Origin of the sequence: Empedobacter sp. UBA3475, assembly GCF_002378465.1 — a bacterium.
In the GTDB taxonomy this organism is placed as follows: Bacteria; Bacteroidota; Bacteroidia; order Flavobacteriales; family Weeksellaceae; genus Empedobacter; species Empedobacter falsenii_B.
On record NZ_DFRA01000046.1, the window covers coordinates 5,674 to 108,136 of the forward strand.

Below are 102,463 nucleotides of genomic sequence, written 5' to 3' on the forward strand. Positions count from 1 at the left end.
CTTGTAATAATGATGACGACAATACTGAATTAGTAGATCAACAAAAATATGAAACTTTAGATTTATCAAAGTTTGATTTAACAAAAGGAACTGCTACAGCCGGAGGAAAAATTTGGGAAGGTACTTATACAGAAGACGCTGAATTAACTTCAGGTATTTTCAAGTTTAAACATACAGCTTGGCCAGAGTATTTAACATGGATGGGATTCACGGTTTCTAATAGTAATGACAATTCTGATCAAATAGATAAAGAAGGCGGTTGGTTAGATAATCAATGGGGTACAATGGCAAAAGGTGGTGCAGATGGACAAGGAACACCATTTTTAGTCTCTTTCGCTGATCACAAACCATCTGAGAAAGTTTTGAAATATGGAGAAGAAGTTAAGATTGACAGATTTTCGAGTGTAGTAGAAATTACTGATACAGCTAATAAATACAAAGCAAAAAATGTAAAGTTAGCTATTAGTCCGTGGCCATATTATGGGATTTTGAATGGTGATGCATATGCAAGAAAGTTTGTAAAAGGAGATTATTTCGCGATTCATATTTATGGTGTTTCAGCAAATAAACAATTGACTACAGAAAAACCTGTAACTCATTATTTTGTTGATTTTAGAAATGGAATAAATAATATTTCAACAAATTGGCAAGATGTGGATCTTTCTGCTTTAGGAGAAGTTAAATATTTAATGTTCTTTTTAGAAACTACAGATGTAGGAAATTGGGGAGCAAACACAGCATTATACTTTACAATGGATAAATTAAAAGTAGAAAAAATACAATAATCTAACATTCTAAATATTTTTATCCGAGGCTGTCATTTTTGGATGATGGTTTCGGATTTCTAAAAAAACAATACATGAAGAAATTTTTACTTTCGATTTTTACAATAGCTGCAATTCAAACAAGTTTTGCACAAACAAAAGAATATACAAACGGCGTTTTTATTGTGAATGAAGACTGGTTTGGTAAAGCAAATGGGGCAATTAATTTTATCAATGCAAATGATTCGGTTGATTATAATGTTTATAAAACAGTTAATCCTGGAGAAAAATTAGGTGTAACTTCTCAATATGGAACGATATACGGTGATAATTTTTTCATTGTTTCGAAACAAGAAAATCGTTTAGTTGTAGCTGACTCGAATACATTACAGAAAAAAGCCAGCTTCGAAACAATTGGTGGTGATGGAAGAAGTTTTGTAGGGGTTGATGCTAAAACAGGATATGTAGGAACTTCAAGTGGACTTTATTTGTTTGATATCGAAAATATGAAACTTGGTTCGATAATCGATGGAACTTCTAAAGTTGGTCAAGTAGGAAATATGATTCGTACATCTAAATTTGTTTTTGCTGTTTCAAGTACTGGAGGAATTTTAGTTATCGACCCAAAAACACATCAAATAAAACAAACGATTGCTGGAAGTTTTATTTCTGTAGTTCAATCTAAAGATGGAAATGTGTGGGGGGCTTTATCTAAAAAATTAGTCAAAATAAATCCTACTACTTTAGAAACTTCAGAAATTGCTATTCCTACGAAAACAGTTCCAGCTCCTTTTGCTTGGAATGCTGGTACTTTTTGTTCTTCAACACAAGATAATACTATTTATTTTTTATCAGGAATCAATGTTGTGAAATACGATGTAACAAATAATAAATTTGAAGAAAGTTTTATATAGATTCCTGGTCAAGATACAACACCAAAGGAAACATATTATGGAGCAGGTTTAAGAATTGATCCGTTGACAAACGAACTAGTATTAACTACTATTGGTTCAGGTTGGGGAACTAATTCTCAAATTAATTTTGTGCATAGATTTTTTGATAATGGAACTCTTAAAGAGTCGGTGAAATTAAGTGAGTATTATTGGTTTCCTTCAATGCCTGTTTTTCCAGATAATGCGGCACCAATTATCAATGATTTAGAGACAACTTATCAAATTAACACAGCAACAACAATTGATTTGAAAGATAAAGTTTCGGATGTTGATAATTTATCAGCAGCGATTGTAAAAGATTTAGAAATCATTGAAAATGATGATGTAGCTGAAATTTCGATTAATGATAAGGAAGAATTAGTGATTAATCCACTAAAAAATGGAACAGCTAAAATTAAACTTTCTTTCAATTCGAATGGAAAAGTTGTTTCACAAAACATCACAATTTCATCAGCCGTTTTAGGTACAAATGATTTAGCTAAATCTGTTGTAAATGTTTATCCAAATCCTGTTAATAATGTATTGTTTATTGAAACAAATGAAGCTTCAAAAGCCGAAATTTTCGCTATTACAGGAACTAAAATGACAGAGAAAACACTTCAAAAAGGGAAAAATCAATTAGATGTTTCCTCTTTACCAAAAGGTGTTTACATCATAAAAGTTAACAATTCTACTTTCAAGGTAATCAAAAAGTAGTGTGTTATTTATTTGTGGAAAAAAGGTTGAGCATTGCTCAACCTTTTGTTTTTTTTTTTAAATATTGATTCCGTACGTATTTTTTATTTCAGCCATCACAAAAGAGCTGTGCGTACTCCCGATGCTTTCTAAAGCGCCCAATTTATTGAAAACAAAATCTTGATATTGCTTCATATCCAAAACTTGTACTTTTAAGATAAAATCATATTCGCCCGAAATATTATAACATTCCACCACTTCATCAATCAACAAAATATCTTCCACAAGTTTATTCCCAATCGTGCGATCATGTTGTTTTAGCTTAATGCTGCAAAAAACCATAAAGCCTTTGTTCAGCTTTTCTGCATCCAAAACCGCTCTATAATTTTTGATATAACCTTGTTGTTCCAACCTTTTTATACGTTCAAAAACGGGTGAAGGAGATAAATTAACTAAAGCAGCAATTGCTTTTACTGTCAATTTCGAATCTTTTTGTAGAATTCTTAATAATTCTAAATCGGTTTGATCTAATGTTTCCATCCAAATAATATTCTTTTCAACACGATATTTTATCGTTGTTTAAGTGTTTTGTTTTGTAAAAATATTAATAATAAGTTGTATAATCTTATTTTTTCAAGTTTTACAATCGTTTATTTTGTCTTGTTACATTTGTAAAGAAATAAACAACAAATTATTGGGGAATCGTGTGAGAATCACGAGCTGTCGCGCAACTGTAAGTAATGCAAATTACAAGTCAGATTACCAATAGAAACAAAAGATGATACTTTCGCGATTTGAAGTCAGTCTGTCACAATAGGTTTACTATTTATCAACTCGCGTTTGTGTTTTTGAACATTAAAAAACAATCAAAATGCAAACACAAATTTTAGGTTATCCAAGAATTGGCGCTAACCGTGAACTAAAAAAAGCCTGCGAAAACTATTGGGCAGGTAAAATTGAACTACAAGCTTTATTGCAAACAAGCCGTACAATTACCAAACAAAATTGGGCATTGCAACAAGCTGCCGGAATTGATTTAATTCCGTGTAATGACTTTTCTTTTTATGATCAAGTTTTAGATTCTACGTTATCAGTTGGTGCAATTCCAGCGCGTTTCAATACGGTTGCGTTAAATAAAAAGAACACAGAATTAGACTTGTATTTTGCGATGGCAAGAGGTTATCAAAAAGATAATTTAGATATTACAGCGATGGAAATGACAAAATGGTTTGATACCAACTATCATTATATCGTTCCGGAATTTGTAAAAAATCAAGAATTTAAATATTTCTCAAACTCAATTGTAAACGAATTTATCGCTGCAAAAAAAGAAGGTTTTAATCCAAAAACTGTTTTAATTGGACCGATTACGTATTTATTATTAGGAAAAGAAAAAGAAGAGGGATTTGATCGAATTGATTTAATTCAGAATTTATTGCCAGTTTACTTTGAAATTATTCATGATTTAATCAATCATGGAGCAAATACAATTCAGTTCGACGAACCTTTTTTAGCTTTAGATTTAGACGAAAAATCGAAAACAGCTTATCAAGAAGTTTACAAAAAAATAAGAAAAGAATTTCCTCAACTTACAATTCAGGTCGCAACTTATTTTGATGGATTGAAAGATAATACAGCTTTAGCAATCAATTTACCAATTGATATTTTGCATCTTGATTTGGTTCGTGACGAAAATCAAATCGATGAAATATTGAATCTAATTCCTTCTCAATTAAAACTTTCTTTAGGTTTAGTTGATGGTCGAAATATTTGGAAAAATGATTTTCAAAAATCGCTTTCAACCATAGAAAAAGTTGTGAACAAAATTGGAGAAAAACGTGTTATTATTTCAACATCTTGTTCATTATTACATTCGCCTTGTGATTTAGATTTAGAAACAAACGAAAAAAATCTTCCGACAACAATCAAAGATTGGTTTGCATTTGCGAAGCAAAAATTAGAAGAAGTTGCTTTCTTAAAAAATTATTTTTCAAACCCGAATGACGAAAAATTGATTCAACAATATGAAGCGAATCAATTCTCTATTAATAATAGAAAAAATTCTCAATTAATTCATCAAACTCAAGTTAAAGAACGAGTAAATGCAATAAAAGATGAAGATTATAATCGTACAAATAGTTTTGGACAACGAAAAATTGTGCAACAAAATGTATTGAATCTTCCGCCTTTCCCAACGACAACAATCGGATCTTTTCCACAAACACAAGAGGTGAGAAGTTGGCGTGCGAAGTATAAAAAAGGGGAATTATCTGCCGAAGAATATGATACTTTATTGAAACAAGAAACCAAGCGTACAATAGAATGGCAAGAAGAAATTGGCATTGATGTTTTGGTACATGGTGAATATGAGCGAAACGATATGGTGGAATATTTTGGTGAAAAATTAGCCGGATTTGTTTTCTCTAAAAATGGTTGGGTTCAGAGTTATGGAACGCGTTGTGTAAAACCGCCGATTATTTTTGGTGATGTTTATCGCCCTGTTCCAATGACGGTTTATTGGTCGAAATATGCACAATCTATCACAGAACAAAAAGTAAAAGGAATGTTGACAGGACCGGTTACGATTTTGCAATGGTCTTTTGTTCGCGATGATCAACCAAGATCTACGACGTGTAAACAAATTGCATTGGCGATTCGCGATGAAGTTTCGGATTTAGAAAAAGCTGGAATTAAAATTATTCAGATTGATGAACCTGCAATTCGAGAAGGTTTACCATTGAGAAAAGATGAATGGCAAAATTATTTGAAATGGGCGGTTGATTCGTTCAAATTAGCTTCAAGTAATGTTGATGATTCTACTCAAATTCATACGCATATGTGTTATTCAGAATTCAATGATATTATTCAAAATATTGCTGATTTAGATGCGGATGTTATTACAATTGAATGTTCACGTAGCCAAATGGAATTATTAAATGCTTTTTCAGATTTTAATTATCCAAATGATATCGGCCCTGGAGTTTATGATATTCACTCGCCTCGCGTTCCGTCGAAAGAGGAAATGGTTGATTTGATAGAGAAAGCGACAAAAGTTATTTCGGCAGATCAATTATGGGTGAATCCTGATTGTGGACTAAAAACGCGTCATTGGGAAGAAACCGAAAAAGCTTTGATTGAAATGGTTGCGGCGACAAAAGAATTAAGAAAAATATATACGCCAAAAGCGATTTAAGCTTAACATCCTACTTTTATGACTTAAGTAGTGTACTGTTATTTATTTGTGAAGAAAGGTTGAGTAACGCTCAACCTTTTGTGTTTTAATAATAATTTATCGTTCGTTTTACAACATATTTCAATTCTCCATTAGTTGAAATAGAAGCTTTTATCCAATTATTTTTCGAATCATATTCATACGAAACTTGATAAGAAGTTAAAACTATTTGTCCATTTCGGAAGGATTGTTTTTTAAAGTTGACAATTTCATTTTTCGAATCGAAATCAGCTTGATAGGCTAACGTTTTATTGGCATCAAATGATTGTAATTTAGAAATATTTCCATTCTCAAAAAACATTATTTTGCTCGAATTTCCAGCAATTTCTTCCTGAAAAATAGGCGTTTCTTTATCATAAATATAATACGATTTTCGTCCTTTTTTTCCATCAAAAGAAGTCATTTCATCCAAAACCAATAAACCATTTTTGTTATACGTCAAATTATTTTCACTAATTGTAGAACCTTCCACTTTTGTCGTGATTTTATTTAATTTATTCGAATAATTAAAAATCGTTTCATAATTAGATTTTGACGATTTCCCTTCGATTTTTTCTGTCAAGTTTATCAACTGATTTTTATTGTCATAAACGAAGTTTTTGTCCGAAGCAACTCGTTTTGGATCTTCACCATTGTTAATAACTGTATTCGTTTGTTTATCAATTAAATTTGAGTTATTGTAGTCGTAATTAACATAGTTATAAACAGCTAATTTTCCTTGATAATCCAAATAATTTGTTCGTTTTGTTAACAAACCTTTTGAATTAAATTCTAACGAAATTTGATTGTAAAATTCATTTTCTAAAAAAGGTAAAGTTGTGGTGTTTCCTTTTGCATTTGTTGCGTTTGAAGTCACTTTTTCAACCTTTCCTTTTAGATTAAAGTCAGCTAAAGTTGTTTTAACTTCATAATCATTCGTTGAAATTTTTTGTGCAAAATTAACTTGTGAGACAGCCAAACAAATTGTCGTTAAAATTATTTTTTTCATGTTTTGTTTAAAATTGATAACCGATTTTAAAGTTAAGATTTAAATTGAAATCTGTAGAAGAACCTTCTTTTTTATAATGATTTTCTAAACCGCTCATAAAATAATCAAAAATTCGAGTATCAACACTTTCTAAATTTGTAATATTCGAATATTTTACATTTCTATTTTTTACACCTAAACCAACTTTTGGCATTAGTATAAGACCTTTGTGCAACTGTATAAAAACATTATAATTAAGATTTATTCCATATTTTTCTCGCTTGTAATCGGCAGTATCATAAGAATATAAATAAGAAAAATTTTGATCATCTTTTCGATAAAATTCTCCATTTTCAAGATGATCAGTGTGATGAATATAGAAAAATTCAGAAGAAATAAGATGTTTTACTCGTTTGTTTTCGCTTAGATTGATAAAAAATTCTGGTCGAATCTCAAAAAGTTGATAATCTTCGTTGATTTTATATTTTGGTTTGTGACTAAGAGGAATGCTATGATAACTTCCGTAGCCGATTTCAGAGCCAATCCAATAACGTTCGTTGAGTTTATAAATGTATCCAAACGTCCATCTTGGAGGTGATAATGCTGCTGAAAGAACGCTAAAAGTGATGACATTTTTGCGCTCATCGCTTGATTTTTCTTGTGCTGAAATGAATTGTCCAAAACCAATAACGAACAAAAAAAGTAAAAAATTCTTTTTCATATAAATAGTATTTAAAAGAAAGAGAATCAATTGCTTAAAAGGTTGCGTGAACCAAGATTATTTTGAAGTTAATTATTTCTTCAATTCATACCAAAAGCAATCCAAATCCCACATGTCAAGATGAAAAGTTTCAGTGACTTCAAATCCCATTTTTTCTAACACATTTCGAGAAGCTTTATTATCAACATGCGTTATTGCGTTTAGTTTAATATGTGACATATTTTTTCTGTAAAAGTCCATGCAAGCTTCGGCAGCTTCAGTTGCATAACCTTTTCCCCAAGTTTCTTTTCTGTAACGATATCCGATATCAATAAAATCGAATTTATTATTCATCGATTCGCTTTCTATAATATATTTAAAACCAGTCCAACCAATCATTTTACCTGTTTCTTTTTCAACAACAGCAAGACGACCATGTCCAAGTTCTTCATATTGTTTTTGGATATCTTCAATAATTTCTTTTGTTTCTTCAATGGTTTGAATAGGTTCTGCTTTTAGAAATTCATGAACTTCTGGTTGTGAATCCATTTCAAAAAAATCTTGTAAATCATCAATCGTAATAGGTCTGATGATTAACCGTTCTGTTTCGAGTTTGGTAAATATTTCATTGAGTTATAGTTTTGATTAAAGATAGTATAAAATATAAAATCCTCGCAATTGCGAGGATTTTATCTATATTCTCAATACTAAAATCTAGTATCTAAAATCTTTTTTTATCCAACGATATTAATGATTTTTCCAGGAACAATAATAATGTTTTTCGGAGTACGATCACCCAATTGTTTGATTGTACGTTCGTCGTTCATTACAATTTCTTGAATTTCTTCTTTCGATAACGACAAAGGTAATTCTAACAAAAATTTCATTTTACCATTGAATGAAACTGGATATTCTTTAGCATCTGCAATCAACCATTTTTCTTCGAAAACAGGGAAATCTGCATGTGCAATTGACGTTTCATGTCCTAATTTTGACCACAATTCTTCTGCAATATGCGGTGCATAAGGAGAAATAATAATAGCCAAAGGCTCTAAAATTGCACGTTTAGTTGTTTTTAATTTTCCTAATTCGTTTGCAGCAATCATAAAAGTAGAAACCGATGTATTAAAAGAGAAATTGTTTACATCTTCGTCCACTTTTTTGATGGTTTGATGCAACACTTTCATTTCTTCTTTTGTTGGTTCATCTTCCGAAACAAAAAATGTTTCTTCTGTTCCTGAATGATATAATCTCCAGAATTTTTTCAAGAATGAATAAACTCCAGATAAACCTTGTGTATTCCATGGTTTAGACTGTTCAACAGGACCTAAAAACATTTCGTATAAACGTAAAGAATCTGCTCCATATTGATTACAAATATCATCAGGATTTAAGACATTGTAGTAAGATTTTGACATCTTTTCAACCTCACGTCCTGTGATGTATTTCCCATCTTCTAAGATAAATTCTGCATTAGCAAAATCTTCTCTCCAAGTTTTGAATTTTTCTGTATCTAATTCGTCGCCTCCATCTTTTAACAACTTAACATCAATACGGATTGGTGTTGTTTCATGTTGATCTTTCAAAGATTTAGAAACAAAAGTATTTGTTCCATTAATTCTATATGCATAAGCGGTCATTCCCAAAATCATTCCTTGGTTGATAAGTTTTTTTGCATACTCATCCGTTGGAACTAAACCTTTATCGAATAAGAATTTTTGCCAAAAACGAGAATATAATAAGTGACCAGTAGCATGCTCAGATCCACCCATGTATAAATCTACATTTTGCCAATAATCAACAGCCTCTTTAGATACAAAATCGTTGTCGTTTTTTGCATCCATATAACGTAACCAATACCAAGAAGAACCTGCCCAACCTGGCATTGTATTTAGTTCTATTGGGAAAATAGTTTCGTTATTGATTAAAGTATTATCTACAACTTGATTAGTTGTTGTATCAAAAGCCCATTTTGTTGCACGCCCTAATGGTGGCTCACCTTCAGATGTTGGTAAATATTCGTCCACTTCAGGTAAAATAATTGGTAAAGCTTCTGTAGGAATTGTGTAAGGCATCCCGTCCTTGAAGTAAACAGGAACCGGTTCTCCCCAATATCTTTGACGAGAGAAAACAGCTTCGCGTAAACGGAAGTTTGTTTTTCCTTGTCCAAAACTTTTTTCTTCTAAAGCTTCAATCGCTTTTGCAACCGCTTGTTTATAATCTAATCCGTTTAAGAAATCAGAATCTTGTAATTCGAATCCACCTTTTTCTGTAAAAGCAGCTTCAGAAATATCTTGATTTTTGAAAATATTAATAATTGGTAAATTGAAATGATTTGCAAAAGCAAAATCACGTTCATCACCAGCAGGAACAGCCATTACAGCTCCAGTTCCATAAGAAGCCAATACGTAATCACCAATCCAAATCGGAATTTGTTTTCCTGTAAATGGATGAATGGCGTAAGCCCCGGTAAATTCTCCTGTAATATTTTTAGCATCCGCTAAACGATCACGTTCAGAACGTTTTGAAGTATAATCGACATAAGCATCAACTTTTGCTTTGTTTTCTGCTGTTGTAATTTGAGAAACTAAAGGATGCTCTGGCGCTAATGTTACATAAGAAACACCAAAAACAGTATCAGGACGAGTAGTGAAAACTTCAATTTTTTCATCGTTTCCTACAACATCAAAAAAGATTGATGCACCTTGAGATTTACCAATCCAATTTTTTTGAGATTCTTTGATCGGATCTGGCCAATCTAATTTATCTAAACCAGTTAACAAACGATCAGCGTAAGCCGTGATACGCATCATCCATTGTGTCATTTTTTTGCGCACAACAGGGAATCCTCCACGTTCAGATAATCCGTTAATTACTTCGTCATTCGCTAAAACAGTTCCTAAATCTGGACACCAGTTTACTTCTGCTTCTGCTAAGAAAGTTAAACGATATTTTAATAAAATTGTTTGTTGTTCTTTTTCAGAATAGGCATTCCATTGATCTGCGGTAAAGATTTCGATATCATCATCTGCCACAGCATTTACACTTGCATTACCCTCAGTTTTGAATGTTTCAACTAATTTTGAAATGGATTCAGCTTTATCGGTTGAATTATCATAATATGAATCAAATAATTGATTGAAAATCCATTGTGTCCATTTATAATATTCAGGTTCTGAAGTTCTGATTTCACGATCCCAATCGTATCCCAAACCAATTTTTTTCATTTGGTTCTCGTAACCAGCAATCACATTTCCTTGTTTATCAACACCACCTTCGATATTCGTTGTTGTTGTAATCGCAGGATGTTGACCAGTTTGAATCGCATATTGTTCCGCAGGCAAACCAAAAGAATCGTAACCCATTGGGTGTAAAACGTTGAAACCCTTTAATTTTTTGTATCGAGAATAAATATCAGACGCAATGTATCCAAGTGGATGACCTACGTGTAATCCTGCTCCAGAAGGGTAAGGAAACATGTCTAATACGTAAAATTTAGGTTTTTCTGATTGATTTTCAGCTTTGAACGTCTTGTCTTCAATCCAAAATTTTTGCCATTTTGGTTCGATTTCATTCGGATTATATTGCATTATTGGAAGTTATATTAAAATTAAATTTATGCAAATTTACATTTTTTATGTATCTTTTAGAATAGAATGGCGATATTTGTACATTAACAATCAACAACTAAACCTAATCCATGAAAAAAGAATTGATATTATATTGGTATCCTTATTTTTTTTTACTGTCCTTATTTTTTCTGTTCGTCATATTGTAAATACGACACGTATTTTTGTGGGGTACGAAGATGGTTTTAATCCTATTAATATCAAATGGAATTTTGATAAAAAGGATTCAACACTTCGTGTCAAAGATCCTATTTATGTCAGAAGTGATTATTATTTGATTGATTATAAAGACAAAGCATTCTTAAAAAAAGATACTGTTCTTTATGCAGAACTTTTTGAGGATTCATTGGCTGTAAAAGGAAATGTATTGAATTTGAAACCTCCTTATTTTTTGTGGAAAGAGACTAAAAACGACACGTTGAAAGTTTTTAAACACAACATTACCTTGAAATTTACTAAGAAGCAAGAACAATATTAAGCCTTCTGTAAATAGAACGAAAAAGTAGAACCTTTTCCTATTTTACTTGTCACATAAATTTTCTGTTTATGGGCTTCTAAAATATGTTTTACAATTGCCAAACCTAATCCAGACCCGCCATTATTACGATTTCGAGATTTATCAATTCGGTAAAAACGCTCAAAAATTCGGTCAATGTCTTCCTGTTTTATCCCAACTCCTTGATCTTTTATTGAGATTTGAATTTTATCATCATATTCTTCAAAATCGATGTTAATTTCTGTATTTGGATTAGAATAATTGATGGCATTTACAATCAAATTGATTAAAACCTGTTGAATTTTCTGAATATCACCTACAACTTTTATCGGTTGATGAATAGGGTAATTTAGAGAAATTTTGATGTTATTTTTTTCAGCTTTAATTTCTAATAAATCAATCACATCTTGTACAAGTGCCGTCAAGTTGAAAACTGAAAATTCGATATTGATTCGTCCACGTTCAAGTTCTGCAATCATGTCCAAATCTTTGACTAAATAAATCAATCGATCAACCGATTTATTGATTCGGTTTAAGTATTTATCGCGAATAGATTCATCTTCAACTCCACCTTCTATCAGCGTTAACAAATAACCTTGTACCGAAAAAAGGGGCGTTTTTAATTCATGCGAAATATTTCCAAGAAAATCTCTTCTGTAATTTTCTCTCTCATTCAAAACATCAATTTCTTTGGATTGATCTTCTGTAATTGTAGAAATTTTTTGAGAAAGTTCTTCAAAATCCATTGTGCTGGATTGAAATTGTGGAATATTTTTCGAGATTTCAGTAAAATCTTTTCTTCGTTGATTTTTTAAAGAAAACCAATAAAATATTGATAATCCAATCAATAAAAGAAGCATTAAACTAATGAAAAATAGTTTTTCTTGGAGAATAAAATCAATATTTCCAAACCATAAAAAAGAGAACAAAACAAATCCTAAAGCCAAGAATAATGTACTGAGAAAGGCAAATAGAAAGATGTTTTGAACTTTGAAAGTTGAAGCCATTACGAGCTTTTAGTCATTTATTTTGTATCCAATTCCTTTGATTGTAGAGAAACGATCGTTCCCAAATTTTTCGCGTAATTTGCGCATATGTACGTCAATTGTACGTCCGCCAACTACAACTTCATTTCCCCAAACTTTCTCCAAAATTTCTTCACGTTTGAAAACACGTTCTGGATTTGAAGCTAATAAAGCAATCAATTCAAATTCTTTTCGAGGTAACAAAAAGTCTTGTCCTTGGTAATTTACTTTATAGGTTTCGCGGTTAATCTCGAAATTATTCAATTTGATGAATTCGTCTTTTGCCGCTTCGTTAGGTTGTTTTAATTTCAATAAAGCATTTAGTTTACTAATTAAAACTTTTGGTTTGATAGGCTTTAAGATGTAATCATTTGCACCAGCATCATAGCCAGCTAATTGAGAAAAGTCTTCAGCTCGAGCAGAAAGAAAAACAACTAAAGTATCCTTGAAAGAATCTAACTTTCTTAATTCGGCACACATTTCCATTCCATCCATTTGCGGCATCATAACATCTAGTAGAATTAAATCTGGACGAAAAATTTTAGCTTGTTTCAAACCTTCTAGTCCGTTTTGAGCTGTTTCTACTTCAAAACCTTCTTTTTTTAAGTTGTAACCAATAAATTCTAAGATATCTGGTTCGTCGTCAACTAATAAAATTTTAATGTTCTTCATAATTGTTTGTAATAACTAAATAAAATTAGTCGATGTAAAATTAAGCTTAAATTTTAGGAGAAATTAGGTAAAAACATTTCTTAACATTCATTTAAAGTTACGATAATTTCATAACATTTACCTAACAAAACCTTTACAATTTTTAAAAATGTTTTTCATTGGATTGCCGCAACTTTGCCATCAAACAAACACGAATTATACAATCGCAATGAAACGCAATTTAACTTTACTTTTATTATTAGGTTCTGCAGCATTATTTGCGCAAACTAATATTAAATTAGAAGGAACTTTATTTGATCAAAAAACAAATCAACCACTTTCAGAAAAAACGTTTGTCGTTGAAGGATTAAATATTCAAGCAAAAACAAACGAGAAAGGGTACTATGAAATTTCTATTCCGGATGATGTTTATCAAATCGATGTAAAAGTTGACGGTTATCAAACCATTACGAAAACTTTAACAGAGGAGACGAATCTTAACATGTATTTGCAACCGGAAGATTTTAAAGATGGAAAAATTGATTTGTCGACAGCTGTAGTGACTGGAGTAAGAAGTAAATCAGCTGAGTCTAACTTGTTGAATATGCAGAAGAAATCTACAGAAATTGTAGAGCGAGTTGGAGCAGCTCAATTAGAAAAACAAGGTATTGGGGATGTTGCAACTGCTATTACTAAAGCTTCTGGAACGATAAAACAAGAAGGAACGGGAATTATTTTCGTCCGAGGATTAGGAGATCGTTTCAATTCGACTACGTTAAATGGTTTTATCATTCCATCAGATGATCCTGAAAATAAGAATATTAATTTAGGTATTTTCAAAACAAATATGGTCGATTATATTTCACTTGAAAAATCATTTTATCCTCGTATGATTGGTGATTTTACAGGAGCAAATATCGACATCGTTTCCAAAGAATATACAGGAAAAGCTTATGTAAAAATAGGTGTAGGTTCTTCTGTCAATTTACAGACAATAGATAATAATAAATTTAAACAACAAGATGGTCCAAATTTTTTTGGATTCAAAAAAATAGAGTTACCAACAAGTACCAATCCTGTAAAGCAATATGCTTTTAAAACAAATTGGGATTATAAAAATGCCAAAAATCCATTCAACACAGGAATTGATTTAGAGGCTGGTGGAAATGTAAATATTGGAAGAGAAGGTAAACTTTCTATCTATGGATATATAGGATTTGATAATCATTATGCATACAGAGAAGGACAGGAAAATAACGTTTCAGCTGCAGGAGATTATTTAAAGCAATTGAATGTTGATCGTTCTTCTTATACAACTAATACAAACGGTTTATTAAATTTTATTTATAGAATCAATTCGAACAATAAAATTACGTTAACTTCAAATACTATTCATGCATCAGAACAAGATTTTCGAATCTTAAGAGGGTTTTTGAGAGATACTGCTGAAAATGGACAAGGTCTTGTACATCGTGCAGATAATAAAGTCACAACAGTTTTTGCAAATCAACTTTTTGGTGAGCATCAATTTGGAAATAACTTAACATTGAATTGGGGTGGAGCCTTTAATCATATCAACAGTGAACGTCCAAATCGTATGCAAAACACGATGATGTTAGATGAAAAGATTAATCAATACATACTAATTAGTAATTCACCAGGAGATAATCACCGTTATTACGATGAATTTTCTGGAAACGATTTTCAAGGTAGAGCCGATATTACGAAAAAATGGGATCGACTAAAATTAACCGTTGGAGGGTATGGTCTTTATAAAAAGCGTGATTTTGGTGCAGTCCAAATTAGTATTGGTACAAAAAATGGTCAAATTGTAGACCCAAATAACTTAGATGCATTTTTTAATCAAAATAATTTTAACAATGGGATGTTTACCTTATCCACTCTTAGAGGAACAGGAACTTCAGATTTGCCAAATTTATTAGATCCATTAAGTTATACTGCAGAACAAAAAATTTACTCTGGTTTTGCTAACATAGAATATGAATTGAGTGATAAATTCTTAGTTCAAATTGGATTGAGAAATGATAATGTCAATTTGATGGTTGACTGGAATACAAATATTGGAGAGATGACTGGTAAAGTTGACAAGAATTACAACAAAATTTTACCAGCATTGAATTTAAAATATAGTTTAACGGATAATCAAAATCTACGTTTTTCAGCATCTAAAACTTATACATTGCCACAAATCAAAGAAATGGCACCTTTTGCTTATGATGATGTAACGAATACAACATACGGACAACCAAAGATTTATCCATCAGATAATTATAATGCAGAACTAAAATGGGAATTTTTTCCAAAAAGAGACGAAGTCTTATCGATTACTGCTTTTGGAAAATATATCAAAAATCCAATTTCAAGGGTTAACGTTTCTTCAGCATCTGCAAATGATTTAACATACATTAACACTGGAGATAACGGATATGTTTATGGTGCAGAAATAGAGGCGAGAAAAAATATTGTTGAGTTTTCTACAACGTCAAAATTATACACAATCCTAAACGCAGCTATATTAAATTCTAACCAAAAATTAGATTTTGAGAAAGTTAAAAATGAAACAGGAATTGCAACCAATTTCACTAAGACAGACCAAGAAATGGTTGGAGCAGCTCGCTTTTCAGGAAATGCAAGTCTTGGTTATTCTACTTCTTTAGGAGGTAAAAAGAAATTAGACGCAATGCTTGTTTATGGTTATGTAGGTAAAAACGTATATGCAATTGGTTCTCAAGAAAGAGGTTCTCAAATGCTGAAAGCAATCAATTTGCTAGATGCTAATATACGTTTCAATTTATCAGAAAAAACGACTTTATCAGTATTTGGAAAGAATTTATTAAATCCAAATTTCACGATCGAACAAAATAATAGAGGAACAAACTACATTCTCGAAAATTATAACAGAGGAATCCAAGTTGGATTAGGATTTTCTCACACACTTTAAAAATCAACAATAGAATATAAAAATTACAAACAAAAACAATACAAATGAAAAAATTAATCTTTAAAGCACTTTTTTGTGCAACAATTTTATCTTCTACTGCAATGGTAATTTCATGTAGCAACAATGATGATAGTGGTGAAGTAATTGATGATAAAAACCCTTTAACACCTGAAAAATTTGAAGGTACAATAAAAACAGGAAAGTCTTTAACATTAGATCCTTCGAAAACATATAACCTAACAGGTAAAGTAACGGTTGAAAATGGAGCAACATTAACGATTCCTGCTGGAACTAAGTTTATTACAAAAGGAGGTACTGCTTCTTACATTATTGTAGATAGAGGAGGTAAAATATATGCAAATGGAACATCTGCAAGTCCTATTGTTTTTCAAGGAGTTAATCATACACCAGGAGAATGGGGAGGAATTGTTATCTTAGGAAAAGCTCCATCTAATCGTAGTGCTTCAGGTGAATCAACTTCAGAATTAGGAGATAAAATTTATGGAGGTAAAGAGAGTGCAGATAACTCAGGATCGTTAACTTATGTAATTATTAAAGATTCAGGAGCAAGATATAATGATCAAAAAGAATTTAATGGACTTTCATTATTTGGTGTTGGTAACGGAACAAAAATCGATAACATCTACATTGAAAATGGAGGTGATGATGGAATTGAATTCTTCGGAGGAACTGTAAATGCAAGTAACATAATTGTAAACGGTGTTGGAGACGATTCTTTTGACTGGACAGAAGGTTGGTCGGGTACGGGTACAAATTGGTACGCAAAAAGAAGACCTGCAGCAATCGGTGGAGAAATGGGGAATAGAGGTATAGAAGCGGATAATCAAGATACAAATCCTGATGCAACACCAATTTCTAACCCAACACTTAAAAATGTAACGGTTGTAGGAACTAAAGAAGGGCCAGAATCTCAAGGTGCAAAATTAAGAGCAGGTACTAATGGGAATATTGACAACTTAGTTATTGCAAATTTTGTTACAGGTTTAGATATTGAAACAGATCGTTCTGTTAACTGGTTTAATCAAGGAGGAAAATTGACAAATGTTCGTTTTATCAATGTAGATAAAGAAAGTAAAGGAACAAATAGTAAAAAAGAAGCTGTAGATGTTTCTAAAGCATATACAACTAATCCGAATGCTACAGGAGCTGGTAACGGAGCAGATATCCCAACATGGGCAGCTTGGACAGGATTAAAATAAAAATCTATATAATGAATGATTAAACTTTTCTTATAAAAAAGTTCTTCGTGTTTGTAAATCGCTTTTTTGGGTTCTCCAAAGAAGCGATTTTCTTCTATTATAACTATTTTATTTTAAGTCATTAAAAATAGTTATTTAGAAAAATTCCACGTAAGATAAAGTATTTGTACATTTGTACCATTAAGAATTGAAATAATGGCATTAACAGAAGAACAATTAGATTCGATTGGAGAAAAATTGGTTGAAAAATTCAAGACCGTTTTTGATCCGGAGATTCCAGTAGATATATACGAGTTAGGATTAGTTTATGATGCGCAAGTAAATGCAGATGGTGAAGTAAAAGTTACCATGACTCTTACATCTCCAAACTGTCCAGTTGCAGAAAGTTTACCATTAGAGGTAGAACAGCGCGTAGAAGAGATAGAATATGTAACGAAATGTTACGTAGAAATTACGTTCGATCCACCTTGGGATAGAGATATGATGAGCGAAGAAGCAAAATTCGAATTAGGAATGTTATAACTTAACATTCCTAATTTTTTTGTATCTTAATCCAACAAATTCAAAACACTAAAACTTATGGGATATTTAGGCGTGATCGTTTTTCTTGGAATTATTTTCCTTTTTTTATTCGTCTTTACAGTAAAACAACAAACGGCGGTTGTAATCGAGCGTTTCGGAAAATTTAATAGCATTCGTAATCCAGGATTACAATTCAAAATTCCGATTGTGGATAGAGTTGCAGGAAAAATGTCATTAAAAATTCAGCAATTAGACGTTGTTGTCGAAACTAAAACAAAAGATGATGTATTTGTTCGATTGAAAGTTTCTGTTCAATATCAAGTCATCAAAACACAAGTTTATGATGCATTTTACAAATTAGATAATCCGTATACGCAAATAACTTCTTTTGTTTTTGACGTTGTTCGAGCGGAGGTTCCAAAACTTCGTTTGGATGATGTTTTCGAGAAGAAAGATGACATTGCAGTTGCTGTAAAAAGTGAATTGCAGGAAGCAATGAATTCATATGGATATGAAATTGTTAAAACTTTGGTAACCGATATCGATCCAGATGAACAAGTAAAACATGCGATGAATCGTATTAATGCTGCAGAACGTGAGAAATTAGCAGCGCAATATGAAGGTGATGCTGCACGTATTTTGATTGTAGAAAAAGCAAGAGCCGAAGCAGAATCGAAGCGTTTGCAAGGACAAGGTATTGCAGATCAACGTCGCGAAATTGCAAAAGGTTTATTGGAATCTGTAGATGTTTTGAATGGAGCAGGAATTACGTCGCAAGAAGCTTCTGCGCTAATTGTGGTGACGCAACATTATGATACATTGCAAGCGATTGGAGAAAAATCTGGAAGCAAATTAGTTTTGTTGCCAAATTCACCAACTGCCGCTTCGGAAATGCTGAATACAATGGTTACTTCGTTTACCGCAGCACATGAACTGAATGAGCATCAAATAACAAAAGAAGATAATCCAACTCAACGAAAAAATAAACCAAATACAGGAGATTCGTTTACTTTTCCAGAACATCCTTAGAAGATCATTATATCAAGTATTTTCTTAATATTATATGAAAGTCAAATCCACTAAAAAAAGAAACTTAAATAAGTGTTATTTTTTGTTTTTGGTAACCGTTTTAATGACTTTTTCGTTATATGGACAATCTAATAAAACAATTAATCAGGATTCTATCAATCAATCAAAATTATATGATGAGTTTAGAATTGATTTTGATAAATATGAAAAACAATATGGTCATTATATTCAGACAGATAATGTGAAAATGCATTATTTAGAGTGGGGAAATCCTAAAAATCCTACTCTTATTTGGATTCATGGAACTTATAGTAATAGTTATGAACTTTATGAAATTATTGATAATCTTGTCAAAATGAATTTGCATGTCATTGCAATAGATTATTATGGACATGGTTTTACTGAGATTCCTAAAAAAGATGTAAGTATCTATCATGTTGTTGATGATATAAAATTCTTGATGGATAAAAAGAGTATTAAACAAGCTATTATTGGTGGTTGGTCGAGAGGAGGTACAATAAGTTCTGCATTTTATGATGCATATCCAAAATCTGTACAAGCATTGATTTTAGAAGATGGTGGCTCAGTTGCTTGGGATTTTAATGAAAAAGTGGCTAATATTGTCAAGAGTATTGAAGAGGCAAATCAGTATTATGCAAATAAAAAATCATTGATTTTCGATTCAGAATTTGACGCTTATTGGTACATTTATAATAATTGGGGAGTAAGAGGAAAACAAGATGAAAAACTTAAAAAAGAAATTTTCATTTTGTATGCAAGAATTAAAAAGAATAATCAAAACAAATTTGAAATAAATCCAGGTGCTGAAGAGCTTACAGGAGAAAATTCTGCTGAAGAAAACATTTCAATTATTTATACTCCTTTTACTTCAAAAACAGCTTTTGGAGCTTCAACACATCAATTAAATCCTAAAATTATTTACAGAAATTTAGATAAACCTATGTTAATTTTTGATCCGATAAATGATCAAGATTGGTTTGATTTTAAAGCTGAAAATGAAAAACTAACCAATGAACATAAAGCTTATATTACGCACAAAGTTTATGAAAAAACATGGCATGGAGTAAAAGATGAAAGACCGAAAGACGTTTTAAATGATATAAAGTCTTTTTTACAATCTAATAAAATAATTAAGAAAAACTAAATATCGTAATGGCAATTAACGATTTAAATCATCAATATGTTATTGCAACTGAATTTAAACTAAAATAAAAATAAAAGCCACTTCGATGAAGTGGCTTTCTAATATCTCAATACTTATATCTAAAATCTAAGTCTATCCAACTTGAACGCCGTTTGGCGTTTCTTCTTCAGGATTTACAAATGTTAATTTTCCGTCTACTTTATCAGCGAATAATAACATTCCGTTCGATTCGATTCCACGAATTTTACGAGGCGCTAAATTTGCTAAAACCATTGCTTGTTTACCAATGATTTCTTCTAATGTAAAATGTTCTGCAATACCAGAAACAATTGTACGAACATCCATTCCTGTATCAACTTTTAGTTCGAATAATTTGTCTGCTTTTTCAACTTTTTTCGCTTCTAAAATAGTTCCGATACGGATATCCATTTTTTGGAAATCATCAAAAGAAATCAATTCTTTTTGAGGTTCTGCATTTGGATTTGTCATATTATTTTTGACTTTACTTTCGTTTAATTTATTGATTTGTGCTTCGATTGCTTCGTCCTCAATTTTTGCAAAAATTAATTCAGACTGTCCCAATTGATGTCCAGCTTTTACAAATTCGTCAGTTGATTCTAAATCGTCCCAACTCATTTTTTCTACATTCATCATAGCCAAAATTTTCTCAGAAGCGAATGGAATAAATGGTTCTCCCAATTGTCCTAATGCAGCAGCAATTTGCGTTGCAGTGTACATAATTCCTTTCACAGCTTCAGGATCATCACCTTTTTTCCAAGGTTCTTGCGCTTGTAAAAATTGATTTCCAAGACGAGCCAAATTCATATATTCTGTCAATGCAGCACGGAATTCATATTTCTCTAAATGATCACCAATGCGTTTTGCAAAATATTTGATTTCAGTTAATTCTTCAAATTCAATTGTTTTTGCAGGAACAATTCCTTCGTAATATTTGTGAGAAAGAACCATTACGCGGTTGATAAAGTTTCCTAAAATTCCAACTAATTCAGAATTATTTTTAGTTTGGAAATCTTTCCACGTAAAGTTATTGTCTTTATTTTCAGGCATATTCGCCGTTAACACATAACGTAATGTATCTTGTTGATTTGGAAAATCTTCTAAATATTCGTGTGCCCAAACTGCCCAATTACGAGAAGTTGATATTTTATCATCTTCTAAATTCAAGAATTCGTTTGCAGGAACATTGTCTGGCATAATGTAATCGCCATGCGCTTTCATCATAGTTGGGAAAATGATACAGTGGAAAACGATATTGTCCTTTCCGATGAAATGAACCAATTTTGTTTCTTCATTTTGCCAATAATCTTTCCAATTTTTACCGTTTTTCTCTGCCCATTCTTGCGTGAAAGAAATGTAACCAATCGGTGCATCGAACCAAACATACATTACTTTTCCTTCAGCACCTTCTACTGGAACAGGAATTCCCCAGTTCAAATCGCGTGTCATTGCACGAGGTTTCAAACCATCGTCTAACCAAGATTTTACTTGACCATAAACACTCGATTTCCAATCATTTTTGTGACCTTCTAAAATCCATTTTGATAAGAAATCTTGGTACTGATCTAATGGCAAATACCAGTTTTTAGTTTCTTTTCTGATTGGTGTATTTCCAGATAAAGCAGAACGAGGGTTAATCAATTCTTCTGGACTTAATGTTGATCCACATTTTTCACATTGATCTCCATAAGCATCTGTGTTTCCACATTTCGGACATTCACCACGAATGTATCGATCTGCTAAAAATTCGTGCGCATCTTCGTCATAAAATTGTTCCGTAACATCTTCTGTAAACTTGTTGTTGTTATATAACGTTTTGAAGAAATCTTGTGCAACTTCTCTGTGTTTATCTGATGTTGTACGAGAATAAATATCGAATGTCACACCAAAATTTGTCAATGTATTTTTGATATTTTCGTGGTAACGATCAACAATGTCTTGAGGTGTAACGCCTTCTTTTTTGGCACGAATTGTAATTGGAATACCATGTTCATCAGAACCTCCAATAAATGCTACATCTTTTCCTTTTCTTCGTAAAAAACGTGCATAAATATCAGAAGGAACGTAAACACCTGCCATGTGACCAATATGCAATGGTCCGTTAGCATAAGGTAAAGCCGCTGTAATTGTATATCTTTTTGGTTGACTCATTTGCTTAAAAACTATAAACGACAAAGATACGATTTGTTGTTTGTTTTGTTAAAACCTTTTTCTAATTTTATAAGGTTAATTAATTTATGATGGAATGAATATTAGAAAAGAGGAGAAGAGAGATTATGAACAAGTTTTTAAATTGATTGAAAAGGCATTTGAAAATGAAGAATATAGTGATCATCGTGAACAATTTTTAGTAGAGCGATTACGAGATTCTGATGGTTTTGTACCTGAATTGTCTTTGGTATTTGAAATGAATGAGATGATTGTTGGTTATATTTTATTGACAAAAATTAAAATTAATCATTCGGATTCTTCTTACGATTCTTTAGCACTTGCTCCTGTAGCGGTTTTACCTAATTATCAAGGAAATGGAATTGGTGGTCATTTAATAGCATTTGCTCATAATAAAGCGAAAGAATTAGGTTTTGAATCTGTTATTTTATTAGGTCATCCAACTTATTATCCTAAATTTGGTTACAGAAAAGCATCTGATTTTGATATTCAGTTACCTTTTGATGTTCCAGATGAGAACTGCATGGCAATTGAGTTGATTGAAGAAGCTCTAAAAAATGTGAATGGAATGGTAGAATATCCGAAAGAATTCTATCAATAAAAAATATTTCCTATGGAAGAAAACGCTGTTGTAACGCCAGATGAGGTGGTAACTGATACAATTACGAACTTATTTACGTATGTTAATTATTTTTTAGTTGCAGCGCTTGTTGTGTTGTTAACCTATATGACGATTCGAGACTATAAGAAAAAACAACGCGAAAAGAAATTGGCACAAGAGCGTGAAGCGTACAACAATCAGTTTGATAACGAAGACGAAAAAGAGGAATTATAACTAATAAAAATAGCCACTCAATTTTGAGTGGCTATTTTGTTTATATCAATTTAATTATTGACCTTCTTCATCAGGAATTTCATAGTTTTCGCCTACGCTTTCACTACCACTTCCTTCGATAATTGGACCTGGATCATACATTTCATCATATTGATGGAATCCGTATGTATTCGAACAATCCCAATGTTTTTCAATGTCTTTAGGTTTGTCAAATTTATCTCCAACTGTTACCCCAAATTTACCTCCTTCTTTGTAAACGCCTTGCATATAATAAGCCCAAATTGGCATAGCTGTATTGGCTCCTTGCCCTGTGGCTGTACTCGCAAAGTGAGCAAATCGGTCTTCTGCACCAACCCAAACTCCAGTAACTAAATTTGGTGTTAATCCCATAAACCAACCATCAGAGTTTTCGTTTGTTGTACCTGTTTTACCAGCAATTTCGGCAGTCATTCCGTAGCGATTTCTTAATCTCGCACCAGAACCTCTGTCTATAACACCTTTCATCAAATCAATCATAGTGTACGCTACGTTTTCATTAACAACTTCTCGTGTTTGAGGTGTATAATCTTTGATAACTTTTCCTTGTTTATCTTCTATTCTTAAGATTAATTGGGGTTTAATGTAAATACCACCATTAGCAAAAGCACTCATCGCACCAACCATTTCATATAAAGATAAGTCAGCAGAACCTAATGCAATTGTAGGATCTTTTACGATAGGAGATTCAACTCCAAGGTCCCGAGCCATTTGAATTACAGGTTCTTCACCTGTTTGCATAATCAAACGGGCAGCGACAATATTTGTTGAATAAGCTAATGCAGTTCTTAAATCTTGAGATCCACCATATTTACCGTTAGCATTTCGAGGAGACCATTTTCCTGGTATTCTCTCATTAGAAACGGTATGACAAGGTGTTAATCCTAATTGGTTAATAGCTGTTGCATAAACAAACGGTTTGAACGTAGAACCTACTTGACGACGTGCTTGTTTTACGTGGTCAAATTTGAAATAATTCCAATCGATTCCTCCAACCCAAGCTTTGATTGTTCCATCTTTTGGATCCATTGACATCAAACCAGCTTGTAAAATATGTTTGTGATATTCGATTGAATCCATCAATGTTTTCCCTTTTTTGTACTGAATTCCGTTCCATGTAAAGAACTGAACAGAGTCGCGAGGTGTATTGAAAACAGTTTCAATTTCAGCTTCAGATTTTCCTTCGGCTTTCATCTTTTTGTATAAATCTGTACGAGCCATTGCTTGCTTAAAGATTTGTGTTCTTTTTGCAGCAGAAATATTATAAAATGGTGCTAAACTACGTCCACGTTGCTCTCCAAAGAATTGATCTTGTAAAACTTTTAATTGTTTTTTAACCGCTTCTTCAGCTAAATTTTGCATTCTTGAGTCTAACGTTACATAGATTTTTAAACCATCTTTTTCAAGGTTATAAGATTTTCCTGTTTCTTTCTCATAATCAACCATCCATTGTTGAATTTCCTTTCTCAAAGCAGATTTGAAATATGCTGAATGTGATTCATCATGTTTCATAATATCTTGTTTATCTGTAACCAAAGGCGCATTTTGCGCGGCTTCTCCTTCAGCTTGAGAAATTTTGTTGTATTTCATCATTTGCTTTAAGACAAGATTTCTTTGCTTTTTAGAAACTTCAGGATATTTTACAGGATTATACGCAACAGGATTTTGAAACATCGAAACCAATGTTGCAGCTTCATCTAAATTTAATTCTTTCGTTGTTTTGTTGAAATAAACTTTAGAAGCAGATTCAATTCCTTTTGCATTATAAATAAAGTCGAACTTATTGAAATACATTGCAATAATTTCTTCTTTTGTGTACAATTTTTCTAACTGAACAGAAGTTACCCATTCTTTTAATTTCTGTAAAACACGTTTTACTTTATTAGAAGAAGGATCTTTTGTGTACAATTGTTTTGCTAACTGCTGTGTAATTGTAGAACCACCTCCAGATTCTCCTCCAGAAGTAATTGCACGAGCTGCTGCTTTTATGTCTACACCTGAGTGATCAAAGAAACGAACGTCCTCTTTTGCTAACAATGCGTCAACTAAATGTGGAGGTAAATCTTTGTAATCGACTGGTGTTCTGCGTTCTGCTTCGAAACGATCTAACAAAACACCATCAGAAGAAATAATTTCTGATGAAACATAAATATCAGGATTTTCTAAATCGCGTACATTGGGAATTTCACCTAACCATCCGTTAGATGTAGCCCAAAAGATTCCGAAAATTCCTAATACGGCACAAAAAAACAGTACCCAAATGGTAACGATTATTTTTTTGGCTAATGAAAAGCTATTGAACTTCTTTTTTGCTTTAGAAGTTGTGCTTGTTTTAGAATTTTTATTGTTTTCCATTCTGTATTATTCAGCTTTATCAACAATCAAACTAATGTCTTCGATTCCTTTCAAATTTTTTGTTCGCATACCTTGCCAAACTTTTAGTTGATAGCGACCAGAGTCTTTTATTGGTAAATTTTCGCGATAAACCAACATCATTTCTTTTGTTGTCATTCCTTTACCAATCCAGCTTCCATCGGGATTTGCAATATAATACTGTAAAGTATCAATCATTTCATTTCCTTTAGGATCGATGAATTTCGTGAACAAATATAAGTTACTATATTCATACGACGTATTATTTCTTAACACAAATCCAATGTTAACAGCCGAAGGTTTAGGATCTTTTACATCAAACGTAAAGGTTTGAGGTTGATTATTCTTCCATTCGTCTTTCACATCTTTTGTGTCTTGATAATAATGTTTAGCCTCGCAACTAAACAATAAAAAGACTAAAATAAAAAGCAAACTACTGTTGCGTATCATCTGGTTTTGGCCCACGATTAAATCTTTTTTTATTTCGATTCTTCGATTTATTTGGATTCGGTTGAGAATTATTTGCTTGATTCTCGTCCTTAGTTTTCGGTTTTTGCTCAGCATTTTGATTATTTTGCTGAGGTTGTTTTTTTGGTTGTTGAGTTGACTGATTAGCCTGATTTGTTTGATTATTTTGTTGGCTATTATTGCTCGGATTATTCGGTTTTCGCTTTTGTTGATTGCGATTGCGATTATTTCCTTGCGGCTTTTGCTGATCAGTATTTGGTTGAGCTTGTTGCTCTTTCGCTTGAGTTGGCTGTTGCTTCTCTTTTGGCTGATTTTGTTGTTGCTGATTCTGATTAGGATTCGAATTTTTGTTCGGTCTATTTTGATTATTCTTTTTAGACTGATTTGGATTCTTTCCTTGTTTATTTTCAGGACGATTTGCTTTATCTTTCGTCTCGTTAGGCTGTTTTTGTTTTGCCTTCTGAGGTTTCAGATTATTAGCATTCGCCGCAACTTTTTCGTTTCCAGAATTTTGATTATTCTTAATTCTTTTACGTTTTTTGTTCTGTTTTTCTTTACGTTCAAAACGTTCTAAAGAATCTTCACCAATTACATCTGTAAAATCTGGTTTCGATTCTTCTACATTTTTAGCTAAATCCTCTAAAGGTTCAGTTTTTTGACCTTTTGCAGTGATTGCTAAAAACTCTTGAATATCGTCTACCGAAAATTTGTACCAAACAATTCCGCCTTTGTCATAAGCAAACCACATTTCTTTCTTGAAAACGTCGATTTTAACACAATGTGCCCAACCTTTTTCAGTCTCGAAACGGCTTTCCATTGATGGAAAACTATTTAATGCATCTAAATATGAATCCAATTCAAAATTTAAACAACATTTTAATTTACCACATTGTCCAGCTAACTTTTGCGAGTTAATTGACAATTGTTGATAACGTGCTGCAGCAGTGCTCACAGAGCGGAAATCTGTTAACCAAGTAGAACAACATAATTCGCGTCCACAAGATCCAATTCCACCAACTTTTGCTGCTTCTTGACGATATCCGATTTGTTTCATTTCAATTCTTACGCCAAATTTCCCAGCGTATTCTTTGATTAGTTGTCTGAAATCTACACGTCCTTCTGCTGTATAATAAAATGTAACTTTCGCTCCATCTCCTTGGTACTCAACATCACAAATTTTCATTTCCAAATTAAGGTTTTTCGCCATAATTCGAGAATCAACCATTGTTTGTTTTTCTCTATCACGAAACTCTACCCAAGTTTCTATATCTTTTTGGTTCGCTTTGCGATAAACCTTCTTGACATCTTCCGCAGTCCACGAAAGATTCTTTTTTTTCATCTGGATTCTAACAAGCTCACCCGTAAGTGTAACAACCCCAATATCATGACCAGGTGTTCCTTCAACAGCGATTACATCGCCAATATTTAGAGATATGTTGTTTTCGTTTTTATAATAAAACTTTCGATCGTTTTTGAAACGAACTTCCACAAAATTGAACTTTTCTTGTCCATTTGGAAGTTGCATATTCGATAACCAATCAAAAACTGATAATTTTCCACAACCATCAGTGCCACAAGCACCATTATTGTTACATCCTTTCGGAAGGCCATTAGAAGTTCCACAAGATCCACATCCCATGCTTCTATAATTTTTTTAAATGACAACACAAAGGTATGAAAATATTTTTCTGAATTTGTGAAATCATTTCGGTTATGAAATTGATTTTAAATTGAATCAAAAACTTCTGAAAATGAATAGGTTTTATCTAATCTAACCCCTTTTTCTGTTAATTTTAACGTAGCTAATTCGTTGACATGGTCATGTTCAAAAAACAAAATATATTCATTTTCGACTGCTTTTTGTAAAAACGTTCCTTTTTCTTCAACTGTTATTAAAGGTCGTGTATCAAACCCAATTACATAAATTAATGGAATATGCCCTACAGTTGGGATTAAATCTGCGATATAAACTATTTTTTTGCTTTTATATGTAATGATTGGTAACATTTGTTTTTCGGTATGTCCATCCACAAATAAAATATCAAAACCAAGAGGAGAATTTTCTAAAATTGATCCATTTTGAGGTAAATCAATCAAATTAAGTTGTCCACTTTCTTGTAGAGGTAAAATATTTTCTTTCAGGAAAGATGCTTTTTCACGTGGATTTGGATTTACTGCCCAATCCCAATGATTTGCATTTGACCAAAATTTTGCGTTTTTGAATGAAGCTTCTAAATAATCTTTCTCTTTGTTGTATTGAATTGCGCCACCACAATGATCAAAATGCAAATGCGTCAAGAAAATATCTGTAATATCATCGCGATGAAAACCATGTTTGGCTAAAGAGTTATCCAAAGTAGCATCGCCCCATAAATAATAAAAACCAAAGAATTTTGCATCTTGTTTAGTTCCGATTCCTGTATCAATCAATATTAATCGTTTACCATCTTCGATTAATAGACATCTCATCGCAAGGTCGATTAAATTTCTATCATCAGCAGGATTGGTTTTATTCCAAATCGATTTTGGTACAATTCCGAACATTGCGCCGCCATCTAATTTAAAATTTCCTGTTTCTATTGTATATAATTTCATTTTTATGTGGTTTTATTTTGTTGAATTTTCGTTTTACGAAGATAAAAAATAGAATATTATTTAAAATAAATATCTATTATAGAATTGAACGACTTAAATTTGCAAAAATTTTGATACAATGGCAAAAGAAGTTCGTGTAAGATTTGCGCCAAGTCCAACAGGTGCGTTACACATCGGAGGAGTCCGTACTGCGTTATACAATTATCTTTTCGCAAAACATAATAACGGAAAATTCTTATTAAGAATAGAGGATACAGACCAAACACGTTATGTGGAAGGTGCTGAACAATATATTATCGATTCGTTGAAATGGTTAGGCTTAACTCCTGATGAAGGTGTTGGTTTTGGTGGAGATTTAGGTTCTTACCGTCAATCAGAGCGTAAAGAAATCTACAAACAATATGTAGACGAATTATTAGCTTCTGGAAATGCATATTATGCGTTTGATACGGCAGAAGAATTAGACGCTGCACGTGCAAAAGCAGACGAAAATAAAGAAACATTTATTTATAATTGGTCGACAAGAGGAAAGTTGAAAAACTCATTGTCAATGACAGAAGCTGAAACAAAAGCTTTAATTGAGAATGGAACGCCTTATGTGATTCGTTTCAAAATTGATGATTCTCGTACAGTTTTATTGAATGATATGATTCGTGGAAAAATCACGATTGATGCATCAACTTTAGATGATAAAGTTTTGTTTAAATCTGATGGAATGCCAACGTATCACTTAGCTAATATTGTGGACGATCATTTGATGGGAATTTCTCACGTAATTCGTGGAGAAGAATGGTTACCATCAATGGCTTTACATGAATTATTGTATGATGCATTTGGTTGGGAAGCACCTTGTTTCGCACATTTACCATTAATCTTGAAACCAGAAGGAAAAGGAAAACTAAGTAAACGTGATGGAGACAAACACGGATTTCCAGTTTTCCCAATGGAATGGAAAACAGAAGAGGGAATTGCAAAAGGATACAAACAAGAAGGTTATTTCCCAGATGCAGTATTGAATATGTTAGCTTTATTGGGATGGAACTCTGGAACTGATCAAGAGATTTTTACAATGGAAGAATTGACTCAATCATTTTCATTAGAAAAAGTTTCGAAATCGGGCGCACGTTTTTCTCCAGAGAAAGCAACTTGGTTTAATCATCAATATTTACAACAAAAATCTGTTGAAGAATTATTGCCATCTTTCGAAGAAGTTTTAAAAGAAAACGGAATCGAAGCGAATCCAGCTTTAGATGCAAAAGTGGTTGAATTGTTAAAAGAAAGAGCAAACTTTGTAAAAGATATTTTCGAACAAGGTCAATTCTTTTATATAGCTCCTTCTACTTACGACGAGAAAGCAGCTAAAAAAGCTTGGAAAGATGATTCGAAAGAGATTTTAGGAAAATTTATAGAAGTTTTAAATTCATCAGAATTTACTTCAGAAATTTTACACGATGCAATGGCAGAATATGTTACAACGCAAGAAATTGGATTTGGAAAAATCGGAATGCCTTTACGTCTTAGTTTAGTTGGTGCTTTACAAGGACCAGATGTTCCTGTAATTATGGCAACTTTAGGAAAAGAGGAAACGATTGCACGTATCAACAAAGCGATTGAAGTTTTAGGATAAAATTATTTCTATCATAAATAAAAAAGCCATTTGCAATGCAAATGGCTTTTCTGTTATAAATTGATTTTGACTTCGTCTAATTGATTAAGTTCTTCTTGAGAGAATATTCGATAATTGACTTTAAATGTTTTGCCAAGCGGAACTTCTAACGAAAAACCTCCTGCGCCAATCGCATCAATAACATCTAATTCGAAATGAGCATGTTTCCAATATTCGAACAAATCTTTGTCAATCCAAAATTCAACTCCATCAATTTCTCCAATGCAAACATCTTTGTATCGAAGATAAAATTCTCCTTTTCTGAAACATTGCGGTTGCGTTCCTTCACAGCAACCTCCTGCTTGATAAAGCATTAAATCGCCATGTTTTGCTTTTAATTCATTCAATAAATTAATCGCTTTTTCTGTTGCATCAACACGTTTCATTTTTTGAGATTTTTAATTAATTATTGATTTAGAAGAAACCTAATTTCTTTTTGCTGTAAGAAACTAACATGTTTTTAGTTTGACGATAATGATCTAACATCATTTTGTGGTTTTCACGTCCGATACCAGATTGTTTATAACCTCCGAAAGGCGCTCCAGCAGGATAACTATGATATTGATTAACCCAAACACGACCAGCCTGAATAGCACGTGGAACTTGGTACAATTGATGTGCATCACGCGTCCAAACACCAGCTCCTAAGCCATAAATAGTGTCATTAGCAAGCTCAATAGCTTCTGCTTCATCTTTGAAAGTTGTCACAGCTAACACAGGTCCAAAAATCTCTTCTTGGAAGATACGCATCTTGTTATTTCCTTTAAATAAAGTTGGTTTGATGTAATAACCTGTTTCGCATTCACCTTGTAAATGATTAGCGTCACCACCAGTTAAAACTTCTGCACCTTCTTCTTTTCCTAATTTAATATAACTTAAAATTTTGTCATACTGAATTTGAGAAGCTTGCGCACCAATCATTGTTTCAGGATCAAGAGGATTTCCTGCTTTAATCATATTTACACGTTCTACAACTCGCGCAATAAACTTATCATAAATAGATTCTTGAATCAATAATCGCGAAGGACACGTACAAATTTCACCTTGATTTAAAGCAAATAATACAGCTCCTTCAATCGCTTTGTCTAAGAAATCATCATCATGATCCATTACAGATTCGAAGAATACGTTTGGCGATTTTCCACCTAATTCTAACGTAACTGGAATAATATTTTCTGTTGCATATTGCATCACGAAACGTCCTGTAGCTGTAGATCCTGTAAACGCAGCTTTCGATACTTTAGGATTTGTCACCAATGCGCGACCTAATTCTCCACCAAAACCATTTACAATGTTAACAACTCCTGGAGGTAATAAATCTCCAATTAATTCGAATAAATATAAAATCGAGATAGGAGTAGATTCAGCAGGTTTTAAAACCACACAGTTTCCAGCAGCCAAAGCTGGAGCTAATTTCCAAACCGCCATCAAAATTGGGAAGTTCCAAGGAATAATTTGCGCAACAACACCAATTGGCTCGTGGATAATAATTGAAACTGTATCTTTATCTAATTCGTTGATAGAACCTTCCTCAGCACGAATTACCGAAGCAAAATATCTGAAATGATCGATTGCTAAAGGAATATCAGCATTCAATGTTTCACGAACTGGTTTTCCGTTATCGTAGGTTTCTACAGCCGCAACATTTTGTAGATTTTCTTCGATTCTATCTGCAATTTTATTCAAAATAATGCTTCGTTGTGTTGGCGAAGTTTGACTCCAACTTTTGAAAGCTTCGTGAGCAGCATCTACCGCTTTTGCTAAATCTTCTTCTGAAGAATGCGCAGCTTTTGTAAAAACTTTTCCAGTAAGTGGTGTTACAACATCAAAGTATTTTCCGTTTGTAGGTGGCGTAAATTGACCATTGATGTAATTGTCATAATGATCTTTGAATGTAGGTACATTAACTAAGTTTCCCATTTTATTAAAATTTTTGTGAATTGAATTTTCTCTAATTTATTCAAATTTGTTCAATAATTATGTTTAGAAAAAGTTAATTCTATTTGGTATAAAATTTGTATATTTGGCATCCGTCAATTATTTATTGACAATTTACTTTATGGGGCTGACTGGTTTTGACAGCAGGGCCAATGGGTAAGTAAGCATGCAGTGATAGGTTGTGTACTCACTTTAATCAGGCACTTCAACTTTTTAACTGGCAACGAAGAGTACGCTTTAGCTGCATAATTCTGAATTTTAGTAAGAATACGCCACGTCTATACTAGGTATAGAAGCTGAATGTCCCTCAAAAGCCTTGACTTACGGCGTTTGATACAGGGACACGGGAAAGTAAGAATAGAAACCTTAGTGCATCGGATAGGTTTTGAGATTTTAGATGATAAGCGGATGACAGAGTGTTTATTCTCAGGATTTCGTCGAAAATTAATAATAAACTAAGCATGTAGAAAGCTTATTTGTTGCTTGTTTGGACGCGGGTTCGAATCCCGCCAGCTCCACACAAACAACTTTTATAAACACTAAAAGTTATTAAACCCTCTAAAATAGAGGTTTTTTTTGTGTCCATACTTTTTGGAATTATATAAAAATCGGTGAAAAAACGCTATTTCATCCCCTAATTCATCCCCTCGTATATCAGCTTGAATCCCTCTCATAGAAAGGAATTTTAAAAAAATGATATATGATAAAGACAACATTTGTATTGAAAGAGCCAAAGAGTAGCTCAGAAACGATTATTTATTTGGTCATGCGTTGGGATGGTCTACAGATGAAAATCTCAACTAAACAGAAGGTTAATCCGAAGTTTTGGAATAAAGAAAGGTTGAAAGTTAAGGAAACCATTTCAGAAAAGAATCATCAAACTATAAACAAAGAATTGGTCGAAATTGAAAAAGTAGCTTATAAAATGTTTAATAGCTTTACTGAAACCTTCAAAAGAAAACCAAACTCGGAAGAATTAAAGAATTTGATTGAACAGGAATACTTTCAGAATAATCCAATGTTTAAGAAAGTTGATAAGAAAACAATTTTAGATTATTTTGATGACTACATTGAGACTATAAAATCTACAACAGCTCATACAACAGTTCAAAAGTATAAACAAGCCAAAGAAAACTTCAAAGATTTTCAGAAGGATAAGAAGCGTATTTATAATACTGAGATGATTGATTTGAAGTTTAGAAATGAATATGTAGAGTATTTAATCGAGACTAAGAAGTATGCTCCGACTACTGTTTATCGTAAAATGAAATTTTTGAGAACAGTTTTATATTTTATTGAGAATTTAGGTATCAAGGTTAATCCATTTTTGCATAATAGTAGATTTTTAACAAAGGATATTGAAGTAGATAACATTGCTTTGAGTGAAAATGAAATAGATGAAATGGAAAGATTAAACTTATCTAATAACAAAAGATTGGAACAGGTAAGAGATTTGTTTTTAGTTGCATGCTATACAGGTCAACGATTTTCAGACCTCAACAAAATAAATCAATCAAACATTATTGACGATGAGTACATAGCTATACGACAGCAGAAAACAAATGAGCAATTAACTCTTCCATTACTGAAAGTTGTAAAAACAATTCTTGTAAAGTATAGTTATAAACTTCCGAAGATATCTAATGTCAAGTTCAATGAGTACATCAAAGAAGTTGCTAAACTATGCGAAACACTCAATAAGCAGTACAACGGTGACAATAAAAAAGTGAGATGGCAGATGATAAGTAGCCATACAGCAAGAAGAACCTTTGTAACGCTTAATTATGGAAAAGGGGTTGATTTAGATACGTTGAAACTTGGTACAGGACACAAGCAAACTAAAACCCTACAAACATATATAAAGATGAACGATAAGCAGAAAGCAGATTTGTTGAGGTCGAAACTTGAACCAAAAAGAAAATAAAATTATGAAAAATAGATTTGAACATTTAGATGAATTAAAACAACATCTTAACAAGCTTAGGAACTTACAAAGCGATAAGGTTACGAAGGCTCTTGATATTGAATATACGTATGAAAGTAATAGGATAGAGGGAAACTCTTTGACACTACAAGAAACAGCTCTTGTAATTGAAAAAGGTTTAACGATAGGTGGAAAGTCTTTGAATGAGCATTTAGAAGCAGTTAACCATCAAAATGCAATTGAATATATCAAAGACCTTGCAAAGCAAAATGAAACAATTACGGAAAGAGATTTATTACAAATTCATTATTTAATTCTACAAGGAATCAACAACGAACAGGCAGGAAAATATAGAAATTTACAAGTATTGATTTCGGGAGCAAAGCACGTTCCACCTCAACCATATTTAGTTCAAAAGGAAATAGAAAGTTTGTTTTTATGGTACAATGACAATAAAGACAAATTACACCCTGTTGTATTAAGTGCCGAAATGCACGAACGTTTAGTAACTATACACCCATTCATAGACGGAAACGGAAGAACCGCCCGCTTATTAACGAATTTAATCTTATTACAAAATGGTTTTCCAATTGCAATTTTAAAAGGCGATATTGACAGTCGATTAAAATACTATTCTGCTTTAGAAACCGCACAAGTAGAACATAATAAAGAGTCTTTTATTAATCTTATTATTCAAAATTTAGAAGAAATGTTACAACGAATGATTAGAATATTGGGAAACTTGTAAACTTGTAATTTTTGTAAGAAGCTACTATGGTAGATTACAGGCTCAGGAGATAAAGAAGAGGTTTTATATAGTAAAACAATCCTGAGCCTTTCAATAATAATATTTAAACTACTATTTTTACAATAATACAAAAGTTACAAAAAATACATAAAAATGGAAGTATTCAATCTTTATATTATCGATCATTGTAAATGTGGAAAAGAAATTAATTATAAAAAAAATGGAAATGACGATTTTATACAAAAAGTATTTAATAAAGATGTTTTAGAGTCAACACTACTAATACAATGGGGCTACACTTCTTACAAAATACCTGCTATTATCGATAATCTTTTAGCTTTGTTGTTAAAAGAGTATAATCTTTCAGAAGATATAGAATTTTACAGAAGTTTAGGAGTTTATTTTAATTATCAATTTATAGAGGGGTTAAATAGAAAAGAGCATAAAGCAACATATGATGAGTTTAATTCTATAGATGGAGAGCTTTTAGACTTAAAAAAATTCTTTATTACATTAAAAGAGGACTTGACCAAACAAGAAGGTCATATTCCTATTGACTTATTTGATTCAATAAAGTTTAATCCAATCTATGGAAAATCAAAATCTATCAAAAATGCTTTCGTTATTACTATGTTAATAAATTTTTTAGAATCTGGAATTGATGAGTTTTTTGATACAGTAGTTTTAGATAAAAAAGGATTTGTTAAATATGGTACAGATGTTAAAGAAGAATTATATGTTTTATTAAACAAGAGATTAGGAGATATTGATTTAAAAGCCAAATTTATTGGTATTTTTTCACACCTTTTTCAAATACCTGTTATTGCAAAAGATGTAGCATTTACAAAGTTGGAGGAAGGAAAAGATATTGATGAATATATAGATAGTGATAGTGAGAAATCAATTCGTTCAGCTATTAAAAGAAGAGAGAAACTAAATCAGTAAAAAAATAGCAAAAGTTTAGTTTCAAAGTTCTGTTTGGATCATCTCTAGATTTGTCAAAGAATTCAGGAAAACAAAAAATTAAACTAAAAACCTGAATCATTATAAATTATGAGATTAAATCATATTAAAACGCCCCTAGGAAGTTGGGCTCAAACAGGATTAAGTAGTTATGACTACAGTTTTAGTGAAGAAGTTAATACTAAGGAAGAGCAAACTTTACAAACCAAGGTAGTAGAAACTACAACAGAAGAAAAACATTTAACAGAGAAGGATGAAACTGGTAATGTTCAAGAAGTAACTGAGCTTTTAAAAAGTGAATTAGAAGTTTCACAAGAAAAGGAGGAAATAACAACAGAGGAGGTTACATTTGAAATACCTGATGATGGAAAATTTCCACAGGAGGTGTTTGACTTGGCTCCTGATGTGTTAAAACCTTTATTAGAAACCTTTACAGGGCGAGAGAAGGATATCGTTCTCCTCTCAAGTTTAACACATCTTAGTGCAATTTTCCCAAAAGTATTTGGCTATTATAGAGATGAGTTGTTCTTTCCAAATCTCTACTTATTTGTTATTGGGCAAGCAGCTACAGGTAAATCTAAGTTATCGATTGGAGAGAAAATTATTCAAAAAGTAAAAGAAGAAATTCTAACAAGAAATTCTAACTTCTTTATTCCAGCGAATAACAGTAGTTCAAAATTACAAGAAAGTTTATCAAATTCGTTCTCTGATGGGAGTTACATTCATGATAACGAAGCTGATACTTTATCTTTTGTATTAAAGAGGGAGTGGGGAAACTACTCAGAGATATTACGTAAAGCATTCCAACACGAACGCATTAGTATTTCTCGTAAATCTTATCCAGAAATTATATGTGATACTCCGAGGTTAACGGTGGCTATTTCAGGAACTGGAGAACAACTAAAACCATTGATACAATCAAGAGAAAATGGGTTGTTCAGCAGGATTATGTTCTATACCTATTCAGAAAGATCAAAATGGAACGATGGGTCATACGTAGGTAATCGTAGGCAAGAAATTCATAATCTGAACGATTACATATTCAAGGTGTACGAGGTTGTTAATTCTTTAGAGCGTGAATTTTATTTAAACGAGGAACAACTTGCAGATTTTAATAATTTCTTTGAAGGTTATTTTAATGCAGTGCAAGACATTGATGAAAATCTAGTAGATATTGTGTTGCGACAAGCAATAATGATGTATCGTTTGTTGATGATTTATACTGTTTTGGAGAATACCGATGAATTTTCTGATGTAATGGATAGATTTCAATGTTCAGACAGAGCTATTGATTTTATAAAAGTTATTCTGCCTTACTTACTAAAAAATTCTTTAGATACGGCTAGTTTATATGACAAATCAATTGATTTGAAGGCTTCTGAGTCTGAAATTTTACAATTGCTACCTCAAAATTTTAGAAGAGGAGAGGCGGTGAAAATTATTGTTGAGAAGCTTTCGGTTTGTGCTAAGACCGTAGATAATACATTAAAAAAATTGCTGGAAAAGCGTCTGTTGAAAAAGTCGGGTAAGGTGTACTTAAAACTTAATTAGAAAATAAGGAGGTTTTTTACCTCCTTATTTTTTACAAAGCAAAAAACACAACACAGGTTAACAAAGCAAAAATTGTTTTATATTTGGCACATTAACATATCGTAAAACTAACGTGAAGCGTTAACTAATATTCTACTGTAGGAATCTGGTAAATTCAAAATTAAGATGTAGAATGAGTTGATTCTCGCGTCCTTATAATATAGGGGCGTGGGTTTCGCTTATTTATATCTTAAGGCTTACCAGAGCCCCTACAATTAAATAAGAGTCCGAGCCTACGCCTTCTTTTCTAATCAAAATCATCTATTTAGGCTCATTAGATATTACATTTATATGAGTGAAATTCTATTATTATTTTCAGCATTAATTTTTTTTATCTGTTCAGGGATATTTATTATAGCCATGTTCAATGATGAATTATATTTTACAAAATCAATATTTGCATATATTCCATTAGTTTGTGGAATTATCCTTCCTGTTGTTTCTTATTCAATAGTGCTCGAATGGCATTGGGCTATTATTTTTACGATACATATTTTAATACTATTTTTTTTAGGATATAGAGTTACAAAAGCTTTTCTTGATAATTTTTCAACAGGAAAAGGATTGGGATATGATTATATTTTATCTTTTGTTGTAGCTACAATTTTTATGACTGCTGGAGTATTGACAAAGTATGAATTAAGTTTAGGAGATAATATTATGAGTATATCTGCTGTGTTTGGTTTTGTTTATTTCACGATTAGTTTAAATAAAAACACTTCATCTGAAACAAATATATTAGAAGAATACGAAGATTTAATGGCTGATTTGTTATCTCATCCTAAAATGAAAATAATTAGTAATTCAGCAGGAAAAGCAGTAATTGGTTATTCTTTTCTAGGTGGAGGTTATGTAAAAATTGTTGTGAAGGAAAAGAAAGATGAGTTGATTATTACATACAAGTCCAATGATTTAGTCGATGGAACTCTTAGAAAAACGTGGAATTTTTATAATAAAAAAAATCAAAGAGATATTTTTAAAGAAGTGAGTATTGGTTTACTTGTATTGAATGGTGCAAGTTATCAAGAAGCAAAAGAACAAATCAATAATTATTACAATTAAATTATGAGAACAATACAAATAGCAAATACCTTAAGTAAGATCTGGAGTTTCTTAATTATATTATTATTAGTCTTAGCTGTCTTAGCTGGACAAACTAATAATAAAGGTGAGGACGATATGGGTGCATTTGGAATTATTTCAGGAATAGTTATACCGTCAATTCTGTTTTATTACTTGGTACAATTATTATTTAAACCATTAAAACGAAACAGAAAATTATACGTGGATTTCCTTGATGGAAATAATGTTGAAAAATATTCTAAAAATAGGACTTGGGTAATGGTTTGTACGGTTATAATAACAGTATTATTCATTTTTCCTACTTTCGGATTGATACTATCATTAACTATATCACAATTTATGTCTCTGTCTAAACAGAAAAGTATTATAGTATAAATATAAACCTCAGCTAAAAATTAGCTGAGGTTTTTTGTATTTGTAAAAATTGTACACTTTGTAACCCTGTAATCTATGTAATAGTTAATCAATATATCTTCTATTTATATGTAAGCACAGGAGGATTAAAAAAGGTATTGTAAAATATAATTAACTAAAAATCAAAATACATATATAAAAATAATACGTTTACAAGATTTACAATGTTACAAAAAGTACAAAAACTGCAAATCCAACAGATATCTCTTTTACATCTCCTGAGCTTGAAAGCCATCTTGAAACTTTAACATAAACAGCGGACAAAATCTATATTAACATAACTTGTTGTTATAGTCGCCTACGGGCTATCGGGGACAAGCCCACTATAACCAAATTATGTTAAATAAATTTTGAGAGTTAAATTGATAAATAATTTGTTGTGTGATTATGGAGAAGATACTAAATTAAGTTTTTACTAATTTAGCAATCTAGAATCTATTGAAATAATTTTTTGATACAATAAGGTGTTTTTAAAATTTTCATAATTATATGCTAATCGCAAAGCTCTTTCAATATCTTCTCTTTTGCTTGCTTTCAATGAAGATTTTCCAATAGAATTTTTAAGACCTAACGCTATAATAGTTGTTAAGTCATGTCCATGAATTAAATTCAAAATTTCCATTTCACTAATATCAAGCTTGTTAATTTCATTAATTATAGTTTCTTCCTTCTTAGGTAAACCTTGATTATAATATTTGGATATTGTTTCTAATAAAATTTTATGACCTAAATATTTAAACTCTTTTTTGCATATAAATTTACTATAATCGAGTTCTTTAGTCTCTTTATTTTTTTGATTTGGTTTAAGTTTGATATTATAGTCATTATGAAAGTTTAAAACACGAAGTTTAGAAATTTGTAATGCTAAATCTATTATATGAGTTTTTAAACTCTCTAAATTGTTAAATCGTTTAATTTTAGTTTTGCTAAAATATTCTAAAGCTACTGAATTAAATGCTTGAGAAGCAAAACACATTATTTCTAAATCATGATAATCTGTATAAAGAACATTTCTTTCAAGAGAATATTCAGAGTTTAAAAAATCTAAATCTTTATCAAGAATTCCAATATAATTTTGTGTAGAGTTAGATTGATTAAGTATTTTTATAGTAGATAGTAGATTTTCTTTTCCATGACATATTTCAAATGAAGAGTACTCATCTTTAAAAAATTTAGAAAATAATAATTCATCATTTTCACCTTCTAATAAAATATAATAACCTTCAGTTTTAACCATTCTAATTGAATTAGCAATAAAATCGCCATCTATTTCATCTTTTAAACACATTATTCTTCGTTTAATTCAATAGTTAAATCCCAATTTTTACCAATAACTGCTGGTGAGTGTGTTGCAATTATAATTTCCATAGGTTTTAATTTGATAATATTTTTTAAATCTTCAATTATTCTCTTTTGCCATGCAATATGTAATGAAATTTCAGGTTCATCCATTAATAATAAACTTTCTTCGTGAATTTTGAATAGAAGTTCATAATACAAAACTATTATGTGTTGCTCTCCTGAAGATAAACTCTTTAAGGGGATTTCTTTGTCAGTTTTCGTTGACTTAAAATAAAATCCTTTATTCTTAGATATGTATATTTTTTTTTGTAAAAATCTATCATTAATTATATTAATGAATAAATCTATCCTATTAGCCAAACTATCATAATCTTCCAATTTTTTCCAACTATCTTCAATATATACTTGAAGTACTTGAAAAATCTGATTATCTTCTTTTCTATTTATTAAATTTATATTTGGTTGGTTTTGTAGGTCTATTAATCCAACTTTTTGTAGTTTTTCTCTTTTATGTTCTAAATCTTTCAAACTTTTATTTAATTCAGATTTTGATATTTCCGAACTATCTTTCAATCTTTCAATTAATCTATTTGGATAGCTTCTATCAAGTTCATTTGAAAGTTCAGAACCTTTAGCTAATTGGCTTTTTATTAAGTATGCAAGATTTTCAGAATACTCTTCAACAGTATTTTTATAAATATTTCTTGTGGAATCTCTATACCTATTATGTTCTTCATTTTCATTGGATAAAGTCAATAATCTTTGAGTCTCTATTAAAAATACTTTTTTATCATTTATTTTATTATTGAACCAATCAGGATATATAATATTTTCTTTAAAGATTGATTCAGGAAGAACATTTTTATATTTTTCTATTAATTGACTTGTAGTCATACGTTCTTCTATTCGTCTATCAATCCATTCATCATTTTCTATAGGTCTAATAGCTGGAGGTAAATAACGCATTAAAGCTCTTCTAAATTTTAGAAAATTTTTATTTATTTTTGCAATATCGAGCTGTTCTACAAAGTTATTTTTAAAAAAATAACTTAGATTAATATGAAAAAAGGAATTATCTATTTCTAATTCTTTATTACCTTCTTCTGACAAATATTCTGAATTAATATTTTTTGAAATAATCCATTTATTTTCGTCATCGAAATCTATTATTATCCTAGAAAATTCGATATCCTCTAATTGAAATAAATCACCATTGAATATAGCTTTAATAATTTTTAATACAACGGTTTTTCCTAAACCATTCCTTCCTAAAATCATTGTAATATTTGAATCATAACTTAAAGTTATTTTATGCGTAAATGATCCAAAGAGATTTTCAATAATAATACTTTTAAATTTACTCATTTATTTTTTTTGTGACATTACTGATATATACTATATAGCTTAGTTAATTATATATGCAATATAGCAATTTAGATACTATAATTACAAACTTTACAATTTCTACAAAATTTTTTTTATAAAATTTTCGAACACGTAAACTACCCTCGAATAACCCCCACCTATTTTTGGAAGATTTGGAATCCCCCTCACCACTTTTTAAGAGAAAGGTTTTTTTTTGGTGGATTTATTCATCTTCCTGTGATTCTAAATTAATGTTTAACAAACGTAGAGGTAAGCAAACTTGCTTGTTTTTGATACTAAATCATCAACAAAATTTATCTCTACTCTAAAATCTTATAGCCAAAAATGAAGGTGTCAGAAATTAAAATCTCATATACGAATGAAGTTGATGAGAAAATCAAAGTAATGGGAAGTAGTGAAGTTTTTCAAGTTCTTAAAGCGAATTGGGATTTGGATACAATTGAACTTCAAGAAGAGTTCAAAATATTATTACTAAATCAGGGGAATCAAGTTTTAGGAATTAAAAGTATGTTTAAGGGCGGAATAAACACTTGTAGCATAGATGTAAGGTTAATTATGGGAATGGTATTAAAAGCTAATGCATCTGCTCTTGTAATAACTCATAACCACCCAAGTGGGAACTTAAATGCGAGTGAATCAGATAAGCGAATAACCTCTAAAATAAAAGAGTGTTGCGAGTTATTTGATATTCGATTGTTAGACCATATTATTATGGCTAAAAATTCTTACCTTAGTTTTGCAGACGAAGGAATTCTTTGATTTAAATAAAATATACGAGTAGGGTTGAAGATGATAATTAGTGGAAATCATCCCCGATTTCATCCCCTTTAGAAGGTTTTTAGAGCTAAGATATTGATATGTAATGCATATCCTTAATCCCGCCAGCTCCACAAATCTCCTTTAAAAAGTTTTAAAGGAGGTTTTTTTATTAAGAAAACTAAGGTTCCCAAATAATACGTGTCATCACATCAAGGTTGGTTCCTGTATGTTTGGTGATAGAAACTCCAGTAACCAAACCAATCATTAAATTGTGTTGAATAGCCAATCTAATTTGAGGTCTTAAAGTATAATGAAATCCATCGCGGTCAATATCCATATTATTTTCAAGTCCAATAAAGTTTTTCGAATTTGGTAAAACATACATCATACTTGCATTTATAGTTGCTCCAACATCTACTTTTTGCTCTTTATAATGATGTTCAAAAATAGGACCTGTATAGATTAACGTGTTGAAATTTTTAAAATTCTTTGCTCCAATAAAAACAGGATTCATTTTCATACCCGTAAATACAGAACCTTGATGTCCTAATTCTTTAAAATTATTAAACTCAAATTCATGAACATAAGCTACAGCCAAAGACATTTTTTGTTTTTCATTTACTAAAAAAGTATATTGAGTTGCTAATTTTAAACCTTCAATTTTATTGTTCGGAACATAAATAGAGCCATCGTTATTATCGCTTTTGTGATTAAAAGAAAAAGGTACTTCAACCTCCAATCCCAAACGATCTGCAACAGCCCATTCATACTCAATAAAACCATTATATTCATTATATCCTTTTTTTGAGGTCACTCCAAATCCTACATTTATCTCAGCTTCTCCTTTTCGTGCGCCCAAATCACGCATCAAATCTGTATAGAGAGGTTCTGCATGTTCAACTTTAGGTTTTAATGTTTTTTGTTGAGGTTGAATGGTGATAATTGAATCATTTTTCGTCTGAGCTATCGTAGTAATTGTTAAGAAAGTGCTTGTAATTATTGTTAAGAAAAATTTCATTTGTTTATTATTTTGAGACAAAGGACAAAGAAGATTTAGGAAGAAATTAGGAATTGAAGTTTTACCCCTTTAAAAATCTAACCTATTAAATTTTGAAGTTTTTTGATACTTATCATTTTAAGAATAATAAAAACTATCTTATCTTAGTCGATGAATTAACACCACATTTAAGACAATCAAACAATTATGAGTTCCTACGAATATTATAACTTTCCGATACAGTTGATAAACGGTTTTTTAGATGATTCTAAAAAAGTTTTGATTGATATTTCACATTATTGTATTTATAGAGTTTTTATAGATAATTTCGAGAAATATTCGGGTTCTTTTACAGGTTATCAGAAGGCTTGTGATGATTTTGGAATCGAATTTAAAAATGTTGCAGCAGCTTATCAAAATGGTAAAGATTTGTATGAAGCAACAATAGATAAAAGTCCGATGGTTGGAATGACTTCTGAAATGTATTGGGATTATATGACCAATGAAAAATCTGAATTTGAAAAGGTTTTACTGCTTGGGGATCTTGCTTTTAAAAGCATTTTAGGTGCAAAATCATATATAAAATTGGATAATAAATATTGGTTTAGCCGAATGAATGGTTCTGTAAAATCAATTGCGAAAGAAGAAATTTCTCCAAAACTTCAACGTTATTTGAACGAATATCAAACCAAAAAGATTAAGAATCAATTAATTGCTGGTTGGGGATTAGCTTCATATTCAAGATATAATCGCGGATTTTATGTGAGTTATAAAATGACATTAGATGATTTGGCTTATCATGCAGAAAAGATTAGAAAATCTACACAAGATAAAAAGATCAAAAATGATGTAAAATCAGCTCACGAAAAAGCATTAGAGAGATTGGAGAAGGAAGGTCAATAGTGTATATATTTTATAGAACAAAAAACCTGAAGATTAACTTCAGGTTTTTATTTTATTTACGTTTAAAAAGGTTTTTAAAAAATCCACCTTTATTATGGTTTTCTCCATAACCATAGCCATAACCATAGCCATAACCTTTTGTAAAGTCAACATCATTAATAACCATAGCCATATTCTTAAGTCTATTTTCTCTATATAAATCTCTTGGAATTGCTAGCATACGTTTATCTAAGTAGTTGGCACGAACTACGTACATTGTAATATCTGCATCGTCTGAAATTAATAGTGTATCAGTTACTAAACTTACAGGAGCTGTATCAACTATTACATAATCATAATGTTCCTTTCCATATTTAATAATATCATCAAATCGTCCATTCATTAATAATTCGGATGGATTAGGTGCTATTTGACCTGAATAAATAACATCGAATTTATAATGTGCAGGTTTTTTTATGATAATATCATCAATATTAACATCATTAGAAATTAAATATTCAGTTACACCATATTTATGTATATATTGATCAGAAATACCTAAATAATCTAATACTTTTGGACTTCGAATATCAGCTCCGATTAACAATACTGATTTTCCAGACATTGTTAAAATCTGAGTTAAGTTAGTTGATATAAATGATTTTCCTTCTCCACTAGTTGTAGATGTAATATAAATACATTGAGGATCTGTTGAGTTCTTTAATAAGAAATTTACATTTGTTCTTAAGATTCGGAAAGCTTCAGCAGCACTTGAGTTATCATTATTTTCTAATATAGAAATATTACTTTTCGGTACTTGTCCTGCGATAGGTGCTCCTACGGCATTTTCTACATCTTCTTTTGAATTAACTGTATTATTTAATAATTTGTATATATAAATTATTATAAAAGGTATTATAAGACCTACAATAAGCGCTCCTAAAAATATAATACTTTTTTTAGGGGAAACAGGTTCTTTTATACCATAAGCATAATCAATTACTTTAATATTTTCTGGTGTTGCAGCAGCTTTTATTTCATTTTCTTCTCTTTTCTGAAGTAAGAATAAATATAAAGCCTCTACAATTTGTTGTTGGCGAGATATATCTCTAAAACCACGCTCTTGACTAGGTACTTTTTTAATTTTTCCAGCAATTTGATTTTGCTTTCCTTGTATTGTATTTAAAATAGTTTGTGTGTTATTTCTATATAATTTTAAACTATTCTTCAGGTTTCTTTTTACATCATTTATTTGCTCTTGTAATTTAATAACATTTGGATGTTCATTTGTTACAGATTTTAACATATCTTCTTTAGCTAGGACTAGTTCGTTGTATGAAGATATTTCTGATGAAATAGATTTATCTTCTAAACCAATATTTGAAGGAAGTAAATCTGTACGAGACGTATTAAGAGCTCCATTCATATATTCAACTAATTGTAGTTGTGTAGAAGCATCTAATAATTTCTTTTCATTATCAGCAGCACTCTCTAAAAAAATATTTGCTTCAGAGGTAACATCTGTAATATTATTACTTTGTTTATATTGTTCTAATTGTTTGTCAACACCATCTAAATCGCCACTAACAATAGCTAACCTTGAATCAATAAACTTAGATGTAGCTTCAGTTAATTTATGGTTATCGCCTACAATATCTTTGTTGTAATTAATAATTAAATCATTAATTACTTTTTTAGAAATCTCAGGAACAGGACCTACTAATGAGAAGTTAATAATTTTAGAACTTTTTTCACTGTTAGGATCTATAGCAAGTTTCTTTTGGTAATTATCTACAGTCTTATCAATAGAATTTAAAACAATCAGATATTCATTATCAATTGATTTAGCTAAGTTTTTATTAGGACTGATAACAAAACTTCCAATCTTATCATTTATTTTTTGTCCAAAAGAATATTCCTTTTCTGTAGAAGTTGTTTTGTTTGTTAAAATAAATTTTGTTGTAGATTTTATTTGAACAATAAATTTAGCTTCTAAATCTTCATTGGTTTTATCAGCTTCGTTTAGAAAAATAATTTTAATAGGAGATTTCTCTTGAGTTAATTCAACTTCAGCTACACGACCTTTACTAAAATATTGAATATTTAAATTATTTTCTTCTACAACCTTAGTAATTAGTCGTTTTGATTTTAAAACATCAATTTGATCACCAACTTCAGCATTTGTTGAAGATCCCCCTCCAAGCATAGCTTGATCCATTAAACCAGCTAATTCACCTGTTGCAGATTCTTTCTCATTTAATAATATTTTAGCTGAAACTTGATATTGTTTCTGAGTATATTTAACATATAAAAAGGCTAAGGTTAAAGAAATAATAACTCCAAATACAAACCATTTCCAGTAATAAAGATATTGTTCTAAAATTTGTCTGATATTAATCGTTTCTTCAGACTCATCGAAGTATTGGTCTTCTAGGTTATTTTTATTTGTACTCATTTTTATTTAGAAATAACAGCAATTACAGATATTATAACACCAGCAACAGATATCCATAATGAATAGTTTGGTGTAAATTTAGATGATGAAATTTTAGCATTATTTGGTTCTACATAAATAACATCATTTTGGGCTAAATAATAAACAGGAGAGTTTAGTATTTCTTTGGATGTTAAATCGACGTTATATGTTTGTTTTTGTCCATTTTGTTCACGAATAACCATAATATTATTTCTAACACCATTAATAGTTAAATCACCAGCCATACCTAAAGCATCAAGTATACTTACTCTTTCGCTTGGAATTGTAAAATTACCAGGTTTAGCAACTTCTCCTAAAACGCTAATTCTAAAATTTGTAAAATTAATATTTACCCCAGGATTAACGATATATTTTGAGATTTTTGCTTTTAATTCATTTTCAGCTTCTGTTCTAGTTAATCCACCTACTTTCACATTACCAATTAACGGATAGTTGATATAACCATTTTCATCAACAGTATAAACCTTCGCATAAGGATTATTTTGCACCCCAGAATTTACTTGATAAACACTTTGTTGATTAAAAGGTTCTGTAGCTTTTATATCAGCAGCACTTACACTGATTGCTAGCATATCAGAAGATTGAATTTTAGGAATATATTCTTCGTATTTCGTAGTAGATTGTTGATCTCCTTGAAAGTAGACTAATTCTTTTTTTGATGCACAAGAAGAAATAGTGAGTATAACTATTACAATTAAAAGATTAAAAATTTTATTTTTCATAAATTAAGTTATCAAGTTTTTCAAATTCTGAGTTTTGAGATTTAAATTCTGGTACAATCTCTTTTATTTTAGCCACTAAATGCATGACTTGCTCATGTTTTTCTATGGTTGAAGACATTAAGCATAGTTCTTCAATTAGTTTTTTATTGTCTTGACATTTGTTTGTATTAACTTTTGCTATCATTATTTTTTCATGATGGGTCTTTACTGTATTTTCATCATTAGCCAATAACTCTTCATAGATTTTTTCACCTGGACGCAAACCTACAATTTTTATATCAATTTCTTCAGGATATTTAAAGCCACTTAATCTAATCATCCTTTTAGCAAGATCAATAATTTTCATTGATTCGCCCATGTCGAATACAAAAATCTCACCACCTTTTCCCATAATAGCCGCTTCTAATACTAATTGGCAGGCCTCTGGAATAGTCATGAAAAAACGTGTAATATCGGGATGTGTTACTGTCAAAGGACCTCCGTTTTCTAATTGACGTTTGAATAAAGGTATTACAGAACCATTAGATCCTAAGACATTGCCAAATCGAGTAACAATATAATTTGTTTTAGATTTTTCATTTGTACAATTTACATAAATTTCTGCCACACGTTTGGTTGCTCCCATCACGTTAGTCGGATTAACCGCTTTATCTGTTGAAACCATAACAAATTTTTCGGCACCAAATTCATTCGCTAAATCAGCAATAATTTTTGTTCCATAAATATTTGTATTAATTGCTTCATATGGAAATCTTTCCATTAAAGGAACATGTTTATATGCAGCTGCATGAAAAATAATTTGCGGATGATATTTATCAAAAAGGCTTAACATTCGTTTTCGATCTCTTACACTCGAAACGATATAATCTATTCTATTTTGTTTTTCTTCAGAAATTTCATTTTTTAAAGACTGTTGAACATCATATAGAGCCGATTCTGCCTGATCAATCAAAATTAGTTGAGCAAAATCCATCATAGCAAGTTGCCTTGAAATTTCACTTCCTATAGAACCTGCAGCACCAGTAACAAGTATTACCTTACCTTGTACATTTTCATTAATAATAGGGTTTTTCAACTTAATTGATTCACGACCTAATAAATCTTCAATTTTTAATTGTTTGATTTGAGCAGGCTTGTATGTACCATCAATCCAATTAGAAATAGGTGGAATTATTTTTATGTTTACATTCAAATCTTCTAATGATTTGGATAGATTTAATAATTGATTCGTTTTAATATTTTGAATAGAAATAATAATTTCTGAAATATCATTTCGTTCAATGAATTTATTATCAATATCATTTATAGAATAAATTTTAACACCATCTATAAATGTTCCAATTTTAGAAGGTTTATCATCAATAAAACCTACAACTTTATAATTAAACTGAGTATCATTTTGTAAAATATCTCGAGTAATTAATCCTGAATCTCCTGCACCGTAAATTAATATTTTTTGTTGTTCCTTATTTTTTGAGAAAAAATAATTATAAATCCATTTATAATATAATCTGGCAATAACCATTATTACTGTTGAAATAAATAAATGGACAAAGATAACAGAGTAAGACATTCTGAAAACATATGAAACAGGAGTGTTCTCCGAAAGATTAGATTCAATGAATTGTCTATAGATAAAAGAGATGAAGAAAAGAATCAGAAAAGCCGTAGTATTAGATACAAATACATTTTCAGCATCTTTTAACCCCGTTTTTTTTACAATTCCCTTATATGTTTTGAAGTATAGGAAACATAGAGTATATGCTGCTACAACAAATGGTAATTTAAATAATAATTTTTCTAAACTAAAAGAATTTAGAAAACTATTAAGTATAAAATTGGTTATTACATAGCTAAAGAAAACAATAAGTATGTCTAGCACTAATACTACCCATCTAGGAGCATTAAAGTGTTGGTTAAAAGGATTCAATATTTTAGTAATTTAAGTGGTGGTAAAGATAATAAAAAAATCAGGAATAGAGACTCCAAAAAATGGAAAAATCTATCCCTGATTAATATCTTAAATTAAGAGAGAATTATTTTACTCTGAAAACAACTCTTCTTGCTAATTGATGAGATGAAACTTGAGAGTTTTTGAACTCTTTATCTTCCCCTTCACCAACAGTAGTTAATTGAGAAGCATTAGCTCCTTGACTAACTAAAATAGCTTTAACATTTTCTGCTCTTCTACGAGATAAGTCTTTATTGAAAGCATCTCCTCCTACTGGATCAGCAAAACCTAAAATGTCAATTTGAGCATTTGGTTTAGCTTTTAAGTACTCAGATACAAATTTGATACCTCCAACAGATTGTTGGTATGGTTTGTCAGAGTTGTAATCGAAGTATACGTTGATAATACCTGAATTAATCATTTGCTCTAAGAAATCAGCATCGTTAATGACAGTTGTGTTTCCTCCTGCATTTTGTTTGATATATTCTTCAATATTATCTGGAATTCCGTTTCCGTTGTGGTCGATAGTAACACCTTTTGTGTCAACTACTGCACCTGGAGCTGAATCTGGTTCTTGATCTAAGTAATCAGCAACACCATCACCATCAGTATCTTTTAACATTTGTTCGATGTTAGAAATACGATCTTCTAAGTCAGAACGAGTTGGTTCGTAAACCCAGTCAGCATGTTTTTCGTTTTTACCTAAGTAAAATGTTAAACCTAAAGTAGCATTCCAAATTTCACCTCCAAATCCTGAACCTGATGTGTTAGCTGTGCCATCAAATGTTACATTTTGACGAATATTTCTTACGTAAGATACATCTCCTGTTAAAACAACACGATCAGTTAATCTTAATTGTGGTGTTAAACCAACCATAACATTTACCATGTTATCATTGTCGTCGAAAACTTTACCATCAGCACCTTTTGTCGCATCATTATTCATCCAAGAGTAACCTGCACCACCATGAGCTAATAATCCAATTCTATTTGTCCATGTTTCAAAATTCATGATTCGTCCTAAGTTCGCAACCCCTTGTAAATCTACACGGTAATAATTAGAACGGAAACGAGCTACATCTTCGCCTTCTTTGATACGATCATATCCACCATCTAATTTTAAACCAAATTTTGGATTGAACATATAACGTACACCAAAATCAGCATGGAAAAAACTTGGTGTTTCTGAATAATAACCTGGAGCGAATGCTTTTCTTGCTTTTACCGCACCTCCATTGGCCTCGATAGACCATTTGTTGTAATCGTTGTTAATTGTTTCAGTAGTTTCTTGCGCGTGAGCAAAAATTCCTAATCCAATTACACTTAATAGGTATGAAATCTTTTTCATGAGGATATATTTAATTGCAAATTTATATAAATACTTAAAAACGAATCAATCAAAAACTGTTAAAAAACACTATAACTAACGAAAGTCATGATTATGTCTTTATGATTATTTTAACTTGTTTAAAAAATATTCAATAATTGTGCCGAAATTAATTTTTGATTTTCTTATATCATTTTTAAATCATTTAAATTATTTTTGCATAAATATTTCCCAAAACAAACAATGGAACAATCAGCATTTCTTTTTTCGACCAGAGGATCATTAGAATTAGCACAAAAAATTGCCGATCAATATGGTCAAGAACTTGGTAAATCTAAAATTGTAGAATTTAGCGACGGAGAATTTGTACCCGCTTTTGAACAGCCAATTCGCGGAGCTCGCGTTTTCTTAATTGGTTCTACAATGCAACCAACAGACAATTTAATGGAATTACTTTTAATGTGTGATGCAGCAAAACGCGCATCTGCTAAAAGTATTACAGTTGTTATTCCTTATTTTGGTTTTGCTCGTCAAGATCGTAAGGATGCTCCACGTGTGCCAATTGGAGCAAAATTAGTTGCAAAAATGTTAATGACAGCTGGAGCAACTCGTGTAATGACTATGGATTTACACGCTGATCAAATTCAAGGATTTTTTGAAGTTCCTGTTGATCATTTATTTGCTTCAACAATTTTTGTTGAATACATTAAAGGTTTAGGCTTAGATAATATTTGTATTGCTTCTCCAGACATGGGAGGTGCTAAACGTGCAAATACATATGCTAAATACCTTAATGCAGATATCGTAATTTGTCACAAAGAACGTAAAGTTGCAAACCAAGTTGATAGCATGATGTTAATCGGTGAGGTTGAAGGTAAAAATGTTATTTTAGTGGATGACATGATTGATACAGCGGGTACACTTGCAAAGGCGGCTGAATTGATTATGGAAAAAGGAGCAAAATCTGTTCGTGCGATTGCAACGCATGGAGTTTTATCTGGACCAGCTTATGAGCGTCTTGATAACTCTCTATTAACGGAAATTGCTATAACTGATAGTATTCCATTAAAAAATACTTCCGTATCTAAAATAAAAGTATTATCTTGCGCTCCGCTTTTTGCTGATGTTATGCATCTAGTACATAGCAACAAATCTATTAGTCAACGTTTTGTTATCTAGTGGTTTAACTAAATATTAAATTATTTTTATTATATACATATTATTATGAAGTCAATTACAATTCAAGGTGTAAAAAGAGAAGACTTAGGTAAAGTGGCTACACGTAACCTACGTAATGCTGAACAAGTACCTTGTGTGGTTTACGGTTCTGGAGAGCCTATCCACTTTTCAGCTGATGAAAAAGCATTCAAATCATTAGTTTACACTCCAGATGCTCATACAGCAACTATCGAGTTAGCTGATGGAGCTAAAATTCAAGCAATTTTACAAGACATCCAATTTCACCCAGTAACGGATAAAATCTTACACGTAGATTTTTACCAATTAAACGAGGACAAACCAGTAACTATGGAAGTTCCAGTTCGTTTAGTAGGACGTGCTCGTGGTTTAGTAGCTGGTGGGGTTTTACGTTTCAATATGCGTAAATTAAAAGTTCGTGCTATTCCAGCAAACTTACCAGACGAAATCGAAATCGATATCACTCCAATGAGAATTGGTCACAAAATGTATGTAGAAACATTGAAAAATGATAACTACACATTCGCTCATCCAGATAACGCAGTAGTAGTAGCTATTCGTACTTCTCGTAACGCAGTTAAGGATGCTGATCAAGACGAAGACGAAGATTAAGAAATTTTCTTTTCAGATAATATTAAACCACTCATTTTTGAGTGGTTTTTTTATTTTTAAAAATTTAATAAGATAAATTTGTCCGATTTAAAATTAGTTGTATATTTGCTTCATAATTTATAATGAATAAAAGAAATTAATGTTTTCTAAAGCGTGCGAATATGGAATTAAGGCTTGTGTGTTTATTGCACAAGAATCTGTAGAAGGAAAGAGAGTCAATTTAAAACAAATTGCAAATTCTATTAATTCTCCAGAAGCTTACACAGCCAAAATTCTTCAACAATTAGTTAAAGCAAATGTGATTTCATCTGTCAAAGGAAAAATGGGAGGTTTCCAAATGGATGCAGCGCATTTAGAAGATATCAAATTAGTGAATATCATCAAAGCGATTGACGGAGATGGTCTTTATCATAGTTGCATTTTAGGTTTAGTAGAATGCGATACTAACAAACCTTGTGCTTTACATAGCCGTGTTTTTGCAATTCGTAATGATTTGCGAGGTATGCTAGAAAAGACATCGATGTTTAATTTGATTGATGATCTAGAGAAAGGAATTGCTTTTCTTAAGCATTAAAAAAATTTGATTAAAAATAAGATAAAAATATCCGATTATCCGAATTGAAAAATTATAACAATGAACCTATTAATAGAACTTCCTCAAACAACTGCTTCTCAGATGAGTTATACTGTAACAGTAAATCTAAATGAAGCGTGCGAAAGGCATCATAAAACATTATTTTTTTGTTGGAATATTCGTGCTGGAATAGATAAAGGAGTCGATATTCAACGAATTGTTGATTATGTAAATTGGTATGGGGAAAAAGTATTATTCAAAAAATTTGAGATAGAAGAAAATTACTTGTTTTCGCTTTTAGATGAAGATCATTACTTGGTAAAAAGAGCATTGAAAGAACATAGACGTTTGAGACGCTTGTTCAAAATAGATGCAAAAAATCCGATGAAAAGTTTGATTTATATCGAAGAAGAATTGGATTTGCACATCAGATTTGAGGAGAAACAAATGTTTCCTGAATTTGAGAAAAATGCAACACAAAAAAAGTTAAAAGTAATTAAAGAACAATTTAATTCACTTTTAACTAACACAGATTGGAAAGATCAATTTTGGTTATAGGATCTTTCATAACCATAAATTTTTACTTATAATTTTTTAGATGATTTTTGAAAAAGAAAAGCTCGATTTTGCAGGTCGAGCTTTTTGCTTTTTTATGTGTTAAGGAAATTATTTCTTAATCTTAATTTCAAATATTTTATCCCAGTTTTTACCTGTTAATAACATATTTCCGTTGTCTTTGAAAGCGATTCCGTTCAATTCTTGTGCTTGCGGATTTCCTTGTTTTCCTTTCAATTCAGCGAAGTTAAACTCTACTTTTACAGCGCCAGTTTGCGGATCAATTACCACAATATTACTGTTATCTGCATGTCCAGATTTTAGGTAAACATTTGCATAAATTAAACCATCGTGGTATTCAATTTCATTCAAATAACTATATGGTTGTTGACTGTCAAAAGCTTGAACAGTTCTTAGATAATTAAAGTTTTCATCAAAGAAATGAATACGTTGAGAACCTTCTGTTATGGCCAATTCTTTTCCAATTGTTGTAATTCCCCAACCTTCGATAATTTGAGCTGGCATATCAAATTTTTCAACTTGATTAAAGTTTAAATCATATTTATAAATCACACGATCTTGCCATGTTAATTGATAAATAAAACCATTCAGTTCTGTAATTCCTTCTCCAAAAACATCGTCTTTGATTTGATATAATTTTGTAGGTTCAGTTGCCCCCAATTTATATTCAATCAAACGTGTTTTTCCTCCGCGAAGTCCAGTTCCTTCGAAAATATTTCCGTTTTTGAAATAAAAACCTTGCGTAAAATAATCTGGATTATGTGGATAAGTTCCTACAATTTCATAATTCCATTGCGCAGCCGGCTCATTTGCATAAACCACAAACGTAAAATCGCGCGAATTTGTTTCTTCTTCTCCTTTGAAGAATTTCAAATTAACCGTATGATTTCCTAATCCAATTGTTTTTCCGTCAATCGTAAAATCAGCAGGAACTTCTTGTCCATCTACCGAAACAATAACTTTCGTAATTCCATCTAAATTAGTTAAAGGAATATCGATTTTGTCGCCAATTTTGTATTTGTTTTGTTCAATTTTCGAAACAATTTCAGTGATTGCAGTATTGTTTTTTCCAGTCGAATCTTTACAAGAAAATAACACTGAAGAGAAAACTGTTGCACAAACTGATGCTGCGATTAAATATTTTTTCATTTGATGTGTTTTATGTTTTACGAATTAGGTTGCTAATTCTACTACAAATATATTTTATTTTGTTCGATTCGGATTATTTTTTACAAAGGCATCCCAACTCGAATAAGAATTTGACGTCCCAGTTGTTTTACCCGAATTTAGATAATGACAAACCGCAACGGCAAGACCATCTGTGGCATCCAAACGTTTCGGAATTTCTTTCAAACCAAGTAAATGTTGTAACATGCCCGCAACTTGTTCTTTTGATGCATTTCCGTTTCCAGTAATCGCCATCTTAATTTTTTTTGGCGCATATTCTACCACAGGCATATCGCGATGCAGGCAAGCGGCAATACAAACGCCTTGTGCACGTCCAAGTTTTAACATAGACTGAACATTAACGCCAAAAAACTGCGCTTCAATGGCTAATTCATCAGGATGATATTGATCGATAATGGCTAAAGTTTTTTCGAAAATCTTTTTCAATTTCGTTTGCTGGTTCGGAAGTTTATGCAACAACAATTCGTCTAAAGTAATCAACTTTATTTTGTTATTTTTGACTTCAATCAAACCAAAACCCATCACCATTGTTCCAGGATCAATCCCTAAAATAATCTTTTCCATCGTTGCGAAGGTATTAAGATATTCTGAAAATTAAGCCGAATTTCGACTCGCATTAATATTTCCGAATAACGAACGCATCACAATTTGCTCATAGATTGATTTGAACTCACTTTCATGATGAATTTTGTTCAACGCAAATTGTTGAATCGTTAATAATGGTAACACAATTTTTTCGCGCATTTGTACCGAAGATTTGTTCAATGGTTCGTCTTGCATCAATTCTGTGTAACCCGAAATTTCTAAACATAATGCTTTTGATAATTCAAATTCATCGTGCAAAATATTCCAAAATTCACCATATTCAGGATCATTTTTCATATAAGATGTTAATGGAAAATAAGTTTTTTCCATCGACATCATACTATTCTGGATCAATGTTTTGAAGAAGCTCGAATTCTTGAATAAATCTTTTACATCCTCTAAATGACCTTGTTTTTTCAATTCATTTATAGCTGTTCCAACACCAAAATATCCCGGAACATTTTGTTTTAATTGACTCCAAGAACCCACAAATGGAATAGCACGCAAATCATCGAACTCTAATTTTTTATCACCACCTCGTTTACTCGGACGGCTTCCGATATTCGTTTTTCCATAATAGTTAAGCGTACTCATATTTTCTAAATAAGGTAAAAATGAAGGATGCGCTTTCAAATCTTCGTATTTCTGATAACTAATTGTGGCTAATTTATCAATCAAAATTCGCTCATCTGGCGAAATCTGACTTGTGCTTGTCGAGAAAACATCCGAAATAATACCAGCTGTGTACAATTGTTCAAAATTATATTTTGCCTGCGGCATTGTTCCATAATTCGACGTAATTGTTTGTCCTTGAATTGTAATTTGAATTTCGTGATTCGCAATTGTTTTCCCTTGAGAAGCGTAAAATTCGTGCGTTTTTCCACCACCACGCGCAGGAGGTCCACCACGACCGTCAAAGAAAATAACTTCGATTTGATTTTTATCCGAAACATTCGAAAGGATTTCTTTGGTACGATAAATTTCCCAATTCGCTTTGATGTAACCACCATCTTTTGTTCCGTCCGAAAAACCTAACATAATCGATTGACGTTGTTTTCTACGTTCTAAATGTTGCGCATAAATAGGTAAATTATACAATTTATTCATCGTATTTTCAGCACCATCTAAACCTCTAATCGTCTCGAAAAGTGGCATGATATCAAACTTAATTTCATCGTCTTGATAACCACAAAATTTGAATAAAGCATAAACATTTAAAACATCGAAAATGGTTTCAGAATTTGAAATAATGTATCGGTTAACACCTAATTCGCCATTTCGTTGCTGAATTGTTTTTAATTGATAAACATTTTTGATCGTATCAATCACAATATCATCTTCAAAATCTTCAGGCTTAGCAGTAAATGAAGGATTTGTTAACAATTCGATTTGTTCTGCTTCGCTTAAATCTTTCAGATTAATTCCAGTATATTTTTCAACAATTTGGTTAATTACTTTTTGATGAACACGCGAATCTTGACGAATATCCAAAGAAGCAAAATGCAATCCGAAAATATCAACACGTGTGATAAAATCGTCCAGAATATCTAAGAAAACACCATTGTGTTGTTCAATCAAAATTGTACGAATCGTTTGTAAGCGCGTTTTGATTTCATCAATTGTAATTGTTCCATTTTCATTGAACATATTTTCGTAAATCAAATTACTCAACGCTTTTAAAGGCTCTGTAACATGTTTGAACGTTAATCGTCTTTGAACAATTTTTAGATGATTGTAATAATTTTTTAAGATACTTGTTCGCAATAAACTTGCTACTTTCCACGTAATTTCTGCTGTAACGAAAGGATTTCCATCGCGATCACCTCCAGGCCAAAAACCTAATTGAATGACAGGAGATTTTAGTGGTTGACTTTCTGTAAAAAACAATTGATTGATTTCGTTATACAATCGTCCAATTGTCTGATAATACACATTTCGTAAATAATAAATAATCGAAACTGCTTCATCGTAAGGTGTCGGTTTTTCTTCGTTGATGAAAGGTGTTTTTCCTAATTGTTGCAACAATAAATCAATTTTACTTACCGAATCTTGTTGAATAGCATCGCGTAAATCCTGAATAATTTGTTGAACATTTGTTGGATAAAATTGTGTTGGATGTGCTGTAAAAACAACTCTTGTCACAAAATCTTCAATTCTCGTTTTTACTTGCTCCATTTTACCTTGCGCTTGCGCAATATGGTAAATGCTTTCCAAACTTCCTTTTTCATTTTCGGAATGTAATGACGGAAATGCAGCATCTTCGATACTATCAAACAAAACAACTTGTCGCTCGATGTATTGTATCATTCGAAACATCAAATCGATTTGCTCTTGTTCGGTTTTTAAATCAGTGTATTTCTCAAAAAAATTGTTGATGATTTCATTTGGCGATTTACCTTCAGGTAAACCTTTTTGACTTTCATCGTACAAAAACGGGATCAATGATCCGATATTTTGCATTTTTTCGTAGGGCAGACTCATAAAGAGACTGTTGTAAATTTGAAACTTATTTTCCACAATTTGGTGGAACTTAAGTTCAGATAAATTCGTACTTCGCATTAATAGGTATTTTTTCTCTTAATAGTAAATTTACTTGTTTCGAGGTAATTATCCTATTTATTTTAAACCAAAAAAAGAGAATCATATTGATTCTCTTTTTGTTTATTATGATCGATTGTTTAGTTCAATTAATAGTTCTATAAATTCGCGAGTGTTTGCTAGCCTCGGAACTTTATTTTGTCCACCTAACTTACCACGAGAAGCCATCCATTCGATGAATAATTTTTTGCGCGCTTTGTGTACAATCGGTCGATTAAGTGTCATATTATTGTAACGTTTTGCCTCGTAATCTGAATTAACTTCTTGTAAACTTTTGTCTAAACAATCAATAAATTGCTCAAAATTTTCAGGTTCTTTATCAAACTCTATTATCCATTCGTGAGCGCCTTTTTCTTTTCCTTGCATAAAAATTGGACCAGCACTATATTCAGAAACAATTGAATTTGTTTGCATACAAGCACGTTTCAAAGCTTCTTCAGCGTTTTCTATCATCAATTCTTCGCCAAATGCATTGATATAATGTTTTGTTCGTCCAGAAACAACAATTCGATGAGGATTTGTAGATGTAAAGCGAACCGTATCACCAATGATATAGCGCCACAAACCTCCATTTGTTGTAATCACCATAGCGTAATTTTTACCAACTTCAACTTCTCCAATTGTTAAAAATCGTTGAGTTTCTGAACCAAATTCTTCCATTGGAATAAATTCGTAAAAAATTCCGTTGTCTAATAATAACAACAAATCTTTGCTGTGCAATTGATCTTGAATTCCAAAAAAACCTTCGGAAGCGTTATATAATTCGAAATAATTTAATTTTTTTTGTGTGATTAAATTATAGTTTTCTGCATAAGGTTTGAAGCTGATTCCGCCATGAAAAAACACTTCGAGATTTGGCCATAATTCGTCCAAATAATTCTTTCCAGTTTCGGCTAATAATTTGTTCAATACAACCAGCATCCATGAAGGAACGCCAGTTAAAGAACCAACATCTTCATTTTTTGTTGCATTGATAATCGCATTCATCTTCACATTCCAATCAGACATTAAAGAAATCTCACGATTCGGAATATTTTTCATCTCAGCATAAAAAGGTAAATTATCAATCAAAATAGCAGATAAATCACCAAAACGCGTATCATATTTTTGATAAAGCTCACTACTTCCGCCAATTCTTAGGTTTTTGTGCATGAAAATATCCGTTTCGGGATAAGCATTTAAGTACAATGCAAACATTGTTTTTCCTGCAGCGTAATGGCAATCTTCTAAGGATTCATTACTAATTGGAATAAATTTACTTTTCGCGTTTGTTGTTCCAGAAGATTTCGCAAACCACTTTATTTTTCCGTGCCAAGTGACATCTTTTTCACCTTTTCTCGCTAATTCAATATAAGGTTGAAAATCCTCGTAATGCACCGCAGGAACTTGTTCTTGAAATTTCTGTGTCGTTTTGATTTCGTCAAAATGAAATTCTTTTCCGTAAATAGTCGATTTGGCTTTTTTGATATTCTCAAATAACACACGTTCTTGCGTACCAACAGGATTTTTGATGCTTTCTTCGATGACATTCATTCGGCTACGCATCATAATTTCCATAATCTTATTGACTATTCCCATACGCTAAAAGTTTTGTAGATTTACACAAAATTAATTAAACTTTTTTAGCAAGATGCAGTTTGAAGGACAAATTCGTAAAATGACAACTGAAAATGGAATGCCAATCAATTATTATTGGAATTTCAAGAATGATTTTATCGTTATGAATCAATTGTTAGGAAAAAAAATCAAGATTAACTTTGATCATTACGAATGTTTAAACTGTCACGAGGATAAAGAGATTTATCAGATGGGATATTGTAAAAATTGTTTTTTTACAGTTCCAGAAGCTAATCCAAGTATCATCAATCCAGAACTTTCTACAGCACATTTGGGAATTGCGCAACGTGATTTAGAGTTTGAAACGAAATTCGAATTGCAACCGCATATTGTGTATTTGGCAAATTCATCGGGAATAAAAGTAGGTGTAACACGTTTAACGCAAGTGCCAACACGTTGGATCGATCAAGGAGCTTCAGAAGCTATTATTATTGCGCGAACGGATAATCGTTACGAAGCTGGAATGATAGAGGTTTCGTTGAAAAATGTTATTGCTGATAAAACGAATTGGCAAAGAATGTTAAAAAATGATGTACCAGAAATTAATCTGTTCGAAAAGTATCACGAAATCAGAAATGAAGTGAATCCAGATTTTCAACAATTTTTGGTTGATGAGCCAGTAGTTTGGAAGTTTGAATATCCAGTTTTATCTTATCCAGAAAAAGTAAAATCATTAAACCTGAAAAAAACGCCAGAAATAGAAGGTGTTTTGAAAGGAATAAAAGGTCAATACTTGATTTTTGAAGACAATACAGTTTTCAATGTTCGAGGTCACGAAGGTTTTTATGTGAATTTTGAATTGTAAAATTCATTTTACAATAAAAGATATTCAAAAGTAGATTCTATAACAGAATCGACTTTTTTGTTTCTATCTATTTGATTTCAATAAAAATACTTGTTTTTCATCTTATTTATTTTTACATTAGTTATAATCAATTAACACAAAAAAAATAGGAATTATGAAAGCAAGTACATTACTTATGGTTGGCGGTATTTTGGCTTTAACAGCATGTAATAAAAAATCAGATTTGCCAGATTATAAGGTGAAAGAAGCAGTTTTAGATGTTTACAAATACAGAGCAGATAAACCAGATTCACTTTTTTCCAAAGTAGAAGGCGTAAATGTGGATGATTTGAATGCGGTGGTTAAACAATATGGACCAGTTGATGTCTACAACTTTGAGAAAATGACGCCTCTTGAAGATGGTGACAAAACAGTTTACGAAGCAGTTTATAAAGTGTCTTTTAAAGGAGCGGAAGGAACAGAAACGTTTAAAGTAAGAAAAATTGATAAGTTAGACGGAATTGTTGTTGGCTATGCAAGTGATGTAAAACCTATAGTTGATCAGTCAGATTCTTTGGCCGTTAAAAAGGATTCGGTGAAATAAATATAAAAAAATAATAAATACGCAATGATTTATTGAAAAAGTTTGTATATTCGTTATCAATAATGAAACAAAACGGATTAAATACAATCATTTCAATTACGACGACTTCTAGTGTTCACACTTAGAGAAGTCTTGTTATGTATTTATATTCTAAAAAATAATGCAAAAGCATCTTCTCAAAAGGAAGATGCTTTTTTTATGATCAAAATTTAAATTATGAAAGTTTTAAAATTCGGAGGAACATCAGTCGGATCGGTAGAAGGTATCCGCGCGGTCGTAGAAATTGTTAAACAGGAAAAGCAACAAAATAACTCGATTATTTTGGTTGTGTCTGCTATTTCTGGTTTGACCAATTTATTAACCAAAATGTCTGAAGAAGCTTCATCAGGAAATTTTGATGAAAATGATTTAAAACTTTTTCAAGACAAACATTTCGAAATTGTAAAAGCTTTAATCGATGTGCCGAATCAAAATCCGATTTTAACAAAATTAAAATTGTTGATGAATGAGTTGGAAGCATTATTAGAAGGGGTGGAAATTCTGAAAGAATTAAGCCCTCAAACAAAAGATTTGATTTTGAGTTTCGGCGAAAGATGTAGTGCTTTATTAATAGCAAAAGTAATGCAAGAGCATGTTGGAAATTCATTGGCGATTAATGCATCAGATTATATTTTGACTGATCATAATTTTGGTCAAGCGAATGTTATCGAGGAAAAATCGTTTCAGAATATTCAACAATTAGCAAAAGATTATTCGGATAAATTATTAGTTGTAACAGGGTTTATTGCTGCTAATGAAGAAGGACGAGTGACAACTTTGGGAAGAGGAGGTTCTGATTACACTGCGGCTTTGATTGGTGCGGCTTTACATGCAGAACAAATTGAAATTTGGACAGATGTAAATGGAATGATGACGGCGGATCCTCGTTTTGTGAACAAAGCTTTTTCGTTAGAAAATTTATCGTATACAGAAGCGATGGAATTGTCGTATTTCGGTGCGAAAGTGATTTATCCGCCAACAATGGCTCCAGCTTTTAAACTTCGAATTCCGATTTTAATTAAAAACACATTTCAACCGGATTTTGAGGGAACAAAAATTCAGTTCGATTCGCAACCAACAGATTATCCAATTAAAGGAATTTCGTCGATCAAAGATATTGCATTAGTCAATATAAAAGGAAGCGGCTTGGTTGGCAAATTGGGCTTTAGTGGAAAACTTTTTTCACTTTTAGCGCAACATCATATCAACATTGTGTTGATTACGCAATCTTCGTCAGAGCATAGTATCACGCTTGCCATTCATCATAATGAAGTCGAAAAAGCAAAGCAATTAATTGAAGAAGAGTTTTGTTTGGAAATTGCAGCAAAATGGTTGGAACCAATTGAAATTGAAGAAAATCTCGGAATTATTGCAATTGTTGGAGAAAACATGAAGAAAATGGTTGGTGTTTCGGGCAAGTTATTTTATGCATTAGGACGAAATGGAATCAATGTCAGAGCGATTGCGCAAGGTTCTTCGGAGTATAATATTTCGGTTGTGATTAACGAAAATGATTTGTCAAAAGCTTTAAATGCGGTACATGATGCGTTTTTTAATCATTTGAAAAAAACAATTCATGTTTTCAATGTTGGAGTAGGAAATATTGGGTCGACATTTTTAAATCAATTAGAAAAACAGAAAGATTTTTTAGCAAAAAATAATGATATCGAAATAAAATTGGTTGGATTATCAAATTCAAAAAAAATGATGTTTGATGAAAACGGAATTAATTTATCGAATTGGAAAAATGAATTAGAAAATTCTTCTTCTCCAGCTGATTTGAATGAATTTATCCAAAAAATGAAACAGTATAATTTACCAAATTGTGTTTTTGTAGATAATACTGCGAGTTCTGATTTGCCAAATTATTACAAACAAATTTTTGAAAGCAGTATTTCGGTTGTGACATGTAATAAAATTGCGAATTCATCTTCTTATCAAGAGTATAAAAAATTGAAAGAAACTGCTCGAAAATATGGTATTGATTTTCTTTACGAAACAAATGTTGGAGCAGGTTTACCAATTATTAGCGTGTTGAAAGATTTAAGAATGAGTGGAGATCAAATCTTAAAAATTGAAGCAATTTTATCAGGAACAATTTCGTATATATTTAATCATTTTAAAGGTGAAAATACATTTGCCGAAATTGTAAAAAAAGCGCAAGAATTAGGTTATACAGAACCAGATCCTCGCGATGATTTGAGTGGAATAGATTTTATGCGAAAAATGTTGATTCTTGCTCGTGACAATGGTTACGAAATTGAAGCGGGAGATGTAAAAATCGATTCTATTTTGCCTAAATCTTGTTTAGAAGCTGCAACTGTAGAAGATTTTTATCAAGAATTAGTCAACGAAAATGATTATTTCGAAAAGATAAAACATCAAGCAGATGAGGAGCAGAAAGTGATTCGTTACATCGGGATTTTAGAAGATGGAAAAATATCAATTTCGTTAGAATTGGTGGATAATCAACATCCGTTTTATGCCTTGTCTGGAAGCGATAATATTATTTCCTTTACAACAGCGCGTTACAAGGAACGTCCTTTGGTTGTGAAAGGACCTGGAGCTGGTGCAGAAGTTACAGCAGCTGGCGTTTTTGCAGATTTAGTTAATATAAGTTCAATACGATAAAAGATGAATCAAATAATCGAAAATAAATATAAGCTTGATCAAGCGAAGTTTTTAGATAAAGTACATGTTTTTGCTCCTGCAACAGTTGCCAATATGATCTGTGGATATGATATTTTGGGCTTTGCGGTGGATTATCCAGGTGATGAGGTAATCATGAAAAAGACAGAAAAGTTAGGAATCGAAATTCTGACAATTACAGGTGACGAGGGTAAATTGCCTTTGGATGCGATGAAAAATACAGTTTCTCATTCGGCATGGAAATTATTTTGTGATTTAGGTCTACAAGATTCTTTTGGATTATCGATAGAATTACACAAAAAAATGCCAATTGGAAGTGGTTTAGGTTCAAGCGCGGCGAGCACAGTTTCTGGACTTTTTGCATTGAATGAATTATTAGGAAAACCACTTTCTAAAAATGAGCTTTTGCCTTATTGTATGGAAGGCGAACGATTGGCTTGTGGCGCTGCTCATGCGGATAATGTTGCGCCATCGTTGTTTGGAGGAATTACGTTGATTCCTTCTTATGAGCCGATTTTGGTGCGTTCTTTACCTGTTCCTGAAAATTTATATGTCACACTGATTTACTCAAAAGTAGAAGTGCCAACAAAGGATGCGCGCAAATTAATTAAAGATAAAGTGCAATTGAGTAAAGCAATAAAGCAATGGGGAAATATTGCAAGTTTGGTTGCAGCGCTTTATGAGAATGATTACGAAGAGATTGGTCGTTCGATGCAAGATGATATTATCGAACCAAATCGTTCTTTATTGATTCCATATTTTAATGAAATGAAAAGTATTTCGCTCGAAAATAATGCATTAACATTCGGTATTTCTGGTTCTGGACCAACAGTTATGGCGTTATCTAAAAGTAAATTGGGTGCAGAAAATATCGAACAAAAACTAAATGATTTTTTGACGATAAAAGAAATTGAACATTTATCATTTGTTTCTAAAATCAATCAACAAGGACCTTACATAAAACACTAAAAATGAAATTATATAGTACAAATAATCATAAGAACAGAGTTGATTTTAAACAAGCGGTTTTCCAATCTTTGCCAGAAGATAAAGGATTGTATATGCCTTTGTCGTTGGAAAAATTAGATGAAAATTGGTTGAATTCTATTGAAAATTATTCATTTCAAGAGATTGCGAAAAAGGTGACAAATCACTTATTAAAAGATGATTTTTCTGAAGAAATGATTAATAATTTGATTGATGAGGTAATTAATTTTCCTGCGCCTTTGGTATTTTTAGAAGATGATTTAGCTGTTTTGGAATTGTTTCACGGACCTTCTTTTGCATTCAAGGATTTTGGAGCGAGATTTATGAGTCGCGTGATGGCACATTATTCGAAAAAAGATAATCAACTGTTAGATGTTTTGGTCGCAACTTCTGGCGATACAGGAGGAGCTGTAGCACTCGGTTTTCTGGGAGTAGAAGGGACGAGAGTAACGATTTTGTATCCCAAAGGAAAAGTGTCGCCGATACAAGAATTGCAATTAACAGCGAACGGAAAAAATATTCGTGCCATAGAAATTGACGGAACTTTTGATGATTGTCAAGCCTTGGTAAAGCAAGCATTTTTAGACAAAGATTTAATGAAGAATCTAAACTTAACCTCAGCAAATTCGATTAATATTGCTCGCTTAATCCCGCAATCTTTCTATTATTTTGAAGCATTTGCTCGAGCAAAAAGAAAAGGTTTTGAGAATGTTTCTTTTGTTGTTCCGAGTGGAAATTTCGGAAATATTACGGCTGGTATTTTAGCTTCAAAATTAGGATTGGAAGTTGAACAATTTGTTGCGGCGACAAATGCGAATGACACTGTTCCATCATTTCTAGAAACCGAAAATTATCAACCAAAACCTTCTGTACAAACGTTATCGAATGCAATGGATGTCGGAAATCCGAGTAATTGGGTTCGCGTGATGGAATTTTTTGAGCAAGATATGGAGCAATTAAAATCAAAAATGGTTTCAAAAGCTTTTTCAGATATTGAAACGACAAATGCAATTGTTAAAATTAATCAAGAATATGATTACATTGCTTGTCCGCATACGTCGATTGCGTGGTTGGCAGCGAAGGAATACCAAGCGAAAAAGCAAGATGAAAAAGAGTTAGTGGTATTTTTATCGACAGCGCATCCGTGTAAATTTCCTGAAGTTTTTCCGAAAGAAATACGAGATAAAATTGTCTATCCAAAAGAAGTCGAAGAATTGAAATCGAAACAATCGAATAAAGTTAAAATGAACAATAATTTTGATGAGTTAAAAAATTGGTTGTTGAATAATTAATAAATTAAAAAGCAAAGTTTCTAACTAAATAGAAGCTTTGCTTTTTTTGAATAGTATATTAATGATGGAAAAATTATCCAATCATTAACGAAAAGAGTGTGTTGTCTGTGTTAAGATATTGATAGTCGAAATGATGATTTTCTAATCTAAAAATTAAACCATCTAAATCTTCTTTTTTGTCTAATTCAATGCCAACTACTGCTGGACCTGTTTCTTTGTTATTTTTTTGCGTGTATTGGAAATAGGTGATGTCATCATTTTCACCCAAAACTTCGTTCACTAATTCTTTTAAAGCGCCAGCACGTTGAGGAAAATTGATAATGAAATAATGTTTCAAACCTTCATATTGCAAACTTCTTTCTTTTATTTCTTCCATTCGCGTAATGTCGTTGTTGCTTCCACTAAGCACGCAAACCACATTTTTTCCTTTGATTTCTTCCTTGAAAAAATCTAAAGCCGAAACACTCAAAGCGCCTGCTGGTTCTACAACAATTGCGTCTTCATTGTACAAACGCAAAATGCTCGAACAAACTTTTCCTTCTGGAACAGCACAAGTTGTTTCTAAACCTTCTGCACAGATTTTGTAGGTTTTTTCACCTGCTTTTTTTACAGCTGCGCCATCTACAAAAGGGTCAATCTTCGCTAATGCAACAGATTGTTTTTGTTTGATAGCTTCTGCCATACTTGCTGCGCCACTCGGTTCTACGCCAATAATTTTGGTGTTTGGACTAAGTGTTTTCATCACAGAAATAACGCCAGATGCTAAACCTCCACCGCCAATTGGCACGAAAATATAATCGATTGGTTGATTGCATTGATTCAAAATTTCTAAAGCAACAGTTCCTTGTCCTGCGATTACTTTTTCGTCATCAAAAGGATGAATAAATGTAATATTTCCTTCTTGGGATAATTGATGTGCAAAAGCCGATGCATCATCAAATGTATCACCATGTAAAATGATTTCGATTTGATCTTTCCCAAACCATTTTACTTGTTTTATTTTTTGTTGAGGTGTCGTCGTTGGCATCACAATTTTACCTTTGATATTTAATTGTTGACACGAATACGCCACACCTTGTGCGTGATTTCCTGCACTTGCGCAGATTACACCATTATTTTTTTCTTGTTCTGATAACTGAACGATTTTATTATAAGCACCACGTAATTTGTATGAACGGACGACTTGTAAATCTTCTCGTTTTAGATAGACATTCGCATCAAATTGACGACTTAAATTTTCATTGAAATCGAAAGGAGTGTTTTTGGCAACTCCTTTCAAATTCATTTGTGCTAAGTTTACTTCGTCAAGCGAAACGCCTAAGGTCTCAGTTTTCTCACTTCTAAGTCCCTTTGTCATAATTCACTATTTTCTTAGTTATTTTAATATTTGATTATGCCGTTTTTATGGTTTTCATAGCAGTCATTGCTTTACGAAGTTTTTTTCCCACAGTTTCGACAGGATGATTACGTAAAACATCATTTATGTGTACCAATGTCGCATTGTCAACAGCATTGTCTTTTCCTTCGTTGTAATTTTTTCCGACAACGTCTACGTTTACTTTTGTCATAAAATCTTTTAACAAAGGTTTACAAGCCTGATCGAAAAGATAACAACCATATTCTGCTGTATCAGAAATTACACGATTCATTTCGAATAATTTTTTACGAGCAATTGTATTTGCAATCAATGGTGTTTCGTGTAATGATTCGTAGTAAGCTGATTCAGGTTTAATACCTGCTTCCACCATAGTTTCGAAAGCTAATTCAACTCCAGCACGAACAAAAGCAACCATTAAAGTGTAATGATCAAAATATTCTTGTTCAGTAATATTTGCATCTCCAGCGGGTGTTTTTTCAAAAGCAGTTTCTTCAGTTTCAGCTCTCCACTTTAATAAATTTTTATCATCATTTGCCCAATCTTCCATCATTGTTTTACTAAACTCACCAGAAATAATGTCGTCTTGATGTTTTTGGAATAATGGACGCATAATGTCTTTTAATTCTTCTGATAATTCAAAAGCTTTTACTTTGGCAGGATTACTTAATCTATCCATCATACCACTAACTCCACCATGTTTTAAGGCTTCGGTAATTACTTCCACACCATATTGAACCAATTTTGAAGCATAACCAGCATCAATTCCGTTTTCAATCATTTTTTCGAAAGAAAGAATAGAGCCTGTTTGTAAAAGACCACATAAAATGGTTTGCTCTCCCATCAAATCTGATTTTACTTCCGCAACAAATGATGATTTTAAAACTCCCGCTCTGTGACCACCAGTCGCTGCACAATATGCTTTTGCTTGGTCAAGTCCTTTTCCTTTAGGATCATTTTCTGGGTGAACGGCAATTAATGTAGGAACTCCAAATCCTCTTAAATATTCTGCTCGAACTTCTGAACCAGGACATTTTGGTGCAACCATGATTACCGTAATATCTTTACGAATTTGCACTCCTTCTTCTACGATATTGAATCCATGAGAATATAAAAGTGTAGCGCCTTCTTTTATAAGAGGTTGAATAGTATTAACTACTTGCGTGTGTTGTTTGTCTGGCGTTAAATTTGCCACAACATCAGCATTTGGGATTAATTCTTCGAAAGTACCAACTGTAAAATTATGACTTGTTGCATTTTTCCAAGAATCTCTTTGTTGTTCAATGGCTTCTTTGCGTAAGGCATACGAAACGTCTAAACCACTGTCGCGTAGATTTAATCCTTGGTTTAATCCTTGCGCACCGCAACCTACAATCACAATTTTTTTACCTTTTAATGCGTCTGTACCTTTTGCGAATTCTGAGTTATTTAGAAATTCTGCTTGTCCTAGTTGATATAATTGATCTCTCAATGATAGAGAATTAAAGTAATTAGTCATTTTTGTGTTTTTTAATGAATTATTTGTTGAATTGTTTGTCTTTACATTGTGAAAACTGAGGTTCCTTCGTTTAGGAATTCATTTTCGATTACTTCTTTTGATGGTTCGTCTTTCTCGAATTGTAATAATTTTTCATGAAAACCAGCACTCGCTTTGATAATCGCTATTCTGGCTCCTCTAACAAATTCTATTAAGCCATATTTCGTTAATTCTTGTGTTAGATTATCAATTTCTTCACGATGACCAGCTGTTTCAAAAACCGTATAATCATTGCGAATCACAACTGTATTTGCACCATATTGACGCAATAAACGTTCTACGTATGCCTTTTCTGCAATAATATTCGTTGGCACTTTGTATAAAGCTTGTTCTTGCCAGATTAATTCATCATTATTATTGAAATAAGCTTTAAGAACATCGATTTGTTTTTCAATTTGCATGCAAAGTTTTCGAACGACTTCTTCCGATTCTTCAATAACAATTGTAAATCTGTGTACATTTTCTATTTCTGATGGAGAAGTGCTTAAACTTTCAATATTAATTTTTCGTCGAGTAAAAATTCCTGCAACTCTTCCTAAAATTCCTATGGAATTTTCTGTATATAACGTAATTGTATATTCTTGTTTTGAGTCCATAATAATTTATTTTAATCTAATTTCAGAAACACTTGTGCCTTGTTCTACCATAGGAAATACATTATTTTCTTTTCCTACCATAACCTCTAAAAGATAAGAGCCATTGTGTTCTAACATTTCTTTTAAAGCATTTTTCAATTCATTTCTTGCCTCTATTTTTTGACCTTCTATTTGGTATGCTTTTGCAAGTGCAACAAAATCTGGACTTGTAATATCTACGAAAGAATAGCGTTTGTCGTTGAATAATTCTTGCCATTGACGTACCATTCCAAGGAAGCTATTGTTTAGAATTAACATTTTTACTTTAGCTCCGAATTGCATAATCGTTCCCATTTCTTGTAACGTCATTTGGAAACCACCATCTCCACAAACCATGACAATGTCTTTTTCTGGTGCTCCGTACCATGCTCCAATTGCAGCAGGTAATCCAAAGCCCATTGTTCCTAATCCGCCCGATGTAACCAAAAGTTTAGAGTCTTTGAATTTAGCATAACGACAAGCAGACATTTGATGTTGCCCAACGTCTGTCACAATTACTGCTTCTCCGTTTGTTAACTCATTTAATGTATTAATAACCTCAGCCATAGACATCACATCAGTTGTTGGATGGAATTCTTTCTCAATAACTTCTGTGCGTTCTTCTTTTTCGAGATCTCTAAATTCTTTTAACCATTCTGAGTGGTCATTAGGATCAATCAAATTTGTTAATAATGGAAGCGTTTTCTTGCAATCACCCCAAACAGGAACAGCAACTTTTACATTTTTACCAATTTCTGCTGGATCAATATCGAGATGAATCACTTTCGCTTGTTTTGCATATTTGTCTAAACGTCCGGTTACGCGGTCATCAAACCTCATCCCAATAGCAATTAATATATCGCAATCATTTGTTTTGACATTCGGAGAATAATTTCCATGCATTCCTAATAAACCAACATATTGTGGATGATCTGTATCTAAAGAACTTAACCCCATTAAAGTTGTTGCTACAGGAATTCCAGATTTTTCTAAGAAATCTTTTAACTCTTGTTCTGCTTTTCCAAGCAGTATTCCTTGACCAATAATCGCAAATGGTTTTTTAGCTTGATTAATAAGTTCAGCAGCAGCTTTTACATATTCAGTTCTTATTTCTGGTTCTGGTCTATAACTGCGAACATGAGTGCATTTCTCATATTTTTTCTTTTCAACAAGCTGTATTTGAGCATTTTTTGTAATGTCAATCAACACAGGTCCTGGTCTTCCAGAGCGTGAGATATGAAAAGCTTTTGCTAAAACATCATTGATTTCTTCCGCATCAGTAATTTGATAATTCCATTTCGTGATGGGATTAGTAATGTTGATAACATCAGTTTCTTGAAAAGCATCCGTTCCTAAAAGAGAAGCGAAAACTTGTCCTGTGATACATACAATAGGATTGCTATCAATCATGGCATCTGCAATTCCAGTGACTAAATTCGTTGCGCCTGGACCACTCGTGGCAAAAGCTACACCTACTTTTCCTGAAGTTCTTGCATAACCTTGCGCAGCGTGAATGCCTCCTTGTTCATGACGAACTAAAATGTGTTCTAATTTATCTTTGTAATCATACAAAGCATCATATATAGGCATAATTGCGCCACCAGGATAGCCAAAGACTGTTGTAACTCCTTCGGACAATAAAGCGTTAATAATCGCTTGTGAACCTGAAATTTGAGTTGGTTTATTGGTCAGTAAGACATCCTTCTGAAGCGTTTCCGACTTGCTTTGCGTATTTGTATAAGACTCCATTTTTTACTTTTAATGCGGGTTGTTTCCAGTTATTTTTTCGATTTTCTAATGTTTTTTCATCAATCAAAAGGTTTAATTCATTTTTGTTGATGTCAATTTCGATGAGATCATTATTCTCGACTAATGCGATTGGACCTCCTTCAAAAGCTTCTGGTGTTATGTGACCGACGACAAATCCGTGCGTTCCGCCACTAAATCGTCCGTCTGTAATCAAAGCGACTTTATCTCCTAATCCAGCTCCAATAATGGCAGATGTTGGTTTCAACATTTCTGGCATTCCAGGACCACCTTTCGGACCTTCGTTTCGGATGACGATAACGCTTCCAGCTTTGATTTGTAAATCTTCGATTGCTTTTAAAACTTCAACTTCGCTATTAAAAACTTGTGCTTTTCCTTTAAAATAAAAACCTTCTTTTCCAGATATTTTAGATACCGATCCGCCAGGAGCAAGGTTTCCGTAAAGCATTTGTAAGTGTCCAGTTTCTTTTATGGGATTAGATAATGGACGAATAATATTTTGTTTAGAGAAATCTAAATCAGGAACCGATGCTAAATTTTCGGCTAATGTTTTTCCAGTAACCGTTAAACAACTTCCATCGATTAAATCTTCTTGTAACATATACTTTAAAACAGCAGGAACTCCACCAACTTTACTCAAATGTTCCATCAAGTATTTTCCACTAGGTTTTAAGTCTGCTATTACTGATGTTTTATCGTTAATTGCTTGTATATCGTCTAATGATAATTTGATATTCATAGTCGCTGCAATTGCTAATAAGTGCAAAACAGCATTTGTGCTTCCGCCTAAAACAACAATTGTTTTGATTGCATTTTCTAAAGAATTCTTCGTGATGATATCACTTGGTTTAATATCTTTTTCTAATAAAATTCTTAGATAATGTGCCGCAGTTGTACATTCGTTTTTCTTTTCTTGACTAAGAGCAGGGTAAGACGAAGAATAAGGTAAACTCATTCCCATTGCTTCAATCGCCGCTGCCATTGTGTTTGCTGTATACATTCCGCCACAAGCACCTGGACCAGGACAAGCATTCTGAATGATTCCACAAAAATCTTTGTCATCAAGATTTCCGTTTAATTTTTTTCCTAATGCTTCGAAAGCAGAAACAATGTTTAATTCCTCTTCTTTGTAATGTCCCGGAGCAATTGTTCCACCATAAATCATGATCGAAGGACGGTTTAAACGTCCCATTGCCATAATCGATCCTGGCATGTTTTTATCACAACCAGGAATAGTAATTACGCCATCGTAAAAGTGTCCTGCACAAACAGTTTCGATAGAATCTGCAATGATTTCTCTACTTACTAAAGAGTAGCGCATTCCTGAAGTTCCGTTGGTAATTCCATCGCTAATTCCGATAGTGTTGAACTTCAATCCGATTAGGTTTTCGGCTTTCATTCCATCTTGTACCAACTGTGCAAATTGATTTAGGTGCATATTGCAAGTATTTCCATCGTACCCCATGCTTGCAATTCCGATTAATGGTTTTTTAAGGTCTTCGTTTGTTAAGCCAATCCCATGTAACATCGCTTGTGACGCGGGTAAAGTGTCATCTTGCGTAACGGTTCGACTATGTTTGTTTAGTGCTTTGTTGTTGTTTTTCATCACTATTTATTTGACATTGTTTGTATTAAAAACATAAAAAAAAGCCACCCTGAATAAAGGTGGCTCATAAAAAATCGTTCAAAAAATTTGTCATAAAACCACCTTTCCTAATCGTAAGACCAAGACTAAAATAATAATGATAATAATGACGAAATTGTTTTGCATAATATTGTTTAATTAATTTTTCTCCATAAAAAAAGCCACCTCGTTAAGAAGTGGCTTTAATTGTTATTTTGTACGTACACAACTAATTACCACTCCCTGGGATAAGAATGACTAAAATAATCAAGTTGATAATGTTGTGAACTAATTTCATTTTCTTTTTTTGATAAGCCAAAGCTAGGATTAATTTTTTTAACTTAGCTCAACTTTTTTTATAAATTTTCCGAAAAATTTTCATTAATTGAAAATTCGCATTTTAACATTGCTTTTTTTAAAGATTGTTTAAAAATAAGTTTATAAAATTTTATATTTGCAAAACTTTGGAACAGAAAACTATTCACAACGTTTTTAGCTTATACGATTCTTCAGATTTCGTACAGAAGCTTATTGTCAATTTTAAAAATAATCCACAGCATAAAGTCAATATCAAAGGTTTTTTAGGTTCAGGATTGAGCATTATAACTGGTCATTTATATGATCGTGTTGCGCGTCCTACGATTCTAATTTTTGATGATAAAGAAGAAGCGGCTTATGTGTTAAATGATTTGGAAACTTTGTTTGATAAAGAACAAATTCTATTTTTTCCGTCTTCTTATAAGCGTCCTTACGAAATTGAGGAAGTAAATAATGCAAATGTTGTTATTAGAACAGAGGTTTTAAATGTATTATCGCATTCGAAACGCCCAAAAATTGTGGTGACATATGCGGAAGCCTTGTCTGAAAAAGTAGTGACAAAAAAAGCGCTTTCTACGAATACACTTAAAGTGAAGGTTGGAAATGATTTAGGAATTGATTTCTTAACGGAGGTTTTATCTTCTTATAATTTTCATCGTGTTGATTTTGTTTCTGAACCGGGAGAATTCTCGATTCGTGGTGGAATTATAGATGTTTTTTCGTTTTCGAATGAGCATCCTTATCGAATTTCGTTGTTTGGTGATGAGGTGGAAACCATCAGAACGTTTGATATCGAGAATCAATTGTCCATTGCAACGACAAAAGAAATTACGATTATTCCAAATCTTGAGAGTAAATCGATTAACGAAAAACGAGAAAGTTTCTTAGAATATATTTCGAAAGATAGTTTAGTTATCGCGAAAAATATTTCTGTTTTAGCGAAACAAATCACCAAGAATTTTGAACAAGCGGAAGTTGCTTTTTCAGAATTGAAAGGAGAAATTAAACAAGCAGAACCGAATCATTTATTTTTGAATGAGAATGCATTTCTTCAACAAATTTCATCTTATGGAGTTATTGAATGTTCCATGAAATCTTATTTTGAAACAGTTGAAGAAATAGAATCACCATTCAAACCTCAACCAAGTTTTAATAAGCAATTCGAGTTATTAATTGATGATTTGAATGAGCATAAAGCCGAAGGTTTCAAAAATGCACTGATTTGTTCCAATGAAAATCAAATCAAACGTTTCGAAGAAATTTTTGATGATATCGGAAAAGAAGTTTCATATATTCCCGTTTTGGGATCTATTTATCAAGGTTTTATTGACGAAGAAATCAAATTAACGTGTTATACAGATCACCAGATTTTTGGTCGATATCATAAATTCAATCTTCGAAATTCATTTTCCAAAAAAGAAGCGATTACGCTAAAGGAAATCAATTCGTTGCAAGTTGGAGATTTTGTGACGCATATAGATTATGGGATCGGAAAATTTGCAGGTTTGGTACGATTGAATAATAATGGCGTAACGCAAGAATCAATCAAATTGATTTATCAAAATAATGATATTCTGTATGTTAATATTCATTCGTTGCATAAAATTGCAAAGTTTAGAGGAAAAGATGGCGCTGAGCCAAAAATTTCAAAACTTGGATCTCCAGCTTGGAAAAATTTAAAGAATAAAACCAAAGCTAAAGTAAAAGAAATTGCTTTCGATTTGATTAAATTATATGCGAAACGCCGTGCCAGAAAAGGTTTTGCGTATTCGCCTGATACGTATTTGCAAAATGAGTTGGAAGCATCTTTTATTTATGAAGATACGCCCGATCAGTACAAAGCGACGCAAGATGTAAAAACGGATATGGAATCTGAACGCCCAATGGATCGTTTGGTTTGTGGAGATGTTGGTTTCGGGAAAACAGAGGTTGCGATTCGTGCGGCGATGAAAGCAGCTGTTGATGGAAAACAAGTTGCTGTTTTAGTGCCAACAACGATTTTAGCTTTTCAACATTTCAAGACATTTTCAGAGCGTTTACGAGATTTGCCTGTGAAAGTTGCTTATCTCAATCGATTTGTAACAGGAGCAAAGAAAAAAGCTGTTTTAGATGGTTTAAAATCTGGTCAAGTTGATATTGTGATAGGAACGCATCAATTGGTTAATCCAAAAATTGAATACAAAGATTTGGGATTATTAATTGTGGATGAGGAACACAAATTTGGTGTTGGTGTAAAAGATAAATTGAAAACACTTCGCGAAAATATTGATACATTAACCTTGACTGCGACGCCAATTCCGCGTACACTTCAATTCTCGTTGATGGCTGCGCGTGATTTATCGGTTATCAAAACTCCTCCACCAAATAGACAACCTGTCGATACGCAATTGGTTGGTTTTAATGAAGAGATTTTCCGTGATGCGATTATGTATGAAATGCAACGTGGTGGACAAGTTTATATCATTCACAATCGTGTGCAATCGTTAAAAGATATTGCTGGAATGGTACAACGATTAGTTCCTGATGCGAGTGTGGCGATTGGTCATGGACAAATGGATGGGAAAGAATTAGAAGCCGTTTTACTCGATTTTATTGATGGTCGATATGATGTTTTTGTGTCAACAACTATTATCGAATCTGGTTTAGATGTTCCGAATGCGAATACGATTTTAATTAATGATGCGCAGAATTTCGGTTTGGCAGATTTGCATCAAATGCGTGGACGTGTTGGTCGTAGTAACCGCAAAGCGTTTTGTTATTTGGTTGCGCCACCACTTTCGGTTTTAACGGACGAAGCGCGTAAACGTTTGCAAGCAATTGAGCAGTTTTCTGATTTAGGATCAGGATTCAATATTGCGATGAAAGATTTAGAAATTCGTGGAGCTGGAAATCTTTTAGGTGCTGAACAAACAGGATTTATGATGGATATTGGATTCGAAACGTATCAAAAAATCTTGAATGAAGCGATAGAAGAATTGAAAGAAACGGATTTCAAAGATTTGTTCGAAGATCAAAAATCGGAAGAAGTAAAATCGTATGTGTCGGATGTGCAAATTGATTCGGATTTACAAATTATGTTCCCAGACGAATACATTGAAAGTTCGGAAGAGCGTTTATTGCTGTACAAAGAATTAGCTGATGTCGAAACTGAAACATATTTACAAACGTTTAAAAATAATTTGATTGACCGCTTTGGAAAATTACCAATTGAAGCCGAAAATTTATTGGAATCAATTCAACTGAAATGGATCAGTAAAAAATTAGGTTTCGAACGTTTGGTGATGAAAAATGGTGTTTTATTGGCTTATTTTATTAATAAACCACAAAGCGAATTTTATCAGTCAGATGAATTTAGATTAATTTTAAATTACGTTCAAAATAACCCTAAAAACATCAGTTTTAAGGAAAAATCACCCAAAAAAGGAGAAGAGTACCCAACATTGTTAGTACGATTTGAACATATTAAAACTGTGAATGAAGCACTACAAGGTCTACAAAATTTATTAATTCATTAACTTTTTTAAGTTTTAATTAGTAATCTAATAAAATACATAGGGAGAATTGACCAAGTTGTTAGTTCTCCTTTTTTTATTCAATTATCAAACTTCCGATATAAATAAATAATATATAATTTATCATATAAAGAACTACAACTTACTGAAAACTAATTCACATAAATAATATGATATTTTATTATTATTTTTATCGATAAAATATTAGTTGGAAAAATAGTAAAGTAGTTATGGAAACAGCATCAAGTTATATTCCTATTCTCATTCTTTTTGTGATTGCTTTTGCGTTTGTAGCGGGTACTATCGTTGCGACGCATTTTCTTGGGCCATCGAGAAAGACAGACGAAAAATTAGAGAATTTCGAGTCTGGGATTGAGAAAGTTGGAAATGCAAGACAGCCATTTGCAATTAAATACTTCTTAGTAGCCATTTTATTCGTGTTATTCGACGTAGAGGTAATCTTCTTTTACCCATATGCAGCGAATTTTAAAGAGTTAGGTTGGGAAGGTTTTGCAGCAGTTGTAACATTCGTTGGATTATTCTTTGTGATGTACTTGTATGTACGCAAAAAAGGAGCTCTTAATTGGGAAAAATAGAGCGATTAAAATTCTAAAATAATAGTATAATGATTCATAATAAAAGACCAGTAACACACAATACCAATGTGAAGATTGTAGAGTCTCCAGGAGGTTTTGAAGGTGAAGGTTTTATGGCGATGCAACTATCAAAAGTAGTTGGATTAGCGCGTAAAAACTCTATTTGGCCTTTACCATTTGCGACAAGTTGTTGCGGAATCGAGTTTATGGCGACTATGGGTTCGACATACGATTTGGCACGTTTTGGATCTGAGCGTTTGGCTTTTACGCCTCGTCAGTGCGATTTGTTGATGGTAATGGGTACAATTTCTAAAAAAATGGCACCAGTTCTGAAGCAAGTTTACATCCAAATGGCAGAACCTCGTTGGGTGATTGCTGTTGGCGCTTGTGCAAGTTCGGGAGGAATTTTTGATACATATTCGGTCTTACAAGGAATTGATGAAGTAATTCCAGTAGACGTATATGTGCCAGGTTGTCCGCCTCGTCCAGAAGCAATTATCGATGGTGTAATGCGTATTCAGGAGTTGGTAGAGAGCGAAAGTGTTCGTCGCAGAAGTAGCGAAGAATATCAACAACTTTTAGCAAGTTATGGAATTAAATAAGTTGAAATAATGGACAATTCATTTATAAAAGACCGTTTGGTTCAGAAGTTTCAAGAAAATATATACGGATACGAAGAGCATTTCGGTGTATTGACTTTATACGCTAACAAAGATTTCAATCTAAAGATTTTACAATATTTATATGATGATGAGCAATTATCTTTCAAATTTTTGAAGGATTTAACTGCTATTCATTATCCTAATAATGTTGGAGAAGAATTGGTTGTAACCTATTTAGTTTATAATCTATATGAAGGAGTTGAGGTTCGATTAAAATTTGCTTTACCAATCGAAAAACCTTCGATTTTTACCGCAACTAAATTATTCGAAACAGCTAACTGGTTAGAGCGCGAGGCGTATGATTTCTATGGAGTTGATTTTGTAGGACATCCAAATTTAATTCGTGTCATGAATGTTCCAGAAATGGATTATCATCCGTTACGCAAAGAGTTCCCATTAGAGGATCAAACACGTAAAGACAAAGACGACGATATGTTTGGTCGTGGTGGAGATTTTAATTACGGAGGTTTTAATGTAAAAGCAAATTAACCATGGGAAAAGAGAAAACTAAAAAATTAAAGCATCTTGATCTTCCAGATGGTTCGTTAGAAAAAAGCACAATTACCTTAAACTTAGGACCTACGCATCCTGCAACACATGGGGTATTTCAAAATATTTTAGAGATTGATGGTGAAATCATCAAATCTGCGGTTCCTACAGTTGGGTATATTCACCGTGCTTTTGAGAAAATTGCTGAACGCAAACCTTTGTACCAAATTACACCTTTAACAGACCGATTGAACTATTGTTCGGCGCCGTTAAATAACTTAGGTTGGCACATGACAGTTGAGAAATTCGTTGGAATTGAAGTTCCAAAACGTGTTTCTTATTTGCGTGTTATCATTATGGAATTGGCTCGTATGGCAGATCATATTGTATGTAACTCGATTATGGGTGTTGATACAGGAGCATTTACAGGATTCCTTTATATGATGAAATACCGCGAGTTGATTTATGAGATTTACGAAGAAATTTGTGGTTCTCGTTTAACAACAAATATTGGTCGTATCGGTGGTTTCGAACGTGATTTTTCTGAAGTTGCTTGGACAAAAATCCATCGTTTCGTGAGAGAGTTTCCAGATGTCTTAACAGAGTTTGAAAACTTATTTTTACGTAACCGTATTTTTATGGATCGTACGCAAGGAGTAGGAGGAATTTCGGCTGAACGTGCATTAAATTATGGTTTCACAGGACCAAATTTACGTGCGGCTGGTGTAGATTATGATGTTCGTGTAGCGAAACCATATTCTCGTTACGAAGAATTCGAATTCGATATTCCAGTTGGTACAACGGGAGATTGTTACGATAGATTCTTAGTTCGTGGTCAAGAAATGTGGCAAAGTTTAAGTATCATTAAACAAGCAATTGCAAAAATTGATGCATTAGAAGGAGAAGAAGCAACGCAATATCATGCTGATGCTCCAGACTTTTATTTACCACTAAAGAAAGATGTTTACACAAAAATGGAAGCGTTAATCTATCACTTCAAAATTATTATGGGAGAGGTAGATATGCCAAAAGGAGAAATTTATAATTCAATCGAAGCTGCAAATGGTGAGTTGGGTTATTATTTCGTTTCTGATGGTGGACGTTCGCCATACCGTTTACATTTCCGTAGACCTTGTTTCATTTATTATCAAGCTTATCCAGAATTGATTGAAGGATCAATGATTTCAGATGCCATTATCACAATGAGTAGTTTGAATTTGATTGCTGGAGAATTAGATGCTTAATAAAAATTATTAAAAATGGCAATTCAATTTTCAGAAGAAACACAACAAAAAGTAGATAAAATCATTGCACGTTATCCATCGGATAAAAAACAAAGTGCATTGATTCCTTTACTTCATGTCGCACAAGCTGAGTTTGGTGGTTGGTTAGACACTCCTCATTTAGATTATGTTGCAGAAGTATTAGAAATTTTACCAGTAGAAGTTTACGAAGTAGCTTCATTTTATTCGATGTTTAACTTAAATCCTGTAGGGAAATTTGTGTTAGAAGTTTGTCAAACAGGACCTTGTATGTTAAGAGGTTCAGACAAAATTATTGAACACATCAAAACAAAATTAAATATTGAAGCTGGTGGAACTTCGGCAGATGGTTTATTTACATTAAAACCAGCCGAATGTTTAGGAGCATGTGGTTACGCGCCAATGCTACAGTTAGGAAAAACGTATCGTGAGAATTTAACGATCGAGAAAGTAGACGAATTAATCGAGGAATTGAAAAAATTAGCATAATGGGACAAAAATTACTGTTAAAAAATATTGATGTTCCAGGAATTCGTCAGTATCAAGCTTACCGCGAAAACGGTGGTTATGCAAATGCTGAAAAAGCATTTAAAATGACAACTGATGAAATCTTAGAAGAAGTAAAAACTTCTGGTTTAAGAGGTCGTGGTGGTGCAGGTTTCCCAACTGGAATGAAATGGAGCTTTTTGGCAAAGCCAGAAGGTGTTCCAAGACACTTAGTGGTAAATGCAGACGAATCTGAACCAGGAACGTTCAAAGACCGTTTCTTGATGGAATATATTCCTCATTTATTAATTGAAGGAGTTCTGATTTCATCATTCTGTTTAGGTTCTAATACATCATTTATTTATATCCGTGGAGAATATGCGTGGGTTGCAGAAATTTTAGAAGAAGCAATCGACGAAGCAAAAGCTGCTGGTTGGTTAGGTAAAAACATTCAAGGAACAGGTTTCGATTGCGAAATTTATGTTCAACGTGGAGGTGGAGCTTATATCTGTGGTGAGGAAACGGCATTGTTAGAATCGTTAGAGGGTAAACGTGGAAATCCACGTCTTAAACCACCTTTCCCAGCTGTTAAAGGTTTATGGGGAAGACCAACGGTTGTAAATAATGTAGAAACAATTGCTGCAATTGTTCCAATTATTGAAATTGGAGGAGAAGCGTATTCTAAAATTGGAGTTGGACGTTCTACAGGAACAAAATTAATTTCAGCTTGTGGTAATATTAATAAACCAGGCGTTTATGAAATTGATATGACAATTACGGTTGAAGAATTTATTTATTCAGACGAATATTGTGGAGGTATTCCAAACGGAAAACGTCTTAAAGCATGTATTCCTGGAGGAAGTTCTGTGCCAATTGTTCCAGCAAACTTATTGTTAAAAACTGCCGAAGGTAAACCTCGTTACATGAATTACGAAAGTTTATCAGAAGGAGGTTTCCAAACAGGAACAATGATGGGTTCTGGAGGATTTATTGTTTTAGATGAAGATCAAGATGTTGTTTACCATACGTATACATTAGCTCGTTTTTATCGTCACGAATCATGTGGACAATGTTCACCTTGTCGCGAAGGAACAGGTTGGATGGAAAAAATCTTGAAACGAATCGATGAAGGAAAAGGAAAAATGTCTGACATCGAATTGTTATGGGATGTTCAACGTAAAATCGAAGGAAATACAATTTGTCCATTAGGAGATGCAGCGGCTTGGCCAGTAGCAGCGGCAATTCGTCACTTCCGTGATGAGTTTGAATGGCATATTAATAATCCGGAAGAATGTTTGACGCGTAATTTTGGTTTAGCACATTATGCTGATCCAATCGAAATTAAAGAAACCGCAAATTAATACGAAGATGGCAGAAGAAACACCATTATTTAAAGTTACTATCGATAACGAAACGATTGAAGTACCTGCGGGAACAACGATCCTTCAAGCCGCTCGTATGATTGGTAAAGAAGTAGCACCTCCAGCGATGTGTTACTACGGTAAATTAGAAAATACAGGAGGAAACTGTAGAACATGTTTGGTAGAAGTATCAAAAGGTAGTGAAGCAGATCCTCGCCCAATGCCAAAATTGGTTCCGTCTTGTCGTACAACAGTTATGGATGGAATGGTTGTAGGCAATAAAACGTCTGAGCGTACAGTTGAGGCACGTAAAGGTATTGTTGAATTATTATTAATCAACCATCCTTTAGATTGTCCAGTATGTGATCAGGCAGGAGAATGTAAATTACAAGATTTAAGTTACGAACACGGAGCAGAAGCGACGCGTTACGAATTTGATCGTCGTACATTCCCTAAAGAAGATTTAGGTCCAAATATTCAGTTGAACATGAACCGATGCATTTTGTGTTATCGTTGTGTAAAAACTGCGGATCAAATCACAGGTTGTCGTGAGTATGGCGTAATGAATCGTGGAGATCACGCTGAAATTTCAACGCATATCAACAAAAGTTTAGATAACGAATTCATCGGAAATATTATTGATGTTTGTCCAGTAGGAGCATTAACAGATAAAACGTTCCGCTTCAAAAATCGTGTTTGGTTCTTGAAACCAGTTGATGCGCATCGCGATTGTCCGACTTGTTCTGGTAAAGCACAAGTGTGGTTCCGTGGGAATGAAGTTTTCCGTGTAACAGCTCGCAAAGATGAATTTAACGAAGTAAAAGATTGGATTTGTAACACATGTCGTTTCGATAAAAAAGATATCAACGATTGGACGTTAGAAAAACCATCAGAAATTTCTAAAGATTCTGTTGTTCGTCAAGGTCATTACTTTGAGAATAAAGTGGAGCCAAAAGAAACACTTCCGAAAGTAATCAAACGCGATCCAAAGATTTTATTAGATATTCACTCGGTTTCAGAAGTAAATGAACCAAATCGTGATTTATCTAAAATTGATGGACCAGCAACAAGTAAAGATTTTAAAGATTAATCATTCGTAAATAAAATTAACAAAAATGACAGAAGAATTTATTGCTGATGCATTAGAAAAGTTAGCTTTAGTAGGCGTAATGATTGGTTTTGCATTAGTTGTTGCCATGTACTCTACTTGGGCTGAGCGTAAAGTTGCAGCATTCTTACAAGATCGTATCGGACCAAACCGTGCAGGTATTTTTGGTTTATTACAACCACTTGCCGATGGTTTAAAATTATTCTCAAAAGAGGAAATTACACCAAAAGATTCGAATAAATTTTTATTCATCTTAGGTCCATCTTTGGCAATGATTGTAGCTTGTATGACAGGTGCAGTTATTCCATGGTCGACAGCTTTCGAGATTGGAGATCGTGTAGTTGTTCCTCAAATTGCAGATGTTAACATCGGGTTTTTATACATTTTAGGTGTGTTAAGTTTAGGTGTTTATGGAATTATGATTGGTGCTTGGGCATCGAACAACAAATACTCTTTAATGGGAGGTTTGCGTGCAGCTTCGCAGATTATTTCGTACGAATTACCAATGGGAATTGTGTTAATCACAATTTTGATGATGACAGGTTCTCTAAAATTGAGTGATATTGTACATTATCAACAAGAACATGCATGGTTTATCTTATTACAACCATTAGGATTTATCATTTTCTTGGTGTGTTCGTTTGCAGAAACTAACCGTACTCCGTTCGATTTACCAGAAGCAGAAAATGAATTAATTGGAGGTTATCACTCAGAATATTCTTCGATGAAGATGGGATTCTTCTTATTTGCAGAATACATCAACATGTTTATCAGTTCTGTGGTAATTTCTACCATCTATTTTGGTGGATACGATATCCCATTTGTAGACGATGCAACATTAGTAAACTCTATCGGAGTGAATGGAACGGCAATTCTTAATTTCCTTTCATTATTCGGTAAAGCTTGTTTCTTCATCTTCTTCTATATGTGGGTGCGTTGGACAATTCCTCGTTTCAGATATGACCAATTAATGGATTTAGGTTGGAAAAAATTATTGCCTTTAGCATTAATCAATATGTTAATTACAGGCTTAGTGATTTTATTATTAAACAAGTAGAATCATCAAAATCATTAAAAGTATGAAACCAATTACAAATAGAGTAAAACAAGTAGAACGTAAACCCCTTACTTTTTGGGAAAGTATCTATTTGATTTCTATCGCAAAAGGGTTGATGATTACATTGAAGCACTTCTTTTCGAAGAAAGCAACAATTAGTTATCCAGAAAAACAAAGACCGTTTAGTCCTGTATTTAGAGGATTACACGTTTTGAATAGAGACGAAGAAGATCGCGAAAATTGTACGGCTTGTGGACTTTGTGCTTTGGCTTGTCCAGCAGAAGCGATTACAATGGAAGCGGCAGAAAGACTTCCTGGTGAAGAAAACCTTTACCGTGAAGAAAAGTATGCAGCGAAATATGAAATTAACATGTTACGTTGTATTTTCTGTGGATTCTGTGAAGAAGCTTGTCCAAAAGATGCTGTTTATTTATCGCAAACAGTTCCACCAGCAAGTTTCAAACGTCAAAACTTTATCTATTCGAAAGAAGATTTATTAATCCCGAAAAAAGCTACAAATTAATGGAATTACCTATCATTTTATTCTATGTTTTGTCGAGCTTAACGGTGTTAAGTGCGCTACTAATGGTGTTCAGTAAAAATCCTGTACATTCCATTTTATATTTAATCGTAACATTCTTCTGCATCAGCGGACATTATGTATTGCTAAACGCACAGTTTTTGGCAATTGTAAATGTCATTGTCTATGCCGGAGCAATTATGGTATTGTTCTTATTCGTGGTGATGTTGATGAACTTGAATAGTGAAAAGAAATCATTTGGTCGACCAGCAAAAATAGTAGCAGCGAGTTTAATCTCTTTGTTATTTGTTGCCTTGACAATTGGTATTTTCTCACAAAATCAAGCTTCTGCAAACACAGCTGTAGAAATGGGAACAGGTGATTTAGGATTGATTCACAACTTAGGATCATTGTTATATTCAGAATATGTTTTACCATTCGAGTTGAGCAGTATTTTGTTTATTTCTGCAATGATTGGAGCGGTGATGTTATCGAAAAAGGACGAAGAATTATTGGATTAAATATAAAAAGTAAAAGATGTTACCAATCAGTTATTATATTACTTTATCATTAATCCTATTCGGAATAGGAATGGCAGGTGTTATGCTACGTCGTAACGCAATTGTCATTTTTATGTGTATAGAATTGATGTTAAATTCTGTGAATTTGTTGTTAGTAGCGTTCTCAAAAATGCACTATCACGCAAATTCAGTATTAGAAAAAGGAACAGATGCACAACTTTTAGTATTCTTTATTATGGTTGTAGCCGCAGCTGAGGTTGCTGTAGGATTATCAGTAATAATTTTATTGTTCCGAAAAGTATACTCGGTAGATATTAATGTGTTAAATCGTTTAAAAGGTTAAGAATGGAGCAGTATATATGGTTAATTCCTTTGATTCCATTCATAGGATTTTTGATTAACGGTTTAGGACGAAATGTACTTTCAAAAAGCTTAGTTACTTTCATCGGAAGTGGAGCAGTTTTGGCAAGTTTCATTTTATCAATCATGGTTTTTATGTCAGTTCCATCAGGAGCAGATGCACAACCATTAATTTTTAAGGCATTTGATATTATCAATATTCCAACTTTACAAGTTCCGTTTGCATTTCAAATTGATGCATTAACGAGTTTGTTTTTGTTAATTATTACAGGAGTTGGATTTTTAATTCACGTGTACAGCTCGGCTTACATGAGCGAAGACAAAGGATTTGCAAAATTCTTTTCTTACCTAAATTTATTCATCTTCTTCATGTTGATTCTTGTAATGGGAAACAACTTTGTGATGATGTTTATTGGATGGGAAGGGGTTGGACTTTGTTCATTCTTATTAATTGGTTTTTGGTTTACAAATCCAGAATATATCAAAGCAGCAAAGAAAGCTTTCATCATGAACCGTATCGGAGATGTTGGATTCTTATTGGCGATGTTTTGGATTTTCAAAGAATTTGGAACGTTAGAATATGTAAAAGTATTCAGCCAATTAGCAATTGATCCATCTGCATTTACAGGTTTTGTATTGACAGGAATTACATTATTGTTATTTTTAGCAGCAACAGGTAAATCGGCTCAATTACCATTATTCACATGGTTACCAGACGCGATGGCAGGACCAACGCCAGTTTCAGCACTTATTCACGCTGCAACAATGGTAACAGCAGGTATCTTTATGATTACACGTTGTAACGAATTATTTTCGGCAGCACCAATCACATTACAAGTTATTCAGTACGTAGGAATTGCAACAGCTTTTGTTACTGCAACGATTGCAATGCGTCAAAACGATATCAAAAAAGTATTGGCTTATTCTACAGTTTCTCAATTAGGATTAATGTTCGCAGCAATTGGATCTGGAGCGTATATCGCAGCAGTTTTCCACGTAATGACGCATGCATTTTTCAAAGCATTATTATTCTTAGGGGCAGGTTCTGTAATTCACGGAATGCACCACGAGCAAGATATGCGCAAAATGGGAGGTTTGAGCAAATACATGAAAATTACACATATCACTTTCTTGATTGGATGTTTGGCAATCGCTGGTATTCCAGGTTTATCAGGTTTCTTCTCGAAAGACGAAATGTTATTAGGAATGTTTGTTTCTAATCCAGTTGTTTACGGAATCGGATTTATCGTTTCTGTGATGACAGCATTCTATATGTTCCGTTTATATGCAATGACTTTCTTAGGAGATTTAAGAGATAAAGAAGCTCATCCGCATGAAAGTCCAGCTGCAATGACAATTCCATTAATCATCTTAGCAGTTCTTTCTGTTTTTGCAGGTTATATCGGAATTCCAGCGTTGTTTATGCAAGACGGACATAAACTTCAAACTTTCTTAAGTGGAGTTGTATCAATCGGAGAAGCTCATCATGTTTCTCATGCAACAGAATGGATGATGATGGGAGCTTTATTACTTTGTGTACTTGGTGCAATTTATTATGCAATCAAGAAATACACAAACCATGTAGATGGTGAAGCAACAGGAATTGCAAAATTCTTTGAAGACAAATGGTACATCGACGAGTTATATGACAATGCAATTGTAAAACCATTGTTCGAGTTGGGTGATGTCTTGAAAAAATATGTAGAAAAAGCAGGAATTGCAGCTTTTGTTTTAGGAGTTGGAACTGTTTCTGGTCGCGCATCAAAAAATGTACGTCAGCTACAAAACGGAAATGTAGGATTCTATATTATGCTAATGGTTGTAGGAATCGTGGCAGGTATCGCAATCTTTTTTATGGGGTATTTAATTTCAAAATAGGTTAGTAATGCTTTTATCTTTATTTATCATTTTACCATTAATAGTAGGAGTTTTTATGCTATTAATGCAAGGTCAAAAACCACAAAGATGGTTAGGAGCATTCGTTGGTGGAGCGTTGTTGGCGTTGTACTTGTTTATCACTTGCAAAGGTGGAAACAACGAGTTAACGTTTCAAACACAATGGTTCAATTTCAACAGCGTTAAAACTTATTTCGCGTTAAATGCTCAAGGTTTGGGAGGATTAATGATTCTATTAACTAACCTTACTTACTTAGCTCTTTTTGTTTATTTATCAACAACAAAACAAAAATATAGCAATACATTCTATGGATTATTGTTAATCACTTTAGCAGGATTAAACGGAGTTTTCTTAGCAGAAGATTTAATTTTATTCTATTTCTTCTGGGAAGTTGTCTTAATTCCGGTTTATTTCTTAATCGGATTATTTGGAATTGGAAAAGACAAAATTCGCGCAAATATGACATTCTTCTTATACACGATTTTAGGATCGATGTTTATGTTAGGAGGAATTATTTACATCGGATTTTTCTTACAACCAGCATCATTTTTATTAACAGATGTTGTACAAGTTACAGGACCGCATTATTCAACAAACACAGCGTTGGCATTGTTATTCTTAATCGCTTTTGTGATTAAAATTCCAATCTTTCCATTTCATACATGGCAACCAACAATCTATAAAACATCACCAACTCCATTAACAGTTGTACTTTCAGCTTTGATGGCGAAAATGGGATTATTTGCAGTGGTTACTTGGTATTTGGGAATGTTTCCAACGATTTCAGAATTGTTCAAATACATTACTTATTTAGCAATTTTCGGATTAGTTTATGCCTCGTTAATAGCTTTGAGTGCAAAAAATGTGAAGAAAATTATTGCATATAGCTCGATTGCTCACTTAGCTTTAATTTTTGTGTCATTATTTTCTGAATTAGCAAATGGTGTAGCAGGAGCTTATTTCCAAATGTTTTCACATGGTTTAGTTGTTTTAGGATTATGGTTATGTGTAGATATTATGGAAAGAAAATATGATTTGACAGACATCAAATCGATTGGTGGTTTAGCAAAAGTTGATCCAACATTATCTATCTTATTCATGATATTCGGTTTAGCAAACGTAGCATTACCATTGACAAGCTCATTCATCGGAGAGTTTATGATGCTTTCTGCATTATTTACACACAATCCAGTTTTATGTGTAGTAGCTTGTTTAGGTGTTATTTTATCTGCCGTTTATACGTTGAGATTATCAAGCGCATTATTGTTTGGAGAAGTGAAAAACATCAAACAAAAAGATGCTCAAAAAGGAGGTTTTGGACCAATTGCAGTTATTTCTGTAATCGCAATCATCGTGATTATTTTAGGAGTTTATCCAACACCAATTTTTAATTTATTAGCACATTAATCATTTTTGAATAAATAGATATGAATACGATTATTTTATCAGCACTTTCAGGTATTATTTTGATGTTTAGTGGATTCTACATCAAAAATAATCGTGCCTTAAATATACTTTCTGTTGTTCTGTTTTTCGGAATGATTGTAGGAGGAATTTTCGAATTGAAAGGTTGCTCAATGTTCGCAGGAAAATTCGATAATATGATTGGACAATCGCTTTACGGCGTTTCGTTCTTTATCGCATTGGCAGGATTGGCAATTTTTTACTTATTGTTGAACAAAGATTTGTTTGGAAAAGTAGGAAAACACGTGGCAGAATATTATGCCTTAATTTTCTTCTCTTTTACAGGAATCGCAGTTTTAGCACAATTCCACAACTTAGTAATTATGTTCTTAGGAATCGAATTAATGTCAATTCCAATGTACATTATTGCAGGAACAAACAAAGAAAGTCTTAGAAGTACAGAAGCTTCTGTAAAATATTTCTTGATGGGAGCTTTCTCAACAGGAATTTTGATGTTAGGTGTAACATTTTTGTACGGCGCAACAGGAACTTTTATGGTTGATCAATTGGTAAACTATAACAAAGATTTCGAAACAATTTATTACGCAGGATGGTGTTTAATCATCTTCGCATTTTGTTTCAAAGTTTCTGCAGCACCGTTCCACGCATGGACACCAGACGTTTACGACGGAACACCAACTGTGTTTACATCGTTTATGTCGACAATCATCAAAGGAGGATCATTTTTAGGATTTATTTTAGTCCTAAAATCATTCCCAACAAATGTAGAATATGCCGAATATTACCGTTTATTATTCGCGTCAATTATCATTTTGACGTTATTTATCGGAAACTTCGGAGCAGTTTCTCAAAAATCTGTCAAACGTTTGATGGCTTATTCATCAATCGCGCAAGCAGGTTTCATGTTATTTGTTTTGTTCAATATCAATTCAGCTTCTAAAGAGGCTTTGATGTTCTATACGATTGCTTATTCAGTTGCGAACTTCATTATTTTCTATGCGATTGATCAATTCAAAAATCCAAAATTTGAGAGTTTCATTGGTTTAGGAAAAGCAAATCCAGTTTTAGCAGCAGCGATGACAATTTCATTAATTTCATTAGCAGGTATTCCATTAACAGGAGGTTTCTTTGCGAAATTTATGGCGTTGAGTATTGGAGGAACAAACGATAAAAACCTATTTTTGATTGTAATTGCATTGGTTATGGCAGTTTTGAGTATGTATTATTACTTCAAAATCATCAACTACATGTATTTCAAAAAAGGGAAAAACAAATTAAAAACACAAGACGGGTTAACAAATTTCCTTTTAATTATCGGAATGGTAATCTTAATTGTGATGGGAATTTTTCCAGGAATATTATCGTCATTTTTACAAACGCCAATGTGGTAATTGGAGAATGATTATTATATAGTTTTTTATTATTTATTATTTAAAAGCTCGTGTCAAGTACTTGACACGAGCTTTTTTTTATATGGGATTATTTTGCAAAGAGTGTAAACCCTAACTTATCAACAACACATTATTGATAAATAAAGTTAAAACCCATAAAATCATTTCGATAATCAATTTATCTTTAGAGTAAATCTTACGATTCTTCAGATGAAAAGTCAAGCGTTTAACTCAGTCAATTAGTTTCAACAATTAGCAGAAGAAATCAATAAAATGCAACAAGCATTTGCAGAAGGAAACATTAGTTCTTTAGATTTGTACCTAATGGAAGAGGAGGATGTATTGCAATACCTAAAAATTTGCAAAAGTACATTATACAATTACAGAAAGAAAAACCTTTTAAAAGCCTACAATTATTTTGGTCGAAACGTCTACTTAAGACACGAAGTTTACCAAGCAATAATCAATCAATTACTCAAATAAATCAAGAGGCTTTTAAGCCTCTTTTTATTTATAATAAATTTAATAATACTCAATAAGATCATCATTAAAGATAACAATTAACAACCAATTCTTTTTTTGAATCCTTTTTTAGACAAAAAAAGAGACAGAAGATTTAACCAAAAAGAAAAACTTCCCCGTTTGAAAGAGGTCAGGAGAGTGTAAATCAAATGTAAAACAAAACCACTACAACCACACAAACACCGAACAAACACCGAAGCGCTGCGGTACTTATCAACAGAACAACCACAGCACAACCACAGAAATATACAGACGAATACAAATAAGTACATTTCATTCCAAAGCATTGCAAATCATTCCAAATGTTTCCATTTGTATGCAATAATTGAATTAATACGGATATCCATTACGAACTTCACCATAGAAATTAAAAATCAAGTAAAACATTTAAAACCAAAAAGTATGGGTAAAGTTATTGACAGTATCATTTCAGGTACATCCGGTCGTACAGGTCGAATAGTAGTCGCAAATGTCAACGGTTACGAAATATCACGCATTCGTCCTAAAAAATTATCAAAAGCACCAACTCCAAAACAAGCATTAATCAAAGAACGTTTCAACAAATCAGTCTTATTTCTTGCGAGTTACAAAGAATATGCAAAAGCATTTTTCGGAACAAAAGTAGGATTACGTTCCACATACAATTCTGCAATGAGCAATGTCATGAATGCATTAGTCTGTGATATGGATAATTTACAAATACTACCTAATTATCATCAAATTCAATTTTCAAAAGGAAAAGGAATAGATCTACAACCCTTAGCCATCAGTTCTCCAACTCCGTTAACAATTCAGATCGATTGGGAAAACAACTCCATGGGCTCTAATGGCGAAACAGATTACATGGTGGCATTACTTGCAGAAGACAACGACCTTAATGTAGGAACCCAGTTTTTTCAAACCAATGCAATCCGTGTAGACTTAACATATCAACTAAGTTTATTACCAAGATATCAAGGTAAAGAATTACATATATGGATTGCCTTTGTCAATCCAGAAAACCTATTTGCATCTAATTCTGTTTACGTAGGAAAAATCATAGTAAACTAACATTGACTATGATTCAGAAAAGAGAGAAAAAACCGTTTATATCATAACAAATCACATAAGTTGATGTCCAAGATACAAACGGTTTTTCTTTTTTTATCAAAAGAAAAAACTTCACCAAAGACACAAAAAAAAATCCCTCTCGAGAGGGCATAGAAGAGTGTAAACCCTAACTTATCAAGCTAAATTCATTTCAGCTTCACATTATTTTCTAATCAAATTCCAAATCAAAAAATTGGCATTAAATCGATGACGTTAAGAAAATGATTGAAGAGCAGCGTTAAAAAGATTTTAGCTCGTAGAGTTTTTAAAATCTTTAGCGAAGCGAAAACCATTTTTAGTCCAATCGATTTACAGCCAAGTCTTTTTTGGTTACTTTTTTTGACTGTTCCCCGAAGGGCATATGAATACCAATTAATTAAAATAGATATTCAATGAATAAAAAAAGTAACAGAAGGTTGTTAACTAAATAAAAACAACCAACCCCCAACCTTCACCTTAATCTCAATCTTTTTTGTATTTTTGAAGTTAAAGTTTAATGATTAGTTAGAAATGAGAAAATTCACTTTACTAATCTGCTTATGTTTGGTTCAATTAGCTTTTGCACAACGTAAAGGATATTGGCAACAAAAGGTAGATTATAAAATAGATGTTGATATGAAAGAAAAATCATATCAATACGATGGAAAAATGCAATTGAAATACACCAACAATTCAGGTCAAAGCCTGAATAAAGTTTATTTTCATTTATATTTTAATGCTTTTCAACCAGGAAGTATGATGGATAATCGTTTACAAAACATTTCAGATCCTGATAAAAGAATGGCAACAAATATCGGAACAAAAGAAAATCCTAAATATGTTAGCCGTATTTCTGAATTAAAACCAGATCAAATTGGTTATCAAAAAGTAACATCTCTTAAACAAGATGGTAAAGCCGTTTCATATAAAGTAGACGGAACAATCTTAGAAGTTACATTAGCAAAACCAATTGCAGAAGGACAAACTTCTACTTTCGATATGGTTTGGAATGCACAAGTTCCCGAACAAATTCGTCGTTCTGGACGTAATTCGAAAGATGGTGTAGAATTTTCTATGGCACAATGGTATCCTAAAATGGCAGAATTCGATCCAGAAGGATGGCATTTAGATGAATACATTGGTCGCGAATTTTTTGCGCCTTTTGGTAATTTTGATGTCACAATTAACATCGATAAAGATTATGTAATCGGAGCTTCAGGAGAATTACAAGACCCTAATAGTGTAAAAGGTTATGTAAAAAATCCAACAATCAAAACAAAGAATGGAAAAGTAGCTTGGAATTTCAAAGCTGAAAATATTCACGATTTTGTTTGGGCTGCAGACAAAGAATTTATTGTAGAACATGCAAAATCAAAGCATGGTGTTGAGGTATATTTAGTTTACCAAGACAATGATAAATCTTCTGCATGGAAACAAGCAATGCCTTACGCATTAGGTTTCTTCGATTATAATTCTGAACACTTTGGCGAATATCCTTGGAAAACATATTCAATCATTCAAGGTGGTGACGGTGGTATGGAATATGGTACTGCAACTTTAATTGCTGGAGGAAGTAATTTAAATAGCTTAATCGGAACTATTTTCCACGAAGCAGCTCACTCTTGGTACCAACAATTATTTGGTATCAATGAAACATACAACGAATGGTTCGACGAAGGTTTTACATCATATGTAGAGCAAATGGCGCACCTTAATGTTGTAGATAAATTAAAAGTAATGCCTTCTAATCCAAATCCAGATGCCTACAAAGGATATATTAATTTAGCACTTTCTGGTAAAGAAGAACCTGCAAGTTTATTAGCAGACTATTATAATACAAACTATGCATACTCTTTAGAAGCATATTACAAAGGTCAAGTTTTAGCAATTCAATTAGGATATATTATTGGAAATGATAATTTAAACAAAACATTCCTAGAATTCTATAAACAATGGAAATTCAAACATCCATCAGGGAATGATTTCAAACGTGTAGCAGAAGAAGTTTCTGGAATTAATCTTAAATGGTACTTCAATTTATTCTTGAACACAACACGCAAAATTGATTACGCTGTAGAAGCTGTAAACGGAAACACAATCACAATTGCAAACAAATCAGATTTTGCAATGCCTATCGATTTGTTGGTAGAATATACAGATGGCTCAAAAGAATTATTCTACATTCCTTTACGTGAAATGCGTGGAGAAAAACCAGCAGAAAACTTAGTAGAATACCAAGGTGCAAAAAGAATTATTTTAGAAGATTGGTTCTGGACAAAACCTACCTATGATGTTAAAGTTTCGAAAGAAGTTAAACAAGTTACCATCGATCCAACAAAACGTTTGGCAGATGTAAACGATAAAAATAACGTATTTACAAAATAATGTTATTAGCAGTAAATATTGGAAATACTAATCTTCGTTTCGCAGTTTTCAAAAGTGAAACGGAGATTATTACATGGACAATCAATTCAAAACCTTACCGTACCGAATACGAGTTTTTTGCAAAATTCTCGAACATGTACGAGCCTTTCGGAATTTCGAAAAATGATATTACAGATATTGTGATAGGTTCGGTTGTACCACCACTTACAGCAAGCGTTAAGATTGCATTACAAAAGATTCACAAGTTCAAACCAATGGTTGTAGATCGTAATACGCCATCAGCAATCAAGCATAAGTCAAACCAAATGGGAACAGATTTATATGCGAATGCCGTAGCTGCACATTATCAAAATTATCAAGGCAAAAAAATTGTCATTGATTTTGGAACTGCACTAACTTTCTTAGGCATAGACGAATCAGCAAATGTCGGTGGAGTAGTAATTGCTCCCGGAATTATTACTGCCTTAAATTCTTTAGTAGGAGAAACAGCTCAATTACCAACAGTCGAACTAAAAGCACCAAAAACTGTTTTAGGATCAGATACAGAATCTTGCATGCAATCAGGAATGGTTTATGGGTTTTTAAGTATGGTCGAAGGAATGATCGATCGTATCAATGCCGAAGAAGGAGAACAATCTTATGTAATTTCAACAGGAGGAGTTGGCGGTGTTTACAAATCATTGACAGATAAAATTGATATCGATGATCGTCTACACACAATAAAAGGTCTTAAAATATTATACGAATTGAATAAAGATTCATTTCAGAAATAAATCTATTTTTAGATAAAAACAATTAAAAAGCTCGCTCATTGCGAGCTTTTTTCATTTTATATCAAATCATTTCAAAAAAATGTCTAATTTTCTGTAACCTTTTTACAAACCTTGAGTCTATTAAGTAAGAAAGCAATTAACACACGTGAAATTATTTGTACTAAATCGAAAAAGTAAAGAAGAAATTTTAGTCGATCGACTAAAAAAGAACGATGCTTTGGCGCAAAAAGAACTCTACGAACAAAACTCCAAAAAGATGCTGAGCGTTTGTAGAAGTTACATCGAAGACATGCATTATGCAGAAGATTGTATGATTAACGGTTTTTGTAAAGTCTTTAATCATATCGAGAAATTTCAAAATAAAGGAAGTTTCGAAGGTTGGATGCGTCGAATTATGGTCAACGAATGTTTAACTTTTTTACGTGCAAATAAAACATTGATTTATGTTGATGATGTAAGAGTTTCTAATTATGATGAAGCAGATGAAGAAGTAGAAGAAACATGGTTAAATTTTAATGTGCAAGACGTGTTAGATCAACTTTCAGAACCTTATAGACTGGTGTTTAATCTTCATATTCTCGAAGATTATTCGCATCAAGAAATTGCAGAAATGCTCAATATTTCGGTATCGACCAGCAAAACGCAATTGTTTCGAGCAAAGGCAAAACTGAAAGAAATTGTTCTAAGTAAAAAGAAAATGACAAATGAAAAACAACGATAAAATATCAAACTATATAAAAAACGATTTAGAAAATCGTGAGCTAAAACCTTCGCACGATGCGTGGGACAGAATTCAGGCTCGTATGGATGTCGCTCCATCACCACAAAAATCAAACTACAAATGGTGGTTATCTGCTGCGGTTGTGGCGTTATTTACAGTTACTACGTCTGTTTATTTATTTACGAATCAATCTAAAAATGATGAACCAAAAGAATTGGTAAATCATCAGGAACAAAATAATCCGCAACAAATTCAATCAGATTCTAATACAGTTCATTCTTCAGAATCGATTTTAGCGAATAATGAAAAGATTGATTCTTCTAAAAAAGAAGTTGAAATTCAGCCTCAAGAAGAGAAGAAACCAATTCAACATGGTAAAGTTCAAGTGGCGATAAACGAAGAATCTCAACAAGTTGAAATGGCTTTTCCAACGAAGAAAGAAGCTATTGCAGAGAAGAAAGAAGAGTTAAAATCAGAAGCTCAACCAAAGAAAAATATTGCAGCTAACACAACATTAGATTCTGTAAAAGTGAACAAAAAGAAGAAGAATTTTGTAGATCCAAATATGTTGTTGTATTCGATCGAAAATAAAGAAAATCTAAAGGAGTCAAACCAATCGCGCGTGGTTTCTATCGGCTTCAAATAAAACATTAATATCCCTAAATTAGCAAGATTATGATAAAAAAACTTATCGTAGCAGGATTATTATGCTTATCAGCTACATCACTATATGCTCAAAAATTTACATTTGATTTGAATGATAAAAATGACGAAAAAATCAGTCCAATTGTAAAAGATCGCATTAGCGAATTTACGTTAGTGATTCGTCAAATTGTGCAGGAAGAAAAATCTGCAATGGAAAAGAAAATTGCGGCAGTTGACAAAGAATTAGCAGAAGGAAAACTGAATGCTTCTGAGGCTACAGCGAAGAAAGAAGCGATTGCAAATGTGTATTCGGGAACGATAAATGATCGTATTCAGGAAGTGAATTTTAACTTAGATGATATCATCAAACAACAAGTTGCATTTTCGATTATGAATGGCGAAGATCCAATTACGCCAAAAACGAAACAAGATGTGACGAAACGTTACCGAATTGCGAATCAAATTAACGGTTATGCTTCTTTTGGATACATGGCGTTTACAGGAAAAAAAGACGAAGAATTGAACAAACACGAGAAGTTTTCGAGCAATTTAACAGTAGGTTTAATGTATGAAAGACAATTATCCTTAACGAGTCCAGTTAACTTTTTAGCAGGAGCATTATTCTCTTGGAGAACTTACAGAATTGACGATGATATGCGTTTTAATCGTGATGAAAATGGAGATGTTGGTTTAATAAAACATGACAAATCGTTAGACAAATCGAAGTTGCGCTCGGCTTATTTTATGGTTCCAGTTGGATTTAAATACAATTTTTCGAAAGTCAAAAATATTACCGAAGATTTTGCATATCGTCCGCAAGGAAAACACTATATCGCAGCATATATGTATGGAGGAACGTTGTTATCATCGAATAATATTTACAAAGGAGATGGTGTTCGCAGCAAAAATCGTGGAAATTATAATGTGAATAATTTTATCTACGGAGCCGAAGTAACAATTGGTTTAGGATTGATTGATGTCTTTGTGAGAAAGGATTTTAATAATTATTTTAAAGATAATACATTCGATAATCGTAAAATGATTCAGTTTGGCATAAATCTTGGATTATAACAATTATCTCAATCATAGTTTTAGTATTGAAATTTTATAACATAACATTTTTTTTAATATAATGAACCTCAGATTTATCTGAGGTTTTTTATTTGTAGAAAAATTTTCTAAACCTGTTCAAAAAAATTGTAAATTAGTACAAATCCAATGAGAGATGGTAAAATCTAAACTTAGTTGGCAAACACTTCTTCTCGTCATCATTTTTCTATTATTAATGATGGTTAACTTCACGTTTGTCAAAGCTTTTTGGTTTGGAGGAAATTTTTGGATAGACGAACCTTTTTTACGCATTGGCGTTTTCATGATTTCTTTACTTGCATCGATGTCTATTTTATACGATTTAACGTTTAATTTGACCTTATTTACGTTAAAAGAAGAAACGTTCGAAATCAGAACAATTTTCAAAAAAGATGAAATTCCATATCGAGCAATTTATTATTTGTACGAAGAAGAAGACATTTTTCGCTTGAATCGCAATCAAATTCTAACTATTCAAACCAAAAAATCAAAGTTCAGATTACGAAGTTTTTTTGATTCAAATTATGATCAAGTAAAAACTAAACTAACCGAAAAAGCAGAACAATACGTTAATTTATTAGCTTAATGATATTAAAAAAACGTCGCTCATAGACGACGTTTTAATTATTACTATTATTTTTTAAGTAAATCAAAATGTTTTGAATCAGCACTAAAATTGCAACCGACGTAAAAAACATAAAGCCAACATAAATGGCAACTTGCTTGTCTTGACCAATTTTTATGAAGATAAAATAAGCCAAAAGTGTTCCCATGATTTGCATCAAAACGGCGCGCCAAGCCACTTTTTTTACAACAGCTGCATCTTTTGTTCTAAATCCAGCAATTCCTTGATAAATTGTCGGAAATATCAACATAATAAATGCGATTATTTTTAGAGGTGTTTCCATTTATACTTTTATTTCTTTCTGCATTTGTTCCACAACTTCGTAAGTTGCAGGACAAATTAGCGTGTTTTTTATGGTAAGATGATTAATCTGGTAAAATTTCTTACGATCTGTATGCGGATATTCACGACAAGCTTTCGGGCGATCTTCATAAACCAAACAATAATTTTCACTATCCAAAAAAGGACAAGGAACTTGCTGCAAAACATAGTCGTTGTCTTCATCAATTCGCAAATATTTATCAATAAATTGACTTGGTTTAATGCGAAAAACATGCGCTAAACGCTCAATATCTTTTTGTGTAAAAAGGGGACCAGTTGTTTTGCAACAATTCGCGCAAGAAAGACAATCAATACGATTGAAAACATCTTCGTGGATTTCTTCCATTTTCTGATCCAAGTTTTTAGGCGGTTTCTTCTTCAACTTCTCCAAAAACTTTTTGTGTTCGCGTTGTTTTTCTTTTGCTTTCGCAAAATATTCTTCTAAGAAATGATCTCCCATTTTTCTATCTCTCCTTCTTTTACTTCAAAAATCTCCGCGCAATCAACCATTTTAAGGTTTTCAAATTGTTTGAATCGCTCAGGATCTCTTTGTTCTAACTTCTTTAATAAATGGTTGAATTCATATTGCATTTGACCTGTTGTAACCTCAATTTTAATCTTTGTAAAATCAGAATCAATTTTATTTCGGTCAAAATTATATCCTCGTCTTGTGGCTTCGTCCCAAACTTTTGCTAAATATTGATTAATCGCTTCAAGCGGTTTTTCAATTGCTTTGAAACGAGTTAATTGCGGATGATTTTTATAACCTTTTGTATTGCCTTCCAAAACATTTTTTGCCAAAAGCGTTTCGCGCCAAAGTGCTACAATTCCTTTTGCATCGAGATATTTCGGATGAACAGACCAAATTCGCATTTGTTAGATTACTTCTCTTTTTTGATCTCTTCTACATTTTTTACACCACGTAATCTGCAAAACTCTTCGATAACATTGTGATGAGAAACCGTTTTATCTTTAAAATAATTGACAAAATATTTCTTTTCTTCTTCAGTTGCTTCTAACTGATTCAAGATATTCATTAAGTGCATTTTCATGTGACCTTTCTGAATTCCAGTTGTAACCAAAGAACGTAATGCACCAAAGTTTTGCGCTAAACCTGCAACAGCAACAAATCCCATCAATTCTTTAGCATTCGGTTTCCCAAGAATTCCCATTGCTAATTTTACTAACGGATGCAAAGCTGTCAATCCACCAATTGTACCAAGAGCAGTTGGTAAATCAATCCAAAAACGAAAAACTCCATCTTTCACTTCACAGTGTGTTAACGAAGAATACTGCCCATCTTTCGCCGCATATGTATGCGCACAAGCTTCTACAGCACGGAAATCGTTACCTGTTGCAATCACAACCGCATCAATTCCGTTCATAATTCCTTTGTTATGTGTTGTTGCACGATATGGTTCTATTTCTGCAATGCGAACAGCGCGCAAAAACTTTTCTACAAACTCTTCTGAGGTTACATTTCCTTCTGCCAATTGCTCAACAGGACAAGAAACCTCTGCACGAACAATACAATCTGGCGTATAATTCGATAAAATACACATCACGATTTGAACTGAATCTTTTTCATCATCTGTAAAAGTAGAATCAGCTTCTATCTCGTTGCGTAATGTTTTGGCAAATTGTTCTAAACAAGAATTGATAAAGTTTGCACCCATCGAATCCATTGTTTCGAAAGACGCTTTTATTTGATAATAGTTTTCTAAATCAGCAGTTTTATCAATTAATTCCAAAGCTAAAATACCACCACCACGCGCACGCATGTTTTTGGTGATATCATTTGTCGTTTCGATTAATTGATTTTTAATCGTTGTTTCAAATGCATTTTGTAACTTTTCTTTGTCGCCTTCGTACATAAAATGAACGTGACCCAATTTTGTTGTGGATAAAATAGTTGTTTTGAAACCACCACGTGTTTGCCAAAACTTCGCAGCTTTAGAAGCCGCAGCAACAACAGACGACTCTTCAACAGCCATTGGAATGGCATATAATTCGTCGTTGATTAAAAAGTTTGGTGCTAAACCAAACGGCATATAGAAATTAGAAACTGTATTTTCTGAAAATTCGTCGTGCAGTTTTTGTAAATCTGCATCATCATTCCAATATTGTTTCATGATTTGAATTGCTTTTTCATCGCCATTCAAATATTCATTGACAACCCATTCAATTTTTCCTTCTTTCGATAATTTCGAAAAACCTTCTACTGCTTGATGCTTCATATTGGATATTTTTTTATAAGACAAAAGTACAAACGTTTTGAATGTTATAAGATACTTCTTCTGTTTTTTGATTAATTTTTAACGATTTAGTAGAGTAGTGGATTTGGTTAAACACAATAAATGTAGAATTAGTTATTGTACTATAAATTTTTGAAGAAAATATCCACTTGAAAATTGATATTCTAAAATATAAAAAACACCTTTTACTTAACATAAAAGGTGTTATAAGATATTTCAACTCTAATGTAAAAAACTTCATTTTTAAATATTTCTTAAATTAAGTATTTAAAATTTTTTGTTTTTTAAAAAAAATATTAATTTAGAAATATTAACAACAATATTTAAACTAAAAAAAATGGAAAAATCTTATTAGCAAGTGCTTTTGCACTTATCGGAACTTTTGCTATGGCAAACGAAACAGAAACAAAAATTACAAATGAAGTTAAAGAATTATCATCAGTTATAAATTATAATACTTCTGAAGATGTTAATAATTGTGAAATAACAATTCGTGATGGTAATGGTAAATTACTTGCTTATACAATAGTTTATGCTACTTCAGAGTTAAATTGTAATTATCAAGCTGATAAGTATTTAGAGCAATATATTGCAGATCATTCATAATTGAATTAACTAATATCAACTACATTAATATAGCCTGATTATAATTAATCAGGCTATTATAAAATAAATAATAAATGAAATTAAAGCCACTATTATTAATAGTTTTATTTTGTATTGCTAATTCTATTTATGCGCAAATCTATAAGCTTGATTATCAGTTCAATAATCATGTTTCAATATTGAATAGAACAAATACATATAACACAACATTAGTATATGACGTTCCTAATAAGGTAAGTTTATATACGGTAATAAAACTAAAAGAAAAAGCAAAGAGTGAAAAAAACAGCACTTCATTAGTTATAGATGAAAAGGTGATTGATAATGAATTAATTTATAGTAATTTCAAAAAATTAGAAATGGTCATTCAAGAACAGATTGATATTGAAATGATGAATTTTACAGAAAAAATACCAACTATCAAATGGGAATTATCAAATGAAACAAAAGTAGAAAATGATTATAATCTTAAAAAAGCGACTGCTACTTTCAGAGGGCGAAACTATACAGCTTGGTACACATTAGATATTCCTGTAAATGTTGGACCATGGAAATTGCATGGACTTCCTGGCGCAATAGTAAGTGTTAATGAAGACAGCGGGAGATATTCTTGGCAATTAAAGGACGTGAAAAAGATAGAAGTAAGTACAATAAAAAATCCTTTAGAAAATAAAACGTATGCTGTAAAAAGCATCAAAGAATATCCACAATTAAAATTTGAAACGCCAGAAAGAGTTAAAGAAAAATTAAGAAAAATAGACAGTAATTTTATATTCCCAAAAGGAGAAAGAATAGATATAGAATTATTATTTGAATGGGAAAATAATTTATGATTCAATTAACTATCCAAAGCCACAGAAATTAGAAAAAAATAAGAATCTATATGAAAAATATACTTTCATTTGTAATGTTATTGTGTTTTGTAAATACATTTTGTCAAGAAAAAATACAAATAGAATACGAATTTCGAAATGAATTTGATATTGAAAATGCAAAAGATGCTGTTGTCAAAGAACGATTAAAAAACAGTAACGAAAATAGATTGTATTTTGAGTTTTTAAGTTCTGATAAAGAATCGCTTTTCCAAAGAATAGATAGAATTGATAACTCTCAGGGTAGATCAGGAGTCTCAATTTCCTTTATAAGTGGACCAGGAGGAATTTATTATAAAAATTTAGTTGACAAATCAACTCTTTCTGAAGTGAACTATAACGGAAAAAAAATGTTAATAACCGATTCTATAACAACCAAAAATTGGATATTAGCAAAAGATAAAGATAAAATTTTAGGGTTCGATGTTAAAAAAGCAACTTTACAAGTTTCTGAAAATTCATTTGTTGAAGCTTGGTATGCGTCAACAATTAAAATAAAAAATGGACCTTCTAATTATGAAGGATTACCAGGAATTATTCTAAAATTAATTTTGACGAATAAAGAAGAAAATTCCGTAAACAAACAAATTTATTTAGCAACAAAAGTTGAAGTGAGTGATAAATTAAAAATAAATAAACCAACAAAAGGTAAATCGATAACTCAAGTAGAATTTGATGAAATGATGAAAGAGGAGGAGAGAAAATATAATGAATTATTTAAACAATAATTAAAAAACATATAAAAAGACACTGTCCAAAATTTT

Annotated in this window: 89 protein-coding genes, 1 other RNA gene, 1 pseudogene and 1 riboswitch; of the genes and pseudogenes, 57 read left to right on the forward strand and 34 right to left on the reverse strand. The window is 32.2% G+C overall.

Annotated elements, in window-relative coordinates:
- The 3 genes and pseudogenes from B3I31_RS10360 to B3I31_RS10370 all read left to right on the forward strand — a co-directional run.
- Positions 1-785 (forward strand): DUF4465 domain-containing protein (locus B3I31_RS10360; RefSeq protein ID WP_291072367.1); only part of this gene is annotated, 785 nt, incomplete at its 5' end.
- 74 nt (positions 786-859) lie between these two features.
- Positions 860-1,882 (forward strand): annotated as a pseudogene (locus B3I31_RS10365) (DUF5074 domain-containing protein); the annotation flags it as partial.
- Positions 1,880-2,413, forward strand: coding sequence for a T9SS type A sorting domain-containing protein (locus tag B3I31_RS10370; protein ID WP_349676193.1), 534 nt, complete (start codon positions 1,880-1,882; stop codon positions 2,411-2,413). The pseudogene B3I31_RS10365 and the gene B3I31_RS10370, both read left to right, overlap by 3 nt.
- A 57-nt stretch (positions 2,414-2,470) precedes the next feature.
- Here the strand turns inward: B3I31_RS10370 and B3I31_RS10375 are convergent, their stop codons facing one another.
- Complete coding sequence (locus B3I31_RS10375) at positions 2,471-2,932, reverse strand: Lrp/AsnC family transcriptional regulator (RefSeq protein ID WP_038336827.1); 462 nt, start codon at positions 2,930-2,932, stop codon at positions 2,471-2,473.
- A gap of 109 nt (positions 2,933-3,041) precedes the next feature.
- A riboswitch (cobalamin riboswitch) is annotated at positions 3,042-3,177 on the forward strand.
- A gap of 86 nt (positions 3,178-3,263) precedes the next feature.
- Here B3I31_RS10375 and metE point away from each other — a divergent pair.
- Complete coding sequence (gene metE, locus B3I31_RS10380) at positions 3,264-5,585, forward strand: 5-methyltetrahydropteroyltriglutamate--homocysteine S-methyltransferase (protein ID WP_125348863.1); 2,322 nt, start codon at positions 3,264-3,266, stop codon at positions 5,583-5,585.
- A gap of 85 nt (positions 5,586-5,670) precedes the next feature.
- Here the strand turns inward: metE and B3I31_RS10385 are convergent, their stop codons facing one another.
- From B3I31_RS10385 to leuS, 4 genes are all read right to left on the reverse strand, one after another.
- Positions 5,671-6,612 carry a hypothetical protein gene (locus tag B3I31_RS10385; protein ID WP_291059178.1) on the reverse strand — a complete coding sequence of 314 codons (942 nt, stop codon included), beginning with the start codon at positions 6,610-6,612 and terminating at the stop codon, positions 5,671-5,673.
- 7 nt (positions 6,613-6,619) lie between these two features.
- Complete coding sequence (locus B3I31_RS10390) at positions 6,620-7,312, reverse strand: hypothetical protein (protein WP_286495041.1); 693 nt, start codon at positions 7,310-7,312, stop codon at positions 6,620-6,622.
- Between the two features lie 72 nt (positions 7,313-7,384).
- The gene (locus B3I31_RS10395) at positions 7,385-7,915 is read right to left on the reverse strand and encodes a GNAT family N-acetyltransferase (protein ID WP_313096819.1); all 531 of its coding nucleotides are present in this window, start codon (positions 7,913-7,915) and stop codon (positions 7,385-7,387) included.
- A gap of 110 nt (positions 7,916-8,025) precedes the next feature.
- Positions 8,026-10,881 (reverse strand): leucine--tRNA ligase, encoded by a 2,856-nt coding sequence (leuS, locus tag B3I31_RS10400; protein WP_291046754.1) that lies wholly within the window; start codon positions 10,879-10,881, stop codon positions 8,026-8,028.
- Between the two features lie 28 nt (positions 10,882-10,909).
- On the opposite strand from leuS, the gene B3I31_RS10405 reads away from it, so the two are divergent.
- Complete coding sequence (locus tag B3I31_RS10405; protein WP_291059180.1) at positions 10,910-11,398, forward strand: hypothetical protein; 489 nt, start codon at positions 10,910-10,912, stop codon at positions 11,396-11,398.
- On the opposite strand, the gene B3I31_RS10410 is transcribed toward B3I31_RS10405, so the two are convergent.
- Positions 11,395-12,423 (reverse strand): sensor histidine kinase, encoded by a 1,029-nt coding sequence (locus B3I31_RS10410; RefSeq protein WP_291046750.1) that lies wholly within the window; start codon positions 12,421-12,423, stop codon positions 11,395-11,397. The two genes, B3I31_RS10405 and B3I31_RS10410, sit on opposite strands and share 4 nt — an antisense overlap.
- A gap of 9 nt (positions 12,424-12,432) precedes the next feature.
- Positions 12,433-13,113: a response regulator transcription factor gene (locus B3I31_RS10415; RefSeq protein ID WP_291046748.1), complete on the reverse strand. Its 681-nt coding sequence runs from the start codon at positions 13,111-13,113 to the stop codon at positions 12,433-12,435.
- A 148-nt stretch (positions 13,114-13,261) separates the two neighbouring features.
- On the opposite strand from B3I31_RS10415, the gene B3I31_RS10420 reads away from it, so the two are divergent.
- From B3I31_RS10420 to B3I31_RS10440, 5 genes are all read left to right on the forward strand, one after another.
- Entirely contained in the window at positions 13,262-16,054 is a 2,793-nt protein-coding gene (locus tag B3I31_RS10420) for a TonB-dependent receptor domain-containing protein (RefSeq protein WP_291059182.1), read from the forward strand.
- A 44-nt stretch (positions 16,055-16,098) separates the two neighbouring features.
- On the forward strand, positions 16,099-17,274 hold the full coding sequence (locus B3I31_RS10425) for a hypothetical protein (protein WP_291059184.1): 1,176 nt from the start codon (positions 16,099-16,101) through the stop codon (positions 17,272-17,274).
- A gap of 195 nt (positions 17,275-17,469) precedes the next feature.
- Entirely contained in the window at positions 17,470-17,796 is a 327-nt protein-coding gene (locus tag B3I31_RS10430; protein WP_291046743.1) for an iron-sulfur cluster assembly protein, read from the forward strand.
- Between the two features lie 57 nt (positions 17,797-17,853).
- The gene (locus B3I31_RS10435) at positions 17,854-18,825 is read left to right on the forward strand and encodes an SPFH domain-containing protein (RefSeq protein ID WP_291046741.1); all 972 of its coding nucleotides are present in this window, start codon (positions 17,854-17,856) and stop codon (positions 18,823-18,825) included.
- 103 nt (positions 18,826-18,928) lie between these two features.
- Complete coding sequence (locus B3I31_RS10440; RefSeq protein WP_286495033.1) at positions 18,929-19,990, forward strand: alpha/beta fold hydrolase; 1,062 nt, start codon at positions 18,929-18,931, stop codon at positions 19,988-19,990.
- A 132-nt stretch (positions 19,991-20,122) separates the two neighbouring features.
- On the opposite strand, the gene metG is transcribed toward B3I31_RS10440, so the two are convergent.
- Positions 20,123-22,159 (reverse strand): methionine--tRNA ligase, encoded by a 2,037-nt coding sequence (gene metG, locus B3I31_RS10445; protein ID WP_286495032.1) that lies wholly within the window; start codon positions 22,157-22,159, stop codon positions 20,123-20,125.
- Between the two features lie 94 nt (positions 22,160-22,253).
- On the opposite strand from metG, the gene B3I31_RS10450 reads away from it, so the two are divergent.
- Positions 22,254-22,778: a GNAT family N-acetyltransferase gene (locus B3I31_RS10450; protein ID WP_291046737.1), complete on the forward strand. Its 525-nt coding sequence runs from the start codon at positions 22,254-22,256 to the stop codon at positions 22,776-22,778.
- A 12-nt stretch (positions 22,779-22,790) separates the two neighbouring features.
- The gene (locus B3I31_RS10455; protein WP_291046735.1) at positions 22,791-23,012 is read left to right on the forward strand and encodes a hypothetical protein; all 222 of its coding nucleotides are present in this window, start codon (positions 22,791-22,793) and stop codon (positions 23,010-23,012) included.
- A gap of 54 nt (positions 23,013-23,066) precedes the next feature.
- Here the strand turns inward: B3I31_RS10455 and B3I31_RS10460 are convergent, their stop codons facing one another.
- The 4 genes from B3I31_RS10460 to B3I31_RS10475 all read right to left on the reverse strand — a co-directional run bounded on the left by B3I31_RS10460 (position 23,067) and on the right by B3I31_RS10475 (position 28,484).
- The gene (locus B3I31_RS10460; protein WP_291046733.1) at positions 23,067-25,403 is read right to left on the reverse strand and encodes a transglycosylase domain-containing protein; all 2,337 of its coding nucleotides are present in this window, start codon (positions 25,401-25,403) and stop codon (positions 23,067-23,069) included.
- Positions 25,404-25,409: 6 nt separating this feature from the next.
- A complete protein-coding gene (locus B3I31_RS10465; protein ID WP_221854739.1) occupies positions 25,410-25,871 on the reverse strand; it encodes a gliding motility lipoprotein GldH in 462 nt (153 codons plus the stop codon).
- On the reverse strand, positions 25,855-27,528 hold the full coding sequence (locus B3I31_RS10470) for a PSP1 domain-containing protein (RefSeq protein WP_221854738.1): 1,674 nt from the start codon (positions 27,526-27,528) through the stop codon (positions 25,855-25,857). Before B3I31_RS10470 ends, B3I31_RS10465 begins: the two co-directional genes overlap by 17 nt.
- Before the next feature lie 86 nt (positions 27,529-27,614).
- A complete protein-coding gene (locus B3I31_RS10475; protein ID WP_115002237.1) occupies positions 27,615-28,484 on the reverse strand; it encodes an MBL fold metallo-hydrolase in 870 nt (289 codons plus the stop codon).
- A gap of 118 nt (positions 28,485-28,602) precedes the next feature.
- Between B3I31_RS10475 and gltX the strand changes: the two genes are divergently transcribed.
- Entirely contained in the window at positions 28,603-30,111 is a 1,509-nt protein-coding gene (gltX, locus tag B3I31_RS10480) for a glutamate--tRNA ligase (protein WP_115002239.1), read from the forward strand.
- A 53-nt stretch (positions 30,112-30,164) separates the two neighbouring features.
- On the opposite strand, the gene B3I31_RS10485 is transcribed toward gltX, so the two are convergent.
- On the reverse strand, positions 30,165-30,536 hold the full coding sequence (locus tag B3I31_RS10485) for a DUF779 domain-containing protein (RefSeq protein WP_180905490.1): 372 nt from the start codon (positions 30,534-30,536) through the stop codon (positions 30,165-30,167).
- A 28-nt stretch (positions 30,537-30,564) separates the two neighbouring features.
- Positions 30,565-32,070 (reverse strand): aldehyde dehydrogenase family protein, encoded by a 1,506-nt coding sequence (locus B3I31_RS10490; protein ID WP_221854736.1) that lies wholly within the window; start codon positions 32,068-32,070, stop codon positions 30,565-30,567.
- A 141-nt stretch (positions 32,071-32,211) separates the two neighbouring features.
- On the opposite strand from B3I31_RS10490, the gene ssrA reads away from it, so the two are divergent.
- The 7 genes from ssrA (at position 32,212) to B3I31_RS10525 (ending at position 38,771) form a co-directional block, all read left to right on the forward strand.
- Positions 32,212-32,609: a transfer-messenger RNA gene (gene ssrA / locus B3I31_RS10495) on the forward strand.
- Between the two features lie 179 nt (positions 32,610-32,788).
- Entirely contained in the window at positions 32,789-34,012 is a 1,224-nt protein-coding gene (locus B3I31_RS10500; RefSeq protein ID WP_291074668.1) for a site-specific integrase, read from the forward strand.
- Between the two features lie 4 nt (positions 34,013-34,016).
- Complete coding sequence (locus B3I31_RS10505) at positions 34,017-34,760, forward strand: Fic family protein (RefSeq protein ID WP_291088022.1); 744 nt, start codon at positions 34,017-34,019, stop codon at positions 34,758-34,760.
- Positions 34,761-34,913: 153 nt separating this feature from the next.
- Complete coding sequence (locus B3I31_RS10510) at positions 34,914-35,705, forward strand: hypothetical protein (protein ID WP_291046719.1); 792 nt, start codon at positions 34,914-34,916, stop codon at positions 35,703-35,705.
- A gap of 108 nt (positions 35,706-35,813) precedes the next feature.
- The gene (locus B3I31_RS10515) at positions 35,814-37,274 is read left to right on the forward strand and encodes a DUF3987 domain-containing protein (protein WP_291088024.1); all 1,461 of its coding nucleotides are present in this window, start codon (positions 35,814-35,816) and stop codon (positions 37,272-37,274) included.
- Between the two features lie 330 nt (positions 37,275-37,604).
- Complete coding sequence (locus tag B3I31_RS10520) at positions 37,605-38,375, forward strand: hypothetical protein (protein ID WP_291074665.1); 771 nt, start codon at positions 37,605-37,607, stop codon at positions 38,373-38,375.
- 3 nt (positions 38,376-38,378) lie between these two features.
- On the forward strand, positions 38,379-38,771 hold the full coding sequence (locus B3I31_RS10525; protein WP_291088027.1) for a hypothetical protein: 393 nt from the start codon (positions 38,379-38,381) through the stop codon (positions 38,769-38,771).
- A gap of 454 nt (positions 38,772-39,225) precedes the next feature.
- Here the strand turns inward: B3I31_RS10525 and B3I31_RS10530 are convergent, their stop codons facing one another.
- Both B3I31_RS10530 and B3I31_RS10535 read right to left on the reverse strand, forming a co-directional pair.
- Positions 39,226-40,098, reverse strand: a complete 873-nt coding sequence (locus B3I31_RS10530; RefSeq protein WP_291088030.1) for a hypothetical protein — start codon at positions 40,096-40,098, stop codon at positions 39,226-39,228.
- Positions 40,098-41,477 (reverse strand): AAA family ATPase, encoded by a 1,380-nt coding sequence (locus B3I31_RS10535; RefSeq protein WP_291088033.1) that lies wholly within the window; start codon positions 41,475-41,477, stop codon positions 40,098-40,100. Before B3I31_RS10535 ends, B3I31_RS10530 begins: the two co-directional genes overlap by 1 nt.
- A 345-nt stretch (positions 41,478-41,822) precedes the next feature.
- Between B3I31_RS10535 and B3I31_RS10540 the strand changes: the two genes are divergently transcribed.
- Entirely contained in the window at positions 41,823-42,257 is a 435-nt protein-coding gene (locus B3I31_RS10540; protein ID WP_291088036.1) for a JAB domain-containing protein, read from the forward strand.
- 178 nt (positions 42,258-42,435) lie between these two features.
- Here the strand turns inward: B3I31_RS10540 and B3I31_RS10545 are convergent, their stop codons facing one another.
- Complete coding sequence (locus B3I31_RS10545) at positions 42,436-43,275, reverse strand: HAEPLYID family protein (RefSeq protein WP_038336266.1); 840 nt, start codon at positions 43,273-43,275, stop codon at positions 42,436-42,438.
- Positions 43,276-43,461: 186 nt separating this feature from the next.
- On the opposite strand from B3I31_RS10545, the gene B3I31_RS10550 reads away from it, so the two are divergent.
- Entirely contained in the window at positions 43,462-44,157 is a 696-nt protein-coding gene (locus tag B3I31_RS10550; RefSeq protein WP_219034502.1) for a hypothetical protein, read from the forward strand.
- 52 nt (positions 44,158-44,209) lie between these two features.
- Here B3I31_RS10550 and B3I31_RS10555 read toward each other — a convergent pair whose 3' ends face one another.
- From B3I31_RS10555 to B3I31_RS10570, 4 genes are all read right to left on the reverse strand, one after another.
- Positions 44,210-46,591, reverse strand: coding sequence for a GumC family protein (locus tag B3I31_RS10555; RefSeq protein WP_286494994.1), 2,382 nt, complete (start codon positions 46,589-46,591; stop codon positions 44,210-44,212).
- Between the two features lie 2 nt (positions 46,592-46,593).
- Entirely contained in the window at positions 46,594-47,355 is a 762-nt protein-coding gene (locus B3I31_RS10560; RefSeq protein WP_125348880.1) for a polysaccharide biosynthesis/export family protein, read from the reverse strand.
- Complete coding sequence (locus B3I31_RS10565) at positions 47,345-49,285, reverse strand: polysaccharide biosynthesis protein (protein WP_286494991.1); 1,941 nt, start codon at positions 49,283-49,285, stop codon at positions 47,345-47,347. Before B3I31_RS10565 ends, B3I31_RS10560 begins: the two co-directional genes overlap by 11 nt.
- A gap of 106 nt (positions 49,286-49,391) precedes the next feature.
- Positions 49,392-50,654, reverse strand: a complete 1,263-nt coding sequence (locus B3I31_RS10570) for an OmpA family protein (protein WP_286494989.1) — start codon at positions 50,652-50,654, stop codon at positions 49,392-49,394.
- Between the two features lie 222 nt (positions 50,655-50,876).
- On the opposite strand from B3I31_RS10570, the gene B3I31_RS10575 reads away from it, so the two are divergent.
- From B3I31_RS10575 to B3I31_RS10590, 4 genes are all read left to right on the forward strand, one after another.
- Positions 50,877-51,812, forward strand: a complete 936-nt coding sequence (locus tag B3I31_RS10575; RefSeq protein ID WP_038336277.1) for a ribose-phosphate pyrophosphokinase — start codon at positions 50,877-50,879, stop codon at positions 51,810-51,812.
- Positions 51,813-51,857: 45 nt separating this feature from the next.
- Complete coding sequence (locus tag B3I31_RS10580; RefSeq protein ID WP_038336278.1) at positions 51,858-52,442, forward strand: 50S ribosomal protein L25/general stress protein Ctc; 585 nt, start codon at positions 51,858-51,860, stop codon at positions 52,440-52,442.
- Positions 52,443-52,581: 139 nt separating this feature from the next.
- Positions 52,582-53,016: an RrF2 family transcriptional regulator gene (locus B3I31_RS10585; protein ID WP_286494986.1), complete on the forward strand. Its 435-nt coding sequence runs from the start codon at positions 52,582-52,584 to the stop codon at positions 53,014-53,016.
- A gap of 60 nt (positions 53,017-53,076) precedes the next feature.
- Positions 53,077-53,574 (forward strand): hemerythrin domain-containing protein, encoded by a 498-nt coding sequence (locus B3I31_RS10590; RefSeq protein WP_221854727.1) that lies wholly within the window; start codon positions 53,077-53,079, stop codon positions 53,572-53,574.
- A 108-nt stretch (positions 53,575-53,682) separates the two neighbouring features.
- On the opposite strand, the gene B3I31_RS10595 is transcribed toward B3I31_RS10590, so the two are convergent.
- The 4 genes from B3I31_RS10595 to B3I31_RS10610 form a co-directional block, all read right to left on the reverse strand.
- Positions 53,683-54,741 (reverse strand): glutaminyl-peptide cyclotransferase, encoded by a 1,059-nt coding sequence (locus tag B3I31_RS10595; RefSeq protein ID WP_286494984.1) that lies wholly within the window; start codon positions 54,739-54,741, stop codon positions 53,683-53,685.
- Positions 54,742-54,795: 54 nt separating this feature from the next.
- Entirely contained in the window at positions 54,796-55,344 is a 549-nt protein-coding gene (gene ruvC, locus B3I31_RS10600) for a crossover junction endodeoxyribonuclease RuvC (RefSeq protein WP_125348885.1), read from the reverse strand.
- Between the two features lie 30 nt (positions 55,345-55,374).
- The gene (locus tag B3I31_RS10605) at positions 55,375-57,924 is read right to left on the reverse strand and encodes a phosphoenolpyruvate carboxylase (protein ID WP_414646598.1); all 2,550 of its coding nucleotides are present in this window, start codon (positions 57,922-57,924) and stop codon (positions 55,375-55,377) included.
- 105 nt (positions 57,925-58,029) lie between these two features.
- Positions 58,030-59,541, reverse strand: coding sequence for a GH3 auxin-responsive promoter family protein (locus B3I31_RS10610; protein ID WP_291071195.1), 1,512 nt, complete (start codon positions 59,539-59,541; stop codon positions 58,030-58,032).
- 52 nt (positions 59,542-59,593) lie between these two features.
- Between B3I31_RS10610 and B3I31_RS10615 the strand changes: the two genes are divergently transcribed.
- The 5 genes from B3I31_RS10615 (at position 59,594) to thrC (ending at position 65,935) form a co-directional block, all read left to right on the forward strand.
- Entirely contained in the window at positions 59,594-60,385 is a 792-nt protein-coding gene (locus tag B3I31_RS10615) for a DUF2797 domain-containing protein (protein WP_291058628.1), read from the forward strand.
- Between the two features lie 154 nt (positions 60,386-60,539).
- Positions 60,540-60,968, forward strand: coding sequence for a hypothetical protein (locus B3I31_RS10620; RefSeq protein ID WP_291071197.1), 429 nt, complete (start codon positions 60,540-60,542; stop codon positions 60,966-60,968).
- A gap of 216 nt (positions 60,969-61,184) precedes the next feature.
- Positions 61,185-63,638 (forward strand): bifunctional aspartate kinase/homoserine dehydrogenase I, encoded by a 2,454-nt coding sequence (gene thrA, locus B3I31_RS10625; RefSeq protein ID WP_221854720.1) that lies wholly within the window; start codon positions 61,185-61,187, stop codon positions 63,636-63,638.
- A gap of 3 nt (positions 63,639-63,641) precedes the next feature.
- The gene (locus B3I31_RS10630; protein ID WP_180905468.1) at positions 63,642-64,625 is read left to right on the forward strand and encodes a homoserine kinase; all 984 of its coding nucleotides are present in this window, start codon (positions 63,642-63,644) and stop codon (positions 64,623-64,625) included.
- A 2-nt stretch (positions 64,626-64,627) separates the two neighbouring features.
- Positions 64,628-65,935, forward strand: a complete 1,308-nt coding sequence (gene thrC / locus B3I31_RS10635; RefSeq protein ID WP_291058633.1) for a threonine synthase — start codon at positions 64,628-64,630, stop codon at positions 65,933-65,935.
- 73 nt (positions 65,936-66,008) lie between these two features.
- On the opposite strand, the gene ilvA is transcribed toward thrC, so the two are convergent.
- From ilvA to ilvD, 5 genes are read right to left on the reverse strand one after another with little or no spacing between them, the layout of a single operon-like run.
- On the reverse strand, positions 66,009-67,292 hold the full coding sequence (gene ilvA, locus B3I31_RS10640) for a threonine ammonia-lyase IlvA (protein ID WP_221854717.1): 1,284 nt from the start codon (positions 67,290-67,292) through the stop codon (positions 66,009-66,011).
- Between the two features lie 34 nt (positions 67,293-67,326).
- The gene (gene ilvC / locus B3I31_RS10645; RefSeq protein ID WP_291058635.1) at positions 67,327-68,808 is read right to left on the reverse strand and encodes a ketol-acid reductoisomerase; all 1,482 of its coding nucleotides are present in this window, start codon (positions 68,806-68,808) and stop codon (positions 67,327-67,329) included.
- 41 nt (positions 68,809-68,849) lie between these two features.
- Positions 68,850-69,443, reverse strand: coding sequence for an acetolactate synthase small subunit (ilvN, locus tag B3I31_RS10650; RefSeq protein ID WP_180905464.1), 594 nt, complete (start codon positions 69,441-69,443; stop codon positions 68,850-68,852).
- A 6-nt stretch (positions 69,444-69,449) separates the two neighbouring features.
- Positions 69,450-71,210, reverse strand: a complete 1,761-nt coding sequence (gene ilvB, locus B3I31_RS10655) for a biosynthetic-type acetolactate synthase large subunit (RefSeq protein WP_291058637.1) — start codon at positions 71,208-71,210, stop codon at positions 69,450-69,452.
- Positions 71,143-72,834, reverse strand: a complete 1,692-nt coding sequence (gene ilvD, locus B3I31_RS10660) for a dihydroxy-acid dehydratase (protein WP_221854713.1) — start codon at positions 72,832-72,834, stop codon at positions 71,143-71,145. Before ilvD ends, ilvB begins: the two co-directional genes overlap by 68 nt.
- A gap of 482 nt (positions 72,835-73,316) precedes the next feature.
- Between ilvD and mfd the strand changes: the two genes are divergently transcribed.
- From mfd to B3I31_RS10775, 23 genes are all read left to right on the forward strand, one after another.
- On the forward strand, positions 73,317-76,685 hold the full coding sequence (gene mfd / locus B3I31_RS10665; RefSeq protein ID WP_286494974.1) for a transcription-repair coupling factor: 3,369 nt from the start codon (positions 73,317-73,319) through the stop codon (positions 76,683-76,685).
- 227 nt (positions 76,686-76,912) lie between these two features.
- Entirely contained in the window at positions 76,913-77,278 is a 366-nt protein-coding gene (locus B3I31_RS10670; RefSeq protein ID WP_115002285.1) for an NADH-quinone oxidoreductase subunit A, read from the forward strand.
- 29 nt (positions 77,279-77,307) lie between these two features.
- Positions 77,308-77,880: an NADH-quinone oxidoreductase subunit B gene (locus tag B3I31_RS10675; RefSeq protein ID WP_038333376.1), complete on the forward strand. Its 573-nt coding sequence runs from the start codon at positions 77,308-77,310 to the stop codon at positions 77,878-77,880.
- Positions 77,881-77,889: 9 nt separating this feature from the next.
- Positions 77,890-78,429 (forward strand): NADH-quinone oxidoreductase subunit C, encoded by a 540-nt coding sequence (locus B3I31_RS10680; protein ID WP_038333373.1) that lies wholly within the window; start codon positions 77,890-77,892, stop codon positions 78,427-78,429.
- A 2-nt stretch (positions 78,430-78,431) separates the two neighbouring features.
- Positions 78,432-79,673 (forward strand): NADH-quinone oxidoreductase subunit D, encoded by a 1,242-nt coding sequence (locus tag B3I31_RS10685; protein ID WP_038333370.1) that lies wholly within the window; start codon positions 78,432-78,434, stop codon positions 79,671-79,673.
- A 15-nt stretch (positions 79,674-79,688) separates the two neighbouring features.
- Complete coding sequence (gene nuoE / locus B3I31_RS10690) at positions 79,689-80,180, forward strand: complex I 24 kDa subunit family protein (protein ID WP_115002287.1); 492 nt, start codon at positions 79,689-79,691, stop codon at positions 80,178-80,180.
- Complete coding sequence (gene nuoF / locus B3I31_RS10695) at positions 80,180-81,538, forward strand: NADH-quinone oxidoreductase subunit NuoF (RefSeq protein WP_221854711.1); 1,359 nt, start codon at positions 80,180-80,182, stop codon at positions 81,536-81,538. Before nuoE ends, nuoF begins: the two co-directional genes overlap by 1 nt.
- A gap of 7 nt (positions 81,539-81,545) precedes the next feature.
- Positions 81,546-82,628, forward strand: a complete 1,083-nt coding sequence (locus B3I31_RS10700; RefSeq protein ID WP_291058640.1) for a 2Fe-2S iron-sulfur cluster-binding protein — start codon at positions 81,546-81,548, stop codon at positions 82,626-82,628.
- Between the two features lie 25 nt (positions 82,629-82,653).
- A complete protein-coding gene (gene nuoH / locus B3I31_RS10705; protein WP_019974862.1) occupies positions 82,654-83,703 on the forward strand; it encodes an NADH-quinone oxidoreductase subunit NuoH in 1,050 nt (349 codons plus the stop codon).
- Positions 83,704-83,725: 22 nt separating this feature from the next.
- Positions 83,726-84,226 (forward strand): NADH-quinone oxidoreductase subunit NuoI, encoded by a 501-nt coding sequence (nuoI, locus tag B3I31_RS10710; RefSeq protein WP_038333352.1) that lies wholly within the window; start codon positions 83,726-83,728, stop codon positions 84,224-84,226.
- A complete protein-coding gene (locus tag B3I31_RS10715; protein ID WP_125348899.1) occupies positions 84,226-84,744 on the forward strand; it encodes an NADH-quinone oxidoreductase subunit J in 519 nt (172 codons plus the stop codon). The genes nuoI and B3I31_RS10715 overlap by 1 nt, the downstream gene beginning before the upstream one ends.
- A gap of 16 nt (positions 84,745-84,760) precedes the next feature.
- On the forward strand, positions 84,761-85,087 hold the full coding sequence (nuoK, locus tag B3I31_RS10720; protein WP_125348900.1) for an NADH-quinone oxidoreductase subunit NuoK: 327 nt from the start codon (positions 84,761-84,763) through the stop codon (positions 85,085-85,087).
- Positions 85,088-85,089: 2 nt separating this feature from the next.
- Positions 85,090-86,982 (forward strand): NADH-quinone oxidoreductase subunit L, encoded by a 1,893-nt coding sequence (gene nuoL, locus B3I31_RS10725; RefSeq protein WP_125348901.1) that lies wholly within the window; start codon positions 85,090-85,092, stop codon positions 86,980-86,982.
- 7 nt (positions 86,983-86,989) lie between these two features.
- The gene (locus B3I31_RS10730) at positions 86,990-88,408 is read left to right on the forward strand and encodes a complex I subunit 4 family protein (RefSeq protein WP_125348902.1); all 1,419 of its coding nucleotides are present in this window, start codon (positions 86,990-86,992) and stop codon (positions 88,406-88,408) included.
- 20 nt (positions 88,409-88,428) lie between these two features.
- On the forward strand, positions 88,429-89,817 hold the full coding sequence (locus B3I31_RS10735; protein WP_286494973.1) for an NADH-quinone oxidoreductase subunit N: 1,389 nt from the start codon (positions 88,429-88,431) through the stop codon (positions 89,815-89,817).
- Between the two features lie 273 nt (positions 89,818-90,090).
- Positions 90,091-90,300, forward strand: coding sequence for a helix-turn-helix domain-containing protein (locus tag B3I31_RS10740; protein WP_219034519.1), 210 nt, complete (start codon positions 90,091-90,093; stop codon positions 90,298-90,300).
- A gap of 441 nt (positions 90,301-90,741) precedes the next feature.
- Positions 90,742-91,389 (forward strand): DUF6266 family protein, encoded by a 648-nt coding sequence (locus tag B3I31_RS10745; protein WP_219034520.1) that lies wholly within the window; start codon positions 90,742-90,744, stop codon positions 91,387-91,389.
- Positions 91,390-91,938: 549 nt separating this feature from the next.
- Positions 91,939-93,792, forward strand: a complete 1,854-nt coding sequence (locus B3I31_RS10750; protein WP_219034521.1) for a M1 family metallopeptidase — start codon at positions 91,939-91,941, stop codon at positions 93,790-93,792.
- Positions 93,792-94,565, forward strand: a complete 774-nt coding sequence (locus tag B3I31_RS10755; RefSeq protein ID WP_257468124.1) for a type III pantothenate kinase — start codon at positions 93,792-93,794, stop codon at positions 94,563-94,565. Before B3I31_RS10750 ends, B3I31_RS10755 begins: the two co-directional genes overlap by 1 nt.
- Positions 94,566-94,710: 145 nt before the next feature.
- Positions 94,711-95,286: an RNA polymerase sigma factor gene (locus B3I31_RS10760; protein WP_219034522.1), complete on the forward strand. Its 576-nt coding sequence runs from the start codon at positions 94,711-94,713 to the stop codon at positions 95,284-95,286.
- Positions 95,270-95,932 carry a hypothetical protein gene (locus B3I31_RS10765; RefSeq protein ID WP_219034523.1) on the forward strand — a complete coding sequence of 221 codons (663 nt, stop codon included), beginning with the start codon at positions 95,270-95,272 and terminating at the stop codon, positions 95,930-95,932. Before B3I31_RS10760 ends, B3I31_RS10765 begins: the two co-directional genes overlap by 17 nt.
- A 29-nt stretch (positions 95,933-95,961) precedes the next feature.
- The gene (locus tag B3I31_RS10770) at positions 95,962-97,002 is read left to right on the forward strand and encodes a PorT family protein (RefSeq protein WP_286494968.1); all 1,041 of its coding nucleotides are present in this window, start codon (positions 95,962-95,964) and stop codon (positions 97,000-97,002) included.
- Positions 97,003-97,156: 154 nt separating this feature from the next.
- A complete protein-coding gene (locus B3I31_RS10775) occupies positions 97,157-97,606 on the forward strand; it encodes a hypothetical protein (RefSeq protein WP_147280029.1) in 450 nt (149 codons plus the stop codon).
- A gap of 34 nt (positions 97,607-97,640) precedes the next feature.
- Here B3I31_RS10775 and B3I31_RS10780 read toward each other — a convergent pair whose 3' ends face one another.
- From B3I31_RS10780 to B3I31_RS10795, 4 genes are read right to left on the reverse strand one after another with little or no spacing between them, the layout of a single operon-like run.
- Positions 97,641-97,928 (reverse strand): hypothetical protein, encoded by a 288-nt coding sequence (locus B3I31_RS10780; protein ID WP_038333316.1) that lies wholly within the window; start codon positions 97,926-97,928, stop codon positions 97,641-97,643.
- Complete coding sequence (locus B3I31_RS10785; protein WP_171623750.1) at positions 97,929-98,426, reverse strand: YkgJ family cysteine cluster protein; 498 nt, start codon at positions 98,424-98,426, stop codon at positions 97,929-97,931.
- Positions 98,408-98,839 carry a pyrimidine dimer DNA glycosylase/endonuclease V gene (locus tag B3I31_RS10790; RefSeq protein WP_219034526.1) on the reverse strand — a complete coding sequence of 144 codons (432 nt, stop codon included), beginning with the start codon at positions 98,837-98,839 and terminating at the stop codon, positions 98,408-98,410. The genes B3I31_RS10785 and B3I31_RS10790 overlap by 19 nt, the downstream gene beginning before the upstream one ends.
- Before the next feature lie 8 nt (positions 98,840-98,847).
- Positions 98,848-100,203, reverse strand: a complete 1,356-nt coding sequence (locus B3I31_RS10795) for a hydroxymethylglutaryl-CoA reductase (protein ID WP_221854701.1) — start codon at positions 100,201-100,203, stop codon at positions 98,848-98,850.
- Between the two features lie 405 nt (positions 100,204-100,608).
- Here B3I31_RS10795 and B3I31_RS10800 point away from each other — a divergent pair, with 405 nt between their 5' ends.
- The 3 genes from B3I31_RS10800 (at position 100,609) to B3I31_RS10810 (ending at position 102,427) form a co-directional block, all read left to right on the forward strand.
- On the forward strand, positions 100,609-100,827 hold the full coding sequence (locus B3I31_RS10800; protein ID WP_115002328.1) for a hypothetical protein: 219 nt from the start codon (positions 100,609-100,611) through the stop codon (positions 100,825-100,827).
- A 74-nt stretch (positions 100,828-100,901) separates the two neighbouring features.
- Entirely contained in the window at positions 100,902-101,660 is a 759-nt protein-coding gene (locus B3I31_RS10805; RefSeq protein WP_115002330.1) for a GLPGLI family protein, read from the forward strand.
- 50 nt (positions 101,661-101,710) lie between these two features.
- Positions 101,711-102,427: a GLPGLI family protein gene (locus B3I31_RS10810; protein ID WP_291058642.1), complete on the forward strand. Its 717-nt coding sequence runs from the start codon at positions 101,711-101,713 to the stop codon at positions 102,425-102,427.
- Positions 102,428-102,463: the final 36 nt, after the last annotated feature.

Excerpts from the sequence above, each read along its gene's own strand:
- B3I31_RS10370 (WP_349676193.1), top strand. The coding sequence starts at position 1,880 with ATGCCTGTTTTTCCAGATAATGCGGCACCAATTATCAATGATTTAGAG.
- B3I31_RS10375 (WP_038336827.1), bottom strand. The coding sequence starts at position 2,932 with ATGGAAACATTAGATCAAACCGATTTAGAATTATTAAGAATTCTACAA.
- metE (WP_125348863.1), top strand. The coding sequence starts at position 3,264 with ATGCAAACACAAATTTTAGGTTATCCAAGAATTGGCGCTAACCGTGAA.
- B3I31_RS10385 (WP_291059178.1), bottom strand. The coding sequence starts at position 6,612 with ATGAAAAAAATAATTTTAACGACAATTTGTTTGGCTGTCTCACAAGTT.
- B3I31_RS10390 (WP_286495041.1), bottom strand. The coding sequence starts at position 7,312 with ATGAAAAAGAATTTTTTACTTTTTTTGTTCGTTATTGGTTTTGGACAA.
- leuS (WP_291046754.1), bottom strand. The coding sequence starts at position 10,881 with ATGCAATATAATCCGAATGAAATCGAACCAAAATGGCAAAAATTTTGG.
- B3I31_RS10405 (WP_291059180.1), top strand. The coding sequence starts at position 10,910 with ATGCAAATTTACATTTTTTATGTATCTTTTAGAATAGAATGGCGATAT.
- B3I31_RS10410 (WP_291046750.1), bottom strand. The coding sequence starts at position 12,423 with ATGGCTTCAACTTTCAAAGTTCAAAACATCTTTCTATTTGCCTTTCTC.
- B3I31_RS10415 (WP_291046748.1), bottom strand. The coding sequence starts at position 13,113 with ATGAAGAACATTAAAATTTTATTAGTTGACGACGAACCAGATATCTTA.
- B3I31_RS10420 (WP_291059182.1), top strand. The coding sequence starts at position 13,262 with ATGTTTTTCATTGGATTGCCGCAACTTTGCCATCAAACAAACACGAAT.
- B3I31_RS10425 (WP_291059184.1), top strand. The coding sequence starts at position 16,099 with ATGAAAAAATTAATCTTTAAAGCACTTTTTTGTGCAACAATTTTATCT.
- B3I31_RS10430 (WP_291046743.1), top strand. The coding sequence starts at position 17,470 with ATGGCATTAACAGAAGAACAATTAGATTCGATTGGAGAAAAATTGGTT.
- B3I31_RS10435 (WP_291046741.1), top strand. The coding sequence starts at position 17,854 with ATGGGATATTTAGGCGTGATCGTTTTTCTTGGAATTATTTTCCTTTTT.
- B3I31_RS10440 (WP_286495033.1), top strand. The coding sequence starts at position 18,929 with ATGACTTTTTCGTTATATGGACAATCTAATAAAACAATTAATCAGGAT.
- metG (WP_286495032.1), bottom strand. The coding sequence starts at position 22,159 with ATGAGTCAACCAAAAAGATATACAATTACAGCGGCTTTACCTTATGCT.
- B3I31_RS10450 (WP_291046737.1), top strand. The coding sequence starts at position 22,254 with ATGAATATTAGAAAAGAGGAGAAGAGAGATTATGAACAAGTTTTTAAA.
- B3I31_RS10455 (WP_291046735.1), top strand. The coding sequence starts at position 22,791 with ATGGAAGAAAACGCTGTTGTAACGCCAGATGAGGTGGTAACTGATACA.
- B3I31_RS10460 (WP_291046733.1), bottom strand. The coding sequence starts at position 25,403 with ATGGAAAACAATAAAAATTCTAAAACAAGCACAACTTCTAAAGCAAAA.
- B3I31_RS10465 (WP_221854739.1), bottom strand. The coding sequence starts at position 25,871 with ATGATACGCAACAGTAGTTTGCTTTTTATTTTAGTCTTTTTATTGTTT.
- B3I31_RS10470 (WP_221854738.1), bottom strand. The coding sequence starts at position 27,528 with ATGGGATGTGGATCTTGTGGAACTTCTAATGGCCTTCCGAAAGGATGT.
- B3I31_RS10475 (WP_115002237.1), bottom strand. The coding sequence starts at position 28,484 with ATGAAATTATATACAATAGAAACAGGAAATTTTAAATTAGATGGCGGC.
- gltX (WP_115002239.1), top strand. The coding sequence starts at position 28,603 with ATGGCAAAAGAAGTTCGTGTAAGATTTGCGCCAAGTCCAACAGGTGCG.
- B3I31_RS10485 (WP_180905490.1), bottom strand. The coding sequence starts at position 30,536 with ATGAAACGTGTTGATGCAACAGAAAAAGCGATTAATTTATTGAATGAA.
- B3I31_RS10490 (WP_221854736.1), bottom strand. The coding sequence starts at position 32,070 with ATGGGAAACTTAGTTAATGTACCTACATTCAAAGATCATTATGACAAT.
- B3I31_RS10500 (WP_291074668.1), top strand. The coding sequence starts at position 32,789 with ATGATAAAGACAACATTTGTATTGAAAGAGCCAAAGAGTAGCTCAGAA.
- B3I31_RS10505 (WP_291088022.1), top strand. The coding sequence starts at position 34,017 with ATGAAAAATAGATTTGAACATTTAGATGAATTAAAACAACATCTTAAC.
- B3I31_RS10510 (WP_291046719.1), top strand. The coding sequence starts at position 34,914 with ATGGAAGTATTCAATCTTTATATTATCGATCATTGTAAATGTGGAAAA.
- B3I31_RS10515 (WP_291088024.1), top strand. The coding sequence starts at position 35,814 with ATGAGATTAAATCATATTAAAACGCCCCTAGGAAGTTGGGCTCAAACA.
- B3I31_RS10520 (WP_291074665.1), top strand. The coding sequence starts at position 37,605 with ATGAGTGAAATTCTATTATTATTTTCAGCATTAATTTTTTTTATCTGT.
- B3I31_RS10525 (WP_291088027.1), top strand. The coding sequence starts at position 38,379 with ATGAGAACAATACAAATAGCAAATACCTTAAGTAAGATCTGGAGTTTC.
- B3I31_RS10530 (WP_291088030.1), bottom strand. The coding sequence starts at position 40,098 with ATGTGTTTAAAAGATGAAATAGATGGCGATTTTATTGCTAATTCAATT.
- B3I31_RS10535 (WP_291088033.1), bottom strand. The coding sequence starts at position 41,477 with ATGAGTAAATTTAAAAGTATTATTATTGAAAATCTCTTTGGATCATTT.
- B3I31_RS10540 (WP_291088036.1), top strand. The coding sequence starts at position 41,823 with ATGAAGGTGTCAGAAATTAAAATCTCATATACGAATGAAGTTGATGAG.
- B3I31_RS10545 (WP_038336266.1), bottom strand. The coding sequence starts at position 43,275 with ATGAAATTTTTCTTAACAATAATTACAAGCACTTTCTTAACAATTACT.
- B3I31_RS10550 (WP_219034502.1), top strand. The coding sequence starts at position 43,462 with ATGAGTTCCTACGAATATTATAACTTTCCGATACAGTTGATAAACGGT.
- B3I31_RS10555 (WP_286494994.1), bottom strand. The coding sequence starts at position 46,591 with ATGAGTACAAATAAAAATAACCTAGAAGACCAATACTTCGATGAGTCT.
- B3I31_RS10560 (WP_125348880.1), bottom strand. The coding sequence starts at position 47,355 with ATGAAAAATAAAATTTTTAATCTTTTAATTGTAATAGTTATACTCACT.
- B3I31_RS10570 (WP_286494989.1), bottom strand. The coding sequence starts at position 50,654 with ATGAAAAAGATTTCATACCTATTAAGTGTAATTGGATTAGGAATTTTT.
- B3I31_RS10575 (WP_038336277.1), top strand. The coding sequence starts at position 50,877 with ATGGAACAATCAGCATTTCTTTTTTCGACCAGAGGATCATTAGAATTA.
- B3I31_RS10580 (WP_038336278.1), top strand. The coding sequence starts at position 51,858 with ATGAAGTCAATTACAATTCAAGGTGTAAAAAGAGAAGACTTAGGTAAA.
- B3I31_RS10585 (WP_286494986.1), top strand. The coding sequence starts at position 52,582 with ATGTTTTCTAAAGCGTGCGAATATGGAATTAAGGCTTGTGTGTTTATT.
- B3I31_RS10590 (WP_221854727.1), top strand. The coding sequence starts at position 53,077 with ATGAACCTATTAATAGAACTTCCTCAAACAACTGCTTCTCAGATGAGT.
- B3I31_RS10595 (WP_286494984.1), bottom strand. The coding sequence starts at position 54,741 with ATGAAAAAATATTTAATCGCAGCATCAGTTTGTGCAACAGTTTTCTCT.
- ruvC (WP_125348885.1), bottom strand. The coding sequence starts at position 55,344 with ATGGAAAAGATTATTTTAGGGATTGATCCTGGAACAATGGTGATGGGT.
- B3I31_RS10605 (WP_414646598.1), bottom strand. The coding sequence starts at position 57,924 with ATGCGAAGTACGAATTTATCTGAACTTAAGTTCCACCAAATTGTGGAA.
- B3I31_RS10610 (WP_291071195.1), bottom strand. The coding sequence starts at position 59,541 with ATGGGAATAGTCAATAAGATTATGGAAATTATGATGCGTAGCCGAATG.
- B3I31_RS10615 (WP_291058628.1), top strand. The coding sequence starts at position 59,594 with ATGCAGTTTGAAGGACAAATTCGTAAAATGACAACTGAAAATGGAATG.
- B3I31_RS10620 (WP_291071197.1), top strand. The coding sequence starts at position 60,540 with ATGAAAGCAAGTACATTACTTATGGTTGGCGGTATTTTGGCTTTAACA.
- thrA (WP_221854720.1), top strand. The coding sequence starts at position 61,185 with ATGAAAGTTTTAAAATTCGGAGGAACATCAGTCGGATCGGTAGAAGGT.
- B3I31_RS10630 (WP_180905468.1), top strand. The coding sequence starts at position 63,642 with ATGAATCAAATAATCGAAAATAAATATAAGCTTGATCAAGCGAAGTTT.
- thrC (WP_291058633.1), top strand. The coding sequence starts at position 64,628 with ATGAAATTATATAGTACAAATAATCATAAGAACAGAGTTGATTTTAAA.
- ilvA (WP_221854717.1), bottom strand. The coding sequence starts at position 67,292 with ATGACAAAGGGACTTAGAAGTGAGAAAACTGAGACCTTAGGCGTTTCG.
- ilvC (WP_291058635.1), bottom strand. The coding sequence starts at position 68,808 with ATGACTAATTACTTTAATTCTCTATCATTGAGAGATCAATTATATCAA.
- ilvN (WP_180905464.1), bottom strand. The coding sequence starts at position 69,443 with ATGGACTCAAAACAAGAATATACAATTACGTTATATACAGAAAATTCC.
- ilvB (WP_291058637.1), bottom strand. The coding sequence starts at position 71,210 with ATGGAGTCTTATACAAATACGCAAAGCAAGTCGGAAACGCTTCAGAAG.
- ilvD (WP_221854713.1), bottom strand. The coding sequence starts at position 72,834 with ATGAAAAACAACAACAAAGCACTAAACAAACATAGTCGAACCGTTACG.
- B3I31_RS10670 (WP_115002285.1), top strand. The coding sequence starts at position 76,913 with ATGGAAACAGCATCAAGTTATATTCCTATTCTCATTCTTTTTGTGATT.
- B3I31_RS10675 (WP_038333376.1), top strand. The coding sequence starts at position 77,308 with ATGATTCATAATAAAAGACCAGTAACACACAATACCAATGTGAAGATT.
- B3I31_RS10680 (WP_038333373.1), top strand. The coding sequence starts at position 77,890 with ATGGACAATTCATTTATAAAAGACCGTTTGGTTCAGAAGTTTCAAGAA.
- B3I31_RS10685 (WP_038333370.1), top strand. The coding sequence starts at position 78,432 with ATGGGAAAAGAGAAAACTAAAAAATTAAAGCATCTTGATCTTCCAGAT.
- nuoE (WP_115002287.1), top strand. The coding sequence starts at position 79,689 with ATGGCAATTCAATTTTCAGAAGAAACACAACAAAAAGTAGATAAAATC.
- nuoF (WP_221854711.1), top strand. The coding sequence starts at position 80,180 with ATGGGACAAAAATTACTGTTAAAAAATATTGATGTTCCAGGAATTCGT.
- B3I31_RS10700 (WP_291058640.1), top strand. The coding sequence starts at position 81,546 with ATGGCAGAAGAAACACCATTATTTAAAGTTACTATCGATAACGAAACG.
- nuoH (WP_019974862.1), top strand. The coding sequence starts at position 82,654 with ATGACAGAAGAATTTATTGCTGATGCATTAGAAAAGTTAGCTTTAGTA.
- nuoI (WP_038333352.1), top strand. The coding sequence starts at position 83,726 with ATGAAACCAATTACAAATAGAGTAAAACAAGTAGAACGTAAACCCCTT.
- B3I31_RS10715 (WP_125348899.1), top strand. The coding sequence starts at position 84,226 with ATGGAATTACCTATCATTTTATTCTATGTTTTGTCGAGCTTAACGGTG.
- nuoK (WP_125348900.1), top strand. The coding sequence starts at position 84,761 with ATGTTACCAATCAGTTATTATATTACTTTATCATTAATCCTATTCGGA.
- nuoL (WP_125348901.1), top strand. The coding sequence starts at position 85,090 with ATGGAGCAGTATATATGGTTAATTCCTTTGATTCCATTCATAGGATTT.
- B3I31_RS10730 (WP_125348902.1), top strand. The coding sequence starts at position 86,990 with ATGCTTTTATCTTTATTTATCATTTTACCATTAATAGTAGGAGTTTTT.
- B3I31_RS10735 (WP_286494973.1), top strand. The coding sequence starts at position 88,429 with ATGAATACGATTATTTTATCAGCACTTTCAGGTATTATTTTGATGTTT.
- B3I31_RS10740 (WP_219034519.1), top strand. The coding sequence starts at position 90,091 with ATGCAACAAGCATTTGCAGAAGGAAACATTAGTTCTTTAGATTTGTAC.
- B3I31_RS10745 (WP_219034520.1), top strand. The coding sequence starts at position 90,742 with ATGGGTAAAGTTATTGACAGTATCATTTCAGGTACATCCGGTCGTACA.
- B3I31_RS10750 (WP_219034521.1), top strand. The coding sequence starts at position 91,939 with ATGAGAAAATTCACTTTACTAATCTGCTTATGTTTGGTTCAATTAGCT.
- B3I31_RS10755 (WP_257468124.1), top strand. The coding sequence starts at position 93,792 with ATGTTATTAGCAGTAAATATTGGAAATACTAATCTTCGTTTCGCAGTT.
- B3I31_RS10765 (WP_219034523.1), top strand. The coding sequence starts at position 95,270 with ATGAAAAACAACGATAAAATATCAAACTATATAAAAAACGATTTAGAA.
- B3I31_RS10770 (WP_286494968.1), top strand. The coding sequence starts at position 95,962 with ATGATAAAAAAACTTATCGTAGCAGGATTATTATGCTTATCAGCTACA.
- B3I31_RS10775 (WP_147280029.1), top strand. The coding sequence starts at position 97,157 with ATGGTAAAATCTAAACTTAGTTGGCAAACACTTCTTCTCGTCATCATT.
- B3I31_RS10780 (WP_038333316.1), bottom strand. The coding sequence starts at position 97,928 with ATGGAAACACCTCTAAAAATAATCGCATTTATTATGTTGATATTTCCG.
- B3I31_RS10785 (WP_171623750.1), bottom strand. The coding sequence starts at position 98,426 with ATGGGAGATCATTTCTTAGAAGAATATTTTGCGAAAGCAAAAGAAAAA.
- B3I31_RS10790 (WP_219034526.1), bottom strand. The coding sequence starts at position 98,839 with ATGCGAATTTGGTCTGTTCATCCGAAATATCTCGATGCAAAAGGAATT.
- B3I31_RS10795 (WP_221854701.1), bottom strand. The coding sequence starts at position 100,203 with ATGAAGCATCAAGCAGTAGAAGGTTTTTCGAAATTATCGAAAGAAGGA.
- B3I31_RS10800 (WP_115002328.1), top strand. The coding sequence starts at position 100,609 with ATGGCAAACGAAACAGAAACAAAAATTACAAATGAAGTTAAAGAATTA.
- B3I31_RS10805 (WP_115002330.1), top strand. The coding sequence starts at position 100,902 with ATGAAATTAAAGCCACTATTATTAATAGTTTTATTTTGTATTGCTAAT.
- B3I31_RS10810 (WP_291058642.1), top strand. The coding sequence starts at position 101,711 with ATGAAAAATATACTTTCATTTGTAATGTTATTGTGTTTTGTAAATACA.